This is a genomic window from Paenibacillus zeirhizosphaerae (genome assembly GCF_030705605.1).
Lineage (GTDB): Bacteria > Bacillota > Bacilli > Paenibacillales > Paenibacillaceae > Paenibacillus > Paenibacillus zeirhizosphaerae.
On the sequence record NZ_JAPCKK010000014.1, the window covers coordinates 288,358 to 403,700 of the forward strand.

107 protein-coding genes, 4 tRNA genes, 2 pseudogenes, 1 riboswitch and 1 other annotated feature (2 of these 115 only partly in view) are annotated in these 115,343 nt (G+C 51.0%); of the genes and pseudogenes, 20 read left to right on the top strand and 93 right to left on the bottom strand.

Annotated elements, in window-relative coordinates:
• From OIN60_RS08455 to OIN60_RS08480, 6 genes are all read right to left on the bottom strand, one after another.
• Positions 1–269, bottom strand: the start of a protein-coding gene (locus tag OIN60_RS08455) for a M20 family metallopeptidase (protein WP_305754424.1). It extends 958 nt beyond the left edge of the window; the window shows 269 of its 1,227 coding nt (coding positions 1–269); it begins with the start codon at positions 267–269; its stop codon lies off the left edge, out of view.
• A 266-nt stretch (positions 270–535) separates the two neighbouring features.
• Positions 536–1,459 (bottom strand): LysR family transcriptional regulator, encoded by a 924-nt coding sequence (locus OIN60_RS08460; protein WP_305754425.1) that lies wholly within the window; start codon positions 1,457–1,459, stop codon positions 536–538.
• Between the two features lie 91 nt (positions 1,460–1,550).
• Entirely contained in the window at positions 1,551–1,838 is a 288-nt protein-coding gene (locus OIN60_RS08465) for a stage VI sporulation protein F (RefSeq protein WP_305754426.1), read from the bottom strand.
• 63 nt (positions 1,839–1,901) lie between these two features.
• Positions 1,902–3,950: an ATP-dependent DNA helicase RecG gene (recG, locus tag OIN60_RS08470; protein WP_305754427.1), complete on the bottom strand. Its 2,049-nt coding sequence runs from the start codon at positions 3,948–3,950 to the stop codon at positions 1,902–1,904.
• Entirely contained in the window at positions 3,950–4,819 is an 870-nt protein-coding gene (locus OIN60_RS08475; RefSeq protein ID WP_305754428.1) for a DegV family protein, read from the bottom strand. Before OIN60_RS08475 ends, recG begins: the two co-directional genes overlap by 1 nt.
• Before the next feature lie 39 nt (positions 4,820–4,858).
• Positions 4,859–6,637: a DAK2 domain-containing protein gene (locus tag OIN60_RS08480; protein WP_305754429.1), complete on the bottom strand. Its 1,779-nt coding sequence runs from the start codon at positions 6,635–6,637 to the stop codon at positions 4,859–4,861.
• A 475-nt stretch (positions 6,638–7,112) separates the two neighbouring features.
• Here OIN60_RS08480 and rpmB point away from each other — a divergent pair, with 475 nt between their 5' ends.
• Positions 7,113–7,301, top strand: a complete 189-nt coding sequence (gene rpmB, locus OIN60_RS08485) for a 50S ribosomal protein L28 (RefSeq protein WP_305754430.1) — start codon at positions 7,113–7,115, stop codon at positions 7,299–7,301.
• An 84-nt stretch (positions 7,302–7,385) separates the two neighbouring features.
• Here the strand turns inward: rpmB and spoVM are convergent, their stop codons facing one another.
• The 19 genes from spoVM to OIN60_RS08585 form a co-directional block, all read right to left on the bottom strand.
• A complete protein-coding gene (spoVM, locus tag OIN60_RS08490) occupies positions 7,386–7,466 on the bottom strand; it encodes a stage V sporulation protein SpoVM (RefSeq protein WP_040711006.1) in 81 nt (26 codons plus the stop codon).
• A 287-nt stretch (positions 7,467–7,753) separates the two neighbouring features.
• The gene (gene rpe / locus OIN60_RS08500; protein WP_305754431.1) at positions 7,754–8,419 is read right to left on the bottom strand and encodes a ribulose-phosphate 3-epimerase; all 666 of its coding nucleotides are present in this window, start codon (positions 8,417–8,419) and stop codon (positions 7,754–7,756) included.
• A gap of 2 nt (positions 8,420–8,421) precedes the next feature.
• Positions 8,422–9,336 carry a ribosome small subunit-dependent GTPase A gene (gene rsgA, locus OIN60_RS08505; RefSeq protein WP_305754432.1) on the bottom strand — a complete coding sequence of 305 codons (915 nt, stop codon included), beginning with the start codon at positions 9,334–9,336 and terminating at the stop codon, positions 8,422–8,424.
• Positions 9,337–9,368: 32 nt separating this feature from the next.
• Positions 9,369–11,543 (bottom strand): Stk1 family PASTA domain-containing Ser/Thr kinase, encoded by a 2,175-nt coding sequence (gene pknB / locus OIN60_RS08510; protein ID WP_305754433.1) that lies wholly within the window; start codon positions 11,541–11,543, stop codon positions 9,369–9,371.
• Complete coding sequence (locus OIN60_RS08515) at positions 11,540–12,313, bottom strand: Stp1/IreP family PP2C-type Ser/Thr phosphatase (RefSeq protein ID WP_305754434.1); 774 nt, start codon at positions 12,311–12,313, stop codon at positions 11,540–11,542. Before OIN60_RS08515 ends, pknB begins: the two co-directional genes overlap by 4 nt.
• A 6-nt stretch (positions 12,314–12,319) precedes the next feature.
• Positions 12,320–13,360, bottom strand: a complete 1,041-nt coding sequence (gene rlmN / locus OIN60_RS08520; protein ID WP_305754435.1) for a dual-specificity RNA methyltransferase RlmN — start codon at positions 13,358–13,360, stop codon at positions 12,320–12,322.
• A 206-nt stretch (positions 13,361–13,566) separates the two neighbouring features.
• A complete protein-coding gene (gene rsmB / locus OIN60_RS08525) occupies positions 13,567–14,949 on the bottom strand; it encodes a 16S rRNA (cytosine(967)-C(5))-methyltransferase RsmB (RefSeq protein WP_305754436.1) in 1,383 nt (460 codons plus the stop codon).
• Positions 14,946–15,899 carry a methionyl-tRNA formyltransferase gene (fmt, locus tag OIN60_RS08530; protein ID WP_305754437.1) on the bottom strand — a complete coding sequence of 318 codons (954 nt, stop codon included), beginning with the start codon at positions 15,897–15,899 and terminating at the stop codon, positions 14,946–14,948. Before fmt ends, rsmB begins: the two co-directional genes overlap by 4 nt.
• Positions 15,900–15,914: 15 nt before the next feature.
• Entirely contained in the window at positions 15,915–16,403 is a 489-nt protein-coding gene (def, locus tag OIN60_RS08535) for a peptide deformylase (RefSeq protein WP_305754438.1), read from the bottom strand.
• A gap of 90 nt (positions 16,404–16,493) precedes the next feature.
• Positions 16,494–19,031 carry a primosomal protein N' gene (priA, locus tag OIN60_RS08540; protein WP_305754439.1) on the bottom strand — a complete coding sequence of 846 codons (2,538 nt, stop codon included), beginning with the start codon at positions 19,029–19,031 and terminating at the stop codon, positions 16,494–16,496.
• A 22-nt stretch (positions 19,032–19,053) separates the two neighbouring features.
• Positions 19,054–20,271, bottom strand: coding sequence for a bifunctional phosphopantothenoylcysteine decarboxylase/phosphopantothenate--cysteine ligase CoaBC (coaBC, locus tag OIN60_RS08545; protein ID WP_305754440.1), 1,218 nt, complete (start codon positions 20,269–20,271; stop codon positions 19,054–19,056).
• A 146-nt stretch (positions 20,272–20,417) separates the two neighbouring features.
• The gene (rpoZ, locus tag OIN60_RS08550; RefSeq protein ID WP_305754441.1) at positions 20,418–20,618 is read right to left on the bottom strand and encodes a DNA-directed RNA polymerase subunit omega; all 201 of its coding nucleotides are present in this window, start codon (positions 20,616–20,618) and stop codon (positions 20,418–20,420) included.
• 42 nt (positions 20,619–20,660) lie between these two features.
• Positions 20,661–21,230, bottom strand: a complete 570-nt coding sequence (gmk, locus tag OIN60_RS08555; RefSeq protein WP_305754442.1) for a guanylate kinase — start codon at positions 21,228–21,230, stop codon at positions 20,661–20,663.
• Between the two features lie 13 nt (positions 21,231–21,243).
• Positions 21,244–21,504 carry an extracellular matrix/biofilm regulator RemA gene (remA, locus tag OIN60_RS08560; RefSeq protein ID WP_020615370.1) on the bottom strand — a complete coding sequence of 87 codons (261 nt, stop codon included), beginning with the start codon at positions 21,502–21,504 and terminating at the stop codon, positions 21,244–21,246.
• 53 nt (positions 21,505–21,557) lie between these two features.
• A complete protein-coding gene (locus OIN60_RS08565) occupies positions 21,558–22,445 on the bottom strand; it encodes a YicC/YloC family endoribonuclease (protein WP_305754443.1) in 888 nt (295 codons plus the stop codon).
• 32 nt (positions 22,446–22,477) lie between these two features.
• Complete coding sequence (locus OIN60_RS08570; RefSeq protein WP_305754444.1) at positions 22,478–24,367, bottom strand: bifunctional homocysteine S-methyltransferase/methylenetetrahydrofolate reductase; 1,890 nt, start codon at positions 24,365–24,367, stop codon at positions 22,478–22,480.
• 142 nt (positions 24,368–24,509) lie between these two features.
• Positions 24,510–25,526 (bottom strand): hypothetical protein, encoded by a 1,017-nt coding sequence (locus OIN60_RS08575; RefSeq protein ID WP_305754445.1) that lies wholly within the window; start codon positions 25,524–25,526, stop codon positions 24,510–24,512.
• Between the two features lie 268 nt (positions 25,527–25,794).
• The gene (dapF, locus tag OIN60_RS08580) at positions 25,795–26,631 is read right to left on the bottom strand and encodes a diaminopimelate epimerase (RefSeq protein WP_305754446.1); all 837 of its coding nucleotides are present in this window, start codon (positions 26,629–26,631) and stop codon (positions 25,795–25,797) included.
• A gap of 150 nt (positions 26,632–26,781) precedes the next feature.
• Entirely contained in the window at positions 26,782–29,580 is a 2,799-nt protein-coding gene (locus OIN60_RS08585) for a calcium-translocating P-type ATPase, SERCA-type (protein WP_305754447.1), read from the bottom strand.
• A 244-nt stretch (positions 29,581–29,824) separates the two neighbouring features.
• Between OIN60_RS08585 and OIN60_RS08590 the strand changes: the two genes are divergently transcribed.
• On the top strand, positions 29,825–31,579 hold the full coding sequence (locus OIN60_RS08590; RefSeq protein WP_305754448.1) for an Rqc2 family fibronectin-binding protein: 1,755 nt from the start codon (positions 29,825–29,827) through the stop codon (positions 31,577–31,579).
• A 117-nt stretch (positions 31,580–31,696) separates the two neighbouring features.
• On the opposite strand, the gene OIN60_RS08595 is transcribed toward OIN60_RS08590, so the two are convergent.
• The 9 genes from OIN60_RS08595 to OIN60_RS08635 form a co-directional block, all read right to left on the bottom strand.
• On the bottom strand, positions 31,697–32,554 hold the full coding sequence (locus OIN60_RS08595; RefSeq protein ID WP_305754449.1) for a PHP domain-containing protein: 858 nt from the start codon (positions 32,552–32,554) through the stop codon (positions 31,697–31,699).
• Positions 32,555–32,557: 3 nt separating this feature from the next.
• Positions 32,558–33,502 carry a selenium metabolism-associated LysR family transcriptional regulator gene (locus tag OIN60_RS08600; protein ID WP_305754450.1) on the bottom strand — a complete coding sequence of 315 codons (945 nt, stop codon included), beginning with the start codon at positions 33,500–33,502 and terminating at the stop codon, positions 32,558–32,560.
• A gap of 112 nt (positions 33,503–33,614) precedes the next feature.
• On the bottom strand, positions 33,615–34,052 hold the full coding sequence (locus OIN60_RS08605) for a hypothetical protein (protein WP_305754451.1): 438 nt from the start codon (positions 34,050–34,052) through the stop codon (positions 33,615–33,617).
• A gap of 249 nt (positions 34,053–34,301) precedes the next feature.
• Positions 34,302–34,562 carry a YlbG family protein gene (locus tag OIN60_RS08610; RefSeq protein WP_305754643.1) on the bottom strand — a complete coding sequence of 87 codons (261 nt, stop codon included), beginning with the start codon at positions 34,560–34,562 and terminating at the stop codon, positions 34,302–34,304.
• 40 nt (positions 34,563–34,602) lie between these two features.
• On the bottom strand, positions 34,603–35,040 hold the full coding sequence (locus OIN60_RS08615; RefSeq protein ID WP_305754452.1) for a YlbF/YmcA family competence regulator: 438 nt from the start codon (positions 35,038–35,040) through the stop codon (positions 34,603–34,605).
• A gap of 106 nt (positions 35,041–35,146) precedes the next feature.
• The gene (locus tag OIN60_RS08620) at positions 35,147–37,054 is read right to left on the bottom strand and encodes a helicase-associated domain-containing protein (RefSeq protein ID WP_305754453.1); all 1,908 of its coding nucleotides are present in this window, start codon (positions 37,052–37,054) and stop codon (positions 35,147–35,149) included.
• Positions 37,054–38,757 carry a DNA repair helicase XPB gene (locus tag OIN60_RS08625; protein ID WP_305754454.1) on the bottom strand — a complete coding sequence of 568 codons (1,704 nt, stop codon included), beginning with the start codon at positions 38,755–38,757 and terminating at the stop codon, positions 37,054–37,056. Before OIN60_RS08625 ends, OIN60_RS08620 begins: the two co-directional genes overlap by 1 nt.
• Before the next feature lie 136 nt (positions 38,758–38,893).
• The gene (locus OIN60_RS08630) at positions 38,894–39,319 is read right to left on the bottom strand and encodes a CBS domain-containing protein (RefSeq protein WP_305754455.1); all 426 of its coding nucleotides are present in this window, start codon (positions 39,317–39,319) and stop codon (positions 38,894–38,896) included.
• A 95-nt stretch (positions 39,320–39,414) separates the two neighbouring features.
• Positions 39,415–40,602, bottom strand: coding sequence for a M20 metallopeptidase family protein (locus OIN60_RS08635; RefSeq protein WP_305754456.1), 1,188 nt, complete (start codon positions 40,600–40,602; stop codon positions 39,415–39,417).
• Between the two features lie 234 nt (positions 40,603–40,836).
• Here OIN60_RS08635 and ftsW point away from each other — a divergent pair, with 234 nt between their 5' ends.
• A complete protein-coding gene (gene ftsW / locus OIN60_RS08640; protein WP_305754457.1) occupies positions 40,837–42,096 on the top strand; it encodes a putative lipid II flippase FtsW in 1,260 nt (419 codons plus the stop codon).
• 67 nt (positions 42,097–42,163) lie between these two features.
• On the opposite strand, the gene OIN60_RS08645 is transcribed toward ftsW, so the two are convergent.
• A complete protein-coding gene (locus OIN60_RS08645) occupies positions 42,164–42,526 on the bottom strand; it encodes an Asp23/Gls24 family envelope stress response protein (RefSeq protein ID WP_305754458.1) in 363 nt (120 codons plus the stop codon).
• 199 nt (positions 42,527–42,725) lie between these two features.
• Between OIN60_RS08645 and cax the strand changes: the two genes are divergently transcribed.
• Complete coding sequence (cax, locus tag OIN60_RS08650) at positions 42,726–43,796, top strand: calcium/proton exchanger (RefSeq protein WP_305754459.1); 1,071 nt, start codon at positions 42,726–42,728, stop codon at positions 43,794–43,796.
• A 161-nt stretch (positions 43,797–43,957) separates the two neighbouring features.
• On the opposite strand, the gene OIN60_RS08655 is transcribed toward cax, so the two are convergent.
• The 5 genes from OIN60_RS08655 to OIN60_RS08675 all read right to left on the bottom strand — a co-directional run bounded on the left by OIN60_RS08655 (position 43,958) and on the right by OIN60_RS08675 (position 48,866).
• Positions 43,958–44,245, bottom strand: coding sequence for an Fpa/YlaN family protein (locus OIN60_RS08655; protein ID WP_305754460.1), 288 nt, complete (start codon positions 44,243–44,245; stop codon positions 43,958–43,960).
• A 136-nt stretch (positions 44,246–44,381) separates the two neighbouring features.
• Positions 44,382–44,627 carry an HPr family phosphocarrier protein gene (locus OIN60_RS08660; protein ID WP_305754461.1) on the bottom strand — a complete coding sequence of 82 codons (246 nt, stop codon included), beginning with the start codon at positions 44,625–44,627 and terminating at the stop codon, positions 44,382–44,384.
• 115 nt (positions 44,628–44,742) lie between these two features.
• Positions 44,743–45,858 (bottom strand): aminopeptidase, encoded by a 1,116-nt coding sequence (locus tag OIN60_RS08665; protein ID WP_305754462.1) that lies wholly within the window; start codon positions 45,856–45,858, stop codon positions 44,743–44,745.
• Positions 45,859–45,934: 76 nt separating this feature from the next.
• Positions 45,935–46,753: a hypothetical protein gene (locus tag OIN60_RS08670; RefSeq protein ID WP_305754463.1), complete on the bottom strand. Its 819-nt coding sequence runs from the start codon at positions 46,751–46,753 to the stop codon at positions 45,935–45,937.
• A 142-nt stretch (positions 46,754–46,895) separates the two neighbouring features.
• The gene (locus tag OIN60_RS08675) at positions 46,896–48,866 is read right to left on the bottom strand and encodes a sensor domain-containing diguanylate cyclase (RefSeq protein ID WP_305754464.1); all 1,971 of its coding nucleotides are present in this window, start codon (positions 48,864–48,866) and stop codon (positions 46,896–46,898) included.
• Between the two features lie 441 nt (positions 48,867–49,307).
• Between OIN60_RS08675 and rpsD the strand changes: the two genes are divergently transcribed.
• The gene (gene rpsD, locus OIN60_RS08680) at positions 49,308–49,907 is read left to right on the top strand and encodes a 30S ribosomal protein S4 (RefSeq protein ID WP_305754465.1); all 600 of its coding nucleotides are present in this window, start codon (positions 49,308–49,310) and stop codon (positions 49,905–49,907) included.
• A gap of 131 nt (positions 49,908–50,038) precedes the next feature.
• Here the strand turns inward: rpsD and tyrS are convergent, their stop codons facing one another.
• On the bottom strand, positions 50,039–51,292 hold the full coding sequence (gene tyrS / locus OIN60_RS08685) for a tyrosine--tRNA ligase (protein WP_305754466.1): 1,254 nt from the start codon (positions 51,290–51,292) through the stop codon (positions 50,039–50,041).
• Between the two features lie 55 nt (positions 51,293–51,347).
• Positions 51,348–51,602, bottom strand: a binding site (T-box leader).
• 143 nt (positions 51,603–51,745) lie between these two features.
• On the opposite strand from tyrS, the gene OIN60_RS08690 reads away from it, so the two are divergent.
• Positions 51,746–54,754: a transglycosylase domain-containing protein gene (locus OIN60_RS08690; protein ID WP_305754467.1), complete on the top strand. Its 3,009-nt coding sequence runs from the start codon at positions 51,746–51,748 to the stop codon at positions 54,752–54,754.
• A 61-nt stretch (positions 54,755–54,815) separates the two neighbouring features.
• Here OIN60_RS08690 and acsA read toward each other — a convergent pair whose 3' ends face one another.
• Positions 54,816–56,534 carry an acetate--CoA ligase gene (acsA, locus tag OIN60_RS08695; protein WP_305754468.1) on the bottom strand — a complete coding sequence of 573 codons (1,719 nt, stop codon included), beginning with the start codon at positions 56,532–56,534 and terminating at the stop codon, positions 54,816–54,818.
• Between the two features lie 218 nt (positions 56,535–56,752).
• On the opposite strand from acsA, the pseudogene OIN60_RS08700 reads away from it, so the two are divergent.
• Positions 56,753–56,863: pseudogene (locus OIN60_RS08700) on the top strand (N-acetyltransferase); the annotation flags it as partial.
• An 82-nt stretch (positions 56,864–56,945) separates the two neighbouring features.
• Here the strand turns inward: OIN60_RS08700 and OIN60_RS08705 are convergent.
• From OIN60_RS08705 to OIN60_RS08720, 4 genes are all read right to left on the bottom strand, one after another.
• The gene (locus OIN60_RS08705) at positions 56,946–57,644 is read right to left on the bottom strand and encodes a 5'-methylthioadenosine/adenosylhomocysteine nucleosidase (RefSeq protein ID WP_305754469.1); all 699 of its coding nucleotides are present in this window, start codon (positions 57,642–57,644) and stop codon (positions 56,946–56,948) included.
• Between the two features lie 66 nt (positions 57,645–57,710).
• Positions 57,711–58,718 (bottom strand): catabolite control protein A, encoded by a 1,008-nt coding sequence (gene ccpA, locus OIN60_RS08710; RefSeq protein ID WP_305754470.1) that lies wholly within the window; start codon positions 58,716–58,718, stop codon positions 57,711–57,713.
• Positions 58,719–58,817: 99 nt separating this feature from the next.
• Positions 58,818–59,165 carry a bacillithiol system redox-active protein YtxJ gene (ytxJ, locus tag OIN60_RS08715; protein ID WP_305754471.1) on the bottom strand — a complete coding sequence of 116 codons (348 nt, stop codon included), beginning with the start codon at positions 59,163–59,165 and terminating at the stop codon, positions 58,818–58,820.
• A gap of 182 nt (positions 59,166–59,347) precedes the next feature.
• Positions 59,348–59,794, bottom strand: a complete 447-nt coding sequence (locus OIN60_RS08720; RefSeq protein WP_305754472.1) for a hypothetical protein — start codon at positions 59,792–59,794, stop codon at positions 59,348–59,350.
• A 258-nt stretch (positions 59,795–60,052) separates the two neighbouring features.
• On the opposite strand from OIN60_RS08720, the gene OIN60_RS08725 reads away from it, so the two are divergent.
• Positions 60,053–60,577: a type 1 glutamine amidotransferase domain-containing protein gene (locus OIN60_RS08725; RefSeq protein ID WP_305754473.1), complete on the top strand. Its 525-nt coding sequence runs from the start codon at positions 60,053–60,055 to the stop codon at positions 60,575–60,577.
• Positions 60,578–60,675: 98 nt separating this feature from the next.
• Here OIN60_RS08725 and ptsP read toward each other — a convergent pair whose 3' ends face one another.
• The 4 genes from ptsP to aroA form a co-directional block, all read right to left on the bottom strand.
• Positions 60,676–62,409 (bottom strand): phosphoenolpyruvate--protein phosphotransferase, encoded by a 1,734-nt coding sequence (ptsP, locus tag OIN60_RS08730; RefSeq protein ID WP_305754474.1) that lies wholly within the window; start codon positions 62,407–62,409, stop codon positions 60,676–60,678.
• Positions 62,406–64,289, bottom strand: coding sequence for a glucose PTS transporter subunit IIA (locus tag OIN60_RS08735; protein ID WP_305754475.1), 1,884 nt, complete (start codon positions 64,287–64,289; stop codon positions 62,406–62,408). The genes ptsP and OIN60_RS08735 overlap by 4 nt, the downstream gene beginning before the upstream one ends.
• Positions 64,290–64,446: 157 nt before the next feature.
• Positions 64,447–64,893 carry a CoA-binding protein gene (locus tag OIN60_RS08740; RefSeq protein ID WP_305754476.1) on the bottom strand — a complete coding sequence of 149 codons (447 nt, stop codon included), beginning with the start codon at positions 64,891–64,893 and terminating at the stop codon, positions 64,447–64,449.
• A gap of 34 nt (positions 64,894–64,927) precedes the next feature.
• Positions 64,928–66,220 (bottom strand): 3-phosphoshikimate 1-carboxyvinyltransferase, encoded by a 1,293-nt coding sequence (gene aroA / locus OIN60_RS08745; protein ID WP_305754477.1) that lies wholly within the window; start codon positions 66,218–66,220, stop codon positions 64,928–64,930.
• A gap of 151 nt (positions 66,221–66,371) precedes the next feature.
• On the opposite strand from aroA, the gene OIN60_RS08750 reads away from it, so the two are divergent.
• Entirely contained in the window at positions 66,372–66,677 is a 306-nt protein-coding gene (locus OIN60_RS08750; RefSeq protein ID WP_305754478.1) for a rhodanese-like domain-containing protein, read from the top strand.
• An 85-nt stretch (positions 66,678–66,762) separates the two neighbouring features.
• On the opposite strand, the gene OIN60_RS08755 is transcribed toward OIN60_RS08750, so the two are convergent.
• The 3 genes from OIN60_RS08755 to OIN60_RS08765 form a co-directional block, all read right to left on the bottom strand.
• Positions 66,763–67,239 carry a shikimate kinase gene (locus tag OIN60_RS08755; protein WP_305754644.1) on the bottom strand — a complete coding sequence of 159 codons (477 nt, stop codon included), beginning with the start codon at positions 67,237–67,239 and terminating at the stop codon, positions 66,763–66,765.
• 208 nt (positions 67,240–67,447) lie between these two features.
• A complete protein-coding gene (gene gnd / locus OIN60_RS08760; protein ID WP_305754479.1) occupies positions 67,448–68,854 on the bottom strand; it encodes an NADP-dependent phosphogluconate dehydrogenase in 1,407 nt (468 codons plus the stop codon).
• 137 nt (positions 68,855–68,991) lie between these two features.
• Entirely contained in the window at positions 68,992–69,591 is a 600-nt protein-coding gene (locus OIN60_RS08765; protein ID WP_305754480.1) for a YkzI domain-containing protein, read from the bottom strand.
• A gap of 241 nt (positions 69,592–69,832) precedes the next feature.
• Between OIN60_RS08765 and OIN60_RS08770 the strand changes: the two genes are divergently transcribed.
• The gene (locus tag OIN60_RS08770) at positions 69,833–70,465 is read left to right on the top strand and encodes a YktB family protein (protein ID WP_305754481.1); all 633 of its coding nucleotides are present in this window, start codon (positions 69,833–69,835) and stop codon (positions 70,463–70,465) included.
• Positions 70,466–70,551: 86 nt separating this feature from the next.
• On the opposite strand, the gene OIN60_RS08775 is transcribed toward OIN60_RS08770, so the two are convergent.
• Entirely contained in the window at positions 70,552–71,841 is a 1,290-nt protein-coding gene (locus OIN60_RS08775; protein WP_305754482.1) for an MFS transporter, read from the bottom strand.
• Between the two features lie 210 nt (positions 71,842–72,051).
• On the opposite strand from OIN60_RS08775, the gene OIN60_RS08780 reads away from it, so the two are divergent.
• A complete protein-coding gene (locus OIN60_RS08780; RefSeq protein ID WP_305754645.1) occupies positions 72,052–73,527 on the top strand; it encodes an aminotransferase class I/II-fold pyridoxal phosphate-dependent enzyme in 1,476 nt (491 codons plus the stop codon).
• A 131-nt stretch (positions 73,528–73,658) separates the two neighbouring features.
• Here the strand turns inward: OIN60_RS08780 and OIN60_RS08785 are convergent, their stop codons facing one another.
• Complete coding sequence (locus OIN60_RS08785) at positions 73,659–73,970, bottom strand: DUF1292 domain-containing protein (RefSeq protein ID WP_305754483.1); 312 nt, start codon at positions 73,968–73,970, stop codon at positions 73,659–73,661.
• A gap of 92 nt (positions 73,971–74,062) precedes the next feature.
• A complete protein-coding gene (locus OIN60_RS08790; protein WP_305754484.1) occupies positions 74,063–74,620 on the bottom strand; it encodes a copper amine oxidase in 558 nt (185 codons plus the stop codon).
• A gap of 201 nt (positions 74,621–74,821) precedes the next feature.
• Between OIN60_RS08790 and OIN60_RS08795 the strand changes: the two genes are divergently transcribed.
• Positions 74,822–75,577 carry an MBL fold metallo-hydrolase gene (locus OIN60_RS08795; RefSeq protein WP_305754485.1) on the top strand — a complete coding sequence of 252 codons (756 nt, stop codon included), beginning with the start codon at positions 74,822–74,824 and terminating at the stop codon, positions 75,575–75,577.
• Positions 75,578–75,656: 79 nt separating this feature from the next.
• Here OIN60_RS08795 and OIN60_RS08800 read toward each other — a convergent pair whose 3' ends face one another.
• A complete protein-coding gene (locus OIN60_RS08800) occupies positions 75,657–76,100 on the bottom strand; it encodes a GNAT family N-acetyltransferase (protein WP_305754486.1) in 444 nt (147 codons plus the stop codon).
• 232 nt (positions 76,101–76,332) lie between these two features.
• On the opposite strand from OIN60_RS08800, the gene OIN60_RS08805 reads away from it, so the two are divergent.
• Both OIN60_RS08805 and OIN60_RS22600 read left to right on the top strand, forming a co-directional pair.
• Positions 76,333–76,405, top strand: a tRNA-Val gene (locus OIN60_RS08805).
• Between the two features lie 319 nt (positions 76,406–76,724).
• The gene (locus tag OIN60_RS22600; RefSeq protein WP_370872440.1) at positions 76,725–76,946 is read left to right on the top strand and encodes a YqaE/Pmp3 family membrane protein; all 222 of its coding nucleotides are present in this window, start codon (positions 76,725–76,727) and stop codon (positions 76,944–76,946) included.
• Positions 76,947–77,082: 136 nt separating this feature from the next.
• Here the strand turns inward: OIN60_RS22600 and OIN60_RS08810 are convergent, their stop codons facing one another.
• From OIN60_RS08810 to OIN60_RS08820, 3 genes are read right to left on the bottom strand one after another with little or no spacing between them, the layout of a single operon-like run.
• Positions 77,083–77,307, bottom strand: a complete 225-nt coding sequence (locus OIN60_RS08810; RefSeq protein ID WP_305754487.1) for a hypothetical protein — start codon at positions 77,305–77,307, stop codon at positions 77,083–77,085.
• Positions 77,308–77,324: 17 nt separating this feature from the next.
• Positions 77,325–78,239, bottom strand: a complete 915-nt coding sequence (locus OIN60_RS08815; protein WP_305754488.1) for a peptidoglycan recognition protein family protein — start codon at positions 78,237–78,239, stop codon at positions 77,325–77,327.
• Positions 78,220–78,654, bottom strand: coding sequence for a phage holin family protein (locus OIN60_RS08820; RefSeq protein WP_305754489.1), 435 nt, complete (start codon positions 78,652–78,654; stop codon positions 78,220–78,222). Before OIN60_RS08820 ends, OIN60_RS08815 begins: the two co-directional genes overlap by 20 nt.
• Positions 78,655–78,812: 158 nt before the next feature.
• Between OIN60_RS08820 and OIN60_RS08825 the strand changes: the two are divergent.
• A pseudogene (locus OIN60_RS08825) lies at positions 78,813–79,849 on the top strand (IS3 family transposase); the annotation flags it as partial.
• Positions 79,850–79,868: 19 nt separating this feature from the next.
• Here the strand turns inward: OIN60_RS08825 and OIN60_RS08830 are convergent.
• From OIN60_RS08830 to OIN60_RS22605, 5 genes are all read right to left on the bottom strand, one after another.
• Positions 79,869–81,134: a PBSX family phage terminase large subunit gene (locus OIN60_RS08830; protein ID WP_305754490.1), complete on the bottom strand. Its 1,266-nt coding sequence runs from the start codon at positions 81,132–81,134 to the stop codon at positions 79,869–79,871.
• Entirely contained in the window at positions 81,131–81,841 is a 711-nt protein-coding gene (gene terS / locus OIN60_RS08835) for a phage terminase small subunit (RefSeq protein ID WP_305754491.1), read from the bottom strand. Before terS ends, OIN60_RS08830 begins: the two co-directional genes overlap by 4 nt.
• 118 nt (positions 81,842–81,959) lie before the next feature.
• Positions 81,960–82,526 carry a hypothetical protein gene (locus OIN60_RS08840; protein WP_305754492.1) on the bottom strand — a complete coding sequence of 189 codons (567 nt, stop codon included), beginning with the start codon at positions 82,524–82,526 and terminating at the stop codon, positions 81,960–81,962.
• Positions 82,527–82,532: 6 nt separating this feature from the next.
• Positions 82,533–83,426 carry a hypothetical protein gene (locus tag OIN60_RS08845; RefSeq protein WP_305754493.1) on the bottom strand — a complete coding sequence of 298 codons (894 nt, stop codon included), beginning with the start codon at positions 83,424–83,426 and terminating at the stop codon, positions 82,533–82,535.
• 235 nt (positions 83,427–83,661) lie between these two features.
• Positions 83,662–83,856, bottom strand: coding sequence for a sigma factor-like helix-turn-helix DNA-binding protein (locus OIN60_RS22605; protein ID WP_370872441.1), 195 nt, complete (start codon positions 83,854–83,856; stop codon positions 83,662–83,664).
• Positions 83,857–84,314: 458 nt separating this feature from the next.
• Here OIN60_RS22605 and OIN60_RS08850 point away from each other — a divergent pair, with 458 nt between their 5' ends.
• Positions 84,315–84,920, top strand: coding sequence for a pentapeptide repeat-containing protein (locus OIN60_RS08850; protein WP_305754494.1), 606 nt, complete (start codon positions 84,315–84,317; stop codon positions 84,918–84,920).
• Between the two features lie 190 nt (positions 84,921–85,110).
• On the opposite strand, the gene OIN60_RS08855 is transcribed toward OIN60_RS08850, so the two are convergent.
• The 16 genes from OIN60_RS08855 to OIN60_RS08930 form a co-directional block, all read right to left on the bottom strand.
• Positions 85,111–85,341 (bottom strand): hypothetical protein, encoded by a 231-nt coding sequence (locus tag OIN60_RS08855; protein WP_305754495.1) that lies wholly within the window; start codon positions 85,339–85,341, stop codon positions 85,111–85,113.
• Positions 85,342–85,579: 238 nt separating this feature from the next.
• A complete protein-coding gene (locus tag OIN60_RS08860; RefSeq protein ID WP_305754496.1) occupies positions 85,580–85,807 on the bottom strand; it encodes a hypothetical protein in 228 nt (75 codons plus the stop codon).
• Between the two features lie 213 nt (positions 85,808–86,020).
• Positions 86,021–86,662 (bottom strand): cell wall hydrolase, encoded by a 642-nt coding sequence (locus tag OIN60_RS08865; protein ID WP_305754497.1) that lies wholly within the window; start codon positions 86,660–86,662, stop codon positions 86,021–86,023.
• Between the two features lie 434 nt (positions 86,663–87,096).
• Positions 87,097–87,873, bottom strand: coding sequence for a TerC family protein (locus OIN60_RS08870; protein ID WP_305754498.1), 777 nt, complete (start codon positions 87,871–87,873; stop codon positions 87,097–87,099).
• Positions 87,874–88,158: 285 nt separating this feature from the next.
• Positions 88,159–88,518 carry a (2Fe-2S) ferredoxin domain-containing protein gene (locus tag OIN60_RS08875; RefSeq protein ID WP_305754646.1) on the bottom strand — a complete coding sequence of 120 codons (360 nt, stop codon included), beginning with the start codon at positions 88,516–88,518 and terminating at the stop codon, positions 88,159–88,161.
• A 180-nt stretch (positions 88,519–88,698) separates the two neighbouring features.
• Positions 88,699–88,886, bottom strand: a riboswitch (cobalamin riboswitch).
• Between the two features lie 62 nt (positions 88,887–88,948).
• On the bottom strand, positions 88,949–89,680 hold the full coding sequence (locus OIN60_RS08880; protein WP_305754499.1) for a LutC/YkgG family protein: 732 nt from the start codon (positions 89,678–89,680) through the stop codon (positions 88,949–88,951).
• Positions 89,673–91,184, bottom strand: coding sequence for a LutB/LldF family L-lactate oxidation iron-sulfur protein (locus tag OIN60_RS08885; protein ID WP_305754500.1), 1,512 nt, complete (start codon positions 91,182–91,184; stop codon positions 89,673–89,675). Before OIN60_RS08885 ends, OIN60_RS08880 begins: the two co-directional genes overlap by 8 nt.
• Positions 91,171–91,908, bottom strand: a complete 738-nt coding sequence (locus tag OIN60_RS08890) for a (Fe-S)-binding protein (RefSeq protein ID WP_305754501.1) — start codon at positions 91,906–91,908, stop codon at positions 91,171–91,173. Before OIN60_RS08890 ends, OIN60_RS08885 begins: the two co-directional genes overlap by 14 nt.
• Before the next feature lie 85 nt (positions 91,909–91,993).
• Positions 91,994–92,752 (bottom strand): DeoR/GlpR family DNA-binding transcription regulator, encoded by a 759-nt coding sequence (locus tag OIN60_RS08895; protein WP_305754502.1) that lies wholly within the window; start codon positions 92,750–92,752, stop codon positions 91,994–91,996.
• A 21-nt stretch (positions 92,753–92,773) separates the two neighbouring features.
• Positions 92,774–94,246: a rhamnulokinase gene (locus OIN60_RS08900; protein WP_305754503.1), complete on the bottom strand. Its 1,473-nt coding sequence runs from the start codon at positions 94,244–94,246 to the stop codon at positions 92,774–92,776.
• Positions 94,243–95,463 carry an L-rhamnose isomerase gene (gene rhaI, locus OIN60_RS08905; RefSeq protein WP_305754504.1) on the bottom strand — a complete coding sequence of 407 codons (1,221 nt, stop codon included), beginning with the start codon at positions 95,461–95,463 and terminating at the stop codon, positions 94,243–94,245. The genes OIN60_RS08900 and rhaI overlap by 4 nt, the downstream gene beginning before the upstream one ends.
• A 116-nt stretch (positions 95,464–95,579) precedes the next feature.
• Positions 95,580–97,649 (bottom strand): bifunctional aldolase/short-chain dehydrogenase, encoded by a 2,070-nt coding sequence (locus OIN60_RS08910; protein ID WP_305754505.1) that lies wholly within the window; start codon positions 97,647–97,649, stop codon positions 95,580–95,582.
• 191 nt (positions 97,650–97,840) lie between these two features.
• The gene (locus OIN60_RS08915; RefSeq protein WP_305754506.1) at positions 97,841–98,785 is read right to left on the bottom strand and encodes an ABC transporter substrate-binding protein; all 945 of its coding nucleotides are present in this window, start codon (positions 98,783–98,785) and stop codon (positions 97,841–97,843) included.
• 22 nt (positions 98,786–98,807) lie between these two features.
• On the bottom strand, positions 98,808–99,827 hold the full coding sequence (locus OIN60_RS08920; protein ID WP_305754507.1) for a FecCD family ABC transporter permease: 1,020 nt from the start codon (positions 99,825–99,827) through the stop codon (positions 98,808–98,810).
• Positions 99,828–100,832 carry a FecCD family ABC transporter permease gene (locus tag OIN60_RS08925; RefSeq protein WP_305754508.1) on the bottom strand — a complete coding sequence of 335 codons (1,005 nt, stop codon included), beginning with the start codon at positions 100,830–100,832 and terminating at the stop codon, positions 99,828–99,830. It abuts the gene before it with no gap.
• A 303-nt stretch (positions 100,833–101,135) separates the two neighbouring features.
• Positions 101,136–102,224, bottom strand: coding sequence for an RNA-guided endonuclease InsQ/TnpB family protein (locus OIN60_RS08930; protein ID WP_305754509.1), 1,089 nt, complete (start codon positions 102,222–102,224; stop codon positions 101,136–101,138).
• Between the two features lie 310 nt (positions 102,225–102,534).
• On the opposite strand from OIN60_RS08930, the gene OIN60_RS08935 reads away from it, so the two are divergent.
• Positions 102,535–102,723: a hypothetical protein gene (locus tag OIN60_RS08935; RefSeq protein ID WP_305754510.1), complete on the top strand. Its 189-nt coding sequence runs from the start codon at positions 102,535–102,537 to the stop codon at positions 102,721–102,723.
• Positions 102,724–103,162: 439 nt separating this feature from the next.
• A complete protein-coding gene (locus OIN60_RS08940; RefSeq protein ID WP_305754511.1) occupies positions 103,163–103,465 on the top strand; it encodes a hypothetical protein in 303 nt (100 codons plus the stop codon).
• Positions 103,466–103,546: 81 nt separating this feature from the next.
• Here the strand turns inward: OIN60_RS08940 and OIN60_RS08945 are convergent, their stop codons facing one another.
• The 4 genes from OIN60_RS08945 to OIN60_RS08960 all read right to left on the bottom strand — a co-directional run bounded on the left by OIN60_RS08945 (position 103,547) and on the right by OIN60_RS08960 (position 106,958).
• Entirely contained in the window at positions 103,547–105,427 is a 1,881-nt protein-coding gene (locus OIN60_RS08945) for an Ig-like domain-containing protein (protein ID WP_305754512.1), read from the bottom strand.
• A gap of 256 nt (positions 105,428–105,683) precedes the next feature.
• Complete coding sequence (locus tag OIN60_RS08950) at positions 105,684–106,091, bottom strand: hypothetical protein (RefSeq protein ID WP_305754513.1); 408 nt, start codon at positions 106,089–106,091, stop codon at positions 105,684–105,686.
• 17 nt (positions 106,092–106,108) lie between these two features.
• Positions 106,109–106,777 (bottom strand): uracil-DNA glycosylase, encoded by a 669-nt coding sequence (locus OIN60_RS08955; RefSeq protein WP_305754514.1) that lies wholly within the window; start codon positions 106,775–106,777, stop codon positions 106,109–106,111.
• A gap of 95 nt (positions 106,778–106,872) precedes the next feature.
• Positions 106,873–106,958, bottom strand: a tRNA-Leu gene (locus OIN60_RS08960).
• 270 nt (positions 106,959–107,228) lie between these two features.
• Here OIN60_RS08960 and OIN60_RS08965 point away from each other — a divergent pair.
• Positions 107,229–108,515 (top strand): glycoside hydrolase family 18 protein, encoded by a 1,287-nt coding sequence (locus tag OIN60_RS08965; RefSeq protein WP_305754515.1) that lies wholly within the window; start codon positions 107,229–107,231, stop codon positions 108,513–108,515.
• A gap of 256 nt (positions 108,516–108,771) precedes the next feature.
• Here OIN60_RS08965 and OIN60_RS08970 read toward each other — a convergent pair.
• The 3 genes from OIN60_RS08970 to OIN60_RS08980 form a co-directional block, all read right to left on the bottom strand.
• Positions 108,772–108,857: transfer RNA gene (locus OIN60_RS08970), tRNA-Leu, on the bottom strand.
• A gap of 175 nt (positions 108,858–109,032) precedes the next feature.
• Entirely contained in the window at positions 109,033–109,185 is a 153-nt protein-coding gene (locus OIN60_RS08975; protein WP_305754516.1) for a hypothetical protein, read from the bottom strand.
• A 74-nt stretch (positions 109,186–109,259) separates the two neighbouring features.
• Positions 109,260–109,583 (bottom strand): YnfA family protein, encoded by a 324-nt coding sequence (locus OIN60_RS08980; protein ID WP_305754647.1) that lies wholly within the window; start codon positions 109,581–109,583, stop codon positions 109,260–109,262.
• Positions 109,584–109,737: 154 nt separating this feature from the next.
• Here OIN60_RS08980 and OIN60_RS08985 point away from each other — a divergent pair.
• Positions 109,738–109,811 (top strand) — tRNA-Ile (locus tag OIN60_RS08985).
• 152 nt (positions 109,812–109,963) lie between these two features.
• Here the strand turns inward: OIN60_RS08985 and OIN60_RS08990 are convergent.
• From OIN60_RS08990 to carA, 5 genes are all read right to left on the bottom strand, one after another.
• A complete protein-coding gene (locus OIN60_RS08990) occupies positions 109,964–110,128 on the bottom strand; it encodes a helix-turn-helix domain-containing protein (protein ID WP_305754517.1) in 165 nt (54 codons plus the stop codon).
• Positions 110,129–110,262: 134 nt separating this feature from the next.
• On the bottom strand, positions 110,263–110,904 hold the full coding sequence (pyrE, locus tag OIN60_RS08995; protein WP_305754648.1) for an orotate phosphoribosyltransferase: 642 nt from the start codon (positions 110,902–110,904) through the stop codon (positions 110,263–110,265).
• Positions 110,904–111,674, bottom strand: a complete 771-nt coding sequence (gene pyrF, locus OIN60_RS09000; protein ID WP_305754518.1) for an orotidine-5'-phosphate decarboxylase — start codon at positions 111,672–111,674, stop codon at positions 110,904–110,906. Before pyrF ends, pyrE begins: the two co-directional genes overlap by 1 nt.
• Before the next feature lie 54 nt (positions 111,675–111,728).
• Positions 111,729–114,947 (bottom strand): carbamoyl-phosphate synthase large subunit, encoded by a 3,219-nt coding sequence (carB, locus tag OIN60_RS09005; protein WP_305754519.1) that lies wholly within the window; start codon positions 114,945–114,947, stop codon positions 111,729–111,731.
• Between the two features lies 1 nt (position 114,948).
• Positions 114,949–115,343: the end of a glutamine-hydrolyzing carbamoyl-phosphate synthase small subunit gene (carA, locus tag OIN60_RS09010; protein ID WP_305754520.1), read on the bottom strand. It continues 742 nt past the right edge of the window; only the last 395 of its 1,137 coding nucleotides appear in the window; its start codon lies off the right edge, out of view — the gene reads right to left on this strand; its stop codon occupies positions 114,949–114,951.

Consider the following 115,343-nt stretch of genomic DNA (forward strand, 5'->3'; position numbering starts at 1 on the left):
GCCACGGTTGGCCCTTCTCCTCCGCCTTCCCATACAGCTCGAAAGGACGTTTCGAGTCCGGCAATTCCTTTTTCCACTGTAAATCCTCCGGCAGCAAGCCGCTCGGTCAGCCACTGCTGCGCTTTGTACTCATGGAAGCTAAGCTCGGGATGACTATGGATTTGTTTCGCCAGGCTGCGCAAATCAGGATCATGCTTGTCCACTGCCTGAATAAGGATTTTCTTTCCGGGATTCTCACCACTATAATTCAGAGTTGTAATATTGCACAAAGCCGTTTCCACCTTTCTGGATTTAACAAAAACGCATGTCCTAGACATGACGCACATGTGTAAGTTAATTCGTTTATTTGAATAAATATTCGATAAAATCATTCTAAAGAGAATGCTGAAATAAGTAAATTTAATGTTTTTTATTGATTTGTATAAATTTTATTTAAGAGAAGACAACAAAAACACGATAGCAAAAAAATAAGACGGCTTTCCCCACTCAAAATCGGGAGAAACCGCCCTTCACACAGCTTTTGTTAAATTCTGCTCTAACGCGCCATCTCCTGTTTCATCCATTCCACAAAACGGCTGACCACAGCAAGTTGTATCGCCTTATTTTTATACAGCATCCAGGTCGTCCGCAGAATCGGCTCTCCATTATCCAGCACCAGATCGAGCGTATACAACTGATCTGAAGGAGCAACAAAGATGCGCGGCACAATCGAATACCCCAGCCCATGCTTGACCATTTCCTTGCAGGTCTCATAGCTGTCTACTTCCATCGAGATGAGGGGCGGCTTGTCCTGCTTCTCTTTCCACCAGGCTTGCACAGCCTCGCTGAATGAAGAAGGGGGCAGCCCCCCTGCCGTTTTGGGCGCCTTATAGCGGATCAAAGGAAGAGACGGCAGCTTGTGCAGCTCAATCGGTTCGGTGGAGATTACACAAATACTTTCCTGCTGCAGCATATCCTTGCCTTCAGACCAGGGGTGCTCATTACGGATCACACCCACATGAATCTCATCATTTTGCAGCATGGCGTAAATTTCTGAGCTTAAGGCGCAGGTAACGGAAAATTGCACATCAGGATAGCTGTCCTTAAATGTCTTCAAGATCGGTGGCAGCTTGTATAAGCCGAAATAGCTGGATATTCCCAGCCGCAGTGTACCTCTGACTTCATTACGCAGATGAAGCACAGCATCCCTTAGCTCTGCCAAACCGGCAAGATGACGCCTCGCATATTCCACCAGACGCTCTCCCTCAGGTGTCAGCCGTCCGCCTTTAGCCCCCCGGATGATCACGGGGATACCGAACGACTTTTCAAGCTGGTTAAGACGGTAAGTAAGTGCCGGCTGTGTAATATAAAGCCGGTCTGCCGCACGTACCAGACTGCGTTCTTCCTCAATATAAATTAACATCAGACAGTCTTTTTCATCCATTACAGCCGCTCCTACAAATGGTTTGAGTCCTATCATAACACGGGGAGCGGCCTCCTCCCAATAAAAAGCCGCAAAACACAAACAGGGCATTCTTAGCCTGACGGCTTCGAATTGCCCTGTTCACTCCTTATCTAAACATACCCCACAGCTTAATTAAGTGAAGCGTGTTTTTCGGATCAATCCGCTGACCGATAACGAACGTCACCAGTTGCTGCTCCTGCGCAGGCGACAGCTTTTCCTGGAGAATGACTGCCGATGATTTCACCAGCCGTTGAACGACTGCCTTGTTTTGCAGGTCCGCCTTCGTAACCCCCTCCATCAGCTTCTTGATCCGGTCCTTAACGGCAGGATTCTTCATCTTCAGTTTCACCCGCTCTACCAGTTGCGGATGGATTCCGTACTGTTGATAACCCACTTGTACCAGCCTCCTGTCAAAATCATCCGTCTATAATATATGACGGAAGCCGGTCCAATGTGCCTAGTCGATCAAATCTCCCTGAAAAATCTGCTCCTGCTGCAGGTATTCACGCAGCCCCTCATACGCCTGAGAAGTCCAAAATGCTGCATCCTGGAGCAGGCTGACGGCATCCTCGCGTGCCTGCTCCAGCACCTCGAAATCCGCAACCATGTCGGCCAGGCGGAATTCTGGTAGGCCGCTCTGTTTCGTTCCGAAGAAGTCACCGGGACCACGTAAATCCAAATCCCGACGCGCGACCTCAAATCCGTCATCCGTTTCAGTCATAACCTTCATCCGTTCCTGACCGATCTCCGATTTCGGATCCGCGATCAGTACACAATAGGAAGCATACGCGCCTCGTCCGACACGTCCGCGCAATTGATGCAGTTGGGACAGGCCGAACCGGTCAGCGTCCATAATGACCATCAGCGTTGCATTGGGTACATCAACACCCACTTCAACGACCGTTGTAGATACGAGCAACTGTATCTCATTGGCATAGAACGAGCGCATAACCTCTTCCTTCTCCCCGGCCGTCATACGTCCGTGCAGCAATCCTACCTTGAATCCGGGAAAAGCCTGCTGCATTTGGATATGAAGATCAATAGCATTCTGAACGTCAAGCTTATCCGATTCCTCAATCAGTGGACAGATCAAATAGGCTTGTCTTCCTTGGCTCACCTCGCGCGAAATAAATCCAAGCACCCGGTCCATCATGTCATGCTTCACCCAGTAGGTCGAAATAGGTATCCGCCCTTTGGGACGTTCTGAAATCGTCGACACATCCATATCCCCAAAAGCGGTAATGGCCAACGTTCGCGGGATAGGGGTCGCCGTCATAGTCAGTACGTCCGGATTATATCCTTTACGGCGCAGCACACTGCGCTGGTTAACTCCGAAGCGATGCTGCTCGTCCGTTACGACCAAACCAAGCTGACGGAAAAAGACGTCTTCCTGAATGAGGGCATGCGTACCGACGACGATATCGATAAGTCCCATTTGTAATGAAGCCAACAGATCCTTCCGTTTGCGTCCGGTCACGCTGCCTGTCAGCAGACCGACACTAATCCCGAACGGCTCAAACAGCTTCTGCAGGGATCTGGTATGCTGCTCGGCCAAAATTTCCGTGGGTACCATAAGCGCCCCTTGAAACCCGGACCGGACGGTAGCGAAGAGCGCAATGGCGGCAATGACGGTTTTACCTGATCCGACATCTCCCTGCAGAAGCCGGTTCATACTATAGGGAGAGCGCATATCTTGGAGAATCTCAAGTTCCACCTTCTTCTGCGCGTCAGTCAGCTCAAACGGCAGACTACGCACAAACTCCCTGATGGTAGCGTTATCCGTCGTATGCACGACCCCATTCATTCTGCCACGGTTGAGCGCTCGAAACGCCTGCATCTTCAGTTGAAACAGGAACAGCTCCTCAAACACCATCCTGCGTCGCGCTTCCTGTCCTTCCTGATTATCCTGCGGCCGGTGGATAGCGGCAACAGCCTGTTTACGGGGAATCAAATGATATTTGCGAATCAACTGCTGTGGAAGCAGCTCGGGGATCATTTCACCGAACTGCTGCAGTGCCTGGTTGATCGTTTTGCGCATCCAGCTCTGTGTAATCTTGCCCCCCACGGAATACACGGGCTGCAACGTGCCCGAGCGTGTCGTTCCTTTATCCGGAAACTCGGCATCGGAGGCCGTCAACTGCATCCGCTTGCCATCCCATTTGCCGGAAACGATGATTTCTCTGCCGGCAGTAAGCTGATCCTTCAGAAAATGTCGATTAAACCAGGTGGCCGTGAACATCCAGTCCTCCGCTATAAGCTTGCAGGTCAGGCGTGACTTTTTGCCGTAACGCTGCAGTACGGGAATGCCTATAATTTTTGCCTGAACGGTAATCTTGTCCCCATCCTTAACTTCGGTTAAGGATCGGAGCCTGTAATCCTCATAGCGGAACGGGTAATATTCCAGCAGTTCTCTGACATTAGAGATGCCAAAGGCGTGAAGCTCTCCTTCCTTGAGAGCACTCACGCCGTTGATTTGTTTTAATACGATATGATCAAGCTTCTGCATTATGATCCCTCATCCCCGACAGACCACACAAAGACAGCAATCGTACCGGGGCCTACATGGGTGCCGATGACGGCCCCAATTTCCGTGTACAGCACATCGGCGACATTGAAACGGCTGCGCAGCATGTCCGTCAGTCCCTCAACTGTAGAAGGGTCGGCTGTATGGCCCAGCACTACATTGACTTTTTGACCTTTGATCGCCTGCTCCAGCATGTCTATGATACGGTTCATCGCTTTTTTGTGGCCTCTGGCCTTTTCCACAGGATAGATCACCCCATCCTGATCTATGGACAGTATCGGCTTAATATTCAGTAGCGTTCCGATGGTCGCCGCAGCTTTACCGATTCGCCCACCCTTTTGCAAGTATTCCAGCGTATCAACGAGAAAATATAGTTGGCGGCGTTGGCCCAACTCGTCCAGTGAGCGGATAATATCTGCCGTCTCCCGCCCTGCCGCCGCCATCCGGGCAGCATGCACCACCAGATAGCCATATCCATAAGAAGCAGATTTCGAATCATACACCGTAACTGGCTGCTCGTCATCCAGCATTGAGCGGCCGATGACGGCCGATTGGTACGTCCCACTTAAGCCTGAAGACAGATGTATAGATATAATCTGAGCATCTGGATGCGCCGCCAGAATGCTCTCATAAGTACGGGTGAACTCAGCAGGGGAAGGCTGCGACGTGGTCGGCAGCTCCTTCGACTTGACCAGCTCCGGGTAGAAGCGCTCTGGGGTCATCTCAATCCCATCGAGAAAAGCCTCTTCGCCGAACATCACCGTCAGCGGCACGATCCGAATGTGAAGCTCATTGACAAGTTCTTTCGGTATATCGGCCGTGCTGTCCGTCACTATGAATGTCCTGCTCATCTTTCACTCTCCTCTCCCGCTCCGCGTGATCTATCATCCTTAAATCTCAACGGAGAAGAGGTACGCATAAATTGGCTGTCCGCCTTCATGTACTTCCACTTCCGTGTCCGGATATTCCTGCTCCAGCCAAGAGACAAGCGCCTCCGTCTCGGCATCCTTACTGTCAGCACCTGTCAGAATCATCACGACTTCATCGCCGCTGACAATCATTTGAGAGAGCAATTCGCGGCAGGTTGGAAGTAACTCCTCTTCGGACGTCACAATCTTCGAATTGTGAATACCGATATAATGACCTTCTTTAATCTCGATATCATCAATAACCGTATCCCGTACGGCAGTCGTAACCTGCCCTGATTTAACGCGGCTAACAGCATCCAGCATATTCTCAAGGTTAACCTCGGCTGTCTCTTCTTCTTGGAAGGCAATAGCCGCAGCAATTCCCTGAGGAATCGTTTTACTCGGAATTACGCTGACCAGCCGCTCTCCCATCAACAGCTCGCGGGCCTGCTCTGCAGCCAGGACAATGTTTGAGTTATTCGGGAGGATAAAAATATGCTGGGCAGCAATCCTCTGTGCGGCATTAACAAAGTCCTCCGTACTCGGATTCATCGTCTGTCCCCCGGACAGTACAACATCGACGCCAAGACTTGAGAAGATATCCGTAATGCCCTGCCCTGACGATACCGCGATAAAACCGTAAGGCGCGAGCTCGTGCGCCGGAGGTTCGGACGGCTCCTCTGCCCGCGTCGGCTCAGCCGGGATATCGGCAAACCATTCCGGCTCAGGTGCGACGTCCCTTCCGGCAGACAGCAGATCACGGTGCTGCTCACGCATGTTCAAAATGCGAATCTGTGTAATCTCACCGTGCTGCAGGGCCAAGTTCAACACCTCGCCAGGTGCCTTGGAATGCACGTGCACTTTGATGATATCGTCATCCGCAATTACAATAATCGAATCCCCGTTGACTGACAACGCTTTCTGGAATTCTCCCTCACTGAAGACGGGCTGACTGACTTCACTTAATTGGCGATTGATAAAAAATTCCATATCGTATAAAAATTCAATATTTTCGGTTTCCAGCTTCGCCTGTGCCGACATCGGGGCGTCCGGCGCAACCGTTACACTCGCGTGAACCGCTGCCCCACGCGGTGTAACTGTCTTATGATTTGACGGTTTTTCCGACGCCGGGGCATAGGATACCCCGCTGCGGAGATATTGCGCAAAACCTTCATAGATATAGACAAGCCCCTGACCACCGGAATCGACAACCCCAACCTGCTTTAATACAGGCAGGATCTCCTGAGTCATGGCAAGTGATTGCTTCGCTTTGCCCAGCACTTCTTCCATAAGTTCTGTGACGTCATTAGCACGACGGGCATAATAAACGGCGTGTTTGGCCGCTTCCTTGGCCACCGTCAGAATCGTGCCCTCGACCGGCTTCATAACCGCTTTATATGCAGCATCCACACCGCTCTGCAGCGCCGATGCAAACTGAAGGGTATTTAATTCCTCGTATGGGGCAGCGTAACGGCTGAAGCCGCGGAACAACTGTGATAGGATCACCCCGGAATTGCCTCGGGCTCCCATTAGCAATCCTTTGGAAAGAATGCCGGACATCACGCCAATCGACGCAGAGTCTCCCCTCTTGATCTCGGCTACGCCCGCACTCATCGTCAAATTCATATTTGTCCCCGTATCGCCGTCCGGCACCGGGAATACATTCAGGGAATTGACGTGTTCCGCATGCTGCTGCAATTGTTCCGCTCCGGCCAACACCATTGCGGCAAAATCTGTTCCATTCAAAGAACGCTTACTCAATGAGAATTCCCCTTCCTCGCTTTATGCGCATGTCCATAAGCCGCAGTATTCTTAAACTCCGCAAAAGACGGCGTAAGATGATTTAAAGTCAGCAATGAGAGCCCGAGTCATGCCTGTCCCAGGTCGGTTATACTCAATTTTACATATCGTAAAGCGCAACCTGCTGCTTCTGAATAATACGCATGCTTATTCATTAATGTTCCATTGATTGATAAATTCTATAATCATAAAACCGCATACTGAACTAATCTACATTGTACTATAATGAACAATAGAAATAAATAAAGTTTTTGGATCAGTTGACGCCGCTTTTTGGGCTGTGATATTATATATAAGTATTGTTTTGTTCAGATCTGTATATGAACAAGGCCTGATCCGAGGCATTCATGCCGCGTTTATGCGGCCCTAATGATGATGATTGTTTCAACCATTAGCCTGTTGGTAAAGGTGATTTCCAGAATAGGAGGTGGAATCTATGTCTCGCAAATGCTATGTGACAGGTAAAGCGCCTAGCAGCGGTAACCATGTGTCTCACGCAAACAACCGTAACCGCCGTTCCTGGGGTGTCAATGTACAAAAAGTTCGCATCCTCGTTAACGGTAAACCAAAACGCGTTTATGTAAGCACTCGTGCCCTGAAATCCGGCAAAGTGACTCGCGTTTAATCGTACAATACAAAAGGCACCTCGTTGATCAACGGGTGCTTTTTTTGTTGAGTTTTTCCTGCCCTTCAACTGACTGGATATTCTTTAGCTTTTCTGAAATGTATTCAAAATCGCTTTGACGAAGCCTCCCAGAAATTTCGGCAGTTTGATTGTGTAAAACTTCATGCTTCACCCTCCCCATAATCCTCATGCGTCCGTCTTCTATAGACTATGCACTTGTTTCACCGTTGTGCCCGACAAAAAAAAGGCTACATGAGAATACTGCTCATGTAACCATGTTTATGCATAGTGTGCCGTGCCTATTCCAGCAGATCGGAGGCTGTATGAAACGGTTTAGAGAGTTGGGTTCTGCGACAACAGGGTATTTAATGGCATTCTGACAACAGAGAACAGGCTTAGAATCAAGCCTGTCCCCATGCTCGCAAGCGCCATCCACAGCGACTCTTTCAGTTTCATACGTTCTGTTCAGCGCTCTTGCGAATCGCGGCAATCGCGGCCGCACGGTCAGGGCGGCTGTATACAGCACTACCGGCAACAAGAACGTCCGCACCGGCTCCCACAACAGCAGCCGCTGTCTCTTCGGCAATGCCTCCATCTACTTCAATATGTACGTCCGGGCGGCCTATTTCATTCAACCAGGATCGGACTTGTCTGATTTTGGACAGCGTGCCCGGTATGAAGGATTGCCCCCCAAAGCCGGGATTAACCGTCATAATCAGGACCATATCAATGTCGGATAATACTTCTTTGACCGCATAGGCAGGCGTCCCGGGATTCAAAGCAACACCGGCCAATGCGCCCTGCTCTTTAATCATATGAACGACACGATGCAGGTGCACACACGCTTCAGCGTGGACGGTAATCACATTCGCTCCCGCTTTAGCAAAATCCGCTATATAACGTTCAGGCTGTTCAATCATCAGATGCACATCCAGCGGAAGCTTGGTATGCGGACGAATTGCAGAGACAATGGGCGGACCCAAGGTAATGTTCGGGACGAAATGACCGTCCATCACATCTACATGAATCCAATCTCCACCGCCGGCTTCCGCCTCGGCTACTTCGCTGCCCAGCTTGGAAAAATCGGCGGATAAAATGGATGGCGCAATTTTGATCATATTTAGTACCTCCGCTTCTTTTCTTTCATTTCTTCAAAAAATTGTACATAGTTCTCATATCTACTGCGGGCGATTTCGCCCGCTTCCACAGCTTCTGTAACTTTACAGCCAGGCTCGTGGGTATGTGTGCACCCGCGGAATTTGCATTCAGCCGCATAAGAGGCAAATTCCCGGAAGCAGGAAGACAGCTCTTCCACACCCAACTCCAAAAAATCAAGCTGGCTGAAGCCCGGCGTATCCGCAACCAGGCCGCCGTTATCCAGCGGGATCAGCTCGACATGCCTCGTTGTATGACGGCCCCGTCCCAGCTTGGAGCTGATGGCGCTAGTCTCCAGCGTAAGACCAGGCTTCAGAGCATTCAGCATCGAAGACTTGCCGACCCCTGACTGTCCGGAGAACACGCTGATACGGCCGGCCAACAGCTCCTTTACCCGTTCTGTGCCCAAGCCCGTTTTGGAGCTGGTGATTAGAACTTCGTAGCCCGCTTGCGCATAAAGGTGACGAACTTGCTCAAGGGAATCGTCCGGCTCTTCATTCGCCAGCAAATCGCGTTTGGTCAAGCAAATGACCGCATCCAGCCCGGCATGTTCAATGTGAACCAGAAATTTATCCATCAGGGTGAGATTCAGATCCGGCTCTTTGACCGAAAACAGCAAAACAGCCAGTGAAACGTTCACTACCGGCGGACGTATAAGCTCGGAATCCCTTTTCCTGATTTCATCCACAGTTCCCTCACCGTTCTCGGTGAGGGAGAACCTTACACGGTCGCCTACGAGAGGCGATTCCCCTCTTTTCTTGAAAATGCCGCGTGCCCTGCACTGCACAGTCTGCTCGCCGGAAACGGGTTTGCCCTCTTCATCCAGCCGAGCTACGTAATAGTAGCCGCTGAGCGCCTTGACAATCAGTCCTTCGGGCATAAATAAGCTGTCCTCCTTCATGATTTAGGGAATCAATTGTTATTATTGTTCTGTCCCTCTTCGCCTGATTGATTCTGTTCTTCAGTAGTCTGATCGGTACTGTCCTGCTGTTCCGCCGCCGGATCAGCCTCTCCACTACTTCCTTCCCCTTCCGAAGTACTGCCGTCCGATTCATCGCCCGCAGGCGGATCGGGTTCACTAGAAGCTGGTGGCGTAACCTGAGGCTGCTGGACGGTTCCGTTTTTGGCATCAATGTAAGGAATCACATACGTATCAAAAAATTGTCCGTCCCTGTACACCGAAACTACGCCGTCCTTATTCGGGGCAAGCAGCAGGTCGATGGTCAGCATCTGGGTTGTATTGATCGTCCGCTTTCCCCATTCCTTATCGCTGACACGTGCGTCGGTATAGGTAACACGAATATCGCTGTTTTTGCCTTCCTCCGCCGGTGCGACCGGCAACTCATACGAGTACGTGATCGCTTCCGGAGGCAAACCCGTACTTACCGTGAGGGTCACTTTAGAGCCAGGATCAACATCTTCTCCGGCTGCAGCAGGCCATTGCTTTATGACCTTGCCTTGCTCGGCAGTGAAGCTGCTTTCCTCACTTACGGCCTCCAGCTTGAGTCCGGCGTCGGAGATCATTTTTTCCGCCTCAGCCTGTGTCTTATTGATCAGATCAGGCATCTTAATCGTGTCCGGCCCCTTGCTCACGATTAGTGTAACCTGGACCTCGTCCGGATTGTAGTCCGTATTTGCCGCCGGTGTCTGCTCTATAATGGTACCAGCCTGCTTGTCGCTGAACTGATCATCAGCACGGGTAATCCGTTCCTCGGGAATTCCCACTGCAACCAGTTTAGCCACAGCATCCTCGTAAGTGGTCTGCTTAGAGAGGAGATCCGGCATTTTCTGCAATGGCTTCTCCGCTCCGATCGTAAGCTCTATCAGTGCTCCCTTTTTCAGCACCGTGCCTTCCGGCTGATCCTGTATGAACACAACTCCGGGATCTATTCCCTCTTTGTACTGTTCCAGCACCGGCTCTTTCACCGTCAGCCCGGCTTTGACCAGCTCCGCTCTCGCCTGTTCCTCCGTCATATTGACCACATTCGGTACCTTAACCTCAGGCACTTCCATAAGATTGGTCACGTACATCACCAGCAACGCCATGGCAACCAACAATGCGACTACCGATCCCGCCCAGATGTACACCTTTTTATTGCTTTTCCTCACAGGACGCTGCGGAACTTCCTCCGTCATCTCCGGAGCAGACTGCCAGTCCGCAGATGCCTTGGATATGCCGCTGCTGGGCAAAGGCTTGATCGCAGGAATAATCCGCGTCTGTGCTTCGTCCTCTTCATCATCGAAGAGAATTTTGTGCTCATTCCGGCGTTCAGGCAGCAAGCAGGTTTCTAGATCCTGCATCATTTCCTCCGCCGACTGGTAGCGTTCCTGCGGATTTTTGCGCATGGATTTCAGAATAATGTTCTCCACACTTTGCGGAATCAGAGGATTCACTTTGCGCGGCTCTTCAAATTCCTCCTGCAAATGCTTCAAGGCGACGCTGATCGGGCTTTCTCCCAGGAAAGGAAGCTGGGCCGTCAGCATTTGGTACAGCACGATGCCTAATGAGTATAAATCCGATTTCTCTCCTGTCGTAACACCTTTTGCATGCTCCGGCGAGAAATAATGAACCGATCCCACCACCGAGCCTGTTTGGGTAATCGTCGTGGAAGTAACCGCCCGTGCAATCCCGAAATCTGTTACTTTGACCCGGCCATTACGACCGATCAATATATTGTGAGGCTTGATATCCCTGTGGATAATCTGGTTGTGATGGGCGTGCTCAAGCGCATCGCAGATTTGGGAGGCAATGCGTACCGCCTCTTCCACCTGCAAGGGGGCCCGTTCTTTAATAATTTCATTTAAATTTTTGCCTTCAACGCATTCCATGACGATATAGTGGATATCCTCTTCTTGTCCCACATCATAAATGCTGACCACATTCTGATGGGATAACGAAGCTGCCGATTGCGCCTCCCGCCGGAAACGGCGGATAAACTCCTCATCATGGACAAACTGCTGACGAAGCACCTTGACAGCGACATTGCGGTTCAGCAAAATATCCTGCGCCCTGTAGACGAGAGCCATGCCGCCTCCACCTATGCGCTCGATAATGTCATACCTTCCGCCCAACAGATGTCCTATCATGCTTCATACCCCTTTTCCTCCGCAGAAGCTTCCTGCGGTAACTCAAACAGGGCGACGGTAATGTTGTCATCCCCTCCTGCCAGCAGCGCGAGGTGGAGCAGCCTGTCCGCGCGTTCCTCAAGTGGTATATCGGATGCACCCACAACCTTATTGATCTGCTCCTCGCTCACCAGATTGCTGAGTCCGTCGCTGCAGAGCAGCAGAACATCGCCTTTCTTCAGCTCAATGGCATCCAAATCCACAGCTACTTCCATATCAGTGCCAAGCGCGCGAGTCAGCACATTTCTGCGCGGATGCGTCCCAACTTCCTCTCTGCTGATCTGGCCGTTCTTGTACAGCTCGTTTACCAGCGTATGATCCTCCGTAATTTGCGTTGTGGTGCCCCCTGATATGACATATGCCCGGCTGTCGCCAATATGACCGATTACACCCTTTGTATCATTCAGCAGTACGGCCACGACCGTCGTGCCCATATTGTGATATTGGACGTTGCGGTCTGCTGTTTGATAGATCACTTCATTGGCATGTAAAATAGCGTCGCTGAGCGCCGCAGACAAAGAATGCACCGACAATCCGGTTTCCAAAGTGGCCAAATCGGCGGCAAGGGTCTCCACTGCCAGGCGGCTTGCCGTATCTCCCGCCAGATGACCGCCCATTCCATCAGCAACAATTCCCAGAATATATCCCTGCTCCAAATGACGAATCCAGGCTGAATCTTCATTGACCGAACGCACGCGTCCGACATGGCTGACATGAACTGTTTTAATCAAATGATTTCACCTCAACTCCATATGCTTTGCACGCAACTGTCCACAGGCAGCAGCGATGTCGTGGCCCTGCTCGCGGCGAATCGTCACGTTAATCCCCTTCTCAGCCAGCTTACGCTGAAATTTGAAGATGTCATTCCGGGAAGTACGGATATATTTGCGTTCAGGCACATGATTGACCGGAATAAGGTTGACGTGACACAGCATATCCTTCAGAACCTCCCCAAGCTCCTCCGCATGCTCTTCCTGATCATTAACCCCACCGATCAGCGCATATTCAAACGTAATACGGCGGCCGGTTTTGGCCAGATAATAGCGGAGCGACTCCATGACATCCTGAAACGGATACCGGCGGTTAACAGGCATCAGCTTGGACCGGAGCGCATCATTCGGCGCATGGATGGAAATCGCCAGGTTGATCTGCGTATCCTCATCGGCAAATTTATAAATATTCGGCACGATGCCGCTCGTGGAAACAGTAATATGACGCTGCCCGATATTCAAGCCCTTCTCATGGATCATAATGCGCAGAAACTTCATCGTTTCCTCGTAATTCTCGAACGGCTCGCCGGAGCCCATAATCACGATACTGCTGACCCGCTCACCCTTTTTGTCAAGAATTTTCTGAGCCTGTACGACCTGCGCAACAATCTCGCCCGAAGTAAGATTCCGCTTGAGTCCTCCCAGTGTAGAGGCGCAGAACGTGCAGCCAATGCGACAGCCGACCTGCGTAGTCACACAGATGCTGTTGCCGTAATTATGCTTCATGATGACCGTCTCAATCGCATGGTCATCGTGCAAACCGAAGAGAAACTTGACGGTTCCGTCTTTGGATTCGAGCTTGGTGATCTCCTGGAGCGTGACGAAGCTGAATTGGTCGGTAAGCTTCTCGCGCAAAGACTTGGACAAATTGGTCATTCCACTGAAATCGTCTACCCGCTTCACATAGAGCCAGTCAAAAATTTGGCCGCCGCGAAAAGCAGGCTCCCCGTTCTCAATGGCCCAGGCCTGTAGCTCCTCCAGCGTATAATCGTATATAAAAGGTTTCATGTTAATATAGCACCTGTACTTTCTGAATAGTTATGTTGTTCGTATTAAGGGTATTGTTTCTCATTCTTCCTATTTTAGCACAAATGAAAGAAGCGGTAAAAAATTTTCATCAACGCCCAAGTTTGACAGCCACAAAAATAGAAAACCGCCGGGCTGCAGCCCGGCGGCAAGTATGCTTGGTAGGTCATTGCAATCAAGGATCGCCGTTAGTTGTTGCAGCGCTGCAGCCTTGCAATATAAAAACCGTCACTGTGAAAATGCTGGGGTAAAATCTGCAGGACACCGTGCTCATTGAGCCCCTCTGCCACACCGGACCACACAGTGCCTTGTTCCTCCACACGCTTGAAGTCCGGATGATCCTTCAGAAATCGCTCAATCTGCCCCTCGTTCTCGGTAGGCTCAATCGTACAGGTACTGTAGACAAGCAAGCCGCCGGGCTTCAGCAGCCCGGACACACGATCAAGCAGCTTAGACTGCAGATCGGCTATCGCTTCAATATCCTCCAACGACTTGCTCCAGCGTAAATCTGGCTTGCGACGGATGACCCCGAGTCCTGAGCAGGGGGCATCCAGCAAGATACGGTCAAACGATGCCGCCGGATAGCGATCCGGCAACTCGGCGGCATCACCGATTACCGTTTCGATACATTCCAGACCGAGCCTGCCTGCCTGCTCCTGGATCAGATTCTTCTTGTGGGGATGAAGATCGTTGGCGATAATACGGCCCCTGTCTTTCATGATCTCCCCCATATGCGCCGTCTTGCCGCCGGGAGCCGCGCAACAGTCCAGCACAAGCATGCCCGGTGTCGGAGCAACAGCCTCGGCCACCAGCATGGAGCTTTCGTCCTGAACGGAGAGCAGGCCGTCTCTGTACCAGGAGGTTAGGGCCAAGTTGCCACCACTGCGCACAATAATTCCGTACATGCTAACATCCGAAGGAATCGCGTCCATTCCCTCGGCCTTCATCTCCTCCAGCAGTCGTTCACGGCTGGTCATCGTGGTATTCACCCGTACACTGACCGCAGGCGGTTCATTGTTCGCCCGGCAGATTGCTTCCGCCGTTTCCTCGCCGTACTGCGCAATCCAGCGCTTGACGAGCCACTCCGGATGGGAGTGCTCCAACGCAATCCTCTCCACGGCAGACAGGTTGTCCGGAAGGAGCAGCTTCTCCGGTTCACGCAGCATACTGCGCAGCACACCGTTGACCATCCCCGAGATCCCCTGATGTCCCCGACGCTTGGCCAAATTCACCGCCTCGCTGACGACGGCATGATCCGGGATCCGGTCGAGGTACACAATCTGATACGCGCTCATACGCAGCAGGCTGCGAACCCACGGCTGCAGCTTGGCAGCTCCTTTCTGGACGAAACGGTTCAGGAAATAGTCCAGCGTATTACGACGAGCGGTTGTACCGTATACCAGCTCGGTAACGAGCCCCGCATCCGCCGATGACAGGCGGGCCTGCTGCAGACTTTTGTTAAGCTCAAGATTGCTGTAGGCCCCCTCTTGCTCAATCCCAGCTAGGATATTCAGCGCTACTTCACGGGCTGACATTTGGCGCGGGCCGCCTGTTTTCGCTCCGTTCTTCATGCAAGCACCGTTCCGGGCTTCATTTGTCCCCCGCGCGCAAACTGTCCGGCCGCCATCGCCTTCTTGCCTGCCGGCTGAATCTCGCTCAGCCAAATGGAGCCATCGCCGGTACGCACTTCAATACCCTCATCCGTCAGCTTCAGCACGGTTCCCGGTGTCTCGCTGCCTACAGAGCTTTGCCCTGCGTTCGGAACTTTGGCGCCCCAGATTTTAAATACATTTCCTTCCCACAGCGTAAAGGCTCCGGAAAAAGGAACAAGCCCGCGGATCCGGTTGTAAATCGCCTGTGAGGAATGCTGCCAGTCAATCTTCTCGTCCTCGCGCGTTAGGTTGGGCGCATATGTAGCCTCGTCTTCCTTCTGCGGTGTTCTTTCAGCCTCGCCTGCCAGCAATAACGGAAGCTGTTCGCGCAATAGCTGCGCTCCGGCTGAGCTAAGCTTAGCAAATACAGTACCGGACGTATCTTCAGGCTCGATAGGGACCTCCACCTTAGCAATCATGTCCCCTGTATCAAGGCCTTCCGCCATGTACATCAGCGTCACACCGGTCATCGCCTCACCGTTGATGATCGCACGCTGAATAGGCGCCCCGCCCCGGTAGCGCGGGAGCAAAGAGCCGTGTACATTCAGACAACCGAATTGAGGCATGTCCAATACAGCTTTGGGCAGAATCTGCCCGTAAGCCGCCGTCACAATAACATCAGGCTCCCATAACGCAAGCTCAGCTACCGCCTCCGGCAGGCGCAGCCGCTGGGGCTGCATCACCGGAAGACCATGCTTAAGAGCCGCTTCCTTGACGGGCGGCGGAGTCATTATTTTTTTACGTCCCTGAGGTTTATCCGGCTGGGTCACCACACCCACGACATGATAACCGTCCTCCAGCAGCGCCTCAAGGGTAGGCACAGCAAAGTCTGGTGTGCCCATAAAGACGATTCGAATTTCATCCTTCATTCGTGCTCACTCCCTTTACTTGCTGTCAGCTCCTGGCTCATCCGCCGCAGCATCGTAAACCTTTTCCGCAATGTCTGTAAACAAGACGCCGTTCAGGTGGTCAATCTCATGCTGAAAAGCGCGGGACAACAGGCCAGTAGCCGTGACGGTCAGCGGCTTCCCTTCGCGGTCGAGCCCTCTGACTTTCACCTTCTCGGCACGGCGTACATCCCCGTTTAAACCCGGAATACTCAGGCAGCCTTCCGGCCCGAATTGCTCGCCTTCCTTTGCCACAATTTCCGGATTAATCATTTTGATCAGCCCATGCTCGTCGCCGGCATCCACCACGATCAGCCGTTTCAGAATACCAACCTGGGGAGCGGCCAGACCAACACCCTCCGCGTCATACATCGTATCCGCCATATCGTCCAGCAGCTTCTGCACATTTGGCGTAACTTTGGTAACTTCCTTGGCTACTTTATGAAGTACCTCATCAGGTTCTTTAACGATAAAACGAATTGCCATTCTTAACCCACTCCTACCTTAGGAAGCTGAAACTATCCTAATATGATTATGAAAAACGCCATCCCTCGGATTATATGCGGCTCCGCCCGTCTACATTAACATTTGCGGATCAACATCGAGGCTGATTTGCAGATGCTGGCGCTGAACGGCATCCGCCATCTCATCCACCACATTCCTGACCAGTCCGACAGCGTCGATTTGTCCACGCCATTTTATCATACATTGAAATCTGTATCTATTTTTGATTCTCGGCACCGGTGAAGCCACTGGCCCCAGTATATCCAATACATCGGGTGTAAAACGGTCCATAGCTCCGAACCAGCCCAGCTTTCTGGCTTTTCCTTCTAGCGAAGCCTTGAAATTCTCCGCCAGCCGGACAAGAACAGGAAGCTGCTCATGTGAAAAGGTCACCATAATCAGGCGGCAGTACGGCGGATAATGCAGACTGCGGCGGTGATTCAGCTCGTCCCTTATAAAAGAAGCGTAATCATGCCTGCTCGCATGGATGATGGAATAATGGTCCGGGGTATAGGATTGAATAAAAACCTCACCGGGAAGCTGGTGCCTGCCGGCCCTGCCCGCCACCTGAGTAAGTAATTGGAACGTTTTCTCCGCCGCCCGGAAATCGGGCAGGTTGAGCGAGGAATCGGCGGTGATGACACCGACCAATGTCACATCCGGAAAATCGAGCCCTTTGGCAACCATCTGCGTGCCAAGCAGCACATCGGCTTTTTTCTCCCGGAAACGAGTCAGCAGCTTTTCATGTGAGCCTTTTTCGGTTGTTGTGTCCACATCCATACGGATGACGCGTATGCCCGGAAACAGCTTGGCCAGTTCTTCCTCCACTCGCTGCGTACCGGTTCCGAAATAGCGAATGTGCTCGCTCCCGCAGTCCGGGCACACTTCCGGCGCAGGCGCCGCATAGCCACAGTAGTGACAGCGCAGGTTATTGGACCGCTGATGATAGGTAAGCGAAATGTCACACTCCGGACACCCGGCCACATAACCGCAACTGCGGCACATGACGAAGGTGGAGTAGCCCCTTCTGTTCAAGAGCAGCACCGTCTGTTCACCACGCTCCAGCCTGCCTGCGATGCCATCATGCAGCGCCCGGCTGAACATGGAACGGTTGCCCTCCCGCAGTTCGTCCCGCATATCTACGATCCGTACCTCCGGCAGCGTGTTGCCGAGGGCGCGGGTATGCATTTCCAGTAGTAGCGGGGCAAACTCATCATTGCTTTGCGATCGGGCTGCATGATAGCTTTCCAGCGCTGGCGTCGCCGAACCGAGAATCACGACAGCTCCATGCTGGTGTGAGCGCCGTATCGCAACATCCCGGGCATGGTACTTCGGTGTTTCCTCCTGCTTATAAGACGATTCATGCTCCTCGTCCATGATAATCAGACCAAGCTTGGCGAACGGAGCAAATACAGCAGAACGGGCTCCAATGGCGACCTTAACGCGACCTTCACGTATTTTACGCCATTCATCATACCGCTCTCCGCCCGACAGACGGCTGTGCATAACTGCCACCTGATCACCAAACCGCCCTTTGAACCGTTCCACCATTTGCGGTGTCAAAGAAATTTCGGGAACAAGCACGATCGCCTGCCTTCCCTGTTCAATACAGTGGCTGATGGTTTGCAGATAGATTTCGGTTTTGCCGCTGCCGGTAACGCCATGAAGCAGGAAAGCCCCCTGCTCACGCGTTTCCAGCTGCCGGATCACCCGTTCAAATACATACTGCTGTTCACCAGTTAGCTTGAGCGGCTGTGTCGGTTTGAAGTATCTACCGCGATACGGATCGCGGAACACCTCCACATCCTCAATCCGCAGATGCCCCTTGTTTTCGAGCGCTTTTACAGCCGCCGCCGACACATGCAGGGAAGCGAGCACCTCCTTCAACGGAAGAGGCAGGAATTCCTTGCGCTCCAGCAAGAAGGCGAGTACTTCCTTCTGGCGCTGCGCTTTTTTTGGAAAGTCGTCAAGCGCGGCTTCAGCCTCCTCGACCGGAACAGCCAAATTAACGGCCTTCAACATCTTCTTCTGCAGCTTGTCCCTGATGGTCTGGCTTTCCTGCAGCACACCACGTCTCAGCAGAGCCTTGATAACCGCTGCCTCTTGCGGGAATTGCCGGCTTAACGCCTGCAGCGCTACCTGCTGCTTGCTGCGAATATAGGTCACGATCCCCCGCTCCACCGGGTCGCTCATGCCGTCATCCTCCAAAAGCGCACCGGCGTCAGCCGGAGCTTCGTCAGCCACTGGCCGGTCAGCCAGGGAAATATAACGCTCCGCCTTGCCTTTAAGCGCTGTCGGAATCATGGCCTGCAGTGCCAAAATCCGGCTGCACGCATACCGCTCGCTCATCCACTCGCCCAGCTCTACTAAATCGGGAGACAGCGGTGGAACCAGGTCCAGCAGCTCCTGCAGCGGCCGGAGCTTAAAGCGGGATGGCTCCGCCTCCGGCTGCATCGAGGTTACAAATCCTTGTACCGTGCGTTTACCGAAGGGAACGGCAACCCGGCTTCCCGGCTCAATCCAGGTACGCATTGAATCGGGAATCAAATAATCAAAGGTCCGGTCCGTATCCTTGGCGGGCACGTCCACAATCACTTTGGCAATGTCCATACCGTCCGCACCCCCCATCACCTTACGCCCTATCCATTCGGACAGCGGCCGCAGTCAGCAGGCGGTAAGCCACCTCATACTTGGACATGACAGGAAGCTGCTCCACCAAGCCATTGCGGTCGTAAATGTGAACCGCATTGGTGTCCGTACCGAAGCCGGCACCTGCGACGGTCACATCATTGGCTACCAACAGGTCACAGTTTTTACGTTCAAGTTTCTCACGGGCGTAACGGTCAAGCTGCTCCGTCTCCGCTGCGAACCCGATGAGAAACTGCTTCGTTTTGCGCTGCCCAAGCGATTCAAGAATATCCACCGTTTTGACAAGCTCCAGTTGCAGCGTATCGCCCTGCTTCTTAAGCTTGGATGGAGCCTCCTCCTTCGGCCGGTAATCCGCCACAGCCGCCGCCATGACCAGCATGCTGCAATCCTCCCAATGTCTCATGACCGCCTCATACATATCCTGCGCAGAACCTACCCGCTCTACAGCAATGCCTTCCGGGGGTGCAGCGCTCGTATTTCCCGCAATAATGCGGACATCGGCTCCCATTTGCTTGGCGGCCTTGGCGATGGCAAAGCCCATTTTGCCCGAGGAGTCATTCGTAATATAGCGGACCGGATCAAGACGTTCTACCGTCCCGCCCGCCGTTACAATCACCTTGCTCCCCTGCAGCATTTGAGGCAATGGCGGCTTGTCCATCTCCGCGAAGTAACGTTCAACGATCTCAACGATCGTCTCCGGCTCTTCCAGCCGTCCTTTGCCAACATATCCACAAGCAAGCTGCCCCTGGCCGGGTTCAATCATCATGACGCCGCGGGACACCAGCGTCTGCATGTTGTCGATCACTGCGGGATGATCATACATATGCACATTCATTGCGGGAGCCACCATAATGGGAGCCGTTGTGGCCAACAAAGTGGTAGACAGCATATCGTCCGCCAGCCCGTGCGCCATTTTGGCGATCATATTCGCTGTAGCTGGTGCAATAAGAACAAGATCCGCAGAATCGGCCAAATGGATATGGGATACCACCTCAGGCTGCCTCTCATCAAAGGTGTCCGTATAAACAGGATTGCGGGACAGCGTCTGCAGCGTGAGATCAGTAATAAACTTTTGGGCGGAGTTGGTCATGATGACATGTACGTCCGCTCCCTTTTGGGTCAGTTTACTAGTCAGCGCGGCTGCTTTATAAGCGGCAATCCCGCCCGTAACCCCCAGCAAGATTCTTTTTCCTTTCAACATGATCCACTCCCCTTGCAGAAAAAAATAACAACCTTGCGGTTGTCAAAAAAAGAACGGCTGAAACGCCTATTTTTTTAGATTATAAAACTTATCATTTTCAGCGAAGCTGAACAATTCCATAATCGCAACTGTCGCCAAGTCAGAAATCACTCTTCCGAACGCTCGACCTTCAATAAATTATTGTAGATTTCCTCCAGGGCTACACCAACCTGCTTATGCGATTTCGGCTGTTTTAATTCAGTCTTCTCGCCTTCACGCAGCAGTCTGGCACGGCGTGAGGCCGCAACTACGAGCGAATATTTACTGTCAACTTTATTCATCATTTCATCAATGGAAGGATACAGCATGAACAGAACACCTCTTTACAATTTATTGGGATATCCCTAGAATCAGCGAACTTTACAATGTTCGGCAATGATGATCGATTCTATTCTTTTGCAGGCCAAATCAATCTCGTCATTCACAACAGCGTAATCATAATGCTGAAGCAAATTCATCTCATCGACTGCAACAGACATCCGGTGATCAATGGTCGCTTGAGTCTCCGTCCCGCGTCCGCGGATCCGATCCTTCAGCTCATCCAGCGAAGGAGGCAGCAGGAAGATAAAAATTCCTTCAGGGAATTTCTCCTTTACCTTAAGTGCTCCCTGAACTTCAATCTCCAGGAAAATGTCATTCCCCTGCTCGATCGTCTGCTCGACAAAATCCCGCGGAGTCCCGTAATAATTGCCTACGTATTCCGCATACTCGAGCAGTTCATCCTTCTCTATCATATCGAGAAATTGCTCTTTTGTCTTGAAAAAATAATTCACCCCGTTTTCCTCACCCTGCCGGGGCTGGCGGGTCGTTGCCGAAACGGAGTAAGTCAGTTCCGGCAGACGCTTGCGGAGTGCGCTGCCTACTGTTCCTTTGCCGACACCCGAAGGTCCGGATAAAACGATTAATAATCCCTTAGCCATATTACACTCCATTTTATTCGTCATGATCATCATCTTTGGTGGATAGGCGGTGTGCCACTGTTTCCGGCTGCACCGCTGACAGGATCACATGATCGCTGTCCGTTATAATGACCGCCCGGGTACGGCGGCCATAAGTTGCATCAATCAGCATATGCCGGTCACGAGCTTCCTGAATGATCCGTTTGATCGGAGCGGATTCCGGACTGACGATGGAGATAATTCTATTGGCCGACACAATATTGCCGAAGCCGATGTTAATCAGTTTGATTGCCATATTCAGGTACTTCCTCCTATACAAATGACTGTTGCCGCCAAGCCAGCGGGAAGCTATTCCATATTCGCAGCTTGTTCGCGAATTTTCTCCAGTTCCGCTTTCATTTCAACCACGCGGTTCACCAACTCAAGATGATTGGCTTTGGAGCCGATCGTATTCACTTCCCTATTCAGTTCTTGGATCAAAAAATCAAGTTTACGGCCGGCGGGCTCGTCCGACAGCAGGAGATTCCTGCATTGGCCTAAATGACTACGCAGCCGGATCAGTTCTTCATCGATATTGGACCGATCTGCGAACAGCGCTATCTCCATCCCCAGTCTATGCTCATCCGGCAATATAGCGCCGCCCTGCAGCTCCGCAAGCCTTTGCTTCAAGCGGTTCCTGTAATCGTCGACAACCGTGGGAGCCAGTGCCGCAAGCTCGCTGTGCAGCATTTCCAGCCGCTCAATCCGGCTATTGAGGTCAGCCGCCAGCACCTGGCCTTCCCGGCTTCTCATATCAAGCATCCCGGCGACGGCCTCTCCCAGACCGCGCAGAAGAAGCTGCTCCCATTCCGCGTCTTCGACTTCGACAGTACCGTCCCGGTCGACCCACACATTCGGAAGAGCGAGCAGCTCGCTGATTCCAATCTTCCCATCAAGGCCATATTTGGAAGCGAGCTGCTCGGCGGTCTCCAGGTAGGTCTGCACTACCGATTCGTTTAATTGTACGTATGAGTCCTGTTCCTCATCCCGTTCTCTTTGTATGAAGACATCCACGCGGCCTCTCTTCACCCGCCGCTGTACCTCTCTTCTCAAACCGTCTTCAAAACGGGTCCATTCACGCGGAATCCGCATCATCACCTCGCAATACCGGTGATTTACGGATTTCACCTCAAAGCGCACTTTATAGCCCCCGTGATGGAGGACGGCTTGACCGTATCCGGTCATACTTAATGACATCGGCATCACATCCATTACACTATTTTAATGGATTATTGTGACCGAAACAAGGGGGACGGACGCTGTCCCGATTTTTGCCAAACATAGGAAGTCAGCTCGACGCTCATTTCGTAGAGCATAAACGGCGTCATCAAATAAATTCCGTTAAAATGCTCCATCGCCGCATCCACCAGCTCCTTGGCGATCGTGACGCCCATCGCCCGTCCTTCCGGTCCCTGAAGTCCCGCCATTCGCGCACGTACCGCATCGGAAAGCTGAATTCCAGGCACCTCGTTATGAAGATATTCCGCATTACGACCGCTTGCCAGCGGCATGATACCAATAAAGATCGGCACCTCCAGATGGGCGGTCTGCCGTTTGATCTCTGCAATCAGTTCAGGGTCGTAAACCGGCTGAGTCATAATGTAGTCGGCACCTGATGCAATTTTTTTCTCTAGCCTCTCCACGGCCTTATTTAAATGCTTGACGTTCGGGTTAAAGGCTGCGCCTACTATAAATTTTGCCTTTTGCTTCAGCGGCTTGCCCGAGAAGGCAATCCCGTCGTTCAGTTGCTTGATCATACGGATGATTTCAAATGAAGTCATATCATATACTGAACTGGAACCTGGCAGGTCCCCGAACCGGGCCGGGTCTCCCGTTACCGCAAGCACATGATCGATGCCCAGGGCATCAAAACCCATCAAATGCGACTGGGTTCCGATGGAGTTCCTGTCACGGCAAGCAATATGGATGAGCGGGCGCATTCCCACTTCACTACGGACCAGATAACCCAGGGCCATGTTGCTCATGCGTGTCACAGCCAGCGAGTTATCAGCCAGTGTCAAGGCGTCTGCCCCCGCCGCCTTCAGGGCGCGCGAGCCCTCTATAAATTTCGTAATGTCAAGATCACGCGGCGGATCAAGCTCCACGATGACCGTGTGCCGCTGCTTCACGAGATCAACAAGCGTCGGTTCCTGCGGGGAACCGCCCCCCACGATGTCTTGCTGCTCATGATCGTTCACCAGTACTGTTGGTCGGACCCTGCCGACCTCGGGCGCTTCAGGCAACGCAGCCGGAGCATATCCCTGTAGTGCAGTCGCAATAGCAGCAATATGTCCAGGGGTGGTGCCACAGCATCCCCCGATCAGGCGCGCTCCCCGGTCCGCAAAGGCAATCGCACACTCCGCCATATACTCCGGACCCGCTCCGTACACATACCGGCCGTCCACGTAATCCGCCAAACCGGCGTTAGGAAATATGGACAGGGGAACATCCAGGGGCCTGTTCAGTGTTTCCACTACGCTCATGATGCCCTGCGGTCCGGAATGGCAGTTGAAGCCGAGCACATCAGCGCCCTCCCCGCGCAGAACGGCAAAGGCCTCATTGATACTGAAGCCGTCACGCGTCATACCAACTTGATCCACAGCGAACTGGCAGATGACCGGCAGGTCGCTGTACGTCCGAATACACTGCAGAGCGGTGCGGATCTCCTCCAGTTCATAGAACGTCTCCAGCAGCATTCCGTCCACGCCCTCAGCCAGCAAGGCGGTAATCTGCTGATCAAAGTTCCGTTTGAGCTCCTGATCTGTAATATTAATGCGCTTGGCTCCGTAAATAGAGCCCATCGCGCCTACAACATAGTTATCGGGACCTGCCGCCTGGCGCGCGATTCGGACGCCCTCGCGGTTGATTTCATCCACTTTTGATTCGAGGCCAAATTTACCGAGCTTATAGGCATTGGCCGAGTACGTATTGGTCTCCAGCACGCGGGCTCCGGCCTGCAAATAACGGCGGTGAACATCCCCGATCACTTCCGGGGCGGTCAGATTCAACTCCTCGTACGAAATCCCGACCGGAAACCCCAACTGATATAGAAATGTTCCCATAGCGCCGTCCCCGACCAGTACTTCCTTTTTCCATGCCGTGCGCAAATCCGGTTTCATCCGCTTTCTTCACCCCGTCATTTTTGTTTCATACTAATGTAACATAATCCTCACTGGAACATAAGACAAAAGATTAAGAAACATCCGTCCATCCCCACAAAGCGAAGGCAGCCTGCCGTCCCGGAATATAATGATACCTCTATTATTGCAGCTTTCCGTTAGACGGGACGAGGCTCAGCTCATAAAAGACACCTTTTTTGTTGATTTTCCCAGCGAGTGTCGCCTGCCCCTCTCTGGTGAAGGTATAGGTGTTCTTCTGAATCTTTACGCTGTAACCGGAAAGACTCATATTGAACAGCCGTTTCGCCTTAACTGCGGCGGCAACCTTGGCTTGTGTCTGTGTGTATTTCGGCATGGCAAATGCAGCGGCAAAATCCCGGTCACTCTTCCAGTCCGTTTGCGGGGTGGATACCTCAAGCACTCTGCCTGTCACAGCCCCGATTTTGACGCTGTTGGATTCGTTCGCATCCTCAAATATCCAGTAGAAGCTGCCGTTTTTGTCGTCTTTATGCCGGGAAGCATGCGCGACATCAACATTTATGCCCCCGGTGTTGCGCATGGCATTCTCCGCCCGCCTCACCAGCTTGGGATTCACATCCCCCACCGGATATTCGGCATTGATTGAAATGCTGTTTTCGTCCGCTATATCTACATACAGCGATGAAGAGCTGTCCCCCGCTCCCCAGAATACCCAGTAATCCTTCGGCTCATTAGTCTGATAAGGTGAATGCACACGCCAGAACGCTTCAAACTGCAGCTTTTTACCGTTGTCGAAGGATTCTACAGCTTTTAACACTTTATTCTTAAGTCCATCAGGAAGCACTTTGTCCATACTGCCTATTTTGTATTTTAATGTGGTGGATTCCACTCTGCTGTTGACTTTATTATATTCGGTCTGAAATACGGCCGCCCCGTCATTTAGCTGGCCTTCAACAATCCATGTTTTGCCCATATCCATGACCGTGTCAAAAGTGAAGGCTTCATTCCCGGCCAGCTTTCGCACAGCTTCCTCCAGACGGCTGGTTACCGTCGGCGTCAGAGATGAAACCGTTGTGACCGTCGTTTCTCCGGTCGAAGGAACAGATGCCGCTTGGGCAGAATGCGCGGCCGTAAACATCATTACCGCCGTCGCTAAAAACAACCATCCTTTTTTTCGCATTCGTCTTACCGCCTCCTTCTCTCTCATTACTTATGATTATAACGTTTTTTTGCATGCAAAACAGACAAGTCTTTCTGTAAAACGACAAAGTTCCTGTCTAATCCCCTGGATTGCTGCACAGCTCATCCATGACAAATAAAGGAAGAGCGAGTATTTGTGGACATTCTGACCACCAATACTCGCTCTTTTTAATCGAGACTGTTTGTTAACTTTTAAAAATCACTTATGGGGCGGCATCAGCCTTTATCCTTATCCCTGCAGCAGCTTGTTACACTTGAATACTTCCGGTAAATACCGTTTCCGCCGGGCCTGTCATGTAGACACGGTTGTCCCTTTCGTCCCACTCGATCCACAAATCTCCGCCCTTCAGGCTGACCACCGCTTCCCGGCCTGTATACCCGTTCAACACGGAGGAGACCAGTGTAGCACAGGCTCCGGTGCCGCAGGCAAGCGTGGGACCCGCTCCTCTTTCCCATACCCGCATCTCAATACGGCTGCGGTCCAGCACGGTTGCAAACTCGACATTCGTCTTGTTCGGAAACAGAGGATGCACCTCCAGAATCGGCCCCCACGTATCCAGATCAAAGTCCGCAGCATTGTCCACGTAAATCACGCAGTGCGGATTTCCCATCGATACCGCCGTAAAACGGAACGCAGCCCCGCCTGCCTCCATCAATTGATTCTGTACCGGCTTCTCATCCAACACCGTCGGAATCAGCAAACCATCCAGCACCGGTTCCCCCATATCAACACGCACCTGGCTCACCAGACCGTTCTCCACCGTCAGCACCACCTGCTGAACCCCGGTGCTCACCGTTTCAATCGTCAGTGTTTCCCGGTCCGCATAACCATGATCATAGACATATTTGGCGACACAACGAATCGCGTTGCCGCACTGCTCGGCCTCTGAGCCATCCGAATTGATAATCCGCATTTTGAAATCAGCCTGCTCCGAAGGGAGGATGAACACCAGCCCGTCCGCACCTATGCCAAAAAAGCGGCTGCACCATTTCACAGCCCATTCGGACGCTTGCAGGGGCAGCTCCTGTTCTCCGTATACCACGATAAAATCATTTCCCAATCCGTGCATTTTCGTAAATTGCAAGTTTTCCCCACTCCTTGGCAGCTGCATCTAATTCGGTCCACGGCTGCTGACATATACCACACTAACCACCGTACCGATCGTATGATCATGATAGCATACCGCCAAGTCGAGGTAAAAGAACTTTGCGCAATGGCCCTGCTTGACCTCAGTTTATGCGGACAAATTCGGCTTGCTCTGCAGGAAACGGCCGGGGCCGCCGCGGCGGCGGTGACGTCGCCCTCCCCACACGCTGCCCGCTCCCATCAGAAATGTCGGAATGCCTGCGAATACGATGGCGAGCGCCCATTCACGCATGCCAAGCGGCACTGTTTTGAAGATAGACTGCAGCGGCTCCACATACATGACGACCAGCATCAGGACGATGGAGGACAGTACAGCGAGCACGAGATAGCCGTTCTGAAGCGGGTTGCGGTGAAAAATGGATCTGGAGCTGCGGCAGTCAAATACATGAATGAGCTGCGCCAGCACCAAGGTCGCAAAGGCAACCGACTGTGCTTTGGCTAACTGTGCCGCGCTGTCGGGAGCGACCCGGAGCGTCAGCCAGAAGGCGGCAAGGGTGCAAAAGCCGATCAGCAGACCACGGCTAATAATTTTCCAGCCGAGCCGACGGGCAAAAATATTTTCCTTGGCTCCGCGTGGACGCTGCTCCATCAGGTCCTTCTCAGGCTGGTCAACCCCGAGCGCCATGGCCGGCAGCCCGTCGGTAACCAGGTTGACCCACAAAATTTGAATCGGCAGCAGCGGCAGCGGCAATCCCGCCATCATCGCGAAAAACATGGTCAAAATCTCTCCCACATTGGAGGCGAGCAAGTAGCGGATAAATTTGCGGATATTCTCGTAGATACTTCGTCCTTCCTCAATCGCCGCCACAATCGTCGAGAAATTGTCATCATTCAGCACCAGGGAAGCAGCTTCCTTCGTAACATCCGTCCCGGTAATGCCCATCGCTATACCGATATCCGCCGCTTTGATGGCAGGGGCGTCATTAACGCCGTCACCAGTCATCGCCACCACATGCCCCCTGCGCTGCAACGATTTAACAATCCGCAATTTATGCTCCGGCGATACCCGTGCATAGACGGATGTGCTGTCCACTGCTTTGTCCAGTGCTTCTTCATCCATATTGCTCAGTTGCTGCCCCGTAAGGACCTGCGACCCGCGCTGCAAAATACCGAGCTGTTGGGCGATCGCTTCCGCGGTTGTGCCGTGATCTCCTGTAATCATGACAGTGCGTATGCCTGCCCGACGGCATTTCAGTATTGCCTCCCTGGCCTCGCGGCGTGGAGGGTCGATCATGCCGGTCAGACCGATGAACACAAGCTGGGATTCCGCTTCGGATTCGCTGCCGACATTCTCTTGCGGGCGCAGTTCACGATAAGCGATCCCGAGCACACGCAGCGCGCCGGAGGCCAGGCCTTCATTCGCTGCCATCACCTTCTGGCGCAGCGTGCCGGTCAGCGGAATTTCATTTCCCTCCCACAGAATGCGGGTGCACTGCTCCAAAAGCATGTCCGGGGCACCTTTACAGAAAATAGTACGTTTGCCGCTTCGATCACCGATTAGCACAGACATCCGCTTCCGTTCCGAATCGAACGGAAACTCCTTCTCCCGTGTATAACTCTCTCCCAGTTCCTGCTGTGTTACCCCACCTTTAGCTGCAAGCGTAACAAGGGCGCCTTCCGTAGGATCTCCCTTGAGCTCCCACGTGATCTCCTCTTGTACACTAACCTTCTTTTTCCCCCGGCTCCAATCGGTTTCCGCTTGCGCGATCTCCGCATTGTTGCACAGTGCCGCGCCCTGAAGCAGCCTGCGCAGCGCCGAATCATTCTTCAGATCCGCCGGGCGGCCGCCCGTGAGAATGCTGCCGGACGGTTCGTATCCTTCACCGTTAACCTGCAGCTCACGTCCGCCAATCCATAGACGGGTGACCGTCATTTTGTTCTGTGTCAGCGTGCCCGTTTTATCGGAGCAAATGACCGATGCGCAGCCCAGCGTTTCCACGGAAGGCAGCTTGCGCACGATAGCCTTGCGTTTGATCATGCGCTGAACACCAAGTGCAAGAGCAATCGTAACGATCGCAGGCAACCCTTCCGGAATTGCCGCCACGGCCAGACTGACCCCTGCAAGAAACATAGCAACTGCCGGCTGACCATGCAGAATTCCTGCAGCTACAACTAGCACGGTTAACGCCAGCGCTACGATGATTAAAATTTTGCCGAGCTGCTCCAACCTGTGCTGAAGAGGCGTTTCCTGTGCTTCGGTGTTTTGGATCAAATCCGCGATTTTGCCCATTTCTGTGTTCATTCCTGTACGGACAACGACTCCTTTCGCTGTTCCGCGTGTAACCATCGTACCCATGAAGCCCATATTCTTCATGTCGCCGAGGGGAACTTCCGCGGTTGGAATCGGACGGCTGTGCTTGCTTACCGGTACCGATTCACCGGTCAGAGCCGATTCTTCAACATCACAGCTACTGGTATGCAGCAGCCTAAGGTCCGCAGGTATGCGGTCCCCGCTCTCCAACTGTACGATATCTCCCGGAACAAGCTCCTTGGCGGGAATCAACAAGCTCTTCCCATCCCGGACCACTTTCGCGGACGGGGCGGACAATTGCTTGAGTGCCCGCAGCGAGCGCTCTGCCCGAAATTCCTGGACAAATCCGAGCAAACCGTTCAGCAGTATGATGGCAATGATGGTAATGGCGTCAAGATACTCTCCCAGCAGCCCCGACACAAGCGTCGCTCCCATGAGGACAAGCACCATGAAATCTTTAAATTGATTCAGCAGCAGCGTGATAGGTGAAATGCGCTTACCCTCGGAAAGTTCGTTCCAGCCCGCCTCTTTGCGGCGGAGCGTTGCCTCATCCCCTGTCAGACCGCGCTTCGGATCCACGTTCAAGTCCGACTGCAACTGTTCTGCGCCTAATTGGTGCCAATGCCTTTGTTCCATTCTTCCGTTTCCCCTCCCGGTCTCTCATAATCCGTTCGTCGGCTGATGCAGTTCCGTCCAGCACACTGAGGTAAAGAAAATAAGCGGCCGGACAGCCTCTACTTCAATCTATTCGGACAGGTTCACAATTATCACACGGGCTGGTCTTATGTTTTGGGGCAAACTTATGTATCATAAAGGAATAGGTCATTCATATATCCGGAAATGATCGCTATCTATCATTCATGACAGGAGAACTGCAATTATGGCATTAGACGGAATCGTTACGCGCGCCATTGTCCAAGAGCTGCAAAGCTGCCGCGGCGCACGCATTAATAAAATTCACCAGCCCAATGAAAGAGATATTGTATTTAATCTGCGGGTTCAGGGCGGGAGCGGAAAATTGCTGCTGTCGGCAAACCCTACTTATCCACGTGTTCACTTTACGGCCCAGACCTTCATCAATCCCGCCGAGGCCCCCATGTTCTGCATGTTGCTGCGCAAGCATTGCGAAGGCGGCATCATCGAAGACATCAGACAGGTCGGCATGGAGCGTATCATTCATATAGATATAAGACAGCGGGACGAGCTGGGTGACCTGTCACAGAAACGCATCATTATTGAGCTAATGGGGCGGCACAGTAACATCATCCTGCTGGACCCGGCGACAGGCACCATCCTGGACGGCATTCATCATGTGACCCCGGCAATCAGCAGCTATCGTGTGGTCATGCCTGGCTTCTCGTACACGGAACCGCCGCAGCAGCATAAGCTTGACCCGCTTGAGACGGATACAGCCGCTTTTCAGGCTGCACTCGATACGGAGCAAGCGGATATATCACAGTGGATCGTGAATACATTTACCGGCATCAGTCCTTTAATTGCTGAAGAGATTATGCTGAGGTCAGCCGACGCCGCAGGTCTGCATCCAGGGGAACAGAGCGGAGATGCGGAACGTTTGTGGAAGGGCTTTTCAGAGGTAATGGCCGACGTCAGAGAGCATCGCTACCAGCCTGTATCCGGACAGAACACGAAGGGGAAGGACGTTTTCTCCGCCATCCCCCTGAGACAGATTAAAGGGGCAGCCAAGGAATATGACTCCATCAGTCAATGCCTGGAGGATTTTTACGGCGATAAAGCCGAACGCGACAGTGTTAAGCAGAAGGTAAGCGACCTGCTGCGCTTCCTGCAAAATGAACGCAGTAAAAATGTGAAAAAGCTGGACAATCTGCAGCGGGATTTGATGGATGCGGAGGATGCGGACCAGTACCGTATTTACGGGGAGCTGCTGTTCGCCTCTCTGCATGAGGTGACCAAAGGGGATAAGGAAGCGGTGCTTGTCAACTTTTACGATGAGCAGCAAAAGCCGGTGGCCATTCCGCTCGATCCGCTGCTCAACCCCTCTGACAACGCCCAACGCTATTTTAAAAAATATAACAAATACAAAAACAGCCTGGCCGTCATCGAGGAGCAAAAGCTCAAAACCCATGAGGAAATCACCTATATTGAAAATCTGCTCCAGCAGCTCTCGCATGCATCCATGAGCGATATTGAAGAAATCCGGGATGAACTGGTGCAGCAAGGATATCTCCGTGACCGGGCCAAGAAAGCCAAAAAGAAAAAAAAGAATGACCGCCCGTCACTGCATCAGTATATTTCTTCGGAAGGCATCGAGATTTATGTGGGCAAAAACAACCTGCAGAATGAGTATCTTACCAATCGACTGGCCGGACCCAATGATACATGGCTCCACACTAAGGATATCCCCGGCTCTCATGTGGTGATTCGCTCGGACAGCTATGGTGATACAACCTTGGAGGAAGCAGCGCAGTTGGCAGCCTATTTCAGCCAGGCCAAGCAATCGAGCAGCGTTCCTGTCGACTGTACCCTGATCCGCCATGTCCGCAAGCCGAGCGGGTCCAAACCGGGCTTTGTCATCTACGACCATCAGCGGACGCTGTATATTACGCCGGATGAGGAGCTGATCAAGCGGCTCCCCAGCAAGCTGAAAAGCAGTTGAGACCCTGCTACTGCAGCTTTCCCTGCAAGTCCATATTGAAAGAAAAAAGGATGAGGCCTGTGCAAAACACGCACGGCTTCATCCTTTATTATTGTTCCTGCTCCAAGGCTTGGTCCGTCAGGCTCCCTGCACGGCGGCTTGCAGTCGCTCAAGCGTCTTGATATCGGCTGTGCGCCCGCCCAATTCTCCATGAAACACGACTCCCTGCCGCATTCCGTGAAAATCAGAGCCCCCCGTAGGAATAAGCCCATAGCTCTCAGCCATGTCCCGGTACTTCGCCTCCGCGGCAGCATCATGATCCGAGTGGCTCACTTCCAGTCCGTCAGGCTTCTCCTGCTCGAGAATAGAACGAACGAGTTCGTCGTCTCCATATAAGCCGGGATGGGCCAGCACCGGCACACCTCCTGCTTCCCGAATCCAGCGGCAGCCTTCGCCAGGCGAAAGACGGGGGACAGAGATGTACGCAGCGGCCCCCTCAGCCAGATATTTGTCAAAGGCATCCCTGAGATCAGCCGCATAGCCCTTTGCTACCAGCACATCAGCGATATGAGGTCGCCCCAGGGTCTCGTCCGGCTCCAGCGGCCTGCCCAGCCGGTTCTTGATCTCTTCCATGGTGATTGGAATGCCAAGATCATTAAGCTTGGCAATAATAAGTCCGTTGCGTTCATCACGGGTTCGCCGCAGTCCTTCCAGACGCTCCAGAAACACAGGGTCCCGGTAATCGACATAATACCCGAGCACATGAATGTCCTTTTCCTTCATGCGGGTACTGATTTCAATGCCGGGAACAACTATTATCCCGTATTGCCGCCCGGCCTCAAGTGCTTCCGGTACTCCGGCTACCGTATCATGGTCGGTGATCGCCACGGCAGCCAGTCCTTTTTGCCTGGCAAGCCTGACGTTATCAGCCGGAGATTGCATGCCGTCCGATGCTGTTGTGTGCGTATGTAAATCACATAAACCTTGCATTTCCATCTTCTACACCCCCTCTTTCTGTGGCTGGCCTTTGTCCTGTGCCTCGGTCATCTGCTCTGGCTGGTGACGGCGTAAATAAGTCAGGAAGGTGACCGCCGGGATTGGGAGCAGAGAGGATTTTAAATGTATCGCGTAAAACTGCCGTTTAAAGGATACATCTTCAATATCCACAACCTTGAGCAAACCAAGGGCCACTTCGTGCTTGACTGAGGAAGGTGACAGCATAGTAAGGCCCAGCCCCTCCTCAACCGCCGATTTCACCGCTCCTGTACTGCCGAGCTCCATCACAGCATCCAGCCTGGAAAGATCGAAGCTTTTGCGGATTAGCTCCTCTTCCATCACCTGACGCGTGCCTGAGCCCTGCTCCCGCAGGACGAAGGGATAAGCGAGAACATCCTTCATTTGCACACTTTGCTGCTCCGCCAGCGGATGGCCAGCGGGAACGATGAGTTTCAGCTCATCCTGCATGACAGGCTCCACTGCAATATCGGCATGCTGAATGGGCCCTTCGATCAATCCGAAGCTGAGCTGGTTCTTCAGAATCTCATCCATGATCTGGGCTGTGTTCATGACCTTCATCATCACTCTGATATGAGGAAACTCCCGTCCGAACGGGCCCAGCAGCCGCGGCAGCACGTATTCTCCGATCGTAAGGCTTGCCCCGAGATGAAGCCTGCCTTCCAGCATGTGCGTGAAGGAGGACATGGACTGATCCGCTTCGCGGAAAAGCTCTATACTTCTTTTGGCGTACGGAAGCAGTGTTTTCCCCGCCTCGGACAGCTCAATCTTCTTGGTGGAACGCTTTAGCAGCTTAGCGCCGAAATAATCCTCCAAGGACTGAATTTGCATCGTTACGGCCGGCTGAGTCATATGAAGCGCTTGAGCGGCAGATGAGAAGCTCCCTCTTTCTGCTACGGTATAAAAAATATGAAGCTGATGAAAGTTCAAGCGATTCCGCTCCTTTCCTATTCCTTCATTGTAACCTATCAATTCACTGCATGCTCACAAAAAAGAGCGTGCAGTCGTCTGCATGCTCTGACAGCGCAAGACTGAGGCGGGCTCATCTCCGCTTGCGGCTATTCTTGATAAGGGTCATGCGCCGCGAATGGCGCAACCATGAATAATAGGATTTCAAATCCCTGAGCTCAATCGTTTCAGACATGCGCCCAAGAAAAGTAACAATGATCATTTTATGCAGCGGATTGCCTGCGATATCCATTTCACCGGAAAGCTGGCCGAACTCCGCCACGACGACGATATCTTTATCGATAAGATATACATCCTGTTCATTGCGGTAATAAGATGTCACTCTGTTCTGCTTGAGGCATTCCCATAACCAGGAAGCAATCTGATCTGTACCGGTCTCCTTGTTCTCCACGCGATCGCTATAACGCATTTTGGCATGGTTCGTTATGACGATGTCGGCTACTCTCTTATCGCCCAAAGCTACAAAGAAAGGCTCATAGGTACTCCAACGCTGCATTGCTTTATCTCGCATGGGATATCACTCTCCGGTAGATAGGTCTTACTATCTAAATATATCCAATATGTTACTTTAATAGTCCCACGGCTACAAACTATTCATGTAGACTAAGTGTGTGCCTATAGACAAGTATACCTTGCTTTCTTCCTCGGAGCAAAACTGACACATGACAGCAATTGCTCAAGATGCCAAAAAAAACAGCCTCAGGGCTGCTTTTTTTGAATTTGCTGCTTTATTGCGTTTTAAGAAGCGACTAACGGTAGCCTACATCCCGTAAAAATTCGTTTTATCCTGAGCTTTAGTGTACTCCGTCTTGATTTCGTTCCTGAAAGAACGCTCAATTTTACGCACATATGAAAGCCTACGGATATTTTTAACCGTATCCTCCGCACGTTCCGCATCCATATACATGACGACATATTGAAGACGCTTGGAAATATAATGAACGCTCCCGTATTTCTCCAGGTTGCGCGCGGCTTTCACATCGGATACCCAAATGATATAACCTGTCCGTTCGGCAAACATGCCTTCTCCCCCTTTTCCTTCAAGCAGCAGGTCCGGCTGGTTAGCCGCAGGAGCATTTGCCGCCGCTTCCACATCCGCCTTTTGGTAGCGGATCATTGCCCGGTACTTTAATGCTATCGGAAACAGAGTAAGCAATCGTTTCCGACATTTCATGCAGCAGGTCATCCAACGCTTTCTCGGCCTTCTTGAAACGGCGCACCTCTTCAAACTGCTCCATCTGGACCTCTACAGCCTCGACTTCTTCCTTGGCCACATGATAATTCGGATGAAAATGTCCGAAACGCTGTGTTTCCTCGAACAGCTCTTTCTTGGCTTCCAGCTTGCGGACCCACTCCGCAATTTCAGGATTTTCAGCCACACGCTGCTTCCAATATAGATAGTCCGACACTTCGGCGGACTCATTGATCATGTCGCCTAATTCATAGGCGTATATCAGCACTTCGGCCATATTTACCGTGTTCAACTCGGCTACGTCCATGAATATTCAACTCGCTTCTTTATAAAATTTTACGCAAGGTAGACTATTTCATCATATCATAACATGCCCAGGGAAAGAAGCGATTTTGGCAAAAGCAGTATCCGGTTTATGACAGCGGAATGGGCAACAGCAGCCGCATTTCCTTCCAGTCGCAAGGCTTGAGGACGGTTATGCTCTGCGGATCTGTCCCCTCCGGGCTGCGGAACCGGCCTGTTACCTGCCAGTCGGCTCCCCCGCTGACCGCTTCAGGCAGCCACACTGTATCCTCATCACCGCTGCGCAGCATGACCGCTGTCTGCCACTCCACAGCCTGCTCCATAATCTGCCTGGCCGTGGACGGATGATAGGGGCGAAGCTGGGAAAACCAAGAAGAAGGCACGGAGGAACGGCCTGGAAAAAAGGATTCTGGCGATGGAACCTCCGCGTCCTTGTCATAAAAGTGCAGTGTTCTTCCTGTGTATACAAGTCCGGGCCGCCCTTCCGCATAAAAAGCGGCATCCTCCAATACGAAAGGAAGTCCGAGAGCCTCCAATGGAGGCAGAGGAAATGAAGGTACAGTGCTGCCGCTTCCCTCCATTCCTTTGCGCGGGGTAAGGCCGAGGGAAGCCAGCTCCTTACGGACCTCCTCCTCCTCGCCCGGAGGAACAATAAAATCAAGCTCGCCCAGCCGTTCCAGAACGCCTCCGAGCCGGGGATGCATCGCAGCAGCATCCGCATCCTCCCTGCTGCGGCAGCGCAGCAGCGTAACGGCCGCAAATGCTGTGCGGGCGGTCCCACCGGCCCACTGGCGGACGGCATGCACAACGTTATCCGGCACTCCGGTGAAGGAGTGTCCTGCCAAAAACGCCTCCAGATCCTGAAGCTCCATTCCCGATTCCACCGCCCCGGTGATGCTCTCCCGGCTGAGCCGGTACAGAGACATCCGGCCCGCACTGATCTGTTCGGCACAGCATTCCAGCAGCCAGCGGTCCTCAAAACCGCACTCCGGCGGAACAATGATTTCGAAATCAGGCTGTATATAAAAGCCGCTCCGCTCTGGAAAAACGCCCTGCTCCTGTTCAGCAAGCGAGAAATCAGGCTGCATCATCTCCGAGACGGGAACCCTCCACCGGATACACAGCGACCCGGCTTCCGTCACCCCTTTATCCGCCAGGCCGAATTCCGCCAGCACAGTCAGCCACTGGTCCGCCTCCTCCCGCAGATCCAGGTTGTCGGCAGCCCCCACCTGCTCCAGCCATTTCAGGAGCGAATCAACTGCCATCCACTCCCCCGTTCGGGGAGCCGTCATACAAAGAAGCCCTCGCAAATGCTGTGCAGCAGGCTGCGTCCGTCCATAACGCTCCATGACCGTAAGCAGTATCCAGCGACTCATTTGCGCCTGCGGCAGCTTGATCCAAGAGAAGAGAGCCGGTGTATGAACGGTATAAGCGGATGTTTCCTTCACCAACAGTCCGAGACTTAGAAGCAAATCAAGCAGAACCGCAGATGACAAGGGATAGACCTCACTGTGGGCATACTGCAGCCCCAGTCCCTGCAGGGCGCTGTCCTTGAAGAGTGACAGCTCGTTCAATTTGACTAAAGCCCTTTTGTGAATTGTGCCTTTGGAAGTAAGCGGCAGACCGTATCTGGCAATCCAGGCCAACACATGCAGCAGGCGCGCTTCCGTGCCTTCTCCGGCCTCAAGCAGCATTTCAGGCCGCCTGCTCTCAGCAGGCACCTTCTGTTGCTCCCCAAGCAGCAGCTTGTACAGCTCCGGCAGCCGTTTCCCAGGTATGAACAACAGCCGCTCCCCCCAGGACTTAACGACAGCTTCCAGCCACCCCTTCTGCCTTAGCCCCAGCACTGCGATTCTGCATTCGGCCCCGCTCAGCCTACCTTCAAGCAGGCGTACAGGCGCTTCCTCCTCCATCGGTTGTCCGGCATAACGAATGAAGCACCGTTTCAGCAGCAGCTTCTCCTCGGGCGTCAGTCCGTGCAGCACGCCTTCCAGTTCCTTTGGCATCATTTCCGCCATCACGCCTCCCTCTTCACAGGTTTTTCCGTTTCCGCGAGCTCCAGCATCCGCTCCGGCTCAATCAGGCGGTATTCATAACCCTGTTCAATCAAGAACATTTGCCGTTTGGCGGCAAATTCCGTTTCCTTGCTGTTCTCCGTCACAAGCGTATAGAAAAAGGCTCTATTCTCTCCCTGCTTAGGCCGCAGAATCCGGCCGAGACGTTGGGCTTCCTCCTGCCTGGAACCGAAGCTGCCCGATATTTCAACCGCCACGGCTGCATCCGGCAGATCCACCGCAAAATTGGCTACCTTGGATACGATAATCGTACTGATTTCTCCCCGGCGGAAGGCTTCGAACAAGCGGACCCTGTCGCTTTGCGGCATGCTGCCCGTAATCAGCGGCGCATTCAGCTCCCGTGCCACATGGCGAAGCTGATCCAGATACTGCCCGATGACCAGCGCTGGCTTGCCCTCATGCCGGCCCAGCAGGCTGCGAACAGCCTCCAGCTTGGCAGGGTTCTCCGCAGCCAGCCTATAGCGCTGCTTCCCTTCAGCCAGGTTGTATTTTTCCTTAAGCGGACCTGCCATAGGAATTCGCATTTCCACGCACTCCACCTTGGCGATCCATCCTTGCTGCTCTAATACCTTCCAGGGCATTTCATAACGTTTGGGACCAATCAGGGAAAACACATCCTGCTCGGCTCCGTCCTCTCTAACCAATGTGGCTGTCAGCCCGAGGCGCCGGGTAGCCTGGATATCAGCGGTTGCTCTGAACACGGGGGCAGGAAGCAGGTGTACTTCGTCATAGACAATCAGTCCCCAATTACGTTCACTGAGCAGCTTCATATGCTCGAACTCCCCTTCTTTGGAACGCCGGTGGGTCAGAATCTGGTAAGTGGCAGCGGTGACGGGACGGACCTGTTTTTTCTGGCCGGAATATTCACCGATACAGCTCTCCGGGATATCGGTCTTATTCTTCAGCTCCTCGATCCACTGCCGCACGGACGTCGTATTGGAGGTCAAAATAAGCACCTCACACTGCAGGCGCTCCATAACCGCCATACCGATCACCGTCTTCCCCGCACCGCAGGGAAGCACCAGCACACCGCTGCCGCCCATGCCATCGTTTCCTTCAAAGACCTTTACCGCATCGGCCTGATAATCCCGGAGCTGCAGCGGCCCCTTACAGCCCGTCAGCGTGAACGACAGTCCGCTCCCTTGATGAAACCCGGCCGAGTCAATGATCGGATATCCAAGCCGGGTAAGCTCCTGCTTCAGCAGTCCTCGCCCAATGGCTGGAACATACACAGAATGCTTATTGATCGCTTTCAGCCCGTACTTCCCTATTCCCTCCAGGCTCAGCAACTCTCTGAGCAGCTCTTCGTCGTCCGACACCAGCTTTAGTCCTTCTCCCGCATTTTGCTCCAGCCGCAGCTTTCCGTACCGGGACGTCAGCCTGCGAATATCGTTGGCGACGGCTGCCGGAATGTCCCATTTGGAAAAACGCTGGAGCGCTTCAATGATACGTTCCGGAGTCCAGCCCAGCGAGGCGGCATGCCAGAGAGAAAGAGGAGTGATCCGGTATGTATGAAAGGCGGTCGGACTTTTGATGAGCTCCGCGAAGTGCTGCAGCTCGGACCGGGCTTGCTCCGCTTCAGCGGAGCCGGTTGCCAGAAGCACGGAACCGTCACGCTGTACCATACAAGGCTTGTCGTCTTTCATATATGTCTCCTTTCCGGCGAACTTTACCTGCTTGTTATGTATCACTCACTCAAACATATCCTCTGTAAGACAAGAAGCCCAATCCCGCGGGATTGAACTCCATGTCGGTATTTCCTAGGTTAAACGAGCTAGCTAGTTAATGAACATGCTCCGAGATGCGGCTTAACGCATCTCCCGCATTATCGGCGAATATGTCGCGGACGGCAAGATCCCCGATCGACACCACCCCGACCAGACTGCCATTCTCGACGACAGGGAGGCGGCGGATCAGCTCATCAGCCATAAGATGGGCAGCTTCATCCACACTTTGGCCCGGTGAAATGGTGCGAATATCCTTACTCATCACCTGGTCCACCGATGCAGAGCCGGGATGGTTGTTGGCATAGCCACGCACGGTCAAATCCCGGTCGGTCAACACCCCCACCAGCCTGCGAGAGCCCTCCTCAATAACAGGGATAAACCCGGTATCATTCTGTCTCATTTTCATGGCAGCCTCATGGATGGGGTCCTGAGGTGTCACCGTTACACAATCCTTAGTCATAACATCCTGAATGGTTCTCATTTGGGAACATCCTCCTTTCGATCAGTAGGGTGCCCAAATTTTCAGGACGCATTCACGGAAAACAGTAAGCTCAAACACACCGCCTACTATGCGCATTAGGCCTTGCGGGCAGCGTGCTCCTCAGCATATGACTCACTCATTCGGATGAACAGCTTCACGCCGTCCAGCATGACATCTTCGTCAAAATCAAACTTAGGATGATGGTGCGGATAGATGGCACCCTTCTCCGGGTTGCCTGCTCCGACAAACATGAAGCAGCCGGGAACCTGCTGCAGGTAGTAAGCAAAATCTTCGGCAGGCATCAGCTTGGGGGACTCCTGTACACCGGAAGCACCGAACACAGAAGCCGCTTCCCTGAAGAAACGCCCTGCTTCGGCCGCATCATTCACAACCGGCGGATAACCCATAATATATTGGACCGAAGCGATCGTTCCATAGGCTGCCCCTGTCTGCTCCGTAATGGTATGAAGCCTTTCCTTCATGACAGAGCGACTGTGCTCGTCAAATGTGCGTACCGTTCCGCTGAGCTTGCAGGTTTCGGCAATGACGTTTTGCGCAGAGCCGCCATGAATCGTACCCACGGTCAGCACCGCCGGCTGCAGCGGATCAACGGAGCGGCTTACTATACTCTGCAGTTGCATGACCAGGGCGGATCCGGCAACCACGCTGTCAATCGTCGCCTGAGGCATGCCTCCATGGCCGCCTTTTCCCGTCAGCTCGATATAAAAGTCATCGGCAGCGGCCATCATAGGCCCTCCACAACTGGCCGCTGTTCCGGAGGACAGCGGCGTCCACAGATGGATGCCATAGATCACATCGACACCTTCAAGCCCGCCTTCACGGATCACATTGACCGCTCCACCAGGAAGCAGCTCCTCCGCCGGCTGGAACAGAAAGCGCATTTCCCCTTTGATGCTGTCCCGGTGACGGCTGAAATACGCGGCAGTACCAAGCAGCATGGAGGTATGTCCATCATGTCCGCAGGCATGCATCGCCCCTTTCACGGTAGAACGGTAGTCGCATTGCTTCTCGTCTTCAATCGGCAGGGCATCCATATCCGCACGCAGCATGACTACCGGTCCCGGCTGACTGCCGCGAAGCGTTCCTATGACCCCGTGCCCCCCGACATTTTCCAAGACTTCAATGTTCCATTCCTTTAACTTATCAGCGACAAACGCCGCCGTGCGGCTTTCCTGAAAAGAAATTTCCGGGTTTCTGTGAAGGTGGCGCCGCCACTGCACCATCTGTTCCTGCAGTTCCTTCATCCATAATTCTTCTGTCATCCGTATTTCCCCTTCCAACCATTGATGCAAATCAACAAGCCCGGGTCAGGTGCATTTCTGCAAATTCAACTCTATCTTTTCATTGTAGCAGATCAGGTTGTTTTACGGTATATAGCGGTTTTCTTTGGCTTGCAGAAGGCAGGCAAACATACTATGATGGAAATTATCAGACAATACCAAATGAACGCCAATAGGCCTGTAGCGGGTTAGGCGGGATCAAGGGGAAACGGGATTATGAAAGAAATGAAACCGGAGCGTCGGAGAGGCACACCGGATTTCCAACTGCTCATTCTGACTCTGCTGTTAGTCGGATTCGGTGTGGTTATGGTATACAGCTCAAGCTACAGCGTCGCACTTATGAATGACAACATGGACAATGACCCGTTTTATTTGACCAAACGGCAGGCCGCTTTTGCGGTGCTTGGCACCTTAGTGATGGTCGTTGCGATGAACATCCGCATGGAGAAGTATAAGAAGCTGTTTAAACCGATGTTCATCTTTACGGTCATCTTGCTCGTCCTGGTTTTGTTTGCGGGCAGACTGAACGGTGCGAGAAGCTGGTTTAACATTGCGGGCATGTTCGGGATTCAGCCGACAGAGCTCGCCAAAATTACAATTATTCTATATCTTTCCGCACTGATCGCCAAGAAGGGCGAGAAATTCCGGGATCTGAAGACCGGCTTTCTGCCTGTGACCGTTATCGTCGGCTTCCTGGCAGGACTGATCATGCTTCAGCCTGACCTTGGGTCCTGCGTCATCCTGGTAGCCACGAGCGGGCTGATCATTTATGCCGGCGGTGCTAGCATGAAACATATTGCCGGCTCACTCCTGTTGCTGGTGATGGCCGCATCCATCGTTTTTGGCATCGGCTCGCTGCTGGATAACATATCTGCTGATTCCACCGCGGAGACGGGCAAGAAGGATTACCGGATGGGACGGATTGAGGCGTTTCTGGATCCCTCCAAGGACGTACAGGGTTCCGGCTATAACCTGACACAATCCCTGCGCGCCATCGGTGACGGCGGGATCACTGGTGCAGGTTTTGGACAAGGAATCATGAAGTTGCATTATTTACCGAACGCCTTTAACGATTTCATCTTTTCGGTCATCGGCGAGGAGCTGGGTTTTATAGGTACAGCGATCTTTCTCATGCTCTATCTATATTTCATCTGGAGAGGAATGATGATTGCCTTAAGATGCCAGGACCCGTTCGGAACGCTGGTCGGAACCGGGATTATGGGGCTGATCGCCATCCAGGCATTTATTAATATCGGGGGGGTTACTCAGACCATCCCAATCACCGGGGTAACCTTACCGTTTATCAGCTACGGCGGCTCCTCCCTGCTCGTTATGATGCTGTCTATGGGCGTCATGCTGAGTATTTCACGCGAAAATTCCAAGCAGACGATTCAGGAGCGCACCAAGGAGGTTGCTATCCGGACTGCCCCTACCCGATTCGAGAACCGGAGAATGAATCGTTTCAGACAAAACTAATTATTCAATGCGAAAAAAGACTGTCGGAGCATAAGTTCCGCCAGTCTTTTTTTACATATTAAAAGCTTTACATTTCGTCGTCCTTGAAGGCAACGCCTTCAACCTTAACGTTAACCTCCACAACGCGCAGACCCGTCATGCTTTCGACGGCTTCCCTTACGTTCTGCTGAAGCATACGGGACACCTCTTGTATGGGTGTTTCATACAATACGATAATGCGCAGGTCAATAGCGGCTTCCAACTGTCCAACTTCCACCGTCACGCCCTTTTGCACGTTTTTCCCGCTAAGTCTTTTGGACCAGCCTTCGGACAATCCTCCGGACATTGCTGCAATTCCGGGCGTTTCCAATGCCGCCAAACCGGCAATCTTCGCTACGACATCATTGGATATTCTAATGCTGCCCTTTTCCAATTCAAGCTGCTCTGCCATATCCATATCCCCCTTTTGCTTCCTTTACCGTATTGTAAATCCTTCGCCCCCAGAAATGCAAACCTACCTTAGAGGATTGACACGAAAAAATGAAATCCGTTTACAAAGTATGTCATTCTGGGTATATTCATAAAGCATGGACGTATTCGTCAGACCTGATTCAACAAATACATACATTTCACGAGGTGGGCTATTTCAAATGAAAAAGTGGTTATCTCCAGCACTGCTGATCATCACCTTTCTGTTGGCCGGAATCGCGCATTATGCGCACTTGAATCCGATTGTCCAGTTTGTCATTGCATCCATATCCGTCATTTTTGTGGCCGGTTTTCTCGGACGTGCCACTGAAAGTGTGGCTCATTATGCCGGACAGCGGCTGGGCGGATTTCTGAATGCGACATTCGGTAACGCGGCTGAGCTGATTATCGCGATTTTCCTGATCCGGGAAGGTCTGTACGACATGGTTAAGGCCAGCTTGACAGGCTCGATTATCGGCAATTTGCTGCTCGTATTGGGCGCCAGCCTCTTCGCAGGCGGCCTGAAGTTTAAAGTGCAGAACTATAATGTCTCCCTTGCCGGACTGAGCGGATCATTAATGATTGTGGCAGTCATCTCCCTGTTTGTGCCTGCCGTGTTTTTGAACACTCACTCGATTACAGCGACGGAAACCGACACGCTAAGTCTGATTGTGGCGGGTATTCTAATCCTTTCTTACTTGGCATGGCTGCTGTTCTCCATGGTCACCCATAAGGATTATCTTGCTGATGTGACAGACGATAGGGAACAGGAACTGCCCCATGAGCATGAACCGGCCTGGTCCAAAGGCAGATCCATTCTTTATCTGGTATTGGCTACCGTTATGGTCGCGCTGGTCAGCGAATGGCTAGTTGGCACGTTGGAGACCTTCACAACCCAGTTCGGTCTCAGCGAGCTGTTTGTGGGTGCATTCCTGGTTGCTATTATCGGTAACGCAGCCGAGCACAGTGCTGCCATCCTGCTGGCTATGAAGAACAAAATTGGCGCTTCCGTCGAAATTGCGGTTGGCAGCAGTCTTCAGATCGCCCTCTTCGTAGCACCCGTGCTGATTTTTGTCAGCTACTTTACAGGGGATACCATGGATATCGTGTTCTCTACCATCGAGCTCGTGGCCATAGCCGTCTCGGTGTTCATTGCCAAATCGATTACCCAGGACGGTTCAACCAACTGGTATGAGGGCTTAATGCTGCTTGTTGTGTACATTATGCTTGGCGTATCTTTCTTCCTAGTGTAAAATAACTGTTTGTTACAGATCGGTAGAAACGAAAAGAGCAGCATCCGCGCCGGGTGCTGCTCTCTTTAATCTCGATATGTAATGGGCCTTGGTAAATCTATCTCAAAAAAGCATGCAGCCGTACGACCGCATGCCCCTTCTATGATTGCTCGCGCCGGAGTTTATTCCTTATTATTCATAGCCTCGTACAGCATCGCGAGATTCCGTTCCAGCTTGCTCACCAACTGTTTGCCTACCATTTCAGGGAGAAGTCCGGCACGGACGGCAAAATCGACTTCTTTGGAAAAGCCGTACATTTGAGTGTCCAGCACTTCCTCGTAGAGAGGACAGTAACGGGTAGCCAGATTTTCCATCTGCACTTCAATGAGCTTGTGTATTTTATCCGCATCTTCTTGAAGCAGAGTAATTGCTTTCAAATTGAGCTGTTCCTGTATATCAGATGAAGTCACTTTTTTCCCCCCTCTGTCTCAATATCACATAAGCGTCCTACATTTTATATTAGACGAATTTGCTGGCTAATACAAGAACCTGCAAAAAAAAGCATCCCCGCCTAATCCGGCAGGGATGCTTCTTTCATCGTCTATACTAGTCTTCTGCGATCGTAATCTGTAAACCATGTTTGGCGAACACTTCCGCCATCGCAGTTTTGGCTTCTTCAGCATCCGGTCCGTGAACATGAAGCTCGTAACTATGGGTGTCCACCAACGTAGTGAACAAACCCAGGATACTTTTGACGTCAATGTACTTGTTTTCGGAATGAAGCACGATGGATGAAGTGAATTTACCTGCTGTTTGAGCAATTTCAACAACAGCCGCATTGTTACTGGACATAAGGAATCCCTCCGCTTTTCAACTAAGTGATCATGCAGTTTCATTTATTCATATATATAGTAATTACACCTACATGATACATTGAAATCGCTTTCCCAGCAACAATATTATGCTTTTACTTCAGTTGCTCCGGATTTAAGGCTTCCAGCTCAGGCAGAATAAAAATTCCATCCTTGCGGATCAGCACATCGTCAAAATAAATCTCACCGCCGCCGTAATCCGGACGCTGAATCAGCACCAGGTCCCAGTGAATGGAGGAACGATTCCCGTTATCCGCTGTTTCATAGGCTTGCCCTGGAGTAAAGTGCAGACTGCCTGCAATCTTCTCGTCAAACAGAATATCCTTCATCGGATGCAGAATATAGGGATTAAAGCCAATGGCAAATTCACCGATATAGCGTGCTCCCTCGTCCGAATTCAGAATTTCATTGATGCGCTCCGTATTGTTGCTGGTCGCTTCAACGATTTTGCCGTTCTCGAAGCGGAATTTCACATTTTCAAATGTAATGCCGTTGTACAATGTGGCCGTGTTATAGCTGATCGTTCCGTTTACGGAATCACGCACTGGCGCAGTGTACACCTCACCGTCAGGAATATTACATTGCCCCGAGCATTTGACGGAGCCAATTCCTCCAATGGAGAATGTAAGATCCGTTCCCGGCCCTGTGATGCGAACCTTGTCGGTCCGGTTCATCAGCTCAGCCAGCGCATCCTGTGCCCGGTCCATTTTCGCATAATCCAGATTGCAGACGTTGAAATAAAAATCCTCAAACGCTTCTGTGCTTGTATTGGCCAACTGAGCCATACTTGCATTCGGATAACGCAGCACCACCCACTTCGTGTGCTTCACCCGCTGCTCACTATGTACCGGATGGGAATAAACGGAGTTGTACAGCTTCATGTTCTCCTCTGGCACATCGGACAGATCATTCACATTCTCTCCTGCCCGAATACCGATATAACAATCCATCTGCTTCATACGGTTCAGGTCGATATCCGCCCAGATCTCCATTTGCTTGCGCGTAGCATTCATAAGCATGGCACGTTGTACCGTGCGGTCTGTCAACTGCACGAACACGTTGCCGCCCTTCCGTCCTACTTCCTCAATGATGGCGTTAAGCAGGTCTCTTTCCGAACCGATCATTTCCACCAGCACGTTCTCGCCGGGCTGGACGTCCACGGAATAGCCGACTAGGTTTTGCGCCAGTTTCACAATTCTTGGGTCTTTCATCTGCAGGTCTCTCCTCTTGTCGTATTTATTTTAACACTGGTAAATTCAACTACTATATTCTAGCACGACCCGGCTTCTACTTATAGTCCCGAAAAAATGTATCCGAAACCAAAGACTCTTCCTGCACTCCACCGGCCTGATTCTTGTACACGATTTGCGTCTCAGAAGACAAGCGTTGCGGCAACAAAGTTCTGCGTTCTACTGTCAAATGATATACCGTGCGCACCTGGGCAGTGTCCATTCTTCGGCCAAGCTCATCATTCATTTTTTTCCATGCTGCATCCAGCTCTGCGTTCAGCTTGCTGCGTTCCGAGGCGGGCCGTTTGTCCGCAAGCCGGCGGAATCTCCTGTCTACGTCGACCATCTCTTTTTTCAGGTCAGCGGCGAACCACCTTTTCGCATCCTCCTGGGATACCTCGATCCTGAACATACGCGTACCGCGTGGGGCCGCCTTTTCCAGAGTGATTTCTGTATCCAGCTTGCCGAGCTCCTCCAGCCGGTTGACCGGGTTCAACCTGCCTTGCCTTCCCGCCAGGGCATCCGTCCCTCCCTGCCATGCGCCGCCAATCCTGATAAAATTTTCAGTCAAACCCGGCTTATCAGCATTGAGGGCTTTCGTTCCCCCCGCGGCGGGGGATACAGTTCTGACTGTAAGCTGGTCATGGCCGCGCAGTTTGCCCTCAAAATGTACCTGCTGCTGAAATTCACCGCTCTCGCCCAGCCTCAGCGCAGACATGCCCTGAAAATGAAATTCTTCCTTGCCTGCAAGACCTGACATCGCCAGGCTGTAATATTCTTCAGGAGAACGGACGTTGTCCGAGGATGTGCAGCCCGTCAGAAGCAAGGCAGTTAAGCAGATCAGAATAGCGGCCGATCCGTACACTGCTTTGAACATATATGATGCTCCTTCCGTTATCTTTTCCGTCAGCGTAGTATCTTGTCAGCGCGCGTGAAAATATGCATCCAGACAATGAAAAAGATGGCGCTGGAGCAGCGTCATCTTTTTATGTCACGTTATCATATTAGCATCACCAAGATTATGTGTTTTCCGTCACCACCTGGTTACGTCCCCTTGTTTTAGCACGGTAAAGGGCCATATCCGCTGTATAAAACAGGTTTTCAATACTGACCTCTTCATCCAGATAGCACCACTCCGCAATGCCACACGATACCGTCACGGCAGGTTCTATTTCTCGGGCAACCCTTGTCCTAATCCGTTCCGCATACTGAACCGCCTCCTGAATCCCAGCCTGCGGCATATAGATGGCTAGCTCTTCCCCTCCCCAACGTGCACATATGTCTCCTTCGCGCACCGAGGCACGGATCACACGGCTTATATGCTCTAAAACAGAGTCTCCCTTCAGATGTCCGTATGTATCGTTAACTTTTTTGAAATGATCGATATCCAGCAGAATCAGGGAGCCGCAGTAGTTCTTCTCCTGGTCCCCCTCGATCTTCTTATTCAGATAGTGGCGGTTATAAAGCCCGGTCACAATGTCCGTATTGGCCAACCGCTCGACCTGCGCATGCAGTGAAGCATTCATAATAGCAATTCCGATATGGGGCGCGAACATCTGAAGAAGCTTATAATTGTCATAGGAAAAATAATGAGGATCACGGTGAGAAATTAAAATTGCCCCTTTTACTTTGCCGTTGATCGTCAGCGGAACTCCCATAAGAGAGCGGGAGCGCGTATCATCCATAAAAACCGAAACCGTAGGAGATAGTTCCATGTAATCCGATAAAATAATCGGTTCCCCGGTCGTATATAAAATGCTTGAGAACCCGTAATTGATAGGGAACAAGCGTCCCTTCTCATGCTCATGATCGCAGCCCATCACTTCAAAACATTTTTTTTCTTCATTCAGTTGAACAATACTGCAATGGTCGGCACTGAATATGTTCATCAGCTCCTGCACCGCGAAGCTAAAAATATCGCTCAGCCGCAAGCTTCGATTCAGCCGCTGTGCCAGCACATTGATCAGCCTCAATTCATGGTTGAGCATGTTGGACTGTTCCAGCAATTTGGCATTCTCGAATGCCGTGCCGGCAGTGTCCGCCAGCATGGTGATCAGGTCCAGCTCCTCCTGCTCCGGATATTTATGGTTTGCCGGAAGTTCCATAAGAAAAACACCGTAGATTCCTTGTTTCCCCCGTAACGGTATCCCAAACTCAAATGCTGCCTTATCCATTCCCTGACCGCTTTGATCGTCCAGATTCCAACTGGCAACAAGCGTGCCCTTCATGAAGGCCCGCAGACATATATTATCCTCTCTCTGATGGAGCTGAAGCTGCTGTACCCGCGGGTTGCTGCTGCGCCGGTCATGAGACAGAAACAAAGTAAGCCTGACATTCGGAAATAAATTTTCAATGCTGCTGAAAACTTCATCCAGCACAGCATCCACATCAATTTTATCATGCATGTTTCTTGCAATCTGAAACATAGTGGAGCGCAGCTTCGCTTCACTTTCCGATTGATCATTTTTTTTCAACAAGGTCGGCAAAAGCTGGTATTCGAACTGCTGGTAAAAGCATGTCCGAAAGTGTAGGGCTGTTGTTTGGAGCAATTCAGGCTCCGGCAGTGTTCCGTCGGCAGGAGCTTCAAAGACAAGCACCGCAAATACTTCCTCATGATCTCTGCTAAATACCGGAAGGGCGGCAGCACGTCGCTTAAAGTCCGGTCCGGAGAATTGCAGTTGTCCCGACTCCAGTACGTACTTGACCAGAAGCTTCGATTCCTCGTCTGCCGTTCTTGGTCCAAGCCTTTCTCCTTCGGAAGTGAATACCGCCGTCTCCAGTGTACTCAACCAGTTCAGGCTGGCGCATTGCTCAAGCCATCTGACATGCGCATATGACAAAAGCTCACCAAGGTAGGGAAAATCAAAGGAAGTTATGTCCATGTTATTCAGATATGGCATAATTACCGGATACTCTGCCAACAACGTATTTGATCGGCTGACGTTTTCATAATCTCTGATGTTATGACCCATCATCCGGAATTCTGACATGGAGTTCACCGCCCTTTGCATCACTGATCTGTCTTTATGAACAAATACATTTTTCGAATCACACAATGTATAGTGGTGGTATTGTTTTGGATAGAAATAAAAGTAACTTCTACTATATTACTCTGTCGATTATGACTTTGCACCTACTTTTTATAGTCAAAAAGGCCTATCGACAAAAAACGACTTATCCTTTTTATGTGTACTATTGACTTTCATCATCTAGTTCATATAATATAAATTGTTGATGAGGACTGTATCTGCCTAAGGGCAGCAGTCTTAAATTTTGGGCGTAACAGTTGTGTCACCCTCATCTTTTTTGTTGCTGATAGGACAGCGGCTGAACTTTCCTGTCGGTTAGCGCGCACGGAATCCGGCGCCAAACAAAATGGAGCGCAAAGAGAGCCCCACTCAAAATTTAATTATGAAGGAGTTAACTCTATAATGGCACGTTACACTGGTCCTAAATTTAAATTGAGCCGTCGTCTGGGTATTTCCCTGAGCGGTACCGGCAAAGAATTGAAACGCCCTTTCCCTCCAGGACAACATGGTCCTAACCAACGCAGAAAAGTAAGCAACTACGGCATGCAGCTGGCTGAGAAGCAAAAACTGCGTCACATGTACGGTTTGGGAGAGAAGCAATTCCGCACACTCTTCAATAAAGCACAGCATATGCAAGGTATTGCCGGTGAGAACTTCATGTTCCTGCTGGAAAGCCGTCTTGACAACCTGGTGTACCGTCTGGGCTTTGCTAATTCCCGTGCGGGCGCACGTCAGTTGGTATCCCACGGTCACGTTACTGTAAACGGTAAAAAAGTCGACATCGCTTCCTATCAAGTAAGTCTGGGTGACGTAATTGGTCTGCGTGAAAGAAGCCACTCTTTGTCTTCTATCAAAGAAGCTCTGGGAAACCGCAACCATCTGGTTGCTTACCTAGAGTACAACGATGCCGCAATGGAAGGCAAGTACATCCGTCTGCCTGAGCGCGCTGAACTGTCCCAAGACATCGATGAGAAACAAATCGTCGAATTCTACAACCGTTAATTCAGAAGAACCGCCAAGTACCCGGAAGCTATTCCGGGTGCTTTTCTTTTTTGCATAAAAAATGGACCAGTCAGCTCATGCTGGCTAGTCCATTTATATGAAGATATCGTTCTTTTTTACTCAAGACAGATTCAGATCAGTTTGAGCTTGGCGAACTTGCGCTTGCCGACCTGAATAATATCTCCGTCCTGCGGCACATAATCCGCATTGGGATCCGCCCATTTTTCTTCGTTGATTTTAACGGCTCCCTGCTGAATGCTCCGTCTCGCCTCGCCATTGGACGCGGCAAAGCCCAGCAGCGTCAGCAGCTTGATGACGCGGATGCTTCCGTTCTCAAGCTCGCCGGCTTCCAGACCGAACTCCTCAATATCCTCCGGAAGCGCACGTTGCTGAAACACGGTGACAAAATGCTCCTGAGCTGCTTTGGCCGCCTCCTCCCCGTGGTACATACGGACAAGGGTACGGGCCAGCAGCATTTTGGCATCACGTGGATGCATACCACCGTCCTTCAGTGCCGCCTCCATTTGCTTGAGCTCTTCATTGGAAACATCGCTGGCCAGCTCAAAGTATTTAAGCATCAGCTCATCCGGCACAGACATGGCCTTCCCGTAAATCTCATTCGGTTCCTCATCAATTCCGATGTAGTTACCAAGACTTTTGCTCATCTTCTGTACGCCGTCCAGACCCTCCAGCAGCGGCAGCATCATGGCGGCCTGTGTTTCCACGCCGTATTCCTTCTGCAGCGTGCGTCCCATTAGCAGGTTGAACTTCTGATCCGTTCCCCCCAGCTCCACATCACTCTTCAGCGCGACGGAATCCATCCCCTGCATCAACGGGTAGAAAAACTCGTGAATGCTGATTGGCAGTCCACCCTGGAAGCGTTTCGTGAAATCATCTCTTTCCATCATACGGGCTACCGTTACTTTGGCAGATAGGTTCACCACATCGGCAAAGGACATCGGTCCAAGCCATTCGGAATTGTAGTACACATTTGTTTTCTCAGGGTCGAGAATTTTGAAAATTTGCTGCTTGTAGGTCTCCGCGTTGCGCTGCACATCTTCCTCGGAGAGCTGCTTGCGTGTCTCTGATTTACCCGTAGGATCGCCGATCCGGCCTGTGAAATCCCCGATAATCAGTTGCACCTGATGTCCAAGCTCCTGAAACTGCCGCAGCTTGAGCATCACAACCGTGTGCCCGATATGAATATCCGGGGCCGATGGGTCAAGCCCAAGCTTGACCTTCAATGGCTCGCCGCTGACGACCGACTTCATAATTTTTTGTTTAAACTCATCCTCAGGAACAATTTCCACCACACCACGCGTCAGAACCGCGAGCTGGCGTTCTGTTTCCGCTTGCTGCGCAGATGTAAGCTCTTCCCATTTCATATTCACTATACCTCCCGTATATTATAAAAAATGCACAAAAAGACTCCTTCTCATCCCAAGGGACGAGAAGGAGTCTGCCCGCGTTACCACCCTAATTAAAGCGCATACCCGCAGGAGCGGAGCGCCTTCACTTCATTCAAATAACGGGCCTCTTGCCCGGTACCAGACTACTGCAGGAGCGCTTGGACGCACCTGTTCATCCGGACAGCTCCAGACGGTAATTCAAAGGGGGACGTCTACGGTTCACACCAGCCACCGTCTCTCTGCGCACGTCTTGCCGCCTTCTACTTCAGTCTTTCTCAGCCTTTTTCCATATGTACTTTAAACTACTTTGAACTATTTATAACATAATTTTTTTGCACAAGTCAACGTTCTGAAAGTCGGACGTTCAGCTTATGGGTTGAAATTCCGTTTTTATGCTATAATAGTGCCTGTTAAAAGGAGGAAAGCTGGATGGTTGATGAGAAAAAAATCCCCCCTGATCGACAGGGTTCCCGAGCAAGAACCATTTTTCGCAGAACCGGAATTACCCTGAAATGGCTGCTTGTCCTGGGCTGCATGGGTATATTGTTCGCTGGCGGAGCCGTGTCGGGGTATGTGGCCTCCATCGTCAAGGATGAGCCCGTACGCTCCAGGGAGACGATCGAGCAAAAAGTCGGCGAAAACGCTATTACCGGATTCGCTTACTTTGAAGATGGCGCACCGATCGGACAGCTCCGTACCGAAGAGGACAGGCGGCCTGTCACCTATGAGCAAATCCCGCAAATCGTCATTGATGCGGTTGTCGCCATTGAGGACAATCGTTTTTACGAGCATCAAGGCGTGGATTTTTCAGGTACCATGCGTGCAGTTAAACAAAAAGTGCTGAACGAATCCGTCCAAACCGGCGGAAGCACGCTGACACAACAGTTGGCCCGTCGTGTATTCCTGAATCTTGACCGTACCGAAGACCGCAAGGTCAAGGAAATTCTGTTGGCGATGCGGCTGGAACGGTTTATGACGAAGGAACAGATCATGACTGCTTATCTCAACAAGGTTCCATTCGGCAACGGCTCCAACGGATACAATGTGTTCGGTATCAAGGCTGCTGCCAAAGGTATTTTTAACATCACCGATCTGAACAAGCTGAACATTGCCCAGGCTGCTTATCTGGCCGGACTTCCACAGCTCCCAAGTACTTACTCCGCCTTTAACGGCAAAGGAGAATTTAATGAATCAGCCTTTAACAAAGCCTTAAACCGGCAGAAGCTGGTGCTTTCCCGCATGCTGGAAGAAGGCAAAATCAACTCATCGCAATATGATGAAGCTCTGGCATTCGATATCAAGAAATCGCTGGCAAAAAGAACCGTTAAAGCCTACAACACTTATCCATATCTTATGATGGAAACCGAGCGCCAGGCTTCCCAAATCCTCATGTCTCTTCAACAGGGCACGGATCTGCAGGCCGGGCAGGAAACGGGAGAAGCCGCAGGCACCAATCAGCTCGATCAAGAAGAAGCGCTGCAGCAGCTACGCACCGGCGGGTACAGAATTTACACGACCATTGATAAGACCGTATACAAAACGATGCGCGATATCGCCGAAAATGCCAACAATTTCTCTCCTACCAGCCAGACCAAGGGGATGGAACAGACGGCCGCCATGCTGATCAATCATAAAACAGGCGCCATCCTCGGCATGATTGAAGGCCGTGATTTTAATGAAGAGCAGATGAACTATGCTACCCAGATGGTGCGTCAGCCGGGTTCGGCTATGAAGCCGCTCGCCGCCTATCTGCCTGCGCTGGAGGCCGGGCTCGTTCAACCGGGGAGCGTACTGGACGATGCGCCTATTATTCTTAAAGACGGCGTAAATGGATTCCATATTCCAAAAAACTCTAACAACCGTTATGAAGGACTTGTAACCGCACGTCATGCGCTCAATAAATCGATTAACACTGTTGCGCTTAAGCTTTTCAACGAAAAGGTAGGCATTGATAAAGCCTGGGCGTTCGTCAAAAAGCTCGGCATTACAACCATTGAAGATAGTGATTACCAAGCCAGTACCGGGGTGCTCGGGGGGCTGAAGTATGGGGTTACTGTGGAGGAATTAACGAATGCCTACGGTGCGATCGCCAATGGCGGTGAATTCAACGATGCTTATATGATCAGTAAAATTGTTGATTCCAAAGGCAACATTGTCTATAAGCACGAAGCGCGGCCCGTAAAAGCTTTCTCTCCACAAACGGCCTATCTGATGACGGATATGCTGAGCACTGTCGTCAAGGATGGAACAGGGACGTTGGTTAACCGCAATTTCAAGCATAATGATATTCCAATCGTGGGTAAAACCGGAACGACCCAGTCGTACACTGACGTATGGTTCGAAGGCTTTACTCCGGATGTCACACTCGGCGTCTGGGTCGGATATAAGCAGCAGATCCATAAGCTCGAAACGAGTGAGCAGAAAGAGCGGGCACGACGGCTGTGGGCAACCATTATGAATGAGGTGGTCGATTCGGACCCTCAGCTTTTCAAAGACCATGAATTCGAAAAGCCGGACGGCATCGTTTCCCGTACCGTGTCGGCCTACAGCGGCAAGCTACCGACTTCGTTGACCAACAGGTTTGTGACAGACATATTCAATACCAAGTATGTTCCAACCGAAAGTGATGATGGAGTTGCAAGAGCGAAGTACATTACGTACAACGGGGTCAATTATATCCCACGTGACGGCACACCTGCTGAATTCTTGGGCGAGCAGACCGTCATTAAACGTGAAAAACCGATTTCCGAGCTGATCAAGGAGCTGCAGAATGCATTTTCCAAGATGAAGGAGCACAATTCCCTTTCCTACTATCTGCCGGCTGACGCGGACAATGAGCTGCCTACACGTGTCGATCCGAGAAAGGATAACGGAAGAGATCCTGAACCTCCTTCCAATGTGCAGGCAAGTCTGGACTATGGCAATGCAGTGATATCCTTTGCTGCGAGCGGAGATGACGATGTGGTCGGCTACCGGCTGTACCGCTCCTCCGGCGATGGCAACTTCAGCAGCACGGGGAAAATCGTTAGGGCCGGCAACTCCAGAGTGTTTACCGACTCACCAGGAGAGTTCTATGTGACCGCAGTCGATGTAGCAGGACGCGAATCCGCCCCTAGCTCCAGCGTTAGCGCCACAGAGGCTCCTGATCCGACCCTGGAGACGCCTGAAGGAGCTGCGGGAGCTCTTCCTTCCGCTCCGGGACAACCGGCGGCTGAAGCGACAGCAGACGGGACCAGGCTCCAGTGGGGCGGCAATGCACCTGAACAGAATGTAATCGGGTATAACGTATATTATAGTGGCAACGGGCAGGAGCCTTTCAACCTTATCGGCTCCTCCCGGTCCACCCAATATGATTCAAAAGTGAAGGGATGGTTTCGCATTACCGCCGTTAATGTGGCAGGAGAGTCCCCTCCTTCCTCCCCGGTTCAGAAAAATTAATTATCGTTAAACCTATTAAAAGGGCGGGCCAGAACATTCTGGCCCGCCCTTGCTGTTTGATTTAATCTTCAATGGTTGAAAGATCTCCGGTAGGAAGCTGAAGCTCCCAAGCCTTCAGAACACGGCGCATAATTTTGCCGGAGCGTGTCTTCGGCAGCCGGTCCTTGAATTCAATCTCACGCGGAGCCGCATGAGCCGAGAGCCCTTCCCTGACAAAACCGTAGATTTCCTCTTTCAGCTCGTCGGAAGGCTGATATCCCTCACGCAAAGAGATGAAGGCTTTGATAATTTCGCCGCGCAGCGGATCAGGCTTGCCAATAACGCCCGCTTCTGCCACCGCAGGATGCTCAACCAGCTTGCTCTCCACCTCGAAGGGGCCGATTCTTTCGCCGGATGAATTAATGACATCATCAATCCGTCCCTGAAACCAGAAATAACCTTCCTCATCCATATAAGCGGAATCCCCGGATACATACCACCCGTTAAACCGGAAGTATTCATCATACTTCACTGGGTTATTCCAGATCTTTCGCATCATGGACGGCCAGCCCGTACGGATCGCCAGATGCCCCATCCGGTTAGGCGGCAGCTCGCGGCCTTCGTCGTCAAGGATAGCGGCCTCGATGCCAGGCAGCGGCTTGCCCATAGAGCCGGGTTTAATGGCCATCTGAGGATAGTTACAGATCAACTGCCCCCCGGTCTCCGTCATCCACCATGTATCATGAATGCGCTGTCCATAAGCCTTCCATCCCCAGCGCACGACTTCGGGATTGAGAGGCTCACCAACTGAGAGCACATGCCGCAGGCTGCTTAAATCGTACTTGTCTAGTATTTCCTCGTTCGCTCCCATCAGCATGCGAAATGCGGTAGGAGCGCTGTACCAGATGTTTACTTGATAACGCTCAATCGTCCGATACCAATTTTCCGGACTGAACCGCCCGCCCCGGATGACGTTAGTGACCCCGTTAAGCCAAGGGGCAAAGATACCGTAGGAGGTCCCGGTTACCCACCCCGGGTCCGCCGTGCACCAATAGACGTCATCCTCTTGCAGATCAAGCACGACCTTGCCTGTATAGTAATGCTGAATCATGGCGTTCTGTACATGATAGACCCCTTTAGGCTTCCCTGTTGAACCCGATGTATAATGAATGATCAGCCCGTCCTCACGATCCAGCCACTCAGGCTCAAATTCGTAGGAAGCCTGATTGACCTCGGCTTTGAAATCAATGAGGCTCCCGTCGTCCAATGATGAACAATCACCTACTACAAAAATATGCTTGAGTTCAGGCAGTTCATCCCTCCGAATCCTGCCAAGCAGCTCCGGAGTAGTCACAATAGCGACGGCGCCGCTATCCTCAAGCCGATCTTTGACAGCGGTTTCCATAAACGCTTCAAAAAGCGGCCCTGCAACAGCACCAACCTTCAAAATGCCCAGGAGGGCAATAATCAGCTCAGGAGAGCGCGGCATAAATATAAACACCCGGTCTCCTTTGGCAACATTGTACTTGCGCAGCACGTTGCCGAATCTGTTGGATTCCATGCAAAGCTGCATAAACGTATAGGCTTCCTCCCGCTGTCCATCACAGTAGAGCAGCGCCGTTTTATGACCCCGGCCTTCATAGACGTGCCGATCTATTGCTTCGTGGGCCATGTTCACCTTCCCGGTTCGGGACCATGTAAAATGACTCTCAACATCCTTCCATTGAAAACGCTTGCAGGCTTGTTCATATGAACCCATGTTTGATGCGTACACGACACTTTCCAGTTGCTCGCCATTCATGACCTTCAGCCTCCTCTGGGTACAAATGTGAGTATAAATTATGCCAGAAATATGAATTTTTTTTGTCATCGACAGTATATCACAGGCAGACTGTGCCGGTCATCCTTTCCAAGCCATTGTTTTTTTGTTATAAGTAGGTTGATACAGGGGAGCGCCAGAAAGAATGGTTGTGAAAGGAGCCTGCTATGGAGCATACGAAACAGTACAGGATTCATAACCTGGCTGCCCATCCTGCCAACTGCCTTATGGTGAGAATCGGGAGCCGAGTGCCGCTCAGCTCAATGGAGCAATTCGATCGGGTCCGGTTTCGCAATCGTTTTATGTATTGAGTAATGATGTTCACAGCAGAAAAAAAGCGGGGCTCCCCAGATTCGGGAAAGCGCCGCTTTATGTTCTGGGTGAAGCCCGAGCTTAATGAAGATGCTGAAGCATATATTCCACAATTTGATGGGAACGATGCGAAGCTTCCACCGTAAATTCACCAAAATTCACATGCGCGGAACCGTCCGCTTTATCGGACATGGAGCGGAGAATAACAAACGGTACTCCATTCATGTGGCAGGCTTGCGCCACCGCTGCCCCTTCCATCTCCGTGCAGGCCCCATCCATTTCCGTGTACAAGGCGGAGACCCTCTCCCTGCTAGCAACGAACTGATCGCCGGACAGCACCTTGCCTGTCAGATAATGATCGCCTCTTGCTTTGCAGGCCTGCTCTGCTAATTGAATCAACCGGCTGTCTGCAGCAAATTCGGACGTATCCTGGTAAGGAATGATCCCGCGTGCAAAACCGAGCGGCGTCACGTCCATATCATGCTGCATACACGTTGAAGAGATCACAATATCGCCAATGTTCAATTCAGGGTTCACCGCACCGGCTACACCGGTAAAAATAACGCTGGTTACCCCGAACCCGTCAATCAAGATTTGTGTCGTTACTGCGGCATTCACTTTACCTACCCCTGATTTGCATACCACGACAGAGTAACCGTGAAGCGTGCCCTCCGTATATGTAATCCCTGCCTTGACCGTTTTGCGTGTTGTCTGCATGCTTGACAATAGCAGCTCTATTTCCTCATCCATTGCACCAATAAGACCGATTACTTGACTCATGCGCTCATCCCTTCTTGATTGAAAAAAAAGCCCCTTACGGGGCTTTTCCAAAGTTGTTTACCCTGTTTAGTCCAAATGACTGACGGACAGTCGCAGAATCGTTTCATGCGGCAGAATGACGCGCGGATTCTCGACATTCTCCTTCTTCATCAACTTGGTCAACAGACGCATCGCGACAGCTCCCAGATCATACATCGGTTGGGCTACCGTCGTCAATTGCGGACGAACCATGGACGCCATGCGGATATTGTCCACACTGATGATGGAGAAATCATCCGGCACCTTAAGCCCCTCATCCTGAATACTGTGAATCGCACCAATGGCCATTTCATCCGTTGCAGCGAAGATCGCGGTCGGTTTTTTCTTAAGACCGAGAAAGTATTTCATGGCCTCTACCCCAGACTCATAGCGGTAGTTGCCGATGCGGACAAGGTCTTCCTGATATTCAATCCCCGCCGCTTCAAGAGCCCTCTTATACCCTTGGAAGCGGGCATAACCGTTAGCCGGATCCTGTAGCGTGCCACTGATCATAGCAATCTGACGGTGTCCGTGACGGACCAGGGTGCTGACAGCATCATAAGCCGCGCTCTCATGATCAATGTCGACCGACGGATACATCCCTTTTTCATCGCTCGTCGCACACAATACGATAGGCACTGCCGCCGTTTGGAAAGCCTGAATATGCTCATCCGTTACAGTACCACCCATGAAGAGAAGTCCGTCTACCTGCTTCTCAAGCAGCGTGTTAATGACACGGATCTCCTTCTCCTTGCGTTTGTCAGCGTTGCATAAAATAATATTGTAGTGATACATATTCGCGATATCTTCAATCCCGCGCGCAATTTCAGCAAATATTGAATTGGATATATCGGGGATCACGACGCCCACCGTCGTGGTTTTCTTGCTTGCAAGTCCACGTGCAACCGCATTCGGCCGATATCCCAGCCGCTCGATGGCCTCGTATACCTTCTTACGTGTTTGCGGTTTTACGTTCGGGTTATTGTTGACTACACGGGATACCGTCGCCATTGAGACGCCGGCTTCGCGAGCCACATCATAGATGGTTACCGTCACATTCCTTCTCTCCATTGCCGATAAATTTTCATTACATGACCCAACTGCCAATTAAAAACATGATACGACAAAAAAACACTTGATGCAATTACGGTTGGGTCATATCCCGCTTAGCGCCTGCAGCAAGTTGCCGCTGGTGATACTGAGATGCGAGGTATTCCATACGGCTCTTCCAGCCTTGACCAGAATAACCTGCGGTGATTCATGCTTAACGTTCAGCTTGCTTGCAACCTCATTCGAGACAGGACGGTCCTCCACTACAAAAATGATACCGTATTCAACATTAGACACAGGTGTCCCTTGTAGATAAGCTTCCATCTCCTGGTGTGCTCGTGCGCTAATTGGACAGCGCGTGCTATGCTTAAACAGCAACAGCGGCTTTACCGCTGAGGCTGTCAACGCGCTGTCCAACTGTTCAATCGTGCTTACCTTTTTCATGGTTGCCATTGGACATACATCCTTCCTCATCAAAGAGTCTTAAGTCTATGGTAACAAAAAGCTTATGTAAAATCCAATGATGTCCATGAAAATTTTCATTTTTTTTAAAATTATAGAATTCATAAAAATTTCAGCATTACTGAAACTAAGCTCGGTCTGTCTTCTTTGAAATACACCGATGGGCTTTTCTCTTATCGTTTTATGTCCGATAACAGCAAGTCGGGCGCTGCCATAGACAGTTGTTTCAGCCTGCTTTCCACATCATTCATCCACCGGCTATCCCCCGAATCACTGGCAAAGCGGTATAAATCAAGCAGCATATTAATGCGCTCCTGCCTTGCCTCCTCCAACGGTTGATCCCAATTCTCAAGCTCTCGCTTTTCCGAATTCTTAAGAACATGATGGATCACGTCTGCCCATTCATGGATATCTGTAAATGAAACTTTCCTTAATCCAGGCGCCTCGTTGAATTGTTTTATGAGCTTCTTAATATCATCTGCAACCTGCAGCGGAACCTCGCTCACAGCACAGGAAAAGCAGGTCAGTACAGGCACATGCCTGATTTCCATTTTGCGTTCATAGACCAAATTTCGCAGCTCCAGGTTCATGCTCTCACCGCATTCACAAAGCTTGCGCATCCTATAACACCCCATTAACATCATTTTCATGACATACATATCTGTATCTCTTCCCTATCTCAAATTCGACCTTTCTAACCGCAATTCCTTCTCTCGACAAAGAATTGAACAAATTACCAAAAAAGAACAAAAAACACATTTCACTCTACTAAACCGCCTTATTCAGATTTCTGACAGTTCTGTACATGGACTTGAACTGCATTTACAATGAAGTGGATCGGCATTTCAGAAATAAACTTCGAGAGGGAGTGTGTTGGAATGAGGCTTGCTGGTAAGAAAGTCATTGCTTTAGTTGATGAAGAATTCGAGGATCTCGAGCTATGGTACCCTGTGCATCGTGTCCGTGAAGAAGGAGCGGTAGTTCACCTCGCAGGTGCAGAAAAAGGCAAAAGCTATACGGGCAAGTACGGGGTTCCCGCGAAGGCGGATTATGGCTTTGACGAGTTGGATAGCGAAGACTACGACGGCATTCTCGTGCCCGGAGGATGGGCGCCAGACAAGCTGCGCAGGTATCCCAAGGTGATACAGCTCATACAGGAAATGCACAGGGACCGGAAAGCAATCGGCCAAATTTGTCACGCGGGCTGGGTGCTTGTTTCCGCCAAAATACTTGCCGGGGTTACTGTGACTTCCACTCCCGGCATCCGGGATGACATGGAAAATGCAGGCGCGATATGGAAAGATGAAGCGGTAGTCCGGGACGGACACATTGTGTCCGCCCGGCGTCCGCCGGATCTCCCACCGTACGGCCGCGCTTTCTGCGACCTGTTGGCAGGCGAGTGACCCAACATTAGCAAAGGATAATAGAAACTTGTAAGTCAGCTAGAGCAACATATCCCGGTGAATCACACCTTTGAAAGTAATCCTTGGACCCTCCGGGTCTAAGGATTCAGAGGCATGCCGCCCGCTGCTGCGGCAAGCTTCTGCTCGATCAGTGCAGCATTGGACAGCTTCATGCATTCCCGGGCCGTGCGTCTCGCATCCGCGGCTGTCGTATTCAACAGCCTATGCTTGACACGGAGCAAAGACTGAGGAGACATGCTTAGCTGCCGGATGCCCAGCTCCAGCCAGAGCGGAATAGAACGCTCGTCTCCTGCCATTTCCCCGCATACGCTGACACTGATGCCGGCCGCTTTGGCAGCCTCGGCTGTCAGACGCAGCATACGGAGCACCGCCGGATGATAAGGGTTGTACATATGAGCAATCTGTTCATTCATGCGGTCTACTGCCAGCACGTACTGCACCAGATCATTCGTGCCAATGCTGAAGAAATCCACCTCACGCGCCAGCTCTTCCGCAATCAGCGCCGCAGCGGGAATTTCGATCATAATGCCTTTTTCGGTATTTTTATTGTAGGCTATGCCACGTGTATCCAGATCCCTCATCGCCTCCGTCAGCACAGCCTTAGCCTGCAGCAGCTCCTCAACGGAAGAAATCATCGGAAACAGAATTTTGACCGGCCCGAAGGCACTTGCCCGCAGAATGGCTGTAAGCTGGATTTTGAACAGATCCTTGCGATCCAGACTAATGCGGATGCCGCGGTAGCCAAGGAAAGGGTTCTCCTCTTCCTGCAGTGGCAGATAATCCAATTGTTTATCGGCTCCGACATCAAGCGTACGAATCACAACCGGGTGCCCTCCAGCCTTCTCAGTGACAAGCCGATATACAGTAAACTGCTCCTCTTCGCTCGGGAAAGCAGGCCGGTCCATATACAGGAACTCAGTCCGGAACAACCCGACGCCTTGAGCGCCGGTTTTGATGGCTCCTTCCATATCCTTAACCGAGCTAATATTGGCAGACAGCCTGATCGTCTCACCATCCTTCGTAATGGCCTCTACGGAAGCCAACAACTGCAACTGCTCCTTTTTACGCAATTGTTCATCCCGCAGTAAGGTGTACCGGTCCAGAACAGAATGTTCCGGATTGACGAACACTCGCCCGTTGTCTCCGTCGACAATCATCATATCTCCAGTCTGAACAGGCAGGTTACTATTGCTTTCAAGACCGGACACAAGCGGAATGCCCAGCGCTCTGGCCATGATGGCCGAATGTGAGGTTTTCCCTCCGCTCAATGTTACAATGCCAAGGACATTGCCGGGATTCAGATGCGCGAGCTGGGAAGGTGACAGTTCTTTGGCGACCAGGATGTACGGCTGCGTATCCTTCGGAAGAGTGACCTCAGGCGCACCGAGCAGATGCTTCAACAGACGGTTGCCCACATCCTTGATATCCATAGCACGTTCCTTCATATATTCATCGTCCAGCAGATCGAACATGGCCACAAAATGATCAATAGCTTCCTTCACTGCCACCTCAGCCGCTTTATACTGCCGTTCAATAATGCCGTGAACTTCATTCATGAACGCCGGATCGTCCAGGATGGCCAAATGCGCGTCAAAAATACTGGATTCCTCCGGCCCGACCATTTCACGAAATTCATTTTTTATCGACTTGATTTCATCCTTGGACGTACGAATGCCTTCATACAAGCGTTCAAATTCCTTGGCCAAATCCACCGGGTCCATGTTTTGCTCGGTCAAGTCCCATTCCCAGCTTGGCAGGACGAAAGCCTTGCCGATCGCAACGCCCGCGGCGGCGCCAATGCCGTCTATCATGATTCTACCCCTCCAACGTTCCTATCGTACAGTACAACGGACATAACCGATGCCTGACCCTTTTTTACATGTTTAAATGGCGCATAACTCCAGGATTTCACACGGTCCGGGTTCGTAATCACCATCGGTGTTACGAGTGAAGCAGCCTGCTCACGGAGCGCCTGCAGATCAAATTTAATCAGCAGCTGCCCCGGCTCCACCGTATCGCCTGCTTCCACCAAGGCAGTAAAGTACCCCTTGAGCTGGGACGTATCAATCCCGATGTGCAGCAGCACCTCAATTCCCTCTGGTGTTGAGATCCCGATTGCATGCATGGTCGGATAAATATGCATGACTGTACCGTGGACGGGCGACACCAGCTCTCCCCTTTCGGGAATAAAAGCAACCCCATCCCCGACCAGCTTGGCGGCGAAAATCTGATCCGGCACCTCCAGAATCGGCAGCATTTTGCCCTGCACAGGAGCATTGAACATCACCTGGGTGAGATCCCGTTCCATCAGCTTAGCTATTTCCTCACGGATCAGCTCCGAATAGGTGCCGAATACGACCTGAACATTGCCGCCGCCCAGCTTGATCAATCCTGCGGAGCCGAGTGCCTTCATCGCCCCCGTATCGATCAAGCGGTCATTATGAACCGTAAGTCGAAGCCGAGTAATGCAGGATTGAAGCTGGACGATATTCTCTTTACCGCCAAGAGCCTCCAGAATCAACGGGGCTCTGTAAGGGATGCCTCCGGCCCAATCCTCCAGCACGGAGCCTTCCTCCCTACCGGGTGTCGGAATCCGGAATGTCCGGATCGCCCAGCGGAATAGAATATAATAAATGAGCCCATAGGCCACTCCTACGGGAATCAGCAGCCATGCATGATGGGACAGATGAAAGTTAAGCACATAATCGATAAAGCCAGCCGAATAGGAGAAGCCGTGCCTGATGTCCAGCGCATAGGTGATCCACATCGCAATGCCGGACAATACAGCATGAAGCAGGAACAGGTACGGAGCCGCAAACAGGAACGCAAACTCAATCTGCTCCGATACACCTGTCAAAAAGCAGACAAACGCCGCGGTAAGAAACGTTTTTCTGATTTTCGGCTTCAAATCCTCCCTCGCCTCATGAATGATGGCCAGCGCAATCGCCGGCAATGCAAACATCATGATCGGAAACAAACCGGACATGAAATACCCCGCGGTCGGATCTCCGGCAAAGAAGCGGGGCAGGTCTCCCTGCACCAGGTTCCCGTCAGCAGTCTGGTATGTACCAAGCTGAAACCAGAATATATTGTTAAGTAGATGGTGAAGTCCGAAAGCAACCAGAATCCTATACAAGACACCATACAAAAACAAGCCATAGCCGCCCATCATGCCTTCCATGGAAGCAAGCCGTTCCAGTGCCCCCTGCAGCACAGGAGCGATGCCCAGCATCAGAAATGCGAATACGGCTGAAAAGAGGCCGATGAACAGCAGTACAAACCGCGAGCCGCCAAAAAATTGCAGTACCTCCGGCAGCTTGATGCTCTTAAACCGGTTATGTGTGAACCCGGATATAACGCCTAAAATAATACCGATGAGTGTAGCCGGATGCACGGTCCCGCTTCCGAAATGTCTCGTTACCTGATCATATATCGCCATTCCGGCCAATGCGGCCAGTCCGGCCTGACCCGCCTGATTGGACATGCCCAAAGCGACGCCGACCGCAAAGATGTAAGGCAAAAAATAAAAAATGCCGTGACCGGCAGCTTCAGCTACTTCACCGACGGCTGGCAGCCCCCAGCCTGCCCAGGGAAGGCTCGCCAAACTCAGGAGAATAGCCGCGGCGGGCAATACCATCGTCGGGAGCATAACGGCACGCCCCAACTGCTGAAGCGATCCGAGCCAGTTCATGGCGATCCTCTCCTTTCTACCACTGATGGTAAAGTGTAGGGAAGTTTTTGTCAAAGCAAGAATGAATCGTCCCCGGCTTTATTGAAAAAGAAACAAAGGGAGCCCGCCGGCTCCCTTGCCTCTACTCTATTCCCGGTCCTGGACCCGCTCCTATCTTCTACGCCTGATGATCATTAGACCGGACTGGTCGGGTTGCGGCCTCCTCCACCTTAATGCAACGATCCATAATGACCGTCATCCCGTGTTCACGGGCGATTTCGGCAGCCTCCTCGCTTACGATGCCCAGTTGCAGCCATAATGTCCGGGCATTCACCGCAACCGCATCCCTGGCTACATCCGCACAATATTCGCTGCGCCGGAACACGTTTACTAAGTCGATCGGTTCGGGCACATCCTGGAGCGAGGCATAACAGGTTTCACCCAGGATCTCCTGTCCCGCAACCGTCGGATTGATCGGAATGATCCGGTAGCCTTTACTCTGTATAGCTCTTGCGACCATATAGGAGGTCCGGTCCGTTTTATCCGACAGTCCCACCACCGCTATATTGCCCACCTGCTCCAGAATTCGCTTAATTTCGTCTCTTGACGGATTTTCAAAAGCCATTGAAAAATCCCTCCTCATCTCGCATACTACAATATTATTTTACCCATTCCACATTAGCGCCAAGCGCAGACAAATGTTCGAAATATTGCGGATACGACTTCGCTACGTGGTGCGCGTCACGGATGACAAGCGGCTGCTGCGCCCGCAGGCCAACCACCGTCAAAGCCATGATAACACGGTGGTCAAAGTGCGCGTTAATCTCTACTCCGCCTTCCACACCCTCCGGTCGGCCATGGACGATAATCTCCGCTTGCCTTTCTTCTACCCTCGCCCCTGCTTTCGCCAGTTCAGCCAAATAATCCGTGATGCGATCACATTCCTTGTAACGCAGGTTTTCCACGTTGTAAAAGCGGGAGGTTCCCTCAGCAAAGACCGCAGCAGCCACCATAGCCAGCACAGCATCCGTTGCCGCATCCCCGTCAAACTCGACCGCCTTGAGCTTGCCGTTCCCTTGCACGTGCACAGTATCCTGCTCATGCGTCAAGGGTACGCCCATCATTTGCAGAACATCCACAATCGCGCGTTCCCCTTGCTTGCTGTTCACCATCAGTCGTTCAACCGTCACATCTGACTGTGTCACCGCCGCCGCCGCCAAAATCGCAGCGCTTCCCGGATAATCGCCTTGAACCGTATAATTCCGCGCCTGGTAAGCCTGACGGCCCGGCACCTTGAACGACATGTAATCGTCGCTCGCGTGGATCGTAATTCCAGCCTGCTCCAAGACTTCCAGCGTCTGACCGATGACCACTTTGGATTTCAGGTCATGCAGTACTTCGATCTCGCTATCCTCCTCCAGAAGAGGTGTCAGGAACAACAGAGCACTCAAATATTGCGAGCTGACCGAGCCGGACACCTTGATTTTCCCGCCTCTTGGCTGTCCGCCTCTAATCCGGATCGGAAGCCGCCCCTGCCGATGCTCCACTTCCACACCCAACTGTCCCAGCGCATCAATCAGATCGTCATGCGGCCGTTTCCCAAGCGACTCAGGATACGTATTAACAAAGGTTACGTCCGGGAGGAAGGCCGCGATACCCATCAGAAAACGCAGCACGGCTCCCGCATTGCCTACATTCAGCTCAGATGCTTGGCGCGGATGACGTCCAAAACCTGTAATGACGATTTTCTCATCATCCTCCTCCAGCACGGCTCCTAAATCCTTGATACAACGACGCATCGCATCACTGTCTTCACTATGGGCAGGATAATAAATCGTGCTTGTGCCTTCAGCCAACGCGGCAGCAAGTAGATAGCGGGTCGTGTAATTTTTGGAGGATAAGGCTCCGAATTGTCCCTTCAGGGAAGGTGTAGGTTTAACGATAACATCCATGTAAATAGGCTCCTTCGGTCTGATTTGGCGGAAGGCCGCAGTCGTGTCCGTTGACAGCACGGCTTCCGCTTGTCTACACTATATAGTGCGCTTATGATTACGCTATTGCACATCCATTTACGATAAAACCAAGGAAAAGAGGTCCCACGTTATGAATCCAATTCCTCAAATTGAGCCCACCGAACTCCGGCAACGCCTGCAGGCGGGGGAGCAGTTGCATCTGATTGACGTCCGGGAGGATGAAGAAGTAGCTGCCGGTATGATCCCGGGCGCCAAGCACATCCCGATGGGACAGATTCCAGCAAGGCTTGAAGAGATTAACCCGGATGAGAAAGTCATCTTCATCTGCCGCAGCGGCTATCGCAGTGAACGGGTCTGTGAATACCTGCAGCAGCACGGTTATGATAACTGTGTGAATATGACCGGTGGCATGCTGCAATGGTATGAAGAAGAATAACCAGATGCTTCACGCAGACGGCAAGGGACAGGCGCAGGCCTGTCCTTTTCGGGTTTCCTTCTAAGATAGCCTCACTTTTAAAAGCTTAGACGCGGTAATGCGTTAAAATCAATTCCGCCACTTCGCCCGCTCCCACGCCTGTCGTATCAATGGTGACGTGGGCAAAAGCGTAGGCATCCTTGCGTTCCTCTAATATCTTCAGTACCCGGCCTTCCACATCGCCTGCCAGCAGGGGTCTGTCCGCCGACGATCTGACCCGCTCCATAATGCTTTCCGCCTGGGCCGTCAAAGCCACAACATACCCGTTACCCAGCATCGCCCGGCAATTTCCCTCTCGCAGCACAGCACCACCACCAGTTGCAATCACCTGGCCGCTATCTTCCAGCACTTTGTGCAGTACGGCAGTCTCCGCGTCCCTGAAGTAAGCTTCGCCTTCATTCGCGAAGATATCGGGAATGGCTCGTCCCTCCTGACGCTCCAGTTCCGCGTCCAGATCTACCATGTGATATCCCAGCTTGTCCGCAAGAAGGGCCCCAACGGTAGACTTGCCCGTGCCCATCATGCCGATCAGGATGAGGTTCCGGTTCTGAACCGCATTTTCCACGTATGACACCCCTCTGATCTATCTGCAAATAACTTTCACATATCATAACACAGGGCCGAAACTTTAGACAATCCAGGTATACGAGCAAAATAAATACCCGCTGCAGCCTCTGCCTGTCAGGCTGCAGCGGGTATTGATCAGAACATGGAGCTTAGAACGATCAAGCTTAGAACCACTGATGGTGGAAGACGCCTTCCTTATCCACACGCTGAAACGTATGGGCACCGAAGTAGTCACGCTGCGCCTGCAGCAGGTTTGCCGGGAGACGCTCCGTCCGGTAGCTGTCATAATAAGCAAGCGCACTGGAGAAGCCTGGCACCGGAATACCTTGGGCGACAGCGGCGGAAATCACTTTGCGCCATGCATCCTGATACGTTTCCACAATATTTTTGAAGTATGGATCAAGCAGCAGGTTTTTCAGCCCCGCTTCACGGTCATACGCATCCTTGATGTTTTGCAGGAACTGGGAGCGGATAATGCAGCCGCCGCGGAAAATCATAGCGATATTTCCGTATTTCAAATCCCAGCCGTATTCATCGGAAGCCGCACGCATTTGGGCAAAGCCTTGCGCATAGGATACGATCTTGCTGGCGAACAGCGCTTTGCGCACGTTCTCGATAAATTCTTTTTTATCGCCATCGAAAGCCATTTCCTGAGGACCGGTGAGCACCTTGCTAGCAGCCACACGCTCTTCCTTCATGGCAGACAGGAAGCGGGAGAATACGGATTCCGTAATCATGGACAGCGGCACGCCCAAATCCAGCGCGCTTTGGCTTGTCCATTTGCCTGTTCCCTTTTGTCCGGCGGAATCCAAGATGACATCGACCATTGGCTTACCGGTTTCTTCATCATATTTCGAGAAGATGTCGGCCGTAATTTCGATCAGGTAGCTGTCAAGCTCGCCTTTATTCCATTCCGTGAAAATTTCGTGAAGCTCCTCAGCACTCACATTCAGCACGGATTCCAGCAGATGGTACGCCTCGCAGATCAACTGCATGTCACCATACTCAATGCCATTGTGGACCATTTTCACGTAATGTCCTGCACCGTCAGGACCGATATATGTACAGCATGGGTCCCCGTTTACTTTTGCCGAGATGGCCGTCAAAATCGGTTTTACCAGCTCATAAGCGCTTTCTTGTCCGCCTGGCATAATCGAAGGGCCGTTCAGGGCTCCTTCTTCTCCGCCGGATACACCCGTGCCGATGAAACGAAAGCCTTTCTCCTCCAGCATTTTGCTGCGGCGCTGTGTATCAGGGAAATACGCGTTGCCTCCGTCGATGATAATATCGCCTTCGTCCAGATGAGGAATAAGCTGATCAATGGTTGCATCCGTAGCTTTGCCAGCCTGAACCATGATCAGAATTTTGCGGGGCGATTCCAGGGAAGCGACGAATTCTTCAATAGAAAAGGTGCCTGTCAGGTTTTTTCCTTCCGCCTCTTTTAACAGATCCTGCGTTTTCTCGGGGGAGCGGTTATATACCGAGACACTGAAACCTTTGCTCTCAATGTTAAGGGCCAGGTTTTTGCCCATTACGGCCAGACCAATAACACCAATTTGCTGTTTTGCCATCTGGTTCCTCATCCTTTGCAACATATTTTTTGTGAAATCACGTACAAGTGTATTTTAACGTTTTTACGCAGAGAAGTGAACCCCGCTCCTGAGCAGAGCAAAACACCCCATTTGCATGAGGTGTACTAAGCCGCTCTTTATCCCTCCAGCATCAGCAGTTGTCTGGACAATTCCTTCAGCCTTTTACGGCAGATATTAGCCTTTTCCGTATTCCCGGCCTTCATCGCTGACCAAAGCCGTTCCAACTCGTCATCCATCTCCATTCTAACAAGTTGAAGCCGCATTTCTCCCTCTGTGGACGCAAGCATCTCCTCCAGCTTCTCGCCTGATAATTGCATCCCTTTCTGGAACAACACGCGCTGTCTGAACCCATCCACTTCCACAAGCCGGATGACCTCACCGAATAAAATATTTTTCACCAGAATGTGCTGATCCTTAATTCGCTTGACGACAGCATGACCGCGGGTTACCCCAATCAGATTCTCCAGCCATTCCGCCAGCCTCGCATCCTTGATCAAATAATCCCCTACAAGTTTATAGTGCCCGGTGCGCAACAACTGAAAACGCAGCTTTACCAGCTTACGTCCCGTACGAACCGATAGGATAAGACAATCCTCATCCTCACTCCAATATAAGGAGTAGCCTTCCTGGATGAGGTCTTTAATCAGATTGTGGATATGCCGGCGGCTAAACCGGAGCTCCAGATTGCAGTATTCCACTTCGCAGCTCTTATTCACGGCATTCCCTCCTTTGTGAGATCCGGATCAAGCCTGCGCGGCAGGAAACGGCTGCGCCGTATGATCTTTTGCTTACTCTTATTTTATACTTCATATTATGTAAGGGTACTTGGTTATTTGACTAAATTTAGCTTTCACCAGCCCGTTCATTTAAGGATACGGCCAAGCCCCGAACTGTATGCTATAATCAGGAGAACTCCGGTTGAAATAATCGGGGCTATGTAAGACAGGAGGAAAAGGAATGACATTCACTGGTTTCTGCGAACAAGATTTCGATGTATTTGAAGTGCCCGGCCTGGAAGCAAGAATGGAAGTGCTGATCCGCAACGTGCGGCCGAAGCTGGAAGCGATCGGGGAGCAATTAACCCCCTTTATGACAGAACTGTGCGGCGAAGAAATGTTTCCTCATATCGCCAAGCATGCACGCAGGACGGTTAATCCGCCAAAAGACACATGGGTCGCCTGGGCACCGAGCAAGCGGGGCTATAAAGCTTATCCGCATTTTGAGGTAGGCATGTTCTCGTCCCACCTATTCATTGTGTTCGCTATTATATATGAAAGTCCGAACAAGACGGTGTTCGCCCAACAATTGGACAAGCAGTTGCAGGAAATCCGCAGCCACCTGCCTGGCAGCTATTACTGGTCCACGGATCATATGGCGCCGCAAGGCATTTCCCATGCCGAAATGCAGGATGAACAGTTCCAGACCCTGATCCATAAGCTCGCCAATGTCAAAAAATCCGAGGTCGTATGCGGGCTGCGGCTGGAACGGAATGACCCGCGGCTAGGGGACGAAAAACAGTTGCTTGAGCTGGTCCAGTCCACTTTCAAGCAGTTGCTGCCCCTGTACAAAATGGCCAATCAGCCGGAATAATACGGGATCCGATTACATACCGAGCCAAACCATAACACAAACAAAGCATTCATCCCGGTTAGGGAGAATGCTTTTTCGCTTTGTCTTTAAGCAGTACTCTTGCTGCGATACGGACGGCGCTCAAGCAGCATATGACAGACGAACAGCAGCAGCATCACTACACCGCTCGTAACAAAAGGTGCCGTATGCCCGATGTGGTCCCACAACATGCCCGAGAGAATCGGTCCGACGACCAGCCCCGAGCCTTGCAGTGTGAGGAAAAATCCCCATACCGTGCCGCGTTCTCCCTCCGGAATCAAGCCTGCAAGAAAGGTATTCCACGCCGGAAGGATCAGCGCATAGCTAAGACCTACCACACCTACGGCCAGAAATATCATTGGAATCGTTGTAATCGCCGCAAAGGTAACCAGGGTAAGACCGGCCAGGGCAAAACCGACATGCAGAAAGTACCGGGGCCCAAATCGGTCCACCAGCTTGCCGAGCGGGATCAGAGCGAGTACAGTCACACCGCCCCCTGCAATCAACAGCACACTATACAGATTGGGCGAGATTCCCAAATCCGATCTGGCATAAAGGGTGAGCACTGGGCTCAGCAGCCCCAGGACAAAGGACTGCAGAAACAGCGCCGGATAAATAAGCGGGTTAACTCTTAGATTGGTTTTGATAAAATGCAGTGAACTCTTCATGTTACTCGTAATTTGCTGCATTCTGTCAGTAAACGTTAAAGAAGCACGCTTCCTTTCCGCCGCTTTCCCTTGTATGGTTGTTGCTTCCTTCACCAGTTTGCGGCCAGGCAGCAGCAGTGCCACCAGCAGCGTCAGAATAGCACAGCTGGTCAGGACCATAAACACGACCCCGTACTGATGCCCTGTGCTGGCTGTGACGAAATTCATGACGACCGGCCCAAGCCCCGTTCCTCCCAGCACAGCGATTTCAAGCGTACCCATCGCTGTTCCGTTGCTGTTGCTGGGCCCCGAGTTCTCGGTTATCCCTGTCATCGCGCACGGCCATAGCGGAGAAGTGCCGATTCCCAGCAGCAGACAGGCCAGCACAAGCCAGAAAGAGCTTGAAAAAAAGCTCATCATAAGCACGGCTGCAATGGTCACAACGAGAGCCGCCGCCATCGTCCCCCTGTAGCCCAGCCTCTCGGCCAGCCATCCCGCTGGCACGCGGAACAGGTTATCTCCCAGATATTGCAGCGAGAAGGCCAGGCCAATCACCCCTGCCGAAAGACCCAAGGTATCCCCCATATATACAGGCAGTATAGAAACAAGCAGTGAGCCCTTTAAAAATTCAACTAAAAAAACGAGCACCCATAGTGCTATAAAAAGAGGCGACAGCAGCCGCTCCGCTGCGCGTTTTCTGTTTTCCTCCATCTTCTTCACATCCTGATTCATTTGTTAAGAAAAACGTCTATCGAAAAATCCGCTTCAAGCATTAGCTTGCATTCCCGCTTCATTTTGCTATACTCAATTTTGTTTATAAACAGCGCTTCGCTCCAATTACGGTACAATGATAATAACAAGATGACGCGCCGCAAGCAGCAATCAGGTACGCGTTCATTAAGAAAGGTTGTGACAAATCTGATGGATCACCACCAGACACCGCTGTTTACCGCCTTGAAAAAGCACGCAGACAGCAATCCTGTTCAATTTCACATCCCCGGTCATAAAAAAGGAATGGGAACCGACCGGGAATTCCGCGATTTTATCGGGGATAACGCCCTTTCCATAGATTTGATCAATATCGCTCCGCTGGATGATCTGCATCAGCCTACCGGTGTCATTGAACAATCACAAATCTTGGCTGCCGATGCGTTCGGAGCCGATTACACGTATTTCAGCGTGCAAGGCACCAGCGGTGCGATCATGACCATGATCCTGTCCATCTGCTCACCGGGCGATAAAATTATTGTTCCGCGTAATGTTCATAAATCGGTTATGTCCGCTATTATTTTTTCGGGCGCAAAGCCTGTATTCGTCTCTCCTGCCCGGGATGAAAATCTCGGCATTGATCACGGCATCACAACCAGCTCGGTCCGCCGCGCGTTGGAGCGCCACCCGGATGCGAAAGGCGTACTGGTCATTAACCCGACTTATTTCGGTGTGTGCGCCAACTTGAAGGAAATTGTGGATCTTGCGCACAGCTTCGATGTACCGGTGCTGGTGGATGAGGCCCATGGCGTGCTGATTCATTTTCATCCCGATCTGCCGATGTCCGCCATGCAGGCCGGAGCCGATATGGCAGCGACAAGCGTGCATAAGCTGGGCGGCTCCATGACGCAGAGCTCCGTGCTGAATCTGAATACGAAAAACGGTTACGTCAATCCGCAGCGTGTGCAGACCATCATCAGTATGCTGACTACAACTTCTACATCTTACATTTTACTTGCCTCACTCGATACGTCCCGGCGCAACCTGGCCCTGAACGGACGTGAAATGGCGCAGCATGCCATCGATCTGGCACAGTTTGCACGCACCGAAATCAATAAAATTCCGGGCTTGTACTCCTTCGGCGACGATATCCTTGGCGGAGAAGCCACCTTTGATTATGATCCGACCAAGGTGTCCATCCACGTCCGTCATCTCGGAATCACCGGATACGAGACGGAAAACTGGCTACGGGAGCATTACAATATCGAAGTCGAGCTAAGCGATATGTATAACATTCTCTGCCTGATTACTTCAGGTGATACGCAGGAATCCGTGCAAACGCTGCTGGAAGCGCTCCAAGAGCTGTCATCCCAATATTACAAGGATGGACAAGCCCACGAGCTGCTAGTGAAAATACCGGAAATTCCACAGTTGTCCCTGATTCCACGCGATGCATTTTACGCAGATACCGAGGTCATTCCTTTTAAAGAGTCGGCAGGTCGCATTATTGCCGAATTTATTTATGTGTATCCGCCAGGCATTCCCATCCTGCTGCCGGGGGAGGTCATTTCACAGGAAAATATCGACTATATTGTCGAGCACGTCGATGTTGGCCTTCCCGTCAAAGGTCCGGAAGACCGCTACATTAATCGGGTGAAAGTAATTGTCGAAGCCGATCCGATCTTTTGAGCTTATACCTGTAAAGAGCCAAGCCTGCAGGCTTGGCTCTTTGTCATACCCTACTATGGTGCCACGGAATGGCGGTTTATGAAAAGAGGCCCCTTCACGGGGCCTCTGCAGCCTGTACGGCTGGTGCTGAATTAGTTGTCATACTCCTGAACAAGCTCATTAAACACTTCTTCAACACGTTTCCATTCTTCTTCGTCTTCAATATTATAAAACACCATCTCTTCGTTCTCTTCCTCCACACGAAGAATGATGCCATCTGCTTCAGGGTTACCGCGTTCAAGCAAGAGGGCGTACAGCTGGTCGTCGACGTCAAACGTCTCTACCAGTACAACCTCTACATCGTTACCGTTCTCATCCGTAACGGTAAGAATCAATTCTTCATGCTCATGGTCATGATCATGGTCGTGATGATGGCCATCATGCTCATGCTTGTGATCAGTCATTCATATACCTACCTTCAATTGGTTTGTTCTTCCTTCGTATCGTAACATGATCTAGTAGGAAGGTCAATTTCACCACTTCCCCCAGAAGCTGCTTAAGAATCCAGTGCCGTAATGACTTTTTCGGAAATCAGCATAAAGCCGCTGTCCGAAGTCTCTTTAATGTAAAAACCGACTCTGTACTTGCCTGCCGTCTTGAAATCATACGTAAAATCATGGGTGCGGAACCAGAAGTTATCCTTCTGCTTGCCTATAATCTCCTGTGTCTGAATATCCTTCACGTTACCAGCCGGATCCGTAATCGCAATCTTAACAGCAGCAATATCGGTTGTCAGACTGTCAATCTGGGAGAATACATTAAACTTCAGTTTTCCCTTATTCACATTCCCAAATACAGTATCTCCCTTGAACAGGAAAATATGAACGTTCGGCTGCTCAAATTGAACTTTGCCTGTGGATGAATCGTAGGTTACGAGGCCGTTAAAATCCCGAATCGGCACATAAGTCGTGCCATCGATCACGTATCCACCCTCTTTGACTTCCTGTCCGTTTATAATTAATTTGACTTCCTGACTACTAGCTTCGGCGGACAATACAGATCCTCCCATTGTAGAAAGAGCCAACACCAAGACCATCACTTTTGTCCATTTCATTGCTAAAATGTCCCCCCATCCATCTTCTGTTGTAAATTTATACTTTTCAAAACTCTACAAGTTGCGCTGCTCCACTCACAAAATTGCCACTTTTGTCATGGAGTATTTTGCCTGTTACTGTAACCATGTTAATATGGATGTAGTTCCCAATACCCGGCTAACCGAAAAATCAGTAAACAGACAGCCAAGGAGGTTCAACGGATGACATTGAAACTGCAGATGCTTGGTACAGGCAGCGCCTTTGCCAAGACACACTATAATAACAATGCACTGCTGGATAGCGGAGAAGCCAAGCTATTCATCGACTTCGGAACGACCGCCCCGCTCGCGCTCCATCACATGGGACTGCCGATTACGGATTTGGATGCCATTATTATCACTCATATTCACGCCGATCATGTGGGCGGGCTGGAGGAGCTAGGCTTCCGCATGAGCCTCATCCACGGGCGCAAGCCTGTCTTGTATGTTGCAGAAGCGCTCGTAGAACCGCTGTGGGAGCAAACGCTAAAGGGCGGAATGTATCAGAAAGGCATGATTGAGCGGATGGGGGATATTTTCGAAGTGAGGCCGCTCGTTCCGGATCAGGCTACCGACCTCGTTCCGGGAATCCGGGTTGAGTTGATCCCTACCAAGCATATTCCAGGCAAGGACAGCTACTCTCTGTTCATTAATGAGCGGTTGTTTTACAGTGCGGATATGACCTTTAATCCGGAACTTCTGACCAAGCTGGTACAGGAACGTGGCTGCAGAGCGATTTTGCATGAGGTGCAGTTGCTCGGCGAAGGGGCTGTGCACACCACCCTGGACGAGCTGCTCAGCCTGCCGCCGGAGCTGCAGCAGATGATTCATCTTATGCATTACGGCGATGAAATAGAGTCTTTCCGGGGATGCACAGGCGAGATGAGAATTTTGGAGCAGCAGCGTATTTATGATGTGGAGCAAGAACTGGAAGCATAGATCGGAGCATTGACGGAAAAGCCGCAGAAATCGTTGGTGATCCGCGGCTTTTTTGTGATTTTTGCGATGAAAAGATAGGTTACAGCTTTTTACGCATCCGCACATGCGGGATGCCTGCTTCATCAAAGGGCTCGTCGGAGATGGTTTCATAGCCAAGCTTCTTGTAGAATACCTCCGCCTGGCACTGTGAGTCTAGCAGTGAATAACGCAGCCCCAGCTCTCTTGCTCTCTCCTCCATAGCGAGCAGCAGAACACGTCCGTAGCCTTTGGAGCGGTAGTTTTGCAGAACCGCAATCCGCTGCATTTTGGCCGTTTCGTCGTCATAATAAGTCACTCTCCCGGTTGCGACCATCTCTCCCCCGTCCTGAATCAGGAAATGATGAGCCGTCTCGATGAGACGGTCATGCTGATCAGCTTCCTCTTCCGCCGGCACATTCTGCTCCTCAACGAACACCTTGATGCGAATGGCCAGCGCCTGCTGGAGCTGTTCCTCCGTCGTTACACTTACAATTTCAGCCGCCATGATTTCCCCCTATTGTTCTATAATGTATAGCGCGCATAACCATGTAAGCTGAATTATAATACAAAACCAACTTGGAAGGTAATTGGTTCGTCTTCATAGAAAGATGCGGCTCGGAATAGTGAAAAATATTTTACATTTATTAATCTGCTTGGGAAAATGAAATTTATTCAGATAAACCGTTGACATATAGGGACATTTCGGATAATATAAATTTCACCGCGATAAATAACTTGATCTGTTAGCTCAGCTGGGAGAGCACCATCTTGACAGGGTGGGGGTCAGTGGTTCGAGCCCACTACAGATCATAGCCGGGAACCCTTACTACGTAAGGGTTTTTTCTTTTTCACTTAGACTTCAGATACCTACAATGATTGCCTCTGGGGACAAATTGGGGACAAAACTTCAAATTAAGCATAGCAAACAGACTAAAATGGACTTAATTTCCCTTCATATCAATACAAAAATAAAAGCCCCGCAGACATTTAAGGTCAGCGGGGCTTTTACCGATGCTTTCGGATTTTGAATCAATCCTATCTCTTCTGGTCTATTTTGTAAATAACACTAGAAAAATATTCCTAGGTCTGATAGACTATCCTCATAAAATTCAAAGGGGCTTAATAAGGTATGTATAATAGGTATGTGCTGATACTCCTCGCTTTTCTCCTGCCACCTCTCGCTGTCCTACTTGTCAGAAAGCAACCCATGCATGCTATTAGTTGCACGGTACCTATGTTCTTCTTTGGTTGGTTTTTTGGAATACCATATGCACTTATAGAAGTCTTTTATTATGAATATAAAAAAAAGAATGGAAAAGTTAATTCGAGCCCTGCCAATAGAAAACACTAAGAGGTTCTGTTACCATTATAAATCTGCGGGGCTTTTTAAGTCTGTTCTAAATTCAATCTGAAGCACAAAAAAAACTCTGCTAACCTCTACGGTCGGCAGAGCTTTTTGTAAACATAAAATCCCAAGCGCTTGGTAATTACTCCGCTTTATCCGTTGATGAGGATCCTGCCGCCTTACCGTCTACATACGCCTCAGCCAAGATGTACACTGCGATTAAGGCAAATGCACCGATCACCGCCGCCGTCTGAGCGATGGTATTTTCAGATGCACCGGCAGCAGTCATTACTGCAGTCACCAGACCGGCCAGGAGCGCCCAAAACTTCCGGCTAGACAACTTAGCTTTCCAATCGATCTTATTCATGACTCAATATCCCCCCCTTATTCTTCCGGCATCCCTGCAGCACGCCGCAGGTAATTTGCCAGATTGTTATAATGCTTCATGCCCGCTTGATCTCCGCCGCGCTGCGCTTTGTACCAAGCAGGAGAGAGCCAGCGGAATATGATCTCCTGGGCGTTGGATTTCGGTAGCTTCTCTGGCAAAGGCATTCCGTCTACAGTAATGTCGGCAGCGACAGCACCCCGTAAGTTGTTCGCCAAGTTGTGGAAATGGGTCTTACCCACTTCGTCCCCCTCTTTCTGCTCAGCAAACCAAGCAGGCGACACGTAATTCTCAATCAGCGTAGTTGCGATGTATTCCGGCAGCGGTTCAAAATATGGTGCGGTCGGCACAATTGTTTCACCCTTCAACTCGGCAGCCACATCATAGATCAGATCCTTTAGGGTCTTGCCGATGGTCTTCAGCGCTTGGTCACAGTCACTCTTCCGGGAAGGGTCAAGCTGCTTGTGGCTCGGGATCTGCGTCAGGGGATTCTTGTTCCACTTGTTACAGCAGTAGGCCAGATACCAGACAAACCGTTTGTATGCCTCCAGCGTGTCGATCTTACCGCCGTAACACAGTTCGATGCCCAGGGCGATGTCGTTCGCATCATCACCATACCGGTCATTGTCGGTCATAACATTGTATCGGACATGCCAGGCCTTCTCTGCTCGATCCGCGCCAGTGCCGGTCGGGATGATCTCCAGTATCTGCTTATCATCCACAAACACCTGTGCCGACGCGTCCCGGTCTGTCATCGTATTGAAATAGTTGTCCGCCGTGGCTCCCGGATTGCCGGTATCGTGGGCAACAAAAAAGCCCGGAGTACCCGACACAAGCCGGGTTCCAGGCCTTACATTTGGACGCTTATCAATGTAGCGCCGCTCGATCTGATATTTATTTGGATTGAAGCTCATGGTTCTCCTCCTTCTTCTGTTCCCCGGATTTTGATTCAAAAATTTTCACCGCATTGCTCAGTACCGCTGGCATCGGTACCCCCATCCTGCCGACATTCTCAATGACGGATAGCAGCTCATTCGCCAAGTAAAAGAAAATAACAGCATCCCGGAAATAGTGAGAGCCGCCGAGAATCTGATCAATCATGTGGGCCATGCCGACCATTAAGAATATGGCCACCTTCCTGGCGATGCCATAATAACCAACCCGGCTTTTCAGATCTCCATTGATCCAGGCTGCCGCCCAGCCGGTGAAAAAATCAATGATGACCATCCACCACAGCAATGCCAGCATGGTTGTCCAACCGCCGAAGAAGTACCCGATCATGGCACCCCCGGCCAATCCCTTAATAATCTGATCTATCTTTTCATTCATACCTTTTCCCCCTATCATAATTAGAGCCCCCAGATCGGGTCCGAGGGCATGAAAATAAAAACGCCTATGAGCCTACTAAGAATGCAAGCTCAGGAAACATTCCACCGGACGTCATTATAGAGTTGGACTCAAATTGCGGGAATGCCATAAAATTACATGGAATAGACGCCCTACAACCAAAGAAAGAAAGGCGCTCATCCATGAAAAAGGATCCTAAACAACTGAATGATACAAGGCCTGTAGACGCTTTGCAAAAAGAGGTAGAACGTTTGCGCATGGAGAACGCTTATCTAAAAAAGTTGAATGCCTTAGTTCAAAACAAGGGAAAATCACCAAACAAGACAAAGCGCAAGTAGTCTATGAACTAAGGAACGAATTTTCGGTGAAAGCACTCCTACAGCTCGCAGATATCCCACGTAGCACGTACTACTACTGGGTGAATACATTAAATATGCCGGACAAAGACTCTGAGTTAAAAGACATGATTCAAGCGATTTACGAGGAGCATCAGGGGCGTTACGGCTATCGCCGTATTCAAGATGAGTTAGTGAATCGCGGTCATCGTGTTAATCATAAGAAGGTGCAACGTTTGATGAAGGTATTAGGCTTAAAAAGCCTGGTACGCATGAAGAAGTATCGTTCATATAAAGGCTCGATTGGCAAGGTTGCACCAAACATTTTAGAACGTAACTTCCACGCTGAAAAGCCAAATGAAAAGTGGGTTACCGATATAACTGAATTTAAATTATTTGGAGAAAAACTATATTTATCTCCTATGTTAGATCTGTATAATGGGGAAATCATTACGTATACGATCGGCTCAAGACCAGTCTATTCCCTTGTTTCAACGATGTTAGATCAATCATTCCATCGACTAAAGGATGAAGATACGCCCCTGATTCATTCCGATCAAGGCTGGCATTATCAGATGAAACCGTATCGCCATACCCTCAAAGAACGGGGTCTCAAGCAAAGTATGTCCCGTAAAGGTAACTGCTACGACAATGCCGTCATCGAGAATTTTTTCGGCATCATGAAATCTGAATTTCTGTATTTAATGGAATTCGAAAGTATCGCACATTTTAAACAAGAGTTATCAACATACATCGATTATTACAATAACAAGCGAATTAAGGCAAAACTAAAAGGCATGAGTCCGGTACAGTACCGAACTCATGCCCAACAAGTTGCCTAATGATATAACCTGTCTAACTTTATGGGGTCACTTCATTGAGGTCCGAGACCTCATATCCGTCCAAGGCATACCAAATAGCCGAAAAGATATGAGGGTCAATGCTGAACTGGTCCTCTATAATCTCACCGGCTTTGTCTACTGCATATGTCAGCTCCTTCAGCTCATCCACCGTATTCGGGCAATTGCTGGAGCATATGATCTTCTTGAACCTCTTCACTTTCTTGGTGTACTGGAGCCTGCTGCCTGCAAACTTCTTAGCTGCGCGCATATTGAACCCCATTTGCCTGAAGAACTGAATGGTCTTTGGTTCCGCGCTGTCAGCTCGGATCAGCTCACCAGTCCCCCTGAATTCGGCAATATCCTCGGCCGTCCGGTCATCCGTCATCTGATTTCGGTAATATTCCCAATGGATATACAGGATCTTTGACGTATGATCCACCGTAACCCTGAGCAGTGCGTTGTATGACTCCTCGAATCCAAAGTCCATACCTGCCCGGTCTATCGGATTCCGGATACGCTGTACCGCTTCCATGACAGCCTCATGCGGCCACTCCTCAAACTGCGGCAGGACTAGCTTGCCGTTAATGCCAAAACGCCCCTTGCGGGCCACGCGGTACAGATCTGGGTCATGCTGCTTCAGGTCCTCTAACTGCTCGATGTAGGATGACGGCAGGAACAGGTTATCATCGGCAACAGAATGGTGATAGTACGTGTCATTGACCACCTTAATACGATCCTGATACAGTTCCTTATCATCCAGCACATGAACTTTTGCCTTGGTGTCTTTGAAAAAGTACTTATAGCACCAGTCGGCTGTACTGACCGGATTGGTGGACAAGATCATATGCAGTTTGAGTGTCGGATGCCGAAGACGGCCTATCAACTCCTTGAATCCCTCATACTTTACCTCAGAACACTCTTCTAGCCAGATGATAGACACATTGTGAATTGACTTAAGCTTCGCTGGCTTATCCATCCCTTTGAAGATAATCTTCGAACCGTTTGGAAAACGAATCTGCAGCGGGGATATGCCCGTTTTGACCTTCCCCTCCAGGCCAAGATCGACAATGATCTCGGACAAGAGTGAATATATCGAATCCCGGTGAGTATCGTACACTTCCCGAACGACAAGCGCCGTCCGCTTCTCAGCCAACAGCTTCATGATGAGCTTCAGGGCAACGTGATAACTTTTACTGCTTCCATAGCCGCCGACCAGGAAATAAAATTTATGATTCCAGTCAAATAAAAAATCCTCGAAATGAGGATTCACTTCCTTCACCGTCATGGCCGCTCACCCTTCCGAGTGATGACGATCTCAATCGGCTTATCGTCGTCTTTGGCAACCTTTTGATCAAGCAGGGCAACCTCGCCTTTCAGCTTCTGGATCCGCAGCTGCTGCTCATTATCAGCAAGGCCCTGGCGGCACATTTCCTCATACCGCTTGATCAGGCTCTGCAGCGTCGCCATGGCCCGGCTCTGCGCTTGTAAAAAGGCTGCGTGCTTGTCCCAAGCCTGCTGCACTTCCCATGCTTGGGAATAAGATGAGTCGCCGTTCTTCTCCTCGATCAGCGTTGTGGTTGTGTCCTGCTGATCCCGAACATACATGAGCTGCTGCGCCCGGATAATGGCTGCGTGCTGAATAACGATGCTGTCCCAAAGCATATCCAAGGGTGAACGGGTCTCAAGCTGCTGCAGTATCTCCCGGGTTTCATCCGGCAGGTACTTGGCAAACAGGCCATGTGTCACAGCGTTTGAGTTGCCCTTAGGAGCCGACCCGCCGCGATTCCCCTTGGCGTTTTGATTGCCTGGGGGTGCACCTGGTCGTTTGGTATGCATACCTTTGGAAGAGGGTGCGCCCCTATCTCTATTCCAGCCGTGCCGCTGCTTCCAGCTCTTAACGGTGTTCAGGGAAACCTCATACTTCTCCGCGATCTCTTTATATTTAAGCCCGGCCTGATAATCCTGTTCGGCCAAAATGTGCTTGTCGGCCATTTACATCACCACCACCTCCGCCGATTGTGTTTGTTTTGTATGTAAAATCTGTAAATTAAAAAAAGCCACTCGTTTGAGTGACTCCTAAAAAAACTTAAGAATTATTCTTCTTCAGCAATCATCTATCCGGATCATAAGTAACATACAGAAAAAGTGTTTTTAAATTTCGAATCGAAATAAGAATTGAATGCGCTGTAATAGACAGCCACACTACGGCGCAAATCCACCCCCAGATAGGAACCGCCATCTTTAGATCTGTAGGTATAAAAGAGCCAGCATAATACAGTGAAATACTTAACAGAACCACAATTAACTGTATGCTAACTGCCCAGGTGAAAAAGGTAACTAGAACATCATAAACAGGTTTTCCATTTGAATCCAGATGACTCCTTAATTTTTTTACGTTATCACCAATTGCAGAAATTACAGTGATACTTGTGAGATTGAAGCCAGCAAGGATTGAAATAGCTGCAATAACTTGACCACTCAGATCTCTAAACTTCGAAATGAGGTCTTTAAAATCAGAAATATAAAATGATGTCCACCAAATCAGGAGTGATGATATTAAGAAAGGCAGGAAAACATCAGTAATAAGCTCAGATCGGGAAGAATTTTTCCAGTAATTCTTAAAAGTCACCCATGGAAAATTATTTGCCTTTAAGAACTTTTTGATACTTCCTGCCATTTAATATCACTCCCTTAATTTCCTCCGTTGATTTGCCACTTCTTTCAGAACATTTTCAACGGATGTAAGCATCGGTTGATTATTTGTATCTACTTCAACTCTTCGTCTGTATTGCTCTTGTGAATCATCAAGTTTTATTACCTTTTCAGCACCAGCTAATTTGCCTCGGACTACGATCTTAGTTACACCTTGCTGGTCTTTGTACTTTTTAACCAGAGGTAGAACTCCCTTTAATCCCGATCTCTGATATTTAGCTTCAAATTCAAGCTTAACATCTGTTGCAGAAATCTCTTCGACATCATTTTGAAGGGCCCTGACCGCTTCATTTTCATCTGCCGCTATTTCAGTCTTCGATACTTCAATTTCAATTTTGTGAACAGTATTAAGCTGTCGAATACTTTCAAAGAAGTTATTTTCGAGAAGTGTACAAATCTGAATAAAAGTCAGATTTCTTCGCCGAATCACTTCAGCTCCAAGTGTTTCAATGTATTCCTCAAATCTTGGTCTGTTTAATCTTATGTTGCTTTGAAGAAGCAACAAGCCATCTACTTTTTTGATTAAAAAGTATGTAGCCTCTGTCTCCCCTTCCCGGACTAATTTAGGATTAGGTCGCAGAGTCAATTGATCAGCATGAAGCAATTCTCCAGTTGTACCATATTCGGCCGATAAGAAACGTCCAAAAATGTAGTGCTCATCTTCTTCAAAGTAATCTAAATACATTAACCATGAATCGTTATATCGACGTGTCCGCTGTTCAACTGCTAAAGTGAAAATTTCAGCCCATAATTCACTCACAATTGCTGCGTCCCACATGATAGCGTCAGTTTGATTCCGAGTTGAAGTATCAAGGTAATGCAGGTCAATTTGGTAGGCGTTAAATCGTTTTGGCTTTTGTGGCAAATTTATCCCTCCTAATACCGGATAATTTCTACACCTTTCGCCAAAACCCTTCTTTAGTCTCGCTTTATTACCCAAAAATAAATATTACACTTCTTTTGACCCATGACTTTAGTTCGCATTTCATTTAAAAAAGAGCCCCCGGTTATGGAGGGCTCGTTAATAGACAGACTTATGGTGGGTATGCTGTATGACACGTTGTACGACAGTACGTACGACAAGATCACAAAAATTCTTTTTAAATCTTATCCTTAGCCCGTGTAATATAAACCTGCACAGACCGTCTTGACAGCACCAGCTTACTCGATATCTCCTGCATTGTCAAGCCCTGCGCCATATGCAGCAGGAAGCATGTCCGCTCTCTATCACTCAACGCATGGCCCATCGCCTTTGACAGGGTGGGGGTCAGTGGTTCGAGCCCACTACAGATCATAGCCGAAATCCCTTGAAGCGTAAGGCTTCAGGGGATTTTTGTTTTTTCGAAAAATTTGTATTGCTATTGGGTTGGGGTCCATTTAGGGTCCGCTTGAAATATGCATATAAAAAAGAACCCAAGTAGGGTTCTTCAGGTTGTTGACAAAGCCCTGTTTTTTGGGGGCTCGTTTGGATAATTAAATGAATTCCTGAAGTATTGAGCATTATGAAAACAAAAAGATCGCCCTATCCGACCAGCTTGGCCAGGTGGTTGACGATCTTCTTGACGTTTTGGCAGATGGCAGTCATGAGCGCTTGCTCCAAGACTTTTTTATGTTCTGCGGCAAGCGAAATTTTGGTGTTTAGGCTGCTTTCTATAAAAAAGAGGCTTGACTTTGGAATGAGATTAGACAGGTACTTGACACCTGTGTGCTATATTTAATAGGTAATAAGCAACAATTTTCCAGGGAGGCACTAATGTTTCAGCATATCAATCAAAACTATACAGAAGTAGACTTCAGCATACAGGATTTAAGATACGGTGAACTCATAAACTGTATTTTTAACCGCTGCTCGTTTGCTAACGGGTCACTGGAGGAGATTACATCCAGTAACTGCCGCTTCATGGAGTGTGATTTCCGTGGGACCTTATTGAATGGCTCAATTCATAAAGAAAGCGCGTTTGAGAATTGTAACTTTAGTAGTGCCAATTTCTTTGTTTCCAAATTTGAGGATTGCAAAATGATGGGCTCTGAATTTCCTAACTCAAATCTGGACGGGATCTCCATTATTCAAGGCGACTGGTCATATACCAACTTGAGACATGCCCGGTTAGCCAGGCAGGATTTACGTGGTGTTAAATTTTTTGAGGCTGACTTATCAGGAGCTAATTTAGAAAAATCCGATTTAAGGAATAGCGATCTGACCATGGCGATACTGGCAAAAGCGAGTTTGCAGGGGGCTGATGTAAGGGGATCTATTATGGAAGGAGTAGATTTCAAGACATTTAACTTGACTGGTATGAGAATGGATAAGGAGCAGTGTGTATTGGTTGCTCTTTCTCATGGTGCTAAAGTAGTTTAGTTATTAATCAAGCTTATAATAACACTTTTATAGCGCTTGACGAGCAAAACTGACTAAGTAATTATGTATGGTGTACAAGCTTGCCCCTATAAATAACGAGTCGCCGAAAATAAATCGACGACTCGTTATTGTAATTTCGTTCAAAAATGTCTGTCACTAACATTTGCTGCGGAGCTTCCTCGTTAGGACATCACTCCGTTTTATCCACTTTAGTCTCAGAATTAGATCGTGCGGCCTGACCATCCACATACGCCTCGGACAACATATATATGGCAGTAGAGCCGAATGCGCCGATCAGTCCAACTATTTTAACCGTAACATCCGAATCGCTTGAATAGCCGAAAAGCGCAAGGCCCGCAGTTACCAGGCCAGCTAGAAGGGCCCAAAATTTCCGACTCGCCAGCTTTCTTTTCCAATCCATAAATCGAAAACCTCCCTTTTAAGCTTGTCTTTCTTGTCCTCCTTTTGTCCACCAGCCAACTTGCTTAAGCTTGGCTGACGTACCCTTCATTGTATTCTTTTCACCCCTCGCCCGACACGGTTACAGTGTCGCGAATAAGAAAAACCACGAGCCTTAAAAGCCCGTGGTTCAGTAATTAGTTTCGTTCCCCATCATGCAATACTGCAGCTCCAATGAACGCTGCTCACTAAAGCTGCTTTTACAGATCGTCCATCAAGTCCAAGATATGCTGCGGGATCTGGCGGCCGTTCTTCTCTCTACCGTCAGAGTAGACAATCAGTGGTTCACCGTCCACAAGCGGGTAACCTCCGCCGTATTCAAAGTCCACCTCGGCTACTCTGCCACGGCCGTACTTTTTTGCCGTTGCCTCCTCGCTCACCACATGAAGCACGGATTTCATATCAATATAAGCGTATCCTGTTGCCATTGCTGATCACTCCTTTTCTATGTCATTATACGACAGCAGCACCCTTTCCGTCTGCTGCCATCTTCGGTAACATCCAGCCCTACTCGGTTCAGATTCAGTTCATGGAAGGCATAACAGCGATTTTAGCGAATAGCAAACCGCCACTGCTTCGATTCCGAAACAGCGGCGGTTAGTGAGTGTGCCTATGAAATGCTCTGCTCCCACAGAACAATATTAGTTCGTAAACGTATGTCTGCCCAGTGTCAGTACAGCAGGACGAGCCATACTCCACTTGGAAGTAGCGATTGCCGGATTGTAATAATATAATGAGCCGTTGGTCGGATCCACCCCGTTCAATGCCTGACGGGCTGCTGCATAGGCCGTTTTATTCGGAGTCAGATAGTACTGCCCGTCCTGCACGGCTGTGAACTGTCCCGGCTGCATAATAATTTTAGAGATGGAGTCCGGGAATTCATCCGACTGGACACGGTTCAGAACTACAGCACCGACGGCCACCTGGCCTTTAAAAGACTCCCCACGCGCTTCTGCATATATAATACGTGCAAGCTGCTCCAGCGTCGTCTGACGCGCAGGAGACAACGCGTTCAGCTTGGCCTTCGTAGCCTGGCCCACCATCCCATCCGCGGTCAGACCATAGTCGCGTTGGAAACGTTTTACAGCCGAGTCGGTGATAGAACCAAAATAACCTGTGAAGCCGGCTTTGAAATAACCAAGCACTGCAAGCTGCTCCTGCAACTGCAGCACATGCTCGCTTTGCATTCCTTTCGAAAGAGATTGCGCGCTTGCCGTAGCAGGTGAGAAGGCCAATCCCAAAGCACAGGCGCAAGTAAAAATAAGAGCGGATAATTTCTTCATTGGTCGAGACAACCCCCACATTCATTTTCTGACCGGTCCAAGACCCGGCTTGTCCAACTTATGGCGTTTATCCGATAGTGAAGCTGCCATACACGCTCGCAATGGCGAAACAACTCGAACTGAAGATAAGGACATCGGACAAAGCTGATTTCCGTAGAAGTGTACCATATTTGAATAAACTGGATAACCCGACTCTAGTCCTATCATAAAAAAACCTATCACAGCAGCGTTTTTTGCATTTTTCTACTCGCAGGACATATAATCTAGGGCTTTGGTTACATTCCTGTAACCAGCCGCTTGCTGTACATTCTCCAGGCCAAAAGAATCATTTAATATGCGCATTCCACTCCACTTTGGCTCCATAAGAACGCAAAATGACCACCCTTTACGGGTGGCCGTCTGTCGGCAATGAAGGGAAGCTCGAAGGTTCGAACCTAGAGTGAATCAGTTTGTGACTGTTTTTTATTCGCAGGCGCAAACCAGCCGAGAAGGGCTATCGCAATCAAGACACCATAGAAGATAAGGGTCCAGACTGTGCTATGCGGGAAATCATGATCTAATACACCAATATCTTCATGGGCCAAGGTAATCACAGCGAGCTTGACGCCGACCCATGCCACGATAGCATAAGCCGTGGTCTCCAGTGCTGGCCGTTGAGCAAGCAGCTTGACAAACCATGTGGCCGCAAATTTGATCAGGATGAGCCCGGCGATTCCGCCAAGCACAACAACCATGAATTTCCCTCCGTCCATACCGCCGAAATCCCCAAGTGGTGAATCCGGGAGGCCAAGTGCCAGAGCCACTGCAGCAAGAATGGAATCAATCGCAAAGGCGAGATCTGCAATAGCAATTTTTCCTACGGTTGGCCAAAAGCCTTTTCCGGCAGCATCTTTCTTCACGTCCTCGCGAATGTTCTTGTTCTCCCTGCCGAAACGCGCTTTGATGATATGCTTTAACCCGAGGTACAGAAGATAAGCAGCCCCGATCGCCTGTATTTGCCAGACATTCGCAATAAACGATATCGCAAACAGAGCGGCAAAGCGAAAAACAAAAGCCATAATGATCCCATAATTGATAGCTTTCTTCTTCTGGTTCTCCGGTAAGTGCTTCGCGATAACCGCCAGAACAAGGGCATTATCGGCCGATAGTAAACCCTCCAATGCAATAAGAATCAGTAATGCCCATGCATACTCCAACCAAATTGATTCCAACAGTACTTCTCCTCTCTTATGTTAAAATGTTCGTGACAAACTTCTCGCTTTAAACGCAAATTTCAGTTAAAGCAGAGGAATTTCTTCAGACTTGATTGTCCCGTCACTCCCTTCGTTATATACGCTGTCAAATTATGTATCGTTTCATTCATAAACGTATAAAATTTAACATTAACACGGCAAGAATCTCTGATCAAAGCAATAAATAGCTAGAGCTCTAAATTCCCAACGAGCAACAAGCCCACCTGGAAGCGGCGAGCTTGTGTTGTTTGTATTATGTTACGGTCATTGAAAACGCTCGAAGCGGTAGGGCAGCAGATTGGCCGGCAGCTCCAACAGCTTATCCTGATCTCTCGAAGCTATCGCCCATTCCAGCAATTCGTCATAAAGACTCTCCTCTTTAATGCCCCCGAACCACGCAGGACCGTCCGGCGTCTGGATCGATACGACATTGGCGATATCACAAGGACCGAGACAGCCTGTGACCGTCAGTTGGATCGACTTCAGCAGCTTCTCTTCCTTCCATCGGCTCTTCAATCTGTCGAGCGGTATTCCCGGCCTCCCCTTCTCTGTCCGTCCACAACAGCAGCCGTTGCAGATCATAATCTGGCCAAGCACTCTTCGTTTCGTTACTACTTGTTCCATCAATAGTATCCTCTCCCATGCACTGGTGATCTCGCATAAGCCTCCTCGCCTGGCTTCATGTTGAGCAAAAAACCCTCAAGCCGCAAGGGCTGAGGGCGAGAGTACATAAGAGAACAGACCGCAGACCACTTATCGATCCCGATCTCCATATTATGTACACCGTTCCTTATCCGCGAAGGGCTGATGCGAACCTAACAGGCAGGTCTTCTGGCTCCCGGATCGGCACCTGTCTTCCGTCTTCCCCAGTTTGCTGAGTGACATGTATAGAAGAAGGCTCCCCGGTTACAGCGGCGCGACCGCTAGGGATTTTCACCCTATTCCCTTTTAACCCCGGCCATGGCCAGGGCACCTGCAGGATTGACCCCATTATAACGGATCGGAGGCCGGATGACGAGTTTTTAAAAGGTTTTGCGTATTCAGAGTTCCTTGATCACGAGCCCCCGATCATCAAAGCATAAACGACACCTGGTCCATGGACGCCTATGGTCAAATCGTTCTCGATATCCGATGACCGACTCGGACCCGAAATGAAGTGAATGCCTGCCGGTAGTGGCTCACGCCCAGCCTGGTCGAATTCCGAGAGAATTTCTCCCAGCCGGGTCTTCAGCCGTTCCACCGGAATGAGAATGAAGAGTACGGTGGGCAGAAGACTTACCGAGCGCCCTTTATGCGCTGACGAAAGCACTGTCACCGAACCGGTATAGGCAGCCGCATAATCGGCCATCACAATACCAAAATCCGCCTCGGCTGCTTTGGCCTTCCACGATTCCGCAGGGTTCGAGTTCCAGACAGCAATGTCCACGCCCGGAATAGCGGATTCCAGATCAAGCGCCGCCAACTCCGGCTGATCCTGCCGAAGCATGGATCTGGCCCCCATCTCCGCTGCCTTATCGGCGATGAAGGCGGATGCCTCCTTCATCGTAGCCAACCTGTTTACATGCCCGCCCACGCTGCTGAAATTGGCGGCAAAGCGATCGATCCGCTCCTGCTCACTCCACTCAAATGCCTGCCAGAACTCTGGCGCGCCCCGCAGCGGATGCAGCGGTGGCTCCATTACCCGTGGACGCTTCAGTCTGGAGGCAATACCACCCATAAACCGTTCCTGCTTGGCGCGTGACTCGGCTTCCAGCCGGTCCAGCCACGCCTGATGCCCGCTATTCATGCCGCTCCCCCTTTCCCCGCTGCTGTAAAATAGCCTGCATCCGGCTTTGCAGCGCCGGGTCTGGCTGCGGCAGCGAGCTTCTGACCTCGCGGTCCAGCTCCTCCCATCCCTGGCGGAAGCTCTTCTTCGCCAGGGATGGAGCTAACCGGTAGCTGTTCCAGCCCTTCAAAGGCCCGAGCTTCATGGAAATCGCTCCGTCTCTGACGAAGGGCTTTTGACCCAACTGGCCTAACCGTACAGCCGCAGTGAACCGCTTCGAGTTGGCTGCCACGACCGCAAAGCCCTTCATGCCGATTGCCTCCAGCCTGTTGCCATGTCCGCTTTCCACCTTGCGCCGCCGCAGATAGACGAGCATGTCATGCAAGGGGATTTTCACTGGGCAGGCTTCATAGCAGGCACCGCACAAGCTGGATGCGCTGGCGATGTCGTTCCATTCCTTCGTATTGCCGTTCAGCGCCGGGGTCAGAACAGCACCGATCGGCCCGCTGTAGGTTCCCCCGTAAGCGTGGCCGCCGATGTGCCGGTATACCGGGCACGCATTGAGGCAGGCGCCACAGCGGATACAGTTCAATAGCTCCTGGAATTCCGGATCGCCAAGCTGATTCGAGCGGCCGTTGTCGACAATGATGATATGCATTTCCTCAGGACCGTCGGCATCTTCAGCACGGCGTGGACCAGTAATGCCGGACATGTACATCGTCAGCTTCTGTCCCGTGGCCGAGCGCGGCAGCAGCGTAGCCATCACCTCCAGATCCGCCCAGGAAGGGACAATGCGCTCCATACCCATGAGGGTGATTTGTACTCGCGGCACCGTGGACACCATACGCGCATTGCCTTCATTCTCAAACAGCACCATCGATCCGGTCTCCGCGATCGCAAAATTACAGCCCGTCATGCCGATATCTGCCGCAAGAAATTTCTCCCGCAGCTTTTTGCGGACAAATCCCGCTAGCACGGTCGTGTCCGCCGCCAACTGCTCGCCCGCTTCCTTCGACAGCAGCTCGGCGATCTGATACCTGTTCTTATGAATAGCCGGAATAACGATATGGGAGGGTGCCTCACCCGCAAGCTGAATAATATATTCCCCCAAATCGGTCTCGATCGTTTCGATGCCCGCCTGTTCAAAGGCTTGGTTCAGATGCAGCTCCTCCGATACCATCGATTTGGATTTCACCACACTGCAGGCTTGATTATGCGCGGCTATATCCAGGGAAATCCGCACCGCATCAGCCGCCGTATCGGCAAAATGAATGTGCACCCCGTTCGTGCGGGCATTTTCAACGAATAGGTTTAGGTAATAATCAAGATGGGCAATCGTATGCAACCGGATTTGACGCCCCCGTTCCCGCCATTCCTCCCAGTTGCCGTGCTCCTCCGAGGCCATTTTTTTGCCGTTGCGCAGCCGTTCGGTCGTGAACTTCACCGCCTTTCGGAGAAATTCATCCTTCAGCGCTTGATCGGCTCTGTCCTTAACGTCAACAGCCATTGAATTACCTGTGCTCATGCTGTCCCACTCCTTCGTACAGCAGCTCGGCCAGATGCATGACCCGGACGGGCTCGTTCCGGTAACGCAGATGACCGGCAATGTTCATCAGACAGGCCATATCCAGCCCGACAAGCACGGATGCCTCCGTCTCCAGGATGTGATCCGCTTTCTCCGTCACCATCGCGCCCGATATATCAGGCATTTTTACAGCGAACGTCCCGCCGAAGCCACAGCAGTCCTCCGCGAATGGAAGCGGTACCACTTCAAGGCCTTGCACGCAACCCAGCAGCTCCATCGGTTCGTCCCTGACACCGAGCAAGCGGCTGCCGTGACAGGATGGATGGTAGGTGACCTTATGCGGGAAAACTGCCCCTACATCCGTCACACCCAGGACGCGCACCAGAAACTGTGTAAACTCATACGTCTTTTCTTCCAAACGCTGCGCCTTCTCCAGCCAACGGGGATCATCCTTGAACAGCTCTGGATAGTGATGAATCATATAAGTGCATGACCCTGAAGGAGAGATGACAAAATCGCTGTCATCAAAAGCCTCCAGCAGCGTTTTGGCAGCGGTTCGCGTCTCCTCCCAGTATCCACTGTTGTACGAGGGCTGTCCGCAGCAGGTCTGCACCCTTGGAAACTCCAGCCGAATCCCGTATCTGGCCAGCAGCCGCACCATCGCTTCCCCGACCTGCGGGTATATGGCATCACTCAAACAAGTGATAAATAACGAAACCTTCATGTTCTCACACCTCTTTTATAGATACGTCCCGAAACGGAGAAAAAGCCAAACCCGAATCGTTCCGGGCTTGACTTAAACGGTATGGCTATACTGTCGTCACGGGAATGGAAAGCTCGGCCAGCCCGGCCAGCGCCTTGTCCTCGATTCCCCGGTCCGTAATCATTCTGCCGACCTGCTTGAGGTCCATGACATGGGTGAAGGCCTGCTGCCCGAATTTACTAGCATCAGCCAGCAAAACCACCTGATCCGCAATATCCACCATTTTCTGCTTCACTCTGGCCTGAAGCTCATTGGATTCACTCACACCGCGGCTGAAATGCACGCCTTTGCAGGAAAGAAACAATTTATCTACGTAATAAGCTTCCAGGGAACGCTCAGCCAGGGGACCGACATAAGAAAGGGAACGCTTGGCCAGCAAGCCGCCTGTGGAGATGACATCAATCTTCTCCTTGCCGCTCAGCTCCGTCGCCACCCGAATCGAATTTGTCAGCACGGTTAGCGGAACATCAGGCAGTCGCGCCGCCATATACCACGCCGTAGAGCTCGCATCCAGCAGGATGCGGTCATTCGGCTGGATCAGCTTCACCGCTTCCTCCGCGATACGGCGCTTCTCCTCCGCATGCATAATCTCGCGTTCCGAAAAAGGAAGCTCAGGCTGCTCATCCTTCACACTAACCGCGCCGCCATGCGAACGGCGCAATCTGCCCGCCTCCTCCAGCCGGTCGAGATCCCTGCGGATCGTCTCCTCTGTCACCTCGCAAAGTGCGCTCAACTCAGATACCCGGATACTCCCTCTCTCATTGACCAACTGTACTATTTTCTCATATCGTTCTGCGACCAGCATGCTACTCTTCACTCCAAACCGTTAATCTGCAAGCCCTGCGATCTGCCGGAACCGGCCGTATGCATCTTCCCACGCTTCCCTGTCGGAGGGCTCATAGGTCGTCATCGGGAAAGAACTGCGGATCACCTGCCGCGCCTCCCATATGTCAGAGAAAACACCCTGAGCGATCCATTGCACTGCCAAATTGCCGATGGCGCTTCCTTCCGCCGGACCGGCCCACACCGGCTTGCCAACAGAATCGGCCGTCCATTGGCAGAGCAGTGCATTATTGATGCCCCCGCCCACCATATGCAGGCCGTTAAAACGCTGGTTAGACAGCTTCTCCGTTAGCTCCAATATATATCGATATTTCAAAGCCAGGCTTTCAAATATGCAACGAGCTAATTCGCCTGGTCCGTCCGGAAGCTGCTGCTCTGTTTTCCGGCAGTACTGCCGGATGCGTGACCTCATATCTCCCGCGTGCAAAAACAATTCATCATCAGGATCAATAAAGGCGGCGAAAGCAGGAGCCTCTTCTGCTAAACGGACTATTTCGGTAAAGGAGTATTCAACTCCTGCACGCTCCCATTCTCTTTTCAATTCCTGAACGATCCAGAGTCCCATAATGTTCTTCAGCAAACGGAAGCTGCGTCCTATGCCGCCTTCATTGGTAAAGTTAAAGCGCAGCGTCTCTTCGTTGATTACGGGACGTTCCACCTCCGTCCCCATCAGGGACCAGGTGCCACAGCTTAGATAAGCAAATGAGCGATCAAGTGCAGGAACGGCGGCCACAGCGGAGGCTGTATCATGCTCGGCAACGGCAAGCACAGGAATGGAAGGGACGCCGAGATCTGTCATGACAGAGGATCGTATTCTTCCGGCTTCCGTTCCGGGGTCCGCCACTCTGTCAAACCAGGAGTCTGATACTCCGACACGTTGGATCAGCTCCCTATCCCAGTCACCCGTAACCGGGTTATACAGTTGGGTGCTGGTGGCATTCGTAAACTCATTCAGCATCTCGCCGGTCAGGAAATAGCGGAGCAAATCCGGAATCATCAGAAACCGGGACGCTTCCTTCAACAGAGGAGAATCTGCCTGCTTCATCGCCGCCAACTGATAAATCGTATTAAAGGGAAGAAACTGAATGCCTGTTCTTTGGAAGATATACTCCTTGGGAATCGATTGGAACATGCTCTCCATAACCCCATGGGTGTGCCGGTCACGGTAATGATATGGATTGCCCAGCAGCTCCCCGTTTTGGCCGATCAGCCCAAAGTCTACAGCCCAGGAGTCGATGGCAAGGCTTTGCAGCTCCGCTCTCAGATGCTTCGTCTTCAGCAGCCCCTGCTTGATTTCATGATAAAGCCGCAAAATGTCCCACTGCAGCCGCTCTCCGACTTTTACAGGCTCATTGGAGAAGCGGTGAACCTCCTCCACCTCGATCTTCGAATGGGTCAGGCGGCCAAGTAGCGCTCTGCCGCTGCTCGCCCCCAGGTCGTAGGCCAGCACGTTCACCAGCTTGCGCCTCCTTTGCCTCTAGCCAGAATATCCTGCGCATAGCTCCCTGCGAGATAGGCCTTCATCGGATCAGTCGGCAGTCCCTGCTCTTCGCGCACCGCCTGCAGCAGCGGGGTTACGTCAAATTCGAAGGCTCTGCGCACCGCGTCCTCCGCGCCCAATACGTCGCCCCGTCCTGCCGCCTCTGCCACCTCGTCATGATGGATCAGCAACGCCTTGGCATATTGAGTCTGCACATTCAGCACAGAGCGGATCATCGCCGGAATTTTTTGTTCAATATTATGTGATTGGTCGATCATGTACGCGATGCTGTCCACCGTGCTCTGTATTGCCGCATTCTCATCATTGGCCGCGTTCAGGATCTGATAGAAGATCAGAAACAGCTCATAAGGATTCACCGAACCCACGATCAAGTCGTCGTCCGCATACTTATAGCTGTTGAAATGGAAGCCGCCGAGCCTCTGCTCATCAATCAGGTAAGCGACGATATGCTCGATGTTCGCGCCTGGCAGATGATGCCCGGTGTCCACCAGCACCGCCGCCTGCGGTCCTAGCTTGACGGCATAATTATAAGCCATGCCCCAATCAGCGATGTCCGTATGATAAAACGCCGGTTCAAACGCTTTGTATTCAATCAGCATTCGCATATCGGGTGTAAGCGCTTTATACATTTCGCTCAGTGCGTCCAGCATCCAGCGCTTGCGGCGCCGGATATCTCCCTGCCCCGGATAGTTCGTGCCGTCCGCAAACCACAGGCTTAAATCCCGCGAGCCCGTCTCCTTGGCGATATCCACACACTCCAGCAGATGACCAATCGCTTTGCGGCGAATCGCCTCGTCGGTATGGGTCACGCTGCCCAGCATATAATCATCGTCCTGGAACAGATTCGGGTTTACCGCCCCGATGCGCAGCCCCAGACTTTCCGCATGGCTGCGCAGCTTGCCGTAGTCCTCCACCTTATCCCACGGAATATGGATCGCTACCGACGGGCACAGGCCGGTAACCTTATGCACCTGCGCGGCATCCTCCAGCTTCTCGAACGGATTTCTCGGCACTCCTGTTTTTTGAAAAACCTTAAAACGTGTGCCGGAATCCCCATATCCCCAGGAAGGGGTTTCAATTTTGAGCTCTTTTAACCGGTTTTTTACTTCATCAAGACGGATGCCTCGTGCCTGCTGCTGCTGCTCAAACAAGGCGTAAGCTTTGTCACTCATACAGAATCCCCCTGAATCTTAGAAATAGTAAAGCCAAATTTAGGCGGCTTCAACACTGTCATTTTCTGAAGCCGCTGTACAAGATACGCACCGCTCGACTGTGAACTTGTTCCCGCTCAGCGGGTAAACGCCGCTGGCACGCCGCCATCAATGGTCAGCATACAGCCGGTGGTCTTCTCCGCTTTGGAGGAGGCAAAGAAGGCAATGCCCTCCGCAATATCCCGCGGATAAATATTGACCAGCAGTGTCGTCCGCTTCCGGTAATGCTCTTCAAGCTGATCGGGCTCGATCCCATAAGCCGCGGCCCGCTCATTACGCCAATTGGAATTCCAGATGGCGGAACCCTGCAGGATAGCATCAGGCAAAATCGTATTCACCCGGATGCCATATTCGCCCCCCTCCGCGGCAATACAGCGGGCCAGATGCGCCTCCAGCGCTTTGACAGAGCTGTATGCAGTCACATTTTTACCTGCGTATACGGAGTTTTTGGAGCCTACGAACACCATGCTACCGCCCAACGTCTGCTCCTTCATCAGCTTGAACGCCTCGCGCGCCACCAGAAAATATCCGGTGCCCAGCACATTGATATTCAGGCTCCATTCCTTCAGAGACGTTTCATCAAACGGGCTAGAGGTGGCCAGCCCCGCATTATTGACGATAATATCCACACCGCCGTAATTCAACGAGGCCTCTGCATAAGCAGCCTTCACCTGTTCCTCATCCGTAACGTCCATTTTAACGGCAAGCGCTCTCATTTCACCGTGTCTAGCGTTTATTTCGGCCGCCACCTGCTCGGCTCCCTCCAGATTGAGGTCGGCCAGCACAACATGCGCCCCTTCCTCGACAAACCGGCGTCCGGTTTCACTGCCAATGCCCCCGGCTCCCCCCGTGATAAAAGCAACCTTGCGGGAAAACTCCGCCTCAGCCGGTGCCAACGACAGCTTATACAGCTCCAGTGGCCAATATTCCACATTGTACGATTCATTTTCGCTTAAGGAAACGAACCTGCCAAGCGCTGTTGCACCGCGCATAACCGCGATGGCCCGATGATACAAGGCGCCGCTGACTTTGGAGTTGACCCAGCTTTTGCCTGTGTTGATCATACCCAGACCTGGTATGAGGATGACACGCGGAGCGGCCTCGAACATGACGTCTCCTTCATTTTTGTTACGCTCAAAGTAGGCTTCATACTGCTCTTTATACGCCGCAATGCCTTCGGCCAGTAATGTTTTTAATCCTTCGGCATCTCCCGCGTCAGGGCTCCAGTTGATAAATAGAGGCACAACCTTGGTGTGCACAAGATGATCCGGACAGGCAGCTCCGACCTGCGAGAGCTCAGCCGCGTCCCGGCTGCACACGAACTGCAGCACATCCTCTTCATCGTCAAAGGTCAGGATCATTTTCTTCTCATCACTGACCGCTCCGCGAACGGACGGCATAATCTGTCCGGCGATACGCTTGCGGTCCTCAGTTGACAATACTGTATGCTTCCTGCCGCCAAATAGCTGCTGCTCGTTAATACGCGCTTCGATATAGCTTTCGGCTTCGTTGATGATCTGGATCGTTTTTACATAACATGCTTCGGAGGTATCTCCCCAGGTGACAAGCCCGTGTTTCTCCATCAATACCAGCTCGGCCTGTGGGTTATCCAGCACCCCTTGAGCAATCATTTTGGACAGTGTAAAACCGGGCCTTACATACGGAACCCATACGAACCGGTCACCGAAAATTTCCTGGGCAATCTCCCGTCCGTTGTCCGCGCAGCAGATGCTGATAATTGCGTCCGGATGTGTATGATCCACATGCTTAAATGGAAGAAAGGCGTGTAAAAGCGTCTCAATCGATGCCCGCGGATGCTTGGCATCCACCATGCAGTTAGCCAGGTAAGCAACCATCTCCTCATCGGACATTTCATCCCGCTCGAACAAAGGACGGATATCCTCCATACGCAGACCTGTAAAATTGCCGGCCTTCATGGTCGCCAAATCGGAGCCGCTTCCCTTGACATACATCACTTCCACTTCCCGGCCGCGAAAATCGCGAATGACCGTTTTGCTCGACGTGTTGCCGCCCCCCCAATTGCATACCTGGCGGTCGGATCCGATCAGATTGGAACGGTAAACCAACTGCTCCAGTCCCTCCGGAATTTCGGATGCTTTAGATGCTTCCCATAAGCTCTGTACCATAACTATACCTCCGAATATGTAATTTGTAATCGGTATCATTTCTTGTTATGACTATATCATCTTTGTTTTTGTTTGAAAATAGATAATAACAAAATAATTCAAAGAAATAACAAAATAATTAAACAAAAAAGCAAAGCTGCAGGATGCCGTAACCGGCAAAAGCAGCTTTGCTTTCAGAGTATAGCTCTGTTTTATTTTGTAAACAGCTTTTCAGCATCATCCAACGCCATGCGATGGCCGAGCGAGGAATAATCGAGCCATTTTTGCCCGTCCAGAATGTAGACATGCTTATTCTTGACAGCCTTGAGTGTGCCCCACACCGGGTTTTTCTCAAGCTCCTCGAATTTGCTCTTCGCTTCTTCACCCTTGCTGATGATGACAAAAATGGCGTCCGCATCATAATCCGGCAGCACTTCCTGGGAAATAACCTGGTAAGGCTCGTCCGTGATTTGTTTTACCCCTTCAGGAGGCGTTAATTTGAGATCCTCATACAGGATAGGTCCGAGCGGGCGCTTCATGCCCATGACGCGCAGCTCCTTCGCCGTCATCCGGATTGCCATCACTTTAGCGTCTTCCCCAAGCTCACTGCGGATCATCTGGCCTACCTCGTTCGCCTTTTTGTCATATTCCTCGATAAAAGTCTTCGCTTCCGCTTCCTTCCCTACAATCTGCGCAATACGGTTCAGATGGTCGCGCCACGTGCCTGAGTCCATGTCAATGCTGATGGTAGGCGCAATTTTTTCATAGCTGGCCAGATCCTTGCCCCCGAATTCTTGATCCACGTAAATGACGTCAGGCTTCAGCGCAAGCACAGATTCCATATCAGGATCAGCAGCTACTCCCAGCTTGGCAGTTCCATTCAGCCTATCAGCCACATGCGGCAGGAAGTCCTTCACATCCCCACCAACAACAGATCCTGCCGGTTGAATGCCCAGCGCCAGCAAATTGTTTGTAATATGGATCGAAAGGGATGCAATAACAGCGTCTGCAGCATGGGTTTCTGTCTCCGTTTCAGCAGCGGCACTCGAGTCGGCAGCGTTACCGTTGCTGGTGTTCTGGGACTGCGCTGGCTGGCCACAAGCGGCAAGCATAAGGATTAAAGTTAGACCCAACAGGGTCAGTAGCATTTTTTTCATGATGATTTATTTCCTCCGGTAATTAAGATTTTGTCTTAAGCAGTAAGTATAAAAAATAGGGTCCCCCGATGGCGGCAACGACGACCCCGGCAGGGACAGCATTCGGCATGAATATGGAACGTCCTACCGTATCGGCGGTGACTAGAATCACCAGACCGGTAAGGGCGGATGCCGGCAGGAAGTGGGCATGCCGCGGTCCGGCAAGCCGTCTCGCAATATGGGGTGCAATCAGGCCGATGAAGCCTATGCTTCCCGTCATAGCCACACTGGCGCAGGAAACGGCTACGGCCAGCATCAGCAGCACGATGCGGCTGCGGTTTACGAGACTGCCTACTCCTGAAGCCATTTCATCGCCCAGTGTGAAAAGGTCAAGCGTACGCGAACGGGCGTAGCACAGCGGAACCAGAATTACGATCCAGGGCAGCAGAGCCCATACATGAATCCAGTCCCTCCCCCATACACTGCCTGCCAGCCAGCGTGCGGTGAAGGAATAGGTATCCTCATCCAGCCTTAAAGACAAGAATAGTGTGACGGCGCTGATTCCCGCCTCGATGGCTATCCCTACAAGCAGCAGACGTATCGGGACAAGGCCTTTGAACCTGTCGTAAGCCAGCAGCACAATAACTACGGCGGTCAGCACGCCGGCGGCAAAGGTAAACAGCGGAATTAGCAGCGCTGCCGGGCCTTCCATCGTCCTGAAGAAGGAGACAAACACAATGAGGCCGAAAGCAGCCCCTGCGTTAAGACCCAGAATGCCCGGGTCCGCCAGCGAGTTGCGCGATATCCCCTGCAGTACGGCCCCAGCCGTACCGAGTCCAATCCCGGCCAGCATCGTAACCAGGATGCGCGGCAGCCTGTACTCGAACAGCACCAACTGCTCCGTCTCTGTTCCTCCACCGAACAGAACGTGAAACACTTCCAACGGAGAGATACGGATCGTACCCGTATTCAAGCTGATCATGATAACGATCAATGAGGTTAACAGCAGGAGCAGGCACACCGCCACCGCTTTGAAGGTCCTCCGCTTTTCCACATGCCTCATCTACAGCTCCCTCCTTTCCTGCCGGGCCAGGTACAGGAAAAAAGGAACGCCAACGATAGCCACCATGGCTCCAATAGCGAACTCTCTCGGCGGATTGACCATGCGGGACGCAAAATCGGCCCACATGAGCAGAATCGCTCCCCATAGGCCTGATAAGGGTACCAGGACCCGATAATCTACGCCGACGAATCGGCGAACCAAATGAGGCACGACAAGCCCGACGAAGCTGATGGAGCCTACGACAGATACAGAAGCTCCAGCCAGGACAACCACCGCCGCCAGAGCCAGGACTCTCACCCTGCCGGTATGTACGCCCAAATTGGCGGCCGTCTCTTCGCCCAAGCTCAAAAAATTGATCGGCCTGCTAATCGCAAATGCAAACAACAGAGTAACCAGGATGAGTGGGACAAGTATGCGAAGATGCTCCCATCTCACCCCAGCGGCTCCCCCAGCGTACCAAAAGGCTAAATCTTGACTAAGATCATAATAGATCGCAATGCCGGTACTCAGGGAATGCAGCATCGCGGCGACCACAGAGCCGGCAATCGTCAGCTTTAGAGACGTTAGTCCCCCCTTCGTTGATAAACCGAGCATTACAATAAAGAGTGTACTAAGAGCAGCACCCGCAAAAGATATGATCATCAGCAGTGAGTATGAGATACTCGGAGCTATCGCAAAGCTGATTGCCACGGCGCAGGCGGCGCCCGCATTTATGCCCAGTACCCCGGTGTCCGCCAGCGGATTGCGTGTGACCCCCTGCATCAGAGCACCGGCTGTAGCAAAGGCCGCGCCTGTAATCGCAGCACCCAACACGCGCGGCAGCCTCAGGTCATGAATAACGGTATGAAGCGTTATCGACGGATCATAAAAAAACACAGCCGACCACACCGCAGCCAGACTCGCTTCCTTGGCTCCGAACGATACGGCTGCTAGCGTGGTTATAACCAGTACTGCACAGGAGAATAAAAACCATAAGAGGGTTATGTATAATTTGCTCCGGATCATTGTGTGTGTTGGCCAGCCCTCCTACGTTAATATTGATAATCATTATCATTTAACGTTTATAAATATTACACTATCTTTTTAAACTCCACAATCATTTTTTTGCAAATGAAAGCAAACGATGCCACAAACAATTCAACCAGATAGATACTTACTGTGAATACTCCCATCGCCTGAAGAGGCGGGGGCTTCTTGTTTCGACGATCGCTGCCTTTCTGTAGGAAAGGTCTGACTGGATCTCCACAAGCGTTCGATGCGGCACACGCATCCCGTTCGGGGCAAACCCTCCCTACGGTATTCAGTCCATCACGCTACGATGCTCAAAGCCCGCTGCAAAATGACCTGGGCCGAAACGATGTCTCTGTCCTGCACCAGTCCGCATTCTTTGCATTCATGAAGCCGGATCGCCAACGTTTTTGGAACATCTGCACCGCAGATGCAGGTTTGCGATGTGCCGTGGGCGGGCACTTGTACGAGTCGCTTCCCCTGTCTTGCGGCTTTATACGACAGATACGTGATGAACCTTCGCCATCCGGCATCCGAGATGCTTTTGGACAGCCGGCGGTTACGGATCATGTTCTTCACTTTCAGCTGCTCTACCGCAATCAGGTCATGTCCCTGAACGATGCGGTGCGATTGCTTGTGCAAGAAATCTTTGCGCTGCCGCGCCACTTTCTGGTGGATGTTCGCGACCTTCTGTTTGGCTTTCTGCCGATTGCGGGAACCGCGCGCTTTCCGGGACAACCGCTGCTGGGCGCGTCTGAGCCGCTTCTCTGCTCTTCGCAGATGCCGTGGGTTGTCCACCTTCGTCTCATCGGACAGCGCCGCAAACGTGCGCAGCCCAACGTCGATGCCCACGGCTGTTTTCGCCGTCTGGTCGGCTTCCGCTGCCTCTATGTTCACGCCGATCCCCGCCATCCACCCGTCTGCATGCCGTTTCACGTTGATTTGAGTCACATTTGCCTGGTCGAACGAACGATGTGTACGCATGCGGACAAAGCCGATTTTGGACAGATAGACGTATCTATCCCGAGCGAAGGTCTTGCTTACCGCACCAGGCTGAGGGTATGTAAAGGAAAGATATCGGTCGGCTGACTTATAATGGGGAAAACCCGCCTCGCCGCGAAAGAATCGCTGATAGGCATCATCCAAACGCCGCAGGCAATCTTGTAACACTTGGGAATGAACTTCTTTATATTCGGGAAATTCCTTCTTGAAGACGGGCAATTCATTTTGCTGCATGGCATAGGTGACGGTTCTGCCCTCTTGGTTGTAGACGGTATCCCGTTGCTCCTTCGCCCGATTGTACAGCTTCCGGCACATGATCAACGTTCGAATCATGAGTTCTTCCTGTTTGGGGGTCGGGTAGAGGCGAAATTGATACGTGATTTGCACGAAGGGTCACCGCCTTAATAGGAACATATATTCCCATTATATCACACAAACATTCGACTAGGAAAGTGCCCGCCTTATACAATAGGCCAGTGCATTTAGGCTTCGCCTAACCGAGATTCATCCCCTACCTAAAAGTTTTGTGAGCGTTGCTTCCTGAATAAGCTTCGAACAAAACTCGCTTCGAAAGCATTGGCTCAGAGGAAGGGGACTTCTCCCGGAAGGATGTTAAATTTAATATTTTTACGCATATTCCTATAAACTATTAGGAGATATCCGACGAAAAATAGAGTATAAGAAGGTTATAACTTTTATGAATGAAGAATTGAAAAAAGCGTTGGAGCAATCACAAGCTGTTATCGTAAAGCTGTTCGACGGAAACATCCTGCTGGGGTGGCCCATGCTTCTCCCGGACGCCTCCGCATTCAAACTGTACGATGACAAGAATGTGCATACCGTTGCAGTAACGGATGTCGAGAAAGTCACGAGATTAATTGTCTAGAGGAGTTCAGGGAGCAAGCAGTTAATGCTGAAGCCACCGGATCAGCCCGAAAAGGGCACACCAAAGGACCAGGCTGATGCATATCCCCCAGAACACACCTTTAAACAGCTTCATGTCACCAAGCAACCTTTCCTAAGCTTTCCGTTATTATAACATGCATCCTTCCTAAGGAACACGGAGCGGGCGGTATCAGGTTTCTCTTTCTCTATCCTCTACAATGACCATAATACCGCCCCTACTTACACCCTTCCCCTTTCCGTTCAGCAGAACACTCTCAGGCTTGATACATCGTCACTAGTAAGCGATATCCAGGCTCCGCATGCTGGTATAACTGTCGACTGATATGAAAAAATTCACTAAATCAAATTATTTAATGAAAATTTTCCGAAAAAGATGTATAATTATTGACATAATAATTCAGCCGAAAGGATGAACAAAGATGACAACCACAACAAGAGTGCAGGAATTAAAATCATTACTTCCGCGTGAACATCAAGGCATTTCCCATTTCGTCGAACACGCACTGGAATCCATTGATCAATTTGTAGAACAGCATCGTCAGTTTGTAGCCGCACAGGCGCTGTACGGAGAAAGAATCAATGGTAAAGAAGAGGTCTTGTTCCGCGAAACGATCAGTGATATAAAAAAACAGCTTGTTGTAACACTTGAAAAAACAGTCGAGGATTTTGTGCACAAGGGCGACAAGCATTGGAGCAACCATTTTAAGGACGGCGTGGAATAAAATACAAAGTAAAAGCCCTGGCTCGCAGAGACCAGGGCTTTTACTTTTACCGTAAGCTTCAACATACCTTATAACCGTTAATTAGCCGCTTACTTTCACAGCAGCGGTCACATATTTCCCGCCGTAGGAAACCTTGATCGTAGTGCTTCCCTTGGCAACCGCTTGAACAGTACCGCCGCTGACCGTTGCAACGCCCGCTTTGGTAGATACCCATATGGCCTCAGCGGCTACATTTTTGCTTCCACCATTGTCATACTGCGCCGTTACCGTTAAAACCTGGCTCGCCCCCGGGGCAAGCTTAACATTTTTACTGCTGATGACAAGCTTCTTCAGCTTAGGGGATACCGTAACCTGAATCTGAACGCTCTTATCCTGGTAAGTACCTGTCAAAGTAGTGGTCCCGATGCCAACAGCCTTGATCGTAGAACCTTTCATGGTCGCTACCGCTGCATTGGATGTCGTCCATTTCATGCTTTGGGTCAGATTGGTTGATGTACCGTCTGTATAAACACCGGTTATCTTGATTCCCTTGCTGGTTTTCAGGTTCATCCCCACATTTGCCGCACTGGAGGAAAGACTCTGGAGAACCGGCTCCACTTTTACAGAAGCTTTCACGTATTTCCCCATATACATTGCCTTGACCGTTGCAGTCCCTTTGCTGACCGCTTTGATCTTGCCATTCTGAAGGGTAACCCGTGCGTTGGAAGCGACCCATGACACTTCTTCACTAATATCCATGGATGCCCCGTTGGAAAGCTGGGCTTTAACGGTCGGCAGGGATGCCTCCTGGCCTGCTGTCAACGTATATTTGGCTTGAGAAACTGTAAGCTTAACCACTTTATACTGTACCGTCACGGGGATTTGCAGCTGCTTCCCGCCGACAGAAGCGGTCAGATTCGTTTTGCCCGGAGCGGAGGCGACAAGTTTGCTTCCTTCCAGCTTGACCACAGATGTATTGCCGACTGACCAGGTCACATCAGAAGTCACATTCCGTCTGGACTCGTCCGCCATATAAGCAGAAATGCTTGGAAGGGATGCTTTGCTTCCTACGGTGACTGATACACTCGCTTTGTTGGCTACGAGACGATCGATCGTCGGAAGCACCGTCACCTTGACACTTTTGCTGTTTCCGTTATAAACCACCTTCACCGTCGACTTGCCGGCTGCCTTCGGCGTGAGAACTCCCTCACTTACGGACAGTACAAGCGGGGCAGAGCTACTCCATTCCGCTCTGTCCGATACATCCGTTTTCGCCCCACTGACCGATACATCCGTTGCTTTCAATTTTTGTGACGGCCCTGCCAAGAACATGGACAGACTTCCGGTTTCACTTAGTAAAAGTGCTTGTGAAGAAGATCTTACGTACACAGTAATCTGGGTGCTAAGTCCTTCTGAACGGGCTGCTATGTATGCAATACCTTTGGCTACAGGTGTAACCAGACCATTCTCCACCGTCGCGACCGATGTGTTGGACGAACTCCAGCTAACTCCCGAGACAGCCTCCGTCTTGCCGGAGGAGAGCGTTCCTGTTACCCCTAGCTGCTTCGCCTGTTCGCCAGTCAGTAGTTCAAGTTTCCCGGACGGCTCCAATGTCAGCTTTGTATAACGGGCTTTGACGGTTATGTTCCGCGACAGGGTCTTCCCATTCCATTGAGCGGTAATTCTCGCTGTTCCTTTGGAGAGAGGCGTAACCAGACCATTCTCCACCTTGGCGACACCCGTATTGTTTGACGTCCATTTCGCATCAGCGGTCACATCCGTCTTGTTGGACGCACTATCGACAGCCACTACCTTGAATTGGACTGCATCTCCCCCTGTAATCCATTCGTCCGGTACCTGGCCGCTCCATTCCAATGCCGCTGAATCCGTTCCCGCCGCACGAACCACATCCGCCGGAAAAACGGTCAGAAACAACAGTAATACAGCGAGTAAATAGACACATCGCCTGCTTGCAATTACCATGTACTTCTCCCCTTTTCATCTTTCTCTTAATTAGGATAAGAAAAACATCTATCGACTTACTTTCAAAGAAGATAGACCGCATGTAGCGGAAGTTTTTCTTGCGATTATAGAATTATTTAGCCCTGCTGAAACTTGAAATTCTATAATCTAAAAAGTCCCAATCTATATTATCGGAGAGTAGCATGTTATTTTAAAGATTTTTATGAAAATTAGGTTTATATTACCATATCTTTTTGCACAAATGAGCACACATTCATCATCCACGTAAAGAGCGCACAACAAATGTACAGGTGTCCTTGCTCAGTTTGCGGCCGTCTGCCATGACTGCAAAATTCCGGTCATGACTCCGGATTCTCAAATTATAGGCAACAAGCTGTTCTCCCTGCCATACGGTGACAGCAGATTGGAAATACACGGCATTATCAAACTGCAGCATATCCGACATCACATAGCCTACGGAATTCAGCCTTCTGCGTGAACGGCCTTTGTGATCCGCGTTCAAAGGCTCAATAACGCTAATCTGCTCGAAAGGGATCGACTGCATTTTGGGACCAAGTATCAGGCATTTGTCCGCGTAATTCATTCGTTCCACGGTTCCCCGTATCTGTATCATTCCATCCTCTTCATAGTGCACAATGACCTGACGCCCAATCCATTGTCGCATGCCGCCACCTCCAGTTGTCAGCGATTCAGTATGGCCCAGTCAATCGGCTGCATACCGTGTTCAGTCAAAAACACATTCGTACGTGAAAAAGGCCTGCTTCCAAAAAAGCCCCGGTGTGCGGCAAATGGGCTAGGATGGCTGGATTCGATCACTAAGTGCTTTTTCTTATCTATAAATGCACCTTTCTTCTGCGCATGGCTTCCCCATAAAATAAATACGGCCGGCTGACTGCGGCGGTTAAGCGTCTCAATCACCGCATCCGTAAACATCTCCCACCCGATCCCTTGATGAGACTGGGGCTGGCCACGCCGAACGGTCAGCACGTTGTTCAGCATGAGCACTCCTTCCTCTGCCCAATGCACCAAATAACCATGGTTAGGAATAGGTACTCCAAGATCACTATGCAGCTCTTTATAGATATTTTGCAAAGATGGCGGCACTCTTACACCCGGTTTGACAGAAAAACTCAAACCGTGAGCCTGTCCTGGTCCGTGGTACGGATCCTGCCCCAATATAACGGCTTTGGTTCCGCTGAACGAAGTCAGCTTAAGCGCGGAGAACAGATCCTCCTTGGCCGGGTATACCTCATACTCTTTATATTCCCTTGCAAGTCGGTACCTTAATTCATTAAAATAAGACTTCTCTCGCTCCTCCTGAAGCACTTCATCCCAGTCATTGCCAAACATGCGCTTCCCCTCCCTGATGAAAACAAATCTCCAGATATGAAAATAGGCCGACTCCTAAGATCCGGAGCCAGCCTATTACTGCATATTACTGTTAATGCCGAGGACCGGGATCGAACCGGTACGGTAGTCACCTACCGCAGGATTTTAAGTCCTGTGCGTCTGCCAATTCCGCCACCCCGGCTTATAAATCCTTGACACATAAGGCTTTTCGACAACTGCCACCGTTGAGCTAATCGCACAGTATCATTAAATGCTGCAGGAAATGTATCCTGCTTAATCAATACCAACCCTGTGCGGTGAAGCAATCTGAAATATACCACGATTGTATAACTAATGCAACCCCTGATATTCACTTCATTGTATAAGCATACGCCGCATAAACTGTTCAACGTAAAGAATTATTTCAACCGTGCCATAGACTTCAAGAACGATAGGAAATGGAGGTAATGGTATGCAAATCCATGTGGTTCAGCCCGGCCAATCACTGTACAGCATTGCTCAAGCCTATTCCGTCACTATAGAAAATATCACACAGGCGAATCGAATTTCGACGACCGAGCCTCTTGTTGTCGGTCAAACTCTGGTCATCCCAATCAGAGGCTCCTATTATTGGATAAGTGCAGGAGACAGTTTTTACACGATTGGGCAAAGGTTAGGGATTCCTCCCAGTGTCCTTGCGCAGGTAAACCGGATGTCTCTGAATCAAACGCTCCCCGTCGGTTTACGGTTGTACATCCCGCCGCTCCCCAAAAGCAGAGCAGAGATTAACGCCTATGTGGAACCCAGAGGAACACAGGTTAGTGAAGGATTAAAGGCTGCCGTAAGGGAGGCAGCACCAGATTTGACGTACCTGGCCCCCTTCAGCTTCCGGATTCAGCGGGACGGAACGTTGGCTCCGCCGCTGCTGGACGATTTTCCTGCCATAGCAAACGCGAACGGTATCACGATGATGATGGTGGTTACGAATCTGGAAGAAGACCAGTTCAGTGCGGAACTGGGTCAATTGATCCTAAACAATCGGGAGCTTCAGAACAGCCTGCTGGAAAATATCATTCAAACCGCAAAACAGTTAGGCTTTCGGGACATTCATTTTGACCTCGAGTTTCTGCGTCCTGCGGACAGGGAAGCGTACAATGCATTTCTGCGCCGTGCGGCAGACCGGATTCACCAGGAAGGCTTCCTGATTTCGACGGCTCTCGCACCCAAGACCAGCGCTTCCCAAATGGGCGAGTGGTATACTGCACATGATTACAGAACCCACGGGCAAATCGTCGATTTCGTCGTGATTATGACCTATGAATGGGGGTACAGCGGGGGGCCGCCTATGCCGGTCTCGCCGATCAGGCCCGTGCGCCAGGTGCTGGAGTATGCTCTGACGGAAATGCCTGCCAACAAAATCATGATGGGTCAAAATATGTACGGCTATGATTGGACGCTTCCCTATGTGCAAGGCGGAAAATATGCGGAGGCGCTCAGCCCTCAGGAGGCGATTGCCCGGGCGCGCAGACGGAATGCGGCAATCCAATACAATTATGAGGATCAAGCACCGTTCTTTCGGTACTGGGATGATGAGGGAAAAGAACATATCGTATGGTTCGAGGACGCCAGATCCATTCAAGCAAAAATTAACCTTGTGCAGGAACTCGGATTGCGGGGAATCAGCTATTGGAAGCTAGGTCTGCCGTTCCCGCAGAACTGGCTGCTTATTGAGGATCGCTTTCAAGTGGTTAAGAGATAAAGTAGCACAAGCAAACTAATACTCTGCCTGACACTATATTTGGTTCGATGAGCAGGTCATCAAATAGCACCGTATTTGAACAGAGAATGTATAATCATTGAGCCTGCTCACCCCCCTTAAGCTACATGAGCCTGCGCCTCTCTTTGCCTTCCTCCACGATAGGTTTCACATTGAATCCTGTAAGAATGAAAAAAAGTCCTAATGTGATAAATTACCACACAGGACTCCTTATGTATTAAATGCTGAAAAGTGCTAGTGCCGAGGACCGGGATCGAACCGGTACGGTAGTCACCTACCGCAGGATTTTAAGTCCTGTGCGTCTGCCAATTCCGCCACCCCGGCTTAATGTCACATTTCTTAGCGTTGTACTGTTCGCAATGACATGCATCACGAACGAATAAAACCTGTATAATAGGGGTACCTATATATATTACGCTTTTTTTCGTTATTTGTAAAGATTAATTTATAAAAAAATTAAACCCAAGCATAACGTAGGGCCAGCCCCCCGTTCAACATATTATTTCACAAAAACCATAATCCAGCCGATGATAGAAATCCAAAGTACGACGCTGATGAGTGTCCCCCAAAGCATGCCTGTCGCAAATCTGCCCTCTCCATGAGGGCGCGCCTCCTTAACCTTTGCCAACAGCTTCAATTCATTCCGATCCATTAGAACCCCTCCCTAAGATCTATTTCGACATTTAAGGGGGATTTATGTAGACCAAAGTCAATATATTTTTAAAATTATGTCCTTGGCAAAAGCATCACAGCGACTCCCGCAACGCATAGAACGGCACCCCAAATATCGTAGGCATCAGGGAGCTTTTTATCAACCAACCACGCCCAACCTATGGACAGCACGATGAATACTCCGCCATATGCCGCATATACTCTTCCAAAAGAAGAAAATACCTGAAATGTGGCAATGATGCCATAGAGAGCAAGAATGATCCCCCCGGCGAGCCCCAGATACCAGGTGCGACCTTCGCGAAGCCACTGCCAGATCAGGTATCCTCCGCCAATCTCTGCGAGCCCGGCAAGTAGGAATACCAACACGGCTTTTAGCATCATAATCCCTCCTTTGCAGACAAGTGTACCGCAAAAGAAGGAGCCACGCACACCATTCAAAAACCAGTAAAAAACACTTGACGAAATAATGGGCAATGTTGTATATTAATCAATGTCGCTGTTTATTTACAACATATTTGATAAGTACTATTTAGGGCCCTTAGCTCAGTTGGTTAGAGCGGTCGGCTCATAACCGATTGGTCGGGGGTTCGAGTCCCTCAGGGCCCATAAATATAAGAACCTCTGCATATGCAGAGGTTCTTATATTTTTTTGGTACCGGCTATTAATTTTAAAATTGAACAGAATGAATCCGCTCACAAGTTGAACCTGTACAAAAAAGACGGGGCAATGGGTTGTGCACCGTCAAGTAGACCATCAATCACGGAATAAACTTTACACCATAACGCCCTTTTTTCGACTGATACACCTCCACAGCCCTTGGATCATGATAACCGTAAATCCAGCCGTCTTCCTCAAGCCGCTTAGCTAAACAGCCCGCCTGAAACTTGGTTGTGTACAGCTTGCCGAAATACACCCACCTCATGGCTCTACCTCTCTTCAGCTCGTTTTTCCTGGTTTAGTGTTCCCCTTTCTTGCGCAATTAGTACAAGGTTATCCGCAGACAGCATAAACAGCCCGGCAAAGCCGGGCTAAAATGATGACCATAGCGAATATTTCTTATTGGCCGAAGGAAGCAGGGTCCTGTCTCCAGGAACGAAGCTGCCCAAGCTCGCTTTCCTGGATTGCTCCCTCGCGAAGTGCAACGTCCATAAGAGACGAATAGTTGGAGAGGGCTTCCAGCTTGATACCAGCCTCGGCAAAGGCTTGGGACGCCTGATCCAACTGGTAGCTAAAAATGGCCAGCACAGCCAGCGGAGTCGCTCCTGCCTGCTCAATCGCTTGCGCCGCTTTGATCGAGCTGCCACCTGTCGATATTAGATCCTCAATCACGATGACCCTCTGCCCTTCGCGGATCAGACCTTCAATCTGGTTCTCTTTGCCGTGTCCCTTCGCTTTATCGCGCACATAGGCCATCGGCAGATTCAGCTTCTGGGCCACCCAGGCGGCATGCGGAATACCTGCGGTAGCCGTCCCTGCAATAACCTCCGCCTCGGGATAACGTTCACGGATAATAGCGGCGAACGAATCCGCAATGAGCTCACGTACCTCCGGATAGCTCATGGTCAGCCGGTTGTCGCAGTAAATCGGTGACTTAATGCCCGAAGTCCAGGTGAATGGCTGCTGTGGCCGCAAGGCCACAGCCTTAATGCGCAGCAAATGTCCTGCGATCTGTTCAGGGATTTGTTCCAGTGAAATCATCATGCGTTCATCATCTCCTCAATAATGTGCTGGGCGGCCTCTCTTGGGTCCGCTGCCCCCGTAATCGGACGGCCTACCACAATGTAGCTGCTGCCACCGGCAATAGCTTGTCCCGGTGTCAAAATACGCGCCTGATCCAAGGCGGAGCTGCCAGCCGGGCGGATGCCCGGCGTGACCGTCCGAAAATCCGGTCCGCAGGCCTCGCGAATCGCCTGCACCTCAAGCGGAGAAGCGACTACACCGTGTAATCCGGCTTCCTCCGCAAGCCGGGCATATCTTACAACCGCCGCCTCTACAGAACCCTGAATTCCGATTTCCTCATTCATCGTACGCTGATCCGTGCTAGTCAATTGAGTCACTGCGATGATCAGCGGCAGCGACAAGGAAGAATTCTCTTCCACGGCCTCCTGCGCACCTTCTCTGGCCGCCCGCATCATAGCAGTGCCACCGGCCGCATGAACATTGAACATGTCCACCCCCAACCGTGTGATGCTGTCGGCTCCGCCGCGAACGGTATTCGGAATATCATGCATTTTCAAATCAAGGAAAACGGAATATCCCTTATCCTTCAGCTCGCGGACAAAATCAGGACCTGCCGCATAAAAAAGCTGCATACCCACCTTCATATAACAGGGAATTCCCTGCAGGCTTGCAACCAAGCTGCGCGCCTTCTCCGCATTCGGAAAATCCAGCGCGACCATCAGACGCTCAGCCATGTTCTGCGATAACGTTGTCACTACCTCACATCTCCCATCCGTGATAAAGGACATCCTTCAGCCCTTGACTGTCGGATGTCCTTTCAGGTTTTGATTATGCTGTCAGGCTTAACGGCTCAGTGCCGGCATGGCTTCTGAAGAGAAGTTCAGTGTCTCCAGCATGCCCAGCAGAGCGCGAACCGTATCCAGAGACGTCATGCACACGACTCCGTTCTCTACCGCTTCTCGGCGGATGCGGAATCCGTCCCGTTCAGGAGTTTTGCCTTTGGTCAGCGTATTGAACACAAAGTTCGCTTCGCCTGTGCGGATCAGATCAAGAATGTTCGGCGTACCCTCGCTCAGTTTGTTCACAATCGTTACAGGAATTCCAGCCTGCTCCAGCGCGGCTGCCGTGCCACCTGTAGCAATGATTTTGTAGCCAAGCTTGTAAAATCCGCGCAGTAACTCTACCGCTTCCGCTTTATCCTTATCAGATACCGTAGCGATAATGGCTCCTGTAGACGGAATTTTCATGCCGGCTCCGACCAGCCCTTTATAGAGCGCCTTGGCATACTTCACGTCACGGCCCATCACTTCACCGGTAGATTTCATTTCCGGTCCAAGAGTAGGTTCAACACGACGCAGCTTCGCAAAGGAGAATACCGGTACTTTTACCGAAACGTGATCACTTTCCGGCCAGAGGCCGTCTTCATAACCAAGGTCTTTCAACCTAGTGCCTAGGATGGCCTGGGTTGCAATATTCGCCATCGGAATGTTGGTCACCTTGCTCAGGAACGGCACCGTCCGGGAAGAACGCGGATTCACCTCGATCACGTACACTTCATCGTTATGGATAACAAACTGGATGTTAACCAATCCGACCGTTTTCAGCTCTTTAGCAATGCTGATCGTAATTTCCACGATTTTCCGCTTCAGGCTGTCTTCCAGATGCTGCGGAGGATACACCGCGATCGAGTCGCCGGAGTGAACGCCTGCACGTTCAACATGCTCCATAATGCCAGGGACAAGCACCGTCTCCCCGTCGCAAATGGCATCAACCTCCACCTCTTTGCCGAGCATGTAACGGTCGATCAGAACCGGATGCTCCGGATTGATTTTAACCGCTTCTTTCATATAGCTGAGCAGTTCAGTGTCCGAGTATACAATTTCCATCGCACGTCCGCCGAGTACATAGGAAGGGCGAACCAGCACTGGATAGCCCAGTCCCTGTGCGGTTCCTACCGCTTCATCGACTGAAATGACCGTATTGCCCTGCGGCTGTGCAATGCGGAGACGGGACAGCAGCGCTTCAAACTTTTTGCGGTCTTCCGCTTCATCAATGCTGGCCAGATCGGTACCCAGAATTTTAACTCCTGCAGCGCTCAGCGGCGCAGCCAGGTTGATGGCCGTTTGGCCACCGAACTGGACGATCACGCCAATCGGTTTTTCCTGCTCGATGACGTTCATAACATCCTCGAAGAAGAGGGGTTCGAAGTACAGACGGTCGGATGTATTGAAGTCTGTGGATACCGTCTCAGGGTTGTTGTTAATAATAACCGCTTCATACCCTGCTTTTTGAATCGCCCATACCGCGTGCACCGTTGAGTAGTCAAACTCGATGCCCTGACCGATACGGATCGGCCCGGAGCCGAGAACGACCACTTTCTCTTTCGAGGTCCCGGTTACCTCATTCTCAGTTTCATATGTCGAGTAATAATAAGGGGTAGTCGCCTCAAACTCTGCTGCACAGGTATCAACCATTTTATAGACAGGACGCAGATTATGACTCAGACGGAACTCACGCACGTCCGCTTCCTTGGTGCAGTTTCCGCCTAATTGGCCGTATGCGCGCACCTCTGCAATCGAACGGTCCGTAAAACCGAGACGCTTGGCCTGATACAAAGTCTCATAAGTCAATTCCGGCTCTTCTGCCATGCGGCCTTCGAAAGCGATGATGCCTTCAATCTTATCCAGGAACCACCAGTCTACCTTCGTTAAATCCTGAATCTCCTGCTGGCTGTAGCCGCGGCGGAATGCTTCGGCAATCAGGAACATGCGCTCATCATCCGCTTTAACGAGACGGCTCTTCAGCACTTCATCGGACAGCTCTTCCGCTCCTTTCAAATGGAGGCGGTGTACGCCGATTTCAAGCGATCTGACCGCCTTATGAATCGATTCCTCAAATGTCCGCCCGATCGCCATCACTTCACCGGTTGCTTTCATTTGCGTGCCAAGCTTACGGTTTGCTGACGTAAATTTGTCGAACGGCCAGCGCGGAATTTTGCTTACGATGTAGTCCAGCGTTGGCTCAAAGCAGGCATACGTTTGTCCCGTAACCGGGTTAACGATCTCGTCGAGTGTATAGCCCATGGCGATTTTGGCAGCCATCTTGGCAATCGGATAGCCGGTTGCCTTGGAAGCCAGCGCGGACGAGCGGCTTACACGCGGATTCACTTCGATAACATAGTATTGATAGCTGTAAGGGTCCAGCGCAAATTGCACGTTACAGCCGCCCTCAATGTTGAGCGCACGGATGATTTTCAAGGACGCAGAGCGCAGCATCTGGTATTCCCGATCAGATAGCGTCTGGCTTGGTGCTACGACGATACTGTCTCCTGTATGGACACCCACCGGATCGAAATTCTCCATGTTGCACACAACGATGCAATTGTCGTTGCTGTCACGCATAACCTCGTATTCAACTTCCTTCATACCGGCAATGCTCTTCTCGATCAGACACTGTCCAATCGGACTGTAACGGAGACCGGAAGCTACTGTCTCACGCAGTTCTTCCTCCGTAGCGCAGATACCGCCGCCTGTACCTCCAAGCGTGTAGGCCGGGCGGACAATAAGCGGGTAGCCGATCTCTCCAGCAAAATCCAGCGCCTCCTGCATTGTGGTTACGATCACGCTTTCAGGCACAGGCTGATCCAACTCACGCATGAGATCACGGAACAGATCGCGGTCCTCCGCTTTTTCGATTGAGCTTAGCTGGGTTCCCAGCAACTTCACGTTCTCGCTTTCCAGTACGCCTGCTCGTGCCAGCTCTACCGCCATGTTCAGACCAGTCTGGCCTCCCAGGGTAGGGAGAAGACCGTCCGGACGCTCCTGACGGATAATTTGCGTAACGAATTCCAGCGTAATCGGCTCAATGTATACTTTATCAGCCATATTGGTGTCGGTCATGATGGTTGCCGGGTTGCTGTTAATGAGGACAACTTCTACGCCCTCTTCCTTGAGCGCTTGGCATGCCTGAGTTCCGGCATAATCAAATTCAGCCGCCTGGCCGATAACGATCGGCCCAGAACCGATTACCAGTATTTTCTTGAGATCATTATGCTTCGGCATATTAGCGGACTCCTTTCCCGGCAGCCGCAATAACGACTTGGCGCGGCTGCTCCGGATGGTTTTGTTTATGCTCCCGGATCATTTCGAGGAAGCGGTCGAATAGGTAGCTGTTATCATACGGGCCCGGTGCCGCTTCAGGATGGTACTGCACCGAGAAAACAGGATATTTCCTATGCTTAAGACCTTCGACGGTCTTATCGTTATTGTTGATATGGGTAACTTCCAGATCCGTGCCACGGATGGATTCCTCATTAACCGTGTAGCCATGATTTTGTGAGGTGATAAAGCAGCGCCCGCTTTCCAGCTCCTTCACCGGATGGTTACCCCCACGGTGGCCGAACTTCAGTTTTTCGGTATCTGCTCCGGCTGCCAGTGCGAACAACTGATGCCCCAGAC

Coding starts and splice junctions, on each gene's coding strand:
- carB (WP_305754519.1), bottom strand. CDS start 114,947: ATGCCGAAGCATAATGATCTCAAGAAAATACTGGTAATCGGTTCTGGG.
- OIN60_RS08665 (WP_305754462.1), bottom strand. CDS start 45,858: ATGAAAGACCCAAGAATTGTGAAACTGGCGCAAAACCTAGTCGGCTAT.
- OIN60_RS08780 (WP_305754645.1), top strand. CDS start 72,052: ATGGATCACCACCAGACACCGCTGTTTACCGCCTTGAAAAAGCACGCA.
- coaBC (WP_305754440.1), bottom strand. CDS start 20,271: ATGTTGAAAGGAAAAAGAATCTTGCTGGGGGTTACGGGCGGGATTGCC.
- rsmB (WP_305754436.1), bottom strand. CDS start 14,949: ATGAAGAACGGAGCGAAAACAGGCGGCCCGCGCCAAATGTCAGCCCGT.
- OIN60_RS08615 (WP_305754452.1), bottom strand. CDS start 35,040: ATGGACGTAGCCGAGTTGAACACGGTAAATATGGCCGAAGTGCTGATA.
- OIN60_RS08800 (WP_305754486.1), bottom strand. CDS start 76,100: ATGGCGGCTGAAATTGTAAGTGTAACGACGGAGGAACAGCTCCAGCAG.
- terS (WP_305754491.1), bottom strand. CDS start 81,841: ATGGCCGACAAGCACATTTTGGCCGAACAGGATTATCAGGCCGGGCTT.
- OIN60_RS08925 (WP_305754508.1), bottom strand. CDS start 100,832: ATGATCCGGAGCAAATTATACATAACCCTCTTATGGTTTTTATTCTCC.
- OIN60_RS08575 (WP_305754445.1), bottom strand. CDS start 25,526: ATGCGAAAAAAAGGATGGTTGTTTTTAGCGACGGCGGTAATGATGTTT.
- OIN60_RS08860 (WP_305754496.1), bottom strand. CDS start 85,807: ATGGCAACAGGATACGCTTATATTGATATGAAATCCGTGCTTCATGTG.
- OIN60_RS08795 (WP_305754485.1), top strand. CDS start 74,822: ATGACATTGAAACTGCAGATGCTTGGTACAGGCAGCGCCTTTGCCAAG.
- OIN60_RS08705 (WP_305754469.1), bottom strand. CDS start 57,644: ATGAGTCAAGTAATCGGTCTTATTGGTGCAATGGATGAGGAAATAGAG.
- OIN60_RS08675 (WP_305754464.1), bottom strand. CDS start 48,866: ATGTCAGAATTCCGGATGATGGGTCATAACATCAGAGATTATGAAAAC.
- OIN60_RS08630 (WP_305754455.1), bottom strand. CDS start 39,319: ATGAGAACCATTCAGGATGTTATGACTAAGGATTGTGTAACGGTGACA.
- OIN60_RS08570 (WP_305754444.1), bottom strand. CDS start 24,367: ATGAAACCGGATTTGCGCACGGCATGGAAAAAGGAAGTACTGGTCGGG.
- rlmN (WP_305754435.1), bottom strand. CDS start 13,360: ATGAAACCTTTTATATACGATTATACGCTGGAGGAGCTACAGGCCTGG.
- OIN60_RS08830 (WP_305754490.1), bottom strand. CDS start 81,134: ATGACGGTGAAGGAAGTGAATCCTCATTTCGAGGATTTTTTATTTGAC.
- OIN60_RS08895 (WP_305754502.1), bottom strand. CDS start 92,752: ATGCTGGTCGCAGAACGATATGAGAAAATAGTACAGTTGGTCAATGAG.
- OIN60_RS08475 (WP_305754428.1), bottom strand. CDS start 4,819: ATGAGCAGGACATTCATAGTGACGGACAGCACGGCCGATATACCGAAA.
- OIN60_RS08565 (WP_305754443.1), bottom strand. CDS start 22,445: ATGTCATTAAGTATGACCGGATACGGTCAAGCCGTCCTCCATCACGGG.
- OIN60_RS08875 (WP_305754646.1), bottom strand. CDS start 88,518: ATGGAACAAGTAGTAACGAAACGAAGAGTGCTTGGCCAGATTATGATC.
- OIN60_RS08610 (WP_305754643.1), bottom strand. CDS start 34,562: ATGTTTGCCGAACGGACAGGTTATATCATTTGGGTATCCGATGTGAAA.
- OIN60_RS22605 (WP_370872441.1), bottom strand. CDS start 83,856: ATGATCTGTAGTGGGCTCGAACCACTGACCCCCACCCTGTCAAAGGCG.
- OIN60_RS08590 (WP_305754448.1), top strand. CDS start 29,825: ATGGCATTAGACGGAATCGTTACGCGCGCCATTGTCCAAGAGCTGCAA.
- OIN60_RS08605 (WP_305754451.1), bottom strand. CDS start 34,052: ATGCGAGATAAAGCAATGCAGCGTTGGAGTACCTATGAGCCTTTCTTT.
- ftsW (WP_305754457.1), top strand. CDS start 40,837: ATGAAAGAAATGAAACCGGAGCGTCGGAGAGGCACACCGGATTTCCAA.
- tyrS (WP_305754466.1), bottom strand. CDS start 51,292: ATGAAATGGGAAGAGCTTACATCTGCGCAGCAAGCGGAAACAGAACGC.
- OIN60_RS08635 (WP_305754456.1), bottom strand. CDS start 40,602: ATGACAGAAGAATTATGGATGAAGGAACTGCAGGAACAGATGGTGCAG.
- OIN60_RS08755 (WP_305754644.1), bottom strand. CDS start 67,239: ATGATGGGCACGGGCAAGTCTACCGTTGGGGCCCTTCTTGCGGACAAG.
- gmk (WP_305754442.1), bottom strand. CDS start 21,230: ATGGCTAAGGGATTATTAATCGTTTTATCCGGACCTTCGGGTGTCGGC.
- pknB (WP_305754433.1), bottom strand. CDS start 11,543: ATGATAGGACATCTGTTGGGCGGAAGGTATGACATTATCGAGCGCATA.
- OIN60_RS08990 (WP_305754517.1), bottom strand. CDS start 110,128: ATGAGGTGGGTGTATTTCGGCAAGCTGTACACAACCAAGTTTCAGGCG.
- OIN60_RS08840 (WP_305754492.1), bottom strand. CDS start 82,526: ATGGCAGGAAGTATCAAAAAGTTCTTAAAGGCAAATAATTTTCCATGG.
- OIN60_RS08910 (WP_305754505.1), bottom strand. CDS start 97,649: ATGGTACAGAGCTTATGGGAAGCATCTAAAGCATCCGAAATTCCGGAG.
- OIN60_RS08855 (WP_305754495.1), bottom strand. CDS start 85,341: ATGGATTGGAAAAGAAAGCTGGCGAGTCGGAAATTTTGGGCCCTTCTA.
- OIN60_RS08670 (WP_305754463.1), bottom strand. CDS start 46,753: ATGTTCAAAGCAGTGTACGGATCGGCCGCTATTCTGATCTGCTTAACT.
- OIN60_RS08920 (WP_305754507.1), bottom strand. CDS start 99,827: ATGAGGCATGTGGAAAAGCGGAGGACCTTCAAAGCGGTGGCGGTGTGC.
- OIN60_RS08850 (WP_305754494.1), top strand. CDS start 84,315: ATGTTTCAGCATATCAATCAAAACTATACAGAAGTAGACTTCAGCATA.
- OIN60_RS08625 (WP_305754454.1), bottom strand. CDS start 38,757: ATGAAAGACGACAAGCCTTGTATGGTACAGCGTGACGGTTCCGTGCTT.
- OIN60_RS08815 (WP_305754488.1), bottom strand. CDS start 78,239: ATGAGCTTCAATCCAAATAAATATCAGATCGAGCGGCGCTACATTGAT.
- OIN60_RS08915 (WP_305754506.1), bottom strand. CDS start 98,785: ATGAAAAAAATGCTACTGACCCTGTTGGGTCTAACTTTAATCCTTATG.
- OIN60_RS08810 (WP_305754487.1), bottom strand. CDS start 77,307: ATGAATAAGATCGATTGGAAAGCTAAGTTGTCTAGCCGGAAGTTTTGG.
- OIN60_RS08880 (WP_305754499.1), bottom strand. CDS start 89,680: ATGAATAGCGGGCATCAGGCGTGGCTGGACCGGCTGGAAGCCGAGTCA.
- OIN60_RS08690 (WP_305754467.1), top strand. CDS start 51,746: ATGGTTGATGAGAAAAAAATCCCCCCTGATCGACAGGGTTCCCGAGCA.
- OIN60_RS08460 (WP_305754425.1), bottom strand. CDS start 1,459: ATGATAGGACTCAAACCATTTGTAGGAGCGGCTGTAATGGATGAAAAA.
- gnd (WP_305754479.1), bottom strand. CDS start 68,854: ATGGCAAAACAGCAAATTGGTGTTATTGGTCTGGCCGTAATGGGCAAA.
- OIN60_RS08620 (WP_305754453.1), bottom strand. CDS start 37,054: ATGGCGGAAATGATGCCAAAGGAACTGGAAGGCGTGCTGCACGGACTG.
- OIN60_RS08785 (WP_305754483.1), bottom strand. CDS start 73,970: ATGACTGATCACAAGCATGAGCATGATGGCCATCATCACGACCATGAT.
- pyrF (WP_305754518.1), bottom strand. CDS start 111,674: ATGTCCTTTATCACGGATGGGAGATGTGAGGTAGTGACAACGTTATCG.
- rpoZ (WP_305754441.1), bottom strand. CDS start 20,618: ATGCTGTATCCTTCCATTGATGAAATGATGAATAAAGTTGACAGTAAA.
- aroA (WP_305754477.1), bottom strand. CDS start 66,220: ATGGATGTTATCGTTAAACCTACACCTTCCCTGAAGGGACAATTCGGA.
- priA (WP_305754439.1), bottom strand. CDS start 19,031: ATGGACATTGCCAAAGTGATTGTGGACGTGCCCGCCAAGGATACGGAC.
- remA (WP_020615370.1), bottom strand. CDS start 21,504: ATGGCAATCAAACTGATTAACATCGGCTTCGGCAATATTGTGTCGGCC.
- OIN60_RS08660 (WP_305754461.1), bottom strand. CDS start 44,627: ATGTCCAGTAACAATGCGGCTGTTGTTGAAATTGCTCAAACAGCAGGT.
- fmt (WP_305754437.1), bottom strand. CDS start 15,899: ATGAAGGATGAAATTCGAATCGTCTTTATGGGCACACCAGACTTTGCT.
- ytxJ (WP_305754471.1), bottom strand. CDS start 59,165: ATGGCAACCATGAAAAAGGTAAGCACGATTGAACAGTTGGACAGCGCG.
- OIN60_RS08645 (WP_305754458.1), bottom strand. CDS start 42,526: ATGGCAGAGCAGCTTGAATTGGAAAAGGGCAGCATTAGAATATCCAAT.
- rpe (WP_305754431.1), bottom strand. CDS start 8,419: ATGATCAAAATTGCGCCATCCATTTTATCCGCCGATTTTTCCAAGCTG.
- OIN60_RS08725 (WP_305754473.1), top strand. CDS start 60,053: ATGAGGCTTGCTGGTAAGAAAGTCATTGCTTTAGTTGATGAAGAATTC.
- OIN60_RS08775 (WP_305754482.1), bottom strand. CDS start 71,841: ATGGAGGAAAACAGAAAACGCGCAGCGGAGCGGCTGCTGTCGCCTCTT.
- OIN60_RS08965 (WP_305754515.1), top strand. CDS start 107,229: ATGCAAATCCATGTGGTTCAGCCCGGCCAATCACTGTACAGCATTGCT.
- OIN60_RS08890 (WP_305754501.1), bottom strand. CDS start 91,908: ATGAAGGTTTCGTTATTTATCACTTGTTTGAGTGATGCCATATACCCG.
- spoVM (WP_040711006.1), bottom strand. CDS start 7,466: ATGAAGTTTTACACAATCAAACTGCCGAAATTTCTGGGAGGCTTCGTC.
- OIN60_RS08950 (WP_305754513.1), bottom strand. CDS start 106,091: ATGCGACAATGGATTGGGCGTCAGGTCATTGTGCACTATGAAGAGGAT.
- rhaI (WP_305754504.1), bottom strand. CDS start 95,463: ATGAGTGACAAAGCTTACGCCTTGTTTGAGCAGCAGCAGCAGGCACGA.
- rpmB (WP_305754430.1), top strand. CDS start 7,113: ATGTCTCGCAAATGCTATGTGACAGGTAAAGCGCCTAGCAGCGGTAAC.
- acsA (WP_305754468.1), bottom strand. CDS start 56,534: ATGAATGGCGAGCAACTGGAAAGTGTCGTGTACGCATCAAACATGGGT.
- OIN60_RS08955 (WP_305754514.1), bottom strand. CDS start 106,777: ATGTTTGGCAATGACTGGGATGAAGTGCTTCAGGAGGAGCGAGAGAAG.
- OIN60_RS08595 (WP_305754449.1), bottom strand. CDS start 32,554: ATGGAAATGCAAGGTTTATGTGATTTACATACGCACACAACAGCATCG.
- OIN60_RS08865 (WP_305754497.1), bottom strand. CDS start 86,662: ATGAAGAAATTATCCGCTCTTATTTTTACTTGCGCCTGTGCTTTGGGA.
- OIN60_RS08740 (WP_305754476.1), bottom strand. CDS start 64,893: ATGGCTTTTGAAAATCCGTCAAGAGACGAAATTAAGCGAATTCTGGAG.
- OIN60_RS08885 (WP_305754500.1), bottom strand. CDS start 91,184: ATGAGCACAGGTAATTCAATGGCTGTTGACGTTAAGGACAGAGCCGAT.
- OIN60_RS08720 (WP_305754472.1), bottom strand. CDS start 59,794: ATGCGCAAGCTTTGTGAATGCGGTGAGAGCATGAACCTGGAGCTGCGA.
- OIN60_RS08735 (WP_305754475.1), bottom strand. CDS start 64,289: ATGAACTGGCTCGGATCGCTTCAGCAGTTGGGGCGTGCCGTTATGCTC.
- OIN60_RS08980 (WP_305754647.1), bottom strand. CDS start 109,583: ATGCTAAAAGCCGTGTTGGTATTCCTACTTGCCGGGCTCGCAGAGATT.
- cax (WP_305754459.1), top strand. CDS start 42,726: ATGAAAAAGTGGTTATCTCCAGCACTGCTGATCATCACCTTTCTGTTG.
- OIN60_RS08945 (WP_305754512.1), bottom strand. CDS start 105,427: ATGGTAATTGCAAGCAGGCGATGTGTCTATTTACTCGCTGTATTACTG.
- rsgA (WP_305754432.1), bottom strand. CDS start 9,336: ATGCCCGAAGGACTGATTGTCAAGGCGCTCAGCGGCTACTATTACGTA.
- OIN60_RS08790 (WP_305754484.1), bottom strand. CDS start 74,620: ATGAAATGGACAAAAGTGATGGTCTTGGTGTTGGCTCTTTCTACAATG.
- OIN60_RS08940 (WP_305754511.1), top strand. CDS start 103,163: ATGACAACCACAACAAGAGTGCAGGAATTAAAATCATTACTTCCGCGT.
- OIN60_RS08935 (WP_305754510.1), top strand. CDS start 102,535: ATGAATGAAGAATTGAAAAAAGCGTTGGAGCAATCACAAGCTGTTATC.
- def (WP_305754438.1), bottom strand. CDS start 16,403: ATGGCAATTCGTTTTATCGTTAAAGAACCTGATGAGGTACTTCATAAA.
- OIN60_RS08975 (WP_305754516.1), bottom strand. CDS start 109,185: ATGGATCGGAATGAATTGAAGCTGTTGGCAAAGGTTAAGGAGGCGCGC.
- OIN60_RS22600 (WP_370872440.1), top strand. CDS start 76,725: ATGTATAATAGGTATGTGCTGATACTCCTCGCTTTTCTCCTGCCACCT.
- OIN60_RS08820 (WP_305754489.1), bottom strand. CDS start 78,654: ATGAATGAAAAGATAGATCAGATTATTAAGGGATTGGCCGGGGGTGCC.
- ptsP (WP_305754474.1), bottom strand. CDS start 62,409: ATGATAGACGGCATTGGCGCCGCCGCGGGCGTTGCGATCGGCAAGGCT.
- OIN60_RS08750 (WP_305754478.1), top strand. CDS start 66,372: ATGAATCCAATTCCTCAAATTGAGCCCACCGAACTCCGGCAACGCCTG.
- recG (WP_305754427.1), bottom strand. CDS start 3,950: ATGCAGAAGCTTGATCATATCGTATTAAAACAAATCAACGGCGTGAGT.
- OIN60_RS08770 (WP_305754481.1), top strand. CDS start 69,833: ATGACATTCACTGGTTTCTGCGAACAAGATTTCGATGTATTTGAAGTG.
- OIN60_RS08585 (WP_305754447.1), bottom strand. CDS start 29,580: ATGGAACAAAGGCATTGGCACCAATTAGGCGCAGAACAGTTGCAGTCG.
- rpsD (WP_305754465.1), top strand. CDS start 49,308: ATGGCACGTTACACTGGTCCTAAATTTAAATTGAGCCGTCGTCTGGGT.
- pyrE (WP_305754648.1), bottom strand. CDS start 110,904: ATGATTTCACTGGAACAAATCCCTGAACAGATCGCAGGACATTTGCTG.